Source organism: Aureimonas endophytica (genome assembly GCF_014642635.1).
Classification (GTDB): domain Bacteria; phylum Pseudomonadota; class Alphaproteobacteria; order Rhizobiales; family Rhizobiaceae; genus Plantimonas; species Plantimonas endophytica.
On the sequence record NZ_BMIQ01000003.1, the window covers coordinates 63,255 to 178,188 of the forward strand.

A 114,934-nucleotide genomic window follows, 5' to 3' on the forward strand; every position below is an offset into this window, starting at 1 on the left:
AACCCTCACCGAGGCCCAGCGCGACCAGATCTTCTCCGGCTCCGTCGAAACCATTCAGGACAGCTCGGGGACCTATCAGAACCCAAAGCTCTCGGGCCTGGTTCTCACCGCCCAAACCGACACGATCAAAACCTCCGCCGAGCACGCGATCGTATTCGGCCAAGCCTCGACCTTGAACGCCGAGGACCGCCTGACGGGCGGCAGCGAGCACGATGTGCTGTCGCTGACCGGCTCGGGCTCGTTCGATCTCTCGAAGCTGGCCGCCTTCTCGGGCTTCGAGGAGGTGCGGCTGACGAACGCCACCTCCTCCTCGGCATCGCTGGTGCTGCGCGACGGGGTGGACCTGAAGGTGGTGCTCGGCAACGGCTCGGCGAGTTCTTACAGCTATCCTTCGACCGGTAGCATCTCGGTGTCGCTCGGCACCGGGCACACGGACCTCCAGGGCGGCAACGAGTCCGACTACATCTACGTTCGCGCTCCAAGCAGTCTGAAATCCGGCGATCAGATCGACGGGGGCGATGGCATCAATTACCTCCGCCTACAGGGCGAATCCAAGGTTGTTTCTGGCGGATACGACCCGACAACCGGAACTTGGGCTGAGCAGGTCTATGGAAATGTCGAGTATGATCTGACGAACGTCAGCATCAAGAATATCTACTATCTGTACGTCGAGACATTCACCTATGGAAGTGCGATGACGACGATTAAGGTCGACAGCGCTTCGCTTTCCGGCATCCGCAACATCTACGGGCCCGACTATCGTTCCAGCGCACTTGTCACCGACGCGGCGACCCTCGATCTCGGCGGCGTGAGCGTCACCGGAACGCTGATCGAAAGCTTCAACACTTCCGGCACGGTGTTCACGACGAGCAACATCCAGACGGCGATGCAAATCGTCGGCGGCACCGGCCAGGACAAGGTCGTCGTCATCGGCGCAACCCTCACCGAGGCCCAGCGCGACCAGATCTTCTCCGGCTCCGTCGAAACCATTCAGGACAGCTCGGGGACCTATGCCAACAACCTGACCTTCAAGGCACCAGCCCTCAGCGCGCCCATTCTCAGCGGGACCGGGAATGGCAGCCCGACCCTTCCCGGCACGGCGCCGGTCGGGTCTTTTGTGTCCCTTTATGACGGCTCGACCCTTATCGAAACCGTACAGGCCGATATCCGCGGCAGATGCTTGTTCAATCTCTCGCTTCTGCCAGCGGGTGACCACCAACTCACCGCCGTCGCCGCAACCAGCGATCAGGAGCGCGCCAGTCCGCCTTCGAGCCCGCTATCGGTTTTCAGCGGCACGGGTGCTGAAATCGTCGCCAAGCTCGCCGATTTCGCCGCTCGCTCCGTTCTGCCGGCGCTTCTGATCACCGAGGGTTCGGACCTGCCCTTCGCCACGAAGGCGGCTCTTGACGCGGCGCGTGCGAGTTATGGCGCTGTGCTCGGCAAGATCGCCGGGACCTATACGCTGAGCGTCGTCACGACGGATGCCTCGGGCGAGACGTCGACGGTCTACGGCCCGGACGGCATTCTGCAGAAGGTGGTGTTCGAGGGGACGGACGGCAGCCTGAAGACGGACCGCTATGCCCCGGACGGCACGAAGCTCAGCCAGACCTACATCCATGACGGGGTGCGCGAGGAGCACAATTACGTCGTGACGGGCAAGCCCTATGCCCGCCAGGACGCGGTCTACGACGCGAAGGACAAGCTGATCTCGATGGAGCGGACCTATGCCGACGGCAAGCCGGCGCTGAACCAGGTGGTGCGCCCGGACGGCAGCCAGGCGGTGACGCAATGGACCTCGGACGGCACGAAGACTTCGCTCGCCTTCGACACGGCCGGGCGGCTGACGACGATCGAGACCGAGACCGCGCAGGGCGTGCGGACGCTGTCGGAGACCCGGGCGGCGGACGGCTCGAAGGAAGTGCACCACTTCAGCGGCGTGACGGGCAAGGAAATCAGCTCGCTGATCGTCCATGCCGACAAGAGCCAGGTGAAGACGCAATACGTCGCGAACAAGCCCTATGCCGATCAGACGCTGGTCTTCGACGCCAAGGGCAAGCTCGTGTCGGTGGAACGGCACTATGGCGACGGCACGCTCAATCTCTCGACGCAATACAAGGCGGACGGAACGGCCGAGGTCCACGGCTACGACACAGCGGGACGCGAGACGGTACGGATCGTCGGCAACCTGTCGGGTGAACGCGACACGTTCGAATACAGCTATGCCGGCACTTCCAAGACGCCCGCCACCACGACACAGACCCATTACGGCACGGGCAATGTGAAGCTCTGGAGCGACCAGACGGCGGCGGACGGCAGCCACAGCCAAGTCGCCAAGGCCGCAGGCGCGGTGCTGGTCTCGCATGCGGGCGTCGCCGACACCTTCACCGGCTTCAAGGGCGGGGCGGATACGTTCGTCTTCGGCCAGGGCTTCGGCAAGGACGTGGTGAAGGGCTTCGAGGCGGGGTCGGGCATGGGGCATGACGTGCTGACCCTCGACGACCGCCTCGCCTCGAGCTTCGCCGAGCTGCAGAGCCACATGACGAAGCTCGGCGGCGATACGCTCATCGCCTTCGGCGCCGACACGATCGTTCTGAAAGGCGTCGCGCCAACGGCCCTTACCGCCGACAACGTTCACTTCGTCCATCACGACCTCCTCCTCGCCTGACGGCGGCGGGGCGGGTGCGACGAAGCGGAACGGCAAAGCGGGCGCCGGGCATCCGCTCGGCGCCCGCGTCTCGTTCATGCCGCCAAACAGAGGAGCTTGGCGCCGGGCTCTCTCAGCGAGCCATCGCCGTCGAGGAAGAGGGAGAGCGTCGCGTCGCGCCCACACCACCGGTTCCGCGAAAGTGGACTCGTTCGATCCCATGTAGACATGAGCCGAAAGCAGCCTCCCGAACTTGCAGCGTCGAACGTCGGCTACGCGCCAACATACGCCGTTGGCCGAGATGTGCGGGAACGTCGGCTTGTTCCGAGACCCGCCGTCCGGCGGAGATCAATCTGCCGGACGGCAATATGCTCCAAGAATTGCCGTTCAATAGGCTGATCTCTGCTCCCAAAAACTGCCGCCGAAGTGGTCCGAGATGAGGTCTATTCTCACCATGTAGCGAACGCTGCTACCATTTCTCTAGCTGCGGTCGATCCGGCTACCGCCGGAATGGCGAGGACCATGAGCCCGCCAGTGCGAATATCATGGCTCAACCGCGATCCTCGCTCTTGCGCGTTTCGCTTGAACGCGCGAGCGATCATTTGCATATCTGGGGGATAGCAGAAGAGGGGACCAGTATCGACACCGAGCATGGCTCGAGCCCGGCATCGCGCGGTGCGGCCGGCGCCTATATCGAGGGCGAGCTCGGCGCGCTCTACCTGCTGGCGCTCCTGACTGGCAATAGGGCGCCGGGGCTGCCCGATGCGCGCGTCACCAGCGTGCGCTTCCAGGGTGTCGAGCAAGGTTTCAAGCTCGACGACGTCATCATCAAGGGCGTCGGCGCCAGTGGGGATGCGCTGCTCGAAATCCAATCGAAGCGCGACATCCAGTTTTCGCCAAAGGACGCGGTCTACAAGGACGTCGCCCATCAGATCGCCAGCAGCACGATTGGCGACGTACCGGCGGAGCGCCATCTGTTCGGGATCGCCACGCAGCGGACCAGCCGCAAGATTTCCGGCGCCTATCAGGATGTGTTGGGCTGGGCACGCAGCGCAGAAACAGCGTACGAATTCTTCACCCGTCTGAGTGCCAAGGGCGTGGCGAACGGCGACATGCGCGCGTTCGTCGCGACGACGCGCGCGCATCTGGTCGCGGGCGGTGTCGCCGATGAGGATGAGGCGATCTGGCGGCTGCTTCGTCGGATGCTGATACTCGAATTCGATTTTGAGGCAAGTGCGCCGATCGCGCGGAATTATGGTCTGGCGCTTGCGCGGATGGCGCTGGCCGACGAGCAGGTCGCACGCGCCGAGGCGCTGTGGAGCCGGCTGGTCGATCTCTCGATCCAGACGGGCGCGCGCGGGGGCGAAATCGACGCCGCCGCGCTCAAGACCAATCTCGCCGAGGCAGATTTCAAGCTCGCCGGTGAACGCGATTATGGCCCGGCACGCGCGCGGCTCGACGAACTCGCGCATAACACGCTCGCGCCGATCGGGACGAGCGTCGCGGGCGTGACGCTGCCGCGGCTGGTGGCGGTTGCGGCACTCGACGAGGTCGCGGAGACGCAGCGCTTCGTCGTTGTGCGCGGCGATACCGGTGTTGGTAAGTCCTGGGTGCTGCGCCACTATGCCGAGCGCGTCGCCGCGCGCGCGCCGATCATAGTCCTCGATCGTGAGGCGACACCGCCGAGCGGCTGGCTGTACCTGGCGAACGCGCTCGGAATCCCCGGATCGGCCTACGCCTTCCTGACCGATCTGGCGGCGAGCGGCGGGGCGTATCTCTTCATCGACGGCATTGACATGATCGACGATGTGGGGCGCCAGCGCACGATCAGCGAGTTGCTGCGGGCAGCTTCCGCTATTCCCGGCTTCACGGTGATCGCGACCGCGCGGCGGGGAGGCGCCAGCGACGCCATTCCCTGGCTCGACGCGGGAGTCGCGACCGCGCTTGGCGGGCTGCATGCGGTCGAGGTCGAGGCACTGTCGGACGAGGAAGTCGCGATCCTTGTCGACCAGGCACCCGAGCTCGGCATGCTGCTCGATGCCAGCCATCCCGCGGCCCAGCTTGCGCGCAATCTCTACCGTCTGTCGCGATTACTCCGCGAGCCGCGAGCCGCGTCGGTGCGGACCGAAGCCGAACTCGCGCAGCTGTGGTGGACCAGTGCCGATGGCGCGCCTGCGGCCGAGGTGCGCGCAGCGCAGCGCATCCTTGAGGCGCTGGCGACCGCCGCGCTCAAGGGCGAGGCCGGGATCGATCTCGCCGAGGATTCGCCGGCACGCGACCATCTGCTGACCGCGCAGTCGGTCCGCGAAGCCAAACGCGACCGGCTCGTTTTCTACCATGACGTGCTGCGCGACTGGGCGATCGGGACCTATCTTGTCGAAGACCCATCCCGCCTGGCCGGGTTCGATCTGAGCGGGCCTGTATCGCCGCGCGTCGCCCGTGGCGTCGAGATCGCCGCGCGGCTCCTCCTCGAGACGGGCAAGGATGCGAGCGCCTGGCTCGACCTGCTTTCGCATCTCTCGCCGCCGAGCGCGCACGGGTCGTGGCGCCGCCAGGCGATCCTTGCACTCGTCCGATCCGAAGTCGCCATGGACGTGCTCGATAAGGCGAGCGCCTCGCTCCTCGCCGGGGGAGGCGCGCTCCTCGCTGAACTCTCCACGACGATCGTCGCGGTCGAGACGCAGGCGGTGGCAGACGTCATCGCCCTGCCTGATGGATCGAAGGTCGATCTGCCACGGTCGTACCGGACCGATGTGACGGGATCGTCGGTCCTGGTGCTGCGCTGGGTGCTTGCCCATGCCGCCAAAGTGCCAATGTCCGCGATCGGCGCGGTGGTCAAACTGGTCGAGGTCCAGACCTTCTTCCTCAAGATGCTCCCCTCGCTCGCCGAGCGCACCGCCCGGCTGCTGTTCGGCTGGCTCTGCCAGCTCGATCTGCGCGACACCCCGGTCACGATCCCGGGAATGGACGGTGGCGCGCGCTGGGCGAGCGACGCACGGCGGCAGACGATCGACAAGCTTCGGCTGATGACGATGCTGCTCGGGTCCTTCGCGCCGGACGCGCTCAAGGCCTATCTCACCGCGATCACGAGCGACGGCGACCATCACAAGATGGAGAATCTGCGCCAATTCTCGAGCGTAATCGCGCCGGTCGCGCCGGCTGAACTAGCAGCGATGGTCCAGGCGACCCTGATTGAGAAGAAGGACAGCCGGCGCCGGCGGGACCGGGCGATGGAGCGCGCCTTCAGCTTTGCCGACAGCGACTATCTGCCGCCGTCGCCCGCGCAACCGCCGTTTCTCGACCTGCTGAATGCCGCGCCGGCTGAAGGACTGGCGCTGATCCGGGCACTGGTCGAGGAGGCGATCGCGTTTCGCACCGACAGGCGCGAGCCCGGCGACGATGGTATCGCAGTCGATTTTGGCGAGGGGCTGCGCTTCTTCCCCTGGGCCTGGAGCTATGGCTGGTCGCGGGGCCACGGCGATGAATATGCGGCCGCCTCCGGGCTTCTAGCGCTGGAGGCGTGGAGCCAGAAGCGGCTCGATGAGGGCGATCCGGTCGAGGCGGTGTTGGCCGACATTCTCGGACCCGAGGGTAGCGCCGCCGCCTATCTGCTGATCGCGATCGATGTTCTTCTGTCGCACGGCACGATCGCGCGCGTCCCGCTCGCGCCGTTCCTCGCCAGCCCGCAGTTGCTCGCCGACGATCGCACCCGGCAGATCCATGATCAGATGGGGTCGGGGCTCGACACGCTTGGGCTGCAGGAAGAGCCGAAGGGTCTGGTGCGCATGGCCGATCTGCGAGCACGCCCCTCGCGCGGCTATTCGCTGATCGACACCCTGCCGAATTTCCTCGCCGATGAGCCGGTCGGCAACGGGTTGCGGACAGCGCTCGCAGCCGCGGTCGAGACGCTTGAGCCTTATGGCGCGCACGCGACGCTGAGCGACCCGGAGCTGGCCGGACGGAACGCGCTCAACCTCCTCACCCGGGCGAACTGGTTCGAGCGGGACGACGGCAATCTCGAATATCGCTCGCCGCCGGACGAGGCCGCGCATTTCGCGGCGCTCGAAGCCAAGCGCGACGTGTCGGTCCAGGCAAGCGGCATGGAAGCGCGCATTTCGATGGCCAGAGAGGGCGGCGACTACGCGACTGCCGACACCGCGCGCGACGCGGTCGCCTATGCCGAGGGCGGCGTGCCCGATGGCAGCGATACCGACGTGCTCCAGTCACGCTCGACACGGCTAATCACGACGGCGCTGCTGGTCGCGCGCGACGGCGACGACGCGCTGCTCGCGGCGAACGAAGCCTGGGTTCGGCAAGTGATCGCCATCGCGCTTGAGGAGAAATCTGATCGCGGCGGCGGCTCGCACGATACGCTGCGCTTCAACCGCCCGGCGATCGCGATCCTGGCGCTGATCCATCTCTGGGCACGGCAGGGGCAGACCGCCGACCGCGATGCGCTGGTCGCACTTGCGACACGACAGGACCGGGCGCCGGCCCCCGCGGTGGCGGCGGCGGTCCAGCGCATCTTCGAAATCGAGCCAAGCCTCTTCAAGGCGATGATGCGCGCGGCTTTTGCCAGCATGACGTGGCGCTGGAAAAGCTACAAGCCGGAAGACGAGGCGCCCCACGCGGCGTTCGAAGCGGAACGGGCCGCCGGGATCGGTGCGGCCGTGGCGGCCGAGCTGGCCTGGCTTGACGGCGGTGTAGAACCGGACTGGCCAGCCTGGCCCGACGAGCGTCCGATCCTGCGCCGGGCTAGCCGGATGCGAGTGCCGGGACCGGTCACGCCGGAGGAGTTCGACGCCGACGACGCGCTCGAGACGGCGATCGACGCGTCGCCGGCGATCCTTCATGCCGATCATAGGGCGGCGGCCCAGTGGCTTGCGATGATCCAGTCGGCGCCTGCCGGCACGATCGGCTGGCGGCAAGAGATCGTCTCGGCCTATGCCGAGTGGACAGGGCGAATGAACGGGCTGGGCTATGCGGCAGATGCCGAGGTCAGCCGCGACCTGAACGACTGGAATATGCACTATTACGCCTTCTACGCCGAGCGGCTGCTCGACGGGGACGATGCGGCGTTCGCGGCCGACTTGGCGTTCGTGACCGAGCTGCCAGACGCGCCGTTCGGCGAAGTCGCGCAAACGGTGCAGCATGCCGCCGACGCGCTCTATTTCAACGACAGCGGCCGTGCGGCGGCGCGACCGGTGGCGCTGCGCGAAAAGCTGGTCGGCCGTGTGATGATCCTCAACCGGTGGCAGTATGCCCGCGACCCTGCCGAAGCGCGGATCGACATGGAGAGCGGCGGCGTCATCGCGAAGATGATGTTCAACACCTATGGGATCATCAACGGGACGCACAGCTACTTGCCGCGCGCCCTGTTCGACAGGGTCGATCCGTTTCTGCCACTGCTGCGCCCGATGTTGCCTGGCGGGCAGACCGTGTTCGTGGCGCGCTGCGCGATGAACCTGTTGCTGGTTGCGCCGCGCGCGCGGCATCTCGACTTCCTGCTCGACGCAGCCGAGGCCTGGTTCGACCGCACGACATCGCCGGGCCTCTGGATCGCGGCGGGCGTCGGCCGTCAGGTCGTGAAATGGTTCGAGGCGGCGGTGGTCGAGGACCCTGGGTTGCTCGCGCCAGCGCATCCGGCGCGTGCGCGCATCGATCGGGCGCTGGGGCGACTGGTCGCGGTCGGTGTCGCCGAAGCGCATGACCTGGAGGGCCGTGTCACGGCGGCGGCCGAAGCCGCGGCCGTGGCGCTCGTTCGCCGCACCCCGCCCGGTTGAGAGTCGGGTGACCTCGTCCGCTTTGACTGACCTGGTAACGAAAGCTGTCAGTCTCCTTGCCGGCCAGTCCTGCGAATTCCAGGAACGATCATAAGTGCTTCAGGGATGGCAGGTTTGGGTGGTCAACGGACAGTCCGCTTTTCGGCATCCACGTTGATAAGCGGACTCTCCGTTCCGGGCATGCATTATGTATGAGCGCCGTTCGGCATGGGTGGTGACTCTGGGTGTGGTTCTAAGCGGGCCGGGTAGGGCTTTAACGGAAAAGAAATCCCTCGGGAGCGGCATGAACATCATGCCGCGGCCGCGATCACCCTTCCCAGGACCTCGACGATCTCGCCGATCTGCCCCCGCTCGATGACGAGCGGCGGGGACAGCGCGATGATGTCGCCCGTCGTGCGGATGAGGAGGCCCTTCTCGAAGCAGTCGACGAACACGTCGTAGGCCCTCGCGCCGACCGCGCCGTCCCGCGGGGCCAGCTCGATGCCGGCGATGAGGCCGATGGTGCGGATGTCGGTGACGTGGGGCAGGCCCTTCAGCGAGTGGATCGCCTCGTCCCACTCCGCCTGGATCTCTGCCGGGCGGGCGAACAGGCCCTCGCTCTCGTAGATGTCGAGCGTCGCGATGCCCGCCGCGCAGGCGGCCGGGTGACCTGAGTACGTGTAGCCGTGGAAGAGCTCGATCGCGCCCTCCGGGCCGTGCATCAGCGCGTCGTGGACCTTTCGGCTGGCGAACACCGCGCCCATCGGAAGCACGCCGTTGGTGAGGCCCTTGGCGGTGGTGACGAGGTCGGGGACGACGCCGAAGTGGTCGGTGGCGAAAGGCGAGCCGAGCCGTCCGAAGCCGGTGATCACCTCGTCGAAGATCAGGAGGATGCCATGCTTGTCGCAGATTCCCCGAAGCCGCTCGAGGTACCCCTTCGGCGGCGGCAGGACGCCTGTCGAGCCGGCGACTGGCTCGACGATGCAGGCGGCGATCGTCTCCGCCCCGTGGAGGGCGACGAGGCGCTCCAGGTCGTCGGCGAGCTCGGCGCCGTGCTCGGGCTGGCCCTTCACGAAGCCGTTGCGGACGGGATCGAACGTGTGGCGCAGGTGGTCGGTGCCGGGAAGCTGCGGGAAGACGCGGCGGTTGTTCACGAGGCCGCCGACCGAGATGCCGCCGAAGCCGACGCCGTGGTAGCCGCGTTCACGGCCGATGAGGCGCGTCCGCGTGCCCTGTCCGACGGCGCGCTGGTAGGCGATCGCGATCTTGAGGGCGGTGTCGACGGACTCCGACCCCGAGCCGGTGAAGAAGACGCGATCGAGCTTATGTCCGTCCGGCCCCGGCGCGATCTTCGCGAGGCGCTCGGCGAACTCGAAGGCGATGGTGTGGCCCATCTGGAAGGACGGGGCGTAGTCGAGCGTCATGAGCTGGCGCTCGACGGCTTCCGCGATCTGTCGCCGACCGTGGCCCGCGTTCACGCACCAGAGGCCCGCGGTCCCGTCGAGGACGGTGCGGCCGTCGTCGGTGGTGTAGCGCATGCCCTGCGCGCCGACGAAGAGGCGCGGCGCCTTCTTGAACTGGCGGTTGGCGGTGAAGGGCATCCAGTAGCTGTCGAGGGACGGCAGGTTGGGGCGCATGGGATGTGTCCTGGAGTTGGAGCCGGTCAGGCGAGGATGCGGGACGAGGTCGGGTCGTACATCGGCTTCAGCGACGCCTCCGCCGGGACGCGGACGCCCGCGATCTCGATCTCGTAGGTCGACGCGAGGAGCTCCTCCTCGCCCTGGTTCTCGCAGGGGACGTAGCCCATGCCGATCGCGCCCCCGAGGTGGTGGCCGTAGTTGCCGGAGGTCACGATCGACACGATCCGCCCGTCGCGCACCACGGCCTCGTTGTGGAAGAGCAGCGGCTCCGGGTCCTTCAGGCGGAACTGGACGAGGCGGCGCTTCAGCCCCTCCTCGCGCTTGCGCAGGACTGCGTCGCGCCCGATGAAGTCGCCCTTCTTCGTCTTGACCGCGAAGCCGAGGCCCGCCTCGAGGACGTGGTCCTCGTCGGTGATGTCGTGCCCGAAGTGGCGATACGCCTTCTCGATGCGGCAACTGTCGAGCGTGTGGATGCCGCAAAGCTTCAGGTCGAACTCGCGGCCGGCCTCGCGGATCGCCTCGAAGGCGTGGGCCGCCTGGTCGCTCGGCACGTAGAGTTCCCAGCCGAGCTCGCCCACGTAGCTGATGCGGTGGGCCCGGGCGAGGCCCATGCCGAGCTCGATCTCCCGGGCCGTGCCGAACGGGAACGCCTCATGCGACAGGTCGTCCGGCGTGACGCGCGACAGGAGCTCGCGGGAGCGCGGTCCCTGCACCACGAGCACGGCCTCGCCGGCGCTGACGTCGGTCAGGACGGCGAACTCGTCGCGGAGCTGCTTGCGGAGCCACGACAGGTCGCGCGTGAAGGTCGCGACCGGGACGACCAGTAGGTAGGCCGTCTCGGACAGGCGCGTCACCGTGAGGTCGCTCTCGATGCCGCCCCGCTCGTTCAGCATTTGGGTGTAGACGATCCGGCCGACCTTCACATCGACGTCGTTGGCGCAGACGCGCTGGAGGAAGCGGCAGGCGTCACGCCCCTCGACGCGGATCTTGCCGAACGAGGACATGTCGAAGAAGCCGACGTTCTCCCGGACGGCCTTGTGCTCCGCCGCTTGGTTGCCGAACCAGTTCTGGCGCTTCCAGGAGTAGCGATACTCGCGCTCCTGCCCGTCGTTCGCAAACCAGTTCGGCCGCTCGAAGCCCGCGACCTCGCCGAACACGGCGCCCTCGTCCTTCAGGACGGCGTGCAGCGGGGACCGGCGCACTCCGCGGGAGGTCGCCATCTGACGATATGGGAAGTGGTCGGCGTAGAGGAGGCCGAGCGTCTCGGACACGCGGTCGCGCAGGTAGCTGCGGTTCTTCTGGAAGGAGTGGGCCCGGCGGATGTCGACCTCCCAGAGGTCGAAGGGCGGCTCGCCGTCGTTCATCCACTGGGCGAGCGCCATGCCCGCGCCGCCGGACGAGACGATGCCGATCGAATTGTAGCCCGCGGCCACCCAGTAGCCCTTCAGCTCCGGCGCCTCGCCGAGGTAGTAGCGGTCGTCCGGCGTGAAGCTCTCCGGGCCGTTGAAGAACGTGTGGATGCCCGCCGACTCCAGCATGGGCATGCGGTTGATCGCCTTCTCGAGGATGGGCTCGAAGTGGTCGAAGTCGTCGGGCAACTGGTCGAAGCAGAAGTCCTCGCGGATGCCGCCCATGCCCCAGGGCTTGGCCTTCGGCTCGAAGGCGCCGAGCAGCATCTTGCCCGCGTCCTCCTTGTAGTAGGCGCACTCGTCAGGGACGCGCAGGACGGGCAGGCGCTGGAGCTCGGGGATCGCCTCGGTGACGATGTAGAAGTGCTCGCAGGCATGGAGCGGCAGCGTCACGCCCGAGCGCGCCGCGAAGTCGCGTCCCCACATGCCGCCGCAGTTCACGACCATGTCGGTCTCGATCGTGCCGGATTCGTTGCCGTCGGTCCACGAGACGCCCGACACGCGCCCGTCGCGCTGGTGGACCTCCGTCACCTTCACGTCCTCGACGATCCGGGCCCCGCGCTGGCGAGCGCCCTTGGCGAGCGCCATGGCGATGTTGGCCGGGTCGCACTGGCCGTCGAGCGGCAGGTGCACCGCACCGACGACGTCGCCGATGTTGAGGTGCGGGTACATCGCCTTGGCTTCCTCGGGCGAAATCTCCGCGACGTCGACGCCGAATGCGCGGGCCAGCGTCGCCTGGCGGTAGATCTCCTCCCGGCGTTCGGGCGTGAGGGCGACCGTGATCGAGCCGCACTGCCGCATGCCCGTCGCGACGCCGGTCTCCTCCTCCAGGCGGACGTAGAGGTCCGCCGAGTATTTGGCGAGGCGCGTCATGTTCTGGGACGCGCGGAGCTGGCCGATGAGGCCGGCGGCGTGCCACGTGGTGCCGGACGTCAGCTTCTTGCGCTCGAGGAGGACGATGTCGGTCCAGCCGAGCTTGGCGAGGTGGTATGCCACCGAGCAGCCGGACACGCCGCCGCCGACGATGACCACGCGGGCCTTGGAGGGAAGGTTGGTCATGCGCGGATTCTTTCGTTGTTCGGGTCCCATAGGGCCTGGTCTGCGGCGACGGTCGCCCGGAAGGGCGTCCCGAAAATCTCCACCTCGACGACGGTGCCGGGTTCGGTCAGGTCGGCCCGGAGCATGGCGAGGGCGATGGAACGGTCCGTGCGGTAGCCGTAGCCCCCGGACGTCGTCTCCCCGACGACCTCCCCGCCGTGGCGGACCGTCGACATGTACGGGGCGTCGTGTTCCCCCGGCTCGAGCACCAGCGTGGCGAAGCGCCGGGACACCCCGCGCTCCCGCTCGCCAAGCAGCGCGTCCCGCCCGAGGAAGTCCGGCTTGTCCCATTTGACGAAGCGCTCGAGCCCGCCCTGGAGGACGCTGTAGTCCGTCGACAGGTCGCCCTTCCACGTCCGGTAGCCCTTCTCGAGACGGAGCGAGTCGAGGGCGAACATGCCGAAGGGCTTCAGCCCGTGCGGCCGGCCCGCGTCCCAGACGGCGTCGAAGATCGCCGGCGTGTCCTCGACCGCGGAATGGATCTCCCAGCCGAGTTCCCCGGCGAACGAGACTCGGACGAGGCGGCATGGTTTCCCGGCGATCCGGGCCTCCTGGTGCGTCAGCCATCCGCGGGACAGGTCCGCCCCCTCGACCACCGACGCGAGGATCTCCCTCGAGCTGGGCCCGGTCAGGATCTGGCAGGTGAACCTCTCGGACACGTCCTCGATGCGAAGAGAGCCGTCGGCCGGCAGGTGGCGGACCAGCCAGTCGCGGTCATGCCACTGCGCGACGGCCGCGGTCACCAGCAGGAAGGCGTCGTCGGCAAGGGCGAGGACCGACATCTCCGTGACGATGCGCCCGCCCTCGTCGGCGAAGTAGGCGAGGCCGAGCCGGCCTGGCTTGGGGACGGCGCCAGTCGTCATGCGCGCCAGCCAGTCGCGCGCGCCCGCCCCCTCCAGCGTGAAGCGCGAGAAGCCCGGCAGGTCGAGGATGCCCGCGGCGTCGCGCACCGCGAGGCACTCCTCGCGCACCCGCCGCTCCCACGGGCCGTCGCGGCGGTAGGTCAGCGTCGATTCCTCGGAGGTGTCGTCGCCCGGGGCGGCGTACCAGTTTGCCCGTTCCCAGCCGTTGTACGGACCGAACTGGCCGCCGAGGGCCTCGATCCGGTCGTGAAGCGGGGAGTGACGGCGGCCGCGTCCGGCGGGCCAGACGTGCCGCGGGAAGTGGATGGCGTACTCGTGCCCGTAGACCTCCATGCCCTTGGCGACGCAGTGGTCGTCATCGGTGTAGGCGGTGAAGCGGCGCGGGTCGCAGGACCACATGTCCCATTCTGTGCGCCCCTCCGTCACCCACTCGGCGAGCACCTTCCCGGCGCCGCCGCCTTGGGCGATGCCGAAGGTGAAGACGCAGGCCTCAAAGGCGTTCGGGACGCCCGGCATCGGGCCGATCAGCGGATTGCCGTCGGGCGCGTACGGAATGGGTCCGTTGATGACCTTCTGGAGGCCGGCCGTGCCGAGGATCGGCACGCGCTCCATGGCGTCGTTGAGATGCCATTCGAGGCGCTCGAGGTCGTCGGGGTAGAGCTGGAAGGAGAAGTCCGCCGGCATCGGGTCGTCGGGCGTCGTCCAGTGGGCCCGGCAGTTCCCCTCGTACGGTCCGAGGTTCATGCCGTTCTTCTCCTGCCGGAGGTAGTAGGAGCTGTCGACGTCGCGCAGCAGCGGCAGCTTGTGCCCCTGCTCGCGGGTCCAGGCGGCGATCTCCGGGATCTCGTCGAACAGGATGTACTGGTGGCTCATGACCGTCATGGGCACGTCGCGGCCGAACATGCGCCCGACCTCGCGCGCGCGGTAGCCGGCCGCGTTCACGACGAACTCGCAGCGTATCTCGCCCGCCTCCGTCTCGATGACCCAGTCGCCGTTCTCCCGGCGGGCGCCCGTCACCGGGCAGAACCGCACGATCCTCGCACCCATCTCCCGCGCGCCCTTGGCGAGCGCCTGGGTCACCTGCGCGGGGTCGATGTCCCCGTCGTTGGGATCGTAGAGGGCACCTTTGAGGTCATGGGTTTCGAGGAACGGGTAGAGCCGCTTCAGCTCGTCGGCGCCGAGCACCTCCATGGCCATGCCCTGGTGGCGGCCCATGCCCTTGGCGCGGCGGAACTCGAGCATCCGCTCGTCCGTGTGGCCGAGGCGGAGCGACCCCGTGACGTGGTAGTTGATCGGGTAGTCGACCTCGGCGCCGAGCCGCTTGTAGAGTTCGGTCGAGTAACGCTGCATGTTCATCAGCGACCACGACCCCGAGAAGGTCGGGCAGTTCCCGGCCGCGTGCCAGGTCGAGCCGGACGTCAGCTCGTTCTTCTCGAGGAGGACGCAGTCGGTCCAGCCCGCCTTCGCGAGGTGGTAGAGGGACGAGACCCCCACGATGCCGCCGCCGATGATTACGACGCGCGACCTTGTCGGTAGTTCGGCCAAGTCCATGCCTCCCGGTTCGTTCCTCGTTCCGTCGACGCCGTCGCCCCGTGCGGTCAGAGCTTGCGGGCGAGTTCGGGCAGCGCCTCGAAGATGTCCGCGACGAGGCCGTAGTCCGCGACCTGGAAGATCGGCGCGTCAGCGTCCTTGTTGATGGCGACGATGACCTTGGAGTCCTTCATGCCGGCCAGGTGCTGGATGGCCCCAGAGATGCCGCAGGCGACGTAGAGGTCCGGTGCCACGACCTTGCCCGTCTGCCCGACCTGGAGGTCGTTGGCGGCGTATCCCGCGTCGACGGCCGCGCGGCTGGCGCCGACGGCGGCCCCGAGCTTCTCGGCGAGCGGCACGACCAGTTCGTCGAACCGCTCGGCGGACCCGAGCGCACGCCCCCCGGACACGACCACGCGCGCGGACGCGAGGTCCGGACGGTCGGACGACGACAGGGCTTCCGATACGAAGCGCGACAGCCCCGGGCCACCCTCTCCGGCCAGGACCTCGACGGGGGCCGAACCGCCCTCGCCCGTCGCGGCGAAGGAAGCGGTCCGCACCGTGACGACGCGCCGGGGGCCGGTTGCCCGGACCGTCTGGATGGCGTTGCCCGCGTAGATTGGACGCTTGAAGGTGTCGGGGGCGACCACCTCGACGATCTCGGAGACCTGGGCGACGTCGAGCAGCGCGGCGACGCGCGGCAGGACGCTCTTGCCCGTCGACGTGGCGGCCGCCATGACCGTCGCGTAGGCCGGCGCGAGCCGGACGACAAGCGCGGCGGTGGGCTCGGCGAGCTGGCCGGCGTTGGCCGCGTCGTCCGCGAGCAGCACCTTGGCGACGCCCGACAGGCGGGCGGCCGCATCGGCGACGGCGCGCGCGCCGTTGCCCGCGACGAGGACGTGGACGTCCTCACCGATCGCGAGGGCGGCCGTCAGCGCCTTGGCGGTCTGCTCGGACAGGGTTGCGTTGTCGTGGTCGGCGAGAAGCAGGGTCGTCATCGTTCCGTTCCTTTCCGGCCGTTCAAAGGACGCCGTCGGCCTTGAGCCGCTCGACGAGTTCGTCGACCGACGCGACGCGGACGCCGGCCGAGCGGGCGCCCGGCTCCTCCGTCCGCAGGACCTCGAGCATCGGGGCGGTCGAGACGCCGTAGTCGGCGGGGGAGCGCGTCTCGAGCGGCTTCTTCTTGGCCTTCATGATGTTCGGCAGGGACGCGTAGCGCGGCTCGTTGAGCCGGAGGTCGGTCGTCACGACCGCGGGAAGCGTTAGCTCGACCGTCTGCGATCCGCCGTCGACCTCCCGCGTCACCAGCGCCTTCCCGTCCGCGACCTCGACCTTGGACGCGAACGTGCCCTGAGCCCATCCGAGGAGGGCGGCGAGCATCTGGCCCGTCTGGTTGCTGTCGTCGTCGATGGCCTGCTTGCCGACGATGACTAGGCCGGCCGCCTCCGCCTCGGCGACGCCCTTCACGATCTTGGCGACGGCGAGCGGCTCGACCGGGTCGTCGGTCTGGACGAGCACCGCGCGGTCCGCCCCCATGGCGAGCGCGGTCCGCAGCGTCTCCTCGGACTTCGCGGGTCCGACGGAGACGACGACCACCTCCGAGGCGATCCCCTTCTCCTTCAGACGGATGGCCTCCTCGACGGAGATCTCGTCGAACGGGTTCATCGACATCTTCACGTTGGCGAGGTCGACGCCCGATCCATCCGGTTTCACGCGGACCTTCACATTGTAGTCGATGACCCGCTTGGCGGTGACGAGCACTTTCATGGCTGCATGTTCCTTGTCAGGCGTCGGCCGGGGCTTTGGCGAGCCGCTGCTGACGCGCTTGGAGGGCGTTGGCCGTCAGCATCAGGGCCGCGGCGAAGACGATGAGGAGGGTGGCGACCGCGGTGATGCTCGGGCTGATCTGCTCGCGCAGGCCCGTCCACATCTGACGGGGCAGCGTGCGCTGGTCCGGCCCGGACACGAACAGGGCCACCACGACGTCGTCGAACGACGTGACGAACGCGAAGATCGCGCCGGACACGATGCCGGGCATGATGACCGGCAGGGTCACGAGGCGGAACGCGGTGACCGGGGACGCGCCAAGGCTCGCGGCGGCCCGCGTGAGGCGGTGGTCGTACCCGGCGAGCGTCGCGGCCACCGTGATGGTGACGAACGGCGCACCGAGCGCCGTGTGCGCGAGGACGAGGCCGGTCAGCGTGTTGAGGAGGCCGATCCCGGCGTAGAGGTAGAAGATGCCGACCGCCGCCACGACGACCGGAATGACGATCGGCGACACGATCACCGCGGCGATGAGCTTGCGCCCGGGGCACTCGGGGCGCGTCAGGCCGAGGGCGGCCATGGTGCCGAGCGCGGTCGCGAGGACGGTCGAGCAGATCGCCACGACGAAGCTGTTGCCCGCAGCGAGCTGCCACACGGGCGAGGAGAACACCTCCCGGTACCATTGCAGGGACAGCCCCGGCATCGGGTAGGTGAAGAACGGCTCGGAGTTGAAGGACAGCGGGACGATGGCGAGGATCGGCGCCATCAGGAAGGCGAGGACGACCGCCGAGTAAACCCGCAGCACCTTGCGGGCGACGGGGGTGGGCGTCCGGGTAGGTTTCGCGCTCATCGGGCCGCCTCCTTCTGCCGGGCGGCGAAGGCAACGACGAGCGCCACGTAGAAGACAGCCACGATGGAGAGGAGGACGACGGAGAGCGCCGCGGCCATGCCCCAGTTCGACTGGTTCACGAAGTAGGCGATGAACGAGCTGAGCATCTGGTCGGTCGGGCCGCCGACGAGTGCCGGGGTGATGTAGTAGCCGAGCGCCAGGATGAAGACGAGGAGGCCGCCGGCCGCCACGCCCGGCAGCGTGAGCGGCAGGTAGACGTGGACGAAATTCCGCACCGGGTTCGCGCCGAGCGACGACGCAGCCCGCCAGTAGGCCGGGGAGATGCCCTTCATGACGGCGTGGATGGGCAGGACGACGAACGGAAGGAGGATGTGGGTCATCGCGATCAGCACGCCGAGGCGGTTGTGGACGAGCTCGAGGGGGTCGGAGACGAGGCCGACCCAGCGCAGGGCGGAGTTCACCACGCCGTTGCTCTGGAGGAGCACCAGCCAGGCGGTCGTGCGGACGAGGAGCGAGGTCCAGAACGGCAGCAGGACCAGCATCATCAGCCAGCGGGCGTCCCGCTCGGACGAGGACGCCAGCATGTACGCCAGCGGGTAGCCGATCAGGAGGCACAGGAGGGTCACGGACGCGCTGGTCGCCAGGGTCCGCAGGATGACGGCGACATAGATTGCGTCGTCCTGCGCCGCGCCGACCGCCCCGTCCCCGTCCCGCGTCAGGTCGAGCGCCTTCAGGAGGTAGAAGTCCGTGAGCGACGACGACGAGCGGCGGATCAGGTCCCAGGTGGCCGGCTGGCCCCAACGCTCGTCGATCGACACCAACTGCGCTTGGGCGGTCGCCGGCTGGACCTCGTCGATGTCGCGCATCGTTCGGTTCAGGAGGGTCCGGAACCCCGGCTCCACGTAGTTGAGGCGCTTCGCCACCTCCGCGACCTCCTCCTTCGGCCTGTCTCGTAGGTCCGACGCGAGGGCGGAGAAGGCCTCGTCCCGCGGAAGTTCCCCGGCAGCGGAGCCTGCCAGAGCCTCCACCGTCGCCGGCAGGACGGAACCGACCTGGCGGTTGTCGACGGACTGGAACAGGAGGAGCCCGATCGGAAGGATGAAGGTGACGAACAGGAACAGGAGGAGCGGCGCGACGAGCGCCAGGGCGGCGAGGCGGTTCCTGCGCGACGCGCGCGAGAGGCGCCTCCTGAGGTCGCTGTCGACCGTTCCGCTGCCGACGGACGCCCCGTGATCGCCCGGCGCGGCCCGGGTGGCTGTTGCATGCATGGCTGGGGCTCCTCCTCCTCGGCGTGTCCGGGCGATCCGCCGGATGCCGTCGGCACCGGCGGATCGCGTGGTTCTGCCGGACGCCGCTACTTGGCGAGCCAGGTGTTGAAGCGTTCGGTCAGCTCCTCGTCGTGGTCCGCCCAGAACTCGGCGGAGATCGAGAACGAGTTCTTCGCGTTCTCCGGGGCCGTCGGCAGGTTTGGCAGGATGTCGGCCGGCACCATCTTCGCGGCGTCGACGTTCGAGGGGCCGTACGGGATGTACTTCGTCTGCTCGGCGAGCTGCTCGGGCTTGCTCGCGAAGGCGACGAACTGCTTGGCGAGGTCCTCGTGCTTCGCGCCCTTCGGGATCGCCCACATGTCCCAGTCGAGGCCGGCGCCGTCCCAGACGATCTTGAACGGCTTCCCGTTCTGCTTCACCGCGTCGTAGATGCGGCCGTTGTAGGAAGTGGTGATCGCCACTTCGCCGTCCGCGAGGAGCTGGGGCGGCTGGGCGCCCGCGCCCCACCAGACCTTCACGTTCGGCTTGATGGCGTCGAGCTTCGCGAAGGCCCGGTCTACGCCCTCCTTCGTCTTCAGCACGTCGTAGACCTCGGCCGGCTTCACGCCGTCGGCGATGAGCGCGAGCTCCAGGGTGGACTTCGGCGACTTGCGCATGGAGCGCGCGCCCGGGAACTTCTGGACGTCGAAGAAGTCCGCGGCCGTCTGGGGACCGCCGTTCGGGAACTTGGTCTCGTCGTAGGCGATGACGTAGGCGAAGGCGACGTTGCCGACCGCGCAGTCGAGGGCGGCGCCGGGCAGGAACTTGTCGCGACCGCCGAGGGAGTCGTAGTCGATCTCCTGGAGCCAGCCCTCGTCGCAGCCTTGCAGGGCGTGGCCCGGCTCGACGTCAACCACGTCCCAGGTGACGTTGTTGGTCTCGACCATGCCCTTGAGCTTGGCGGTCTCGCCGCTCCACTCGTCGGTCAGGATCTTGGCGCCGGTCTCCTTCATGAACGGCTGGAAGAACGCCTTGTCCTGGCTCGCTTGGTACGCGCCGCCCCACGAGGCGATGTTCAGGCTTTCCTGGGCGCTGGCGCCGCCCGCGAGGAGGACGAGCGAGGCCCCACAGAGCCCGAGGGACCGGACGATGCGGCGGAGGGAGGCATGCGGATGCGTCTGGCTCATTTCCATTCTCCTGTTTTCCGTTCGGTTGCTGGATGCTTGCCGGGAGGGTGACTCAGTTGTCCGGCAGGGCGCGGCAGTCGCGGGTGTTCCAGCCGATCGAGATCCGTTGGCCGGGCTCGAAGCTGGACGGGGAGCCGACGCTCGAGGGCAGCTTGACCTCGACGCTGTCGCTGCCGAGCGCCGCCACGCGGACGCGGATGTGGTCGCCGAGGTAGATCACCTCGCGGACGGTCGCCTCGGCGGACGCGTCCGTCGCGGGAGTCGGGGAGATCGTCAGCCGTTCCGGCCGGATCGAGAGGGTGGTCGCGGCACCCTTGGACAGGCCTGGGACCGCCGACGCGCGGACGAGTTCCCGCCCCTGCCCCACGCTCACGGTGCAGGTACCGGCGTCTAGGTCGACCACCTGCCCGCGGATGGCGTTGTTGTCGCCGATGAAGCGGGCGACGAAGGGATTCGACGGCCGCTCGTAGATCTCGGTCGCCGTGCCGAGCTGCTGGACGCGGCCGTCGTTGAAGACGGCGATCCGGTCGGACATCGTCAGGGCCTCGCCCTGGTCGTGGGTGACGTAGACGACCGTTACGCCGAGGCGCTCGTGCAGGTGCTTGAGCTCGATCTGCATGTGCTCGCGCAACTGCTTGTCGAGCGCGCCGAGCGGCTCGTCCATGAGGACCAGCGCCGGCTCGAAGACGAGGGCCCGGGCGAGCGCGATGCGCTGCTGCTGCCCGCCCGAGAGCTGCGCCGGGCGGCGGTCGGCGAACTTGCCCATCTGGACCATGTCGAGGGCCCTTGCGACGCGCGCCGCTTTGTCCGAGGCGCCCAGTCCCCTCATGCGCAAGGGGAACCCGACGTTGTCGGCGACGCTCATGTGAGGGAACAGGGCGTAGTTCTGGAAGACGACGCCGATCCCCCGCTTGTGCGGCGGGAGGCGTTCGATCGGGCGACCGTCGAGGAGGATCGTTCCCGCCGTGGGCGTCTCGAAGCCCGCGAGCATCATCAGGCAGGTCGTCTTGCCGGAGCCGGAGGGCCCCAGCATCGTCAGGAACTCGCCGCGGCGGATGTCGAGGTCGAGACGCTTAACCACGATGCTGACGCCATCGTACGTCTTCTCGACCCCGTCAAACCGCACGAGCGTGTCGCTCCGCTCCTGGAGCGGCTTGGCATGCGGTTCCGCCATGAAGGACGACCTCCTGTCGCAGCCCGCCATCTTTGAGGACGGGCGCACGGGTCCGGCGCCGTCGCCGGGGCGACCACGGGGATCCACTGCCGTCCGCGCGGTGGCGGAGCGTCTGTTGCTAGAAACTTCCTTCCCCCAACCAACGGACAGCTTCCGTCACGGCCGAGTGGATTTCACAGGTTCGCTGCACTTGCGGACAAATGCATTCCATACAAAAAATCATTTTACAAGCATGAAAAAATAATGCCTACTTTTCACGCACCGCAGCATTGATTGAAGCGGCGCGGCGATCTTCCACAAGCAACGGAGGCTCTGATGAGCTAACGTCGGACGTTCCCGCCGGAGCACCCTTGAAGGATACGCAATGCCCTCCCTCAGCCTCCGCCGCGCCACGCAGACGCCCGACTCCGACCTGTCCGAGCTGGACGAGGCCGCGATCGGCGGTCAGATCCGCGAGCTGCGAAAGGTGAAGGGAATGACGTTGCAGCAGGTTGCGGAGGCTGCGGACGTCTCGGTCGGCTACCTCAGCCAGATCGAGCGCAACCAGAGCAAGCTCCCGATCGGCGTCCTGAAGCGGATCAGCAACGCGCTCGGAATCCAGATGAGCTGGTTCTTCCATGCAGCCCCCGACGTCCCTTCGGACGAACGGGACTGGATCGTGCGCGCCCACAACCGGCGCAAGTTCTCGTTCACGGGTATCGGCATCCTTGAGGAGCTCCTCACGCCGAACCTCAGCGGCCCGCTTGAGCTCCTGATGAGCACGATCGAGCCGGGTGCCGACAGCGGCGACTACAGCCACGACGGGGCCGAGGCTGGCCTTGTCATTTCCGGGCGCCTCGACCTCTGGATCGCGGGGCGGTTCTTCCAGCTCGAGGAGGGAGACAGCTTCTCCTTCAAGAGCACCGAGATCCACCGCTGCGCGAACTCGGGCGACGTCCCCGCCAAGGTCGTCTGGGTGATCACCCCACCCCACTACTGACCGGCGGCGCCCCGCGCGGGCGCGGCTTTCCCTCCCCAAGACCACATCCCCCGCCGTCGTCGACGGACGGGGAACGCCCTCCCTTGCCTTGCGCCTATTTCAGGAGCCGCCGCCGTGCCCCAAAGGTTCATTCTCAACCTTGCGTGCGAAGACCGCCCCGGCATCGTCGCCGGCGTGACCACCGAACTCGCCGCGGTCGGCGCGAACATCGTGGAGTCGGGTCAGTTCTGGGACACGCTGACGAACCGCTTCTTCATGCGGATCGCGTTCGCGGCCCCGGACGGCCTGTCGAAGGACGCGGTCGAGCGGGCGCTCAAGCCGGCCGTCGAACGCTTCGGGCTCAAGGCGACGCTGACCGAGTCCGCAAGGAGGCCGCGGATCATCATCATGGTCTCGAAGTTCGACCATGCCATGCTGCACCTCCTGTACCAGATTCGCGTCGGCTGGCTCGACGCCGAGGTGGTCGCGATCGTGTCGAACCACGAGGATAGCCGGAGGACCGCCGAACTGGAGGGCATCCCCTTCCACTGCTGGAAGGTCGACAAGACCAACAAGGCGGAGCAGGAAGAGCGTCTGCTGGAGCTCGTGCGCGAGACGGGCACAGACCTCGTCGTGCTCGCCCGCTACATGCAGGTGCTGTCGGACAACCTCTCCAAGCGCTTGTTCGGCAAGGCGATCAACATCCACCACTCCTTCCTGCCGAGCTTCAAGGGCGCGAAGCCCTACCACCAGGCGCACGAGCGCGGCGTGAAGCTGATCGGAGCGACAGCCCACTACGTGACGAGCGACCTCGACGAGGGACCGATCATCGAGCAGGAGACCGAGAGGGTGAACCACTCGATGACGGGCGACGACCTTGTCGCCACCGGCCGCGACGTCGAGAGCCGTGTCCTTGCCCGGGCGGTGAAAAGCCACCTCGAGGGGCGGGTCATGCTCAACGGACACAAGACGGTGGTGTTCGCGTGAGCGCGCTCCATGAGCCCGCCGCCCGCGGTACGGCACGGGTGATCGACGGTAAGGCGACGGCGTCCCGCGTCTTGGAATGGGTGACCGCGAGGGCCTCCGAACTCGAACGAGCCGGGACGCGTCCGGGCATCGCTGTGGTGATCGTGGGCGACGACCCCGCGAGCAAGGTCTACGTCGCGTCGAAGGCGCGCGCCGCCGAGGCCTGTGGTTTCCATTCGATCACGCACCGCTTGCCGGACGCAACGGCGCAGGCTGACCTCCTGGCGCTCGTCGGACAACTGAACGGCGACCCGGCGATCCACGGCATTCTCGTCCAGCTCCCGCTGCCGGGGCAACTCGACGCCTCGCGGGTCATCGGCGCGATCTCGCCGGAAAAGGACATCGACGGATTCCATGCCTTGAACGCCGGGCGGCTCTGGAGCGGAGGCGGAAGCGACGCCTTCGTGCCATGCACCCCCGCCGGAGCGATGTTGCTCATCGAGCAGGTCCACGGACGTGAACTCGCCGGGCTCGAAGCGGTGGTCGTCGGACGCTCGAACATCGTCGGCAAGCCCATGGCCGCCCTTCTCCTCGCGGCGAACGCCACCGTCGCGGTCGCTCACAGCCGCACGCGGGACTTGCGCGAGGTGTGCCGCCGCGCGGACATCCTAGTCGCGGCTGTCGGGCGTCCCAGACTGATAGAGGGCGACTGGATCAAGCCTGGTGCCACGGTCATCGACGTCGGCATCAACCGCGTCGAGGCGCCGGAACTCGGAGACGGGCGGACGAAGCTGGTTGGCGACGTGGACTACGCGGCGGCCGTCGACGTGGCCGGTGCGGCGACACCCGTGCCGGGCGGCGTCGGTCCGATGACGATCGCGATGCTCATGGCGAATACCCTTGCCTCGGCAGCCCGCTCAGTGGGACTGGCCACTCCGCGCTTCGCTGCGGGAGCTAACGTGCTGTAAACCGTCAAGGCGAGGTCGATCGGCGGACAGTTCTTACGGCTTCGCCACTCCGACGAACGCCTGCAACCCGGGCCAGCGATCCATTTCGTTGCCTTCGCAGGAAACCCTGAGTGTATGAGGTCCACTGACGCGGAAGCAGCCGCTGTCAGGCCGATGGATGGAGCCTCGTGTCTAGCGCGAACCGCTGCTGGTCCCGGACCGTGTAGGTCCCTCCGCCACCGGAAAGGAAGAGGAGGTTCCATGATCTCCTCGACACGACGGAGGGGAGGACAACGAACCGGTGGTTCGCCAGGAGTTGGTCGCCGAACGCCTGCTGCCCAGGCGACACGTGCCCGGGCACCAGCCAGTTCGGGTTCGGCACGTCGGCCGGCTGGACGACATGCACCTCCGACGGATCGGGGACGACGAACTCGGTGAGGACGTGGGGTACGGTGTCGAGGTGTGGGAAGCCAGTGTGGACCGCGACCTCGACGATCGCGGTCGCCGGGTCCAAGGAGCAGTAAACGGCCTTCCGGCCCACCGAACTCCACCGTCCCCCCACGCGGAAGGATCCCTCCCCAGAGTCCCAAGTGGCCGCGTACGCGTCGCGGTCTATCCGCCACGCGACTAGCTCGGCGCCGCCGAGGGCGCCGGGGAGCGGAACCATCGCCATGTCAGGCGTAGACGCCGAACTCTATGCGGGTCAGCAAGGTGCGGACCATCTCGGTGCCGGGAGGCGTCGAGAGCAGGTCGATGGGCTTCGCCCCCTCGAGGGCGGTCGCCGGAGTCTCCAACCAGCGCTCGGCTGCTTCCTGCGTGCCGAAGACCTCGGACGCGTGCGCGAGGGTCTCGGCGAACTGCCAGGCCTTGCCACTGGCCTCGACGCTGAGCGTCTCCTCCGGTTCTGACTTGAGGCGCTGCTGGGTGCGCAGGGACATGCCGAGCGCCCCGGAGAGCACGGTCCGGTCATGGACGACCACGAGCGAGTCGAGCAGGTGCGTGACCGAGCGTTTGGGAAGGCCGTGCGAGATGACGTGGTGGGTGTCCATTGGGGAGGTGATCTCCCGCGGGATCACTTCCTTGCCGCCAAGGAAACCGACGACGCGTTCGACCCGGTGTCCGTCCAGGGAATAAACGTGCACCTCGGCGGCTACCTTGCCCGCCTCGCGCACCGTCCATTCGCCGCCCTTCCGCGACTTTCCCGCGGGTGCGTTGGCTTCCATCGCCCGAGCCGCGCGTTGAACAACCGCTTCCTTGATGATCTCTTCCTTCACGTCGTCCTCGCCATTTGTCGCAATTAATGTGCCATCTGGCGTCAAATGTTTCAAGGGTTAGGGCGACGTGCCCGACCACGTACCAGGCCGCAGCGCGACGCCGGGTGATCCGGCAGTCCATGCTCATGACCCTCGAACCTCCGGTTTCCTTGGTTTCGCCGCCGCGGAATCCTCTTGGGTATTGCTCGACGAGCGGCGGGCCCGGGGTGCCTTCGTTGTGGGCTCGCAGTTGGCCAGGAACCTCTGGGTGTAGGCAAGCGAAGCTTCCGCGACCGCTCCCCTGGTAACCAGGAACGACCAACCGAGGACGAGGATCAGCAAGGGGACGCAGACGAAACGGTGGGACCATCGAGAGAGCAGCGGCCATGGCGGCCCACGCGAGCACTCGGACGACGCAACTGCACGACCGTCTGTCCGATGAGGTCACTCTCGACGAGGTTGAGCGTATTCAGATCTAGTGGATGGAGTCCACTGCCCCTCCGTCTACCCGGAGCCGTTCAGCAATGCATATTGCTGTCAGGGCGCGGGACATCAGTGAAGCCGCCGGTCAAGGCATGACGATTGATGTCCCGGGAGGGTTGATCACGTAGTCGAAGCTGACCTCGTCTCGATCCGCCCCGCGCGTGTCGTCCTTGATGCCGAAAATACGTGCGGCGAAAACGGCACCTTCTTGGTTCTCCACGAGGAAGCCCTCGCCGACATGGACGGTGTAATGACCCGAGGTGGTGTCCAAGGATTCGATGGAGATCGCCTCGCCACTAGCATAATTCTTGACCCTCGCGATCCTCCGCGTGCCGCTGCGTTTCACGACATGAATGGCGGTGTTGCTGCCTTTGGAGAAGGCAAGCGTGAAAAGGAGACCCTCACGTTCAAGCCGCATCTGGCCATCGTGAGTCGAGTAGTCGAACGTTTCGCGTCCCGCCGGACGGGACGAGGCTCCGCCATAGAAGGTTGTAGTCGACGCCGGGATTGTTACGTAGGCCGTACCTCCGGAGATGTTGATGTACGGCCCCGAGGAAGCGCCCTGGATCACGCTGTTCGCCGTTGCCTCGGCTGCTCCCACATCCGCCACCAGTTCCTGGGGTGCCTCCATCTCCTCCAGCAACTCCTGCAAGCTCGACAGCCGGAGGGAGCGGCCGCCGGACCTTCGGCGGTACTCGTCCACAAGTTCCGGTCGCGGGTAGAGGCGCCTGCCGCCCGAACGGACGAACCAATCGGCCTTCTCCTCGCCGGTTACGAAGACGAGATCCTTCTTGTGGGTTTCGCCAAGATTGAGGAGGGACAGCCAGATCAGGACATCGCCTACGCCTTGGTCGCCCTTGCTGGCGTCCTTGTAACCGGGCGGCACCTTGTGCCGGATGCCGTACTCCAGGAGCTCAACCACCTCCTTTTCCGAGACGCCGGGACCCACCATCCGCTCGGCGCCGAAGATGCTGGCGTAGAGGGTCATTATGGGATCAGTTCCCCGCCACGCTCGCATATGCTTCGCCAAGCCCTTAAGGCGACCGGAGTATTCCTTCACCGCCTCCTTGTAGGATCGCTCCGCCCGAAGGAGTTCGTCACCGTCGGCGAAGCCCTCTAGGAACAGGGGACTGACGGGAACGCTCAGTCCTTGCAGCCTGGAGATTTGGTCCTCCAAGGCCTTCACCATGTCGGCCAGCTTCGTATCGCGGTGCTTGATGAACTCGCGCGGAACCTGCTCGGGCAGGAAAAGGCGATCTTCTCGGGCGATCTTGGAGTAAACCCCGGCCAATCCTGCCAAGTCGCCCGTGTTCATTTGGTACGGCAGCAGGAGGGCGTTCGTGTCGAACGATACAAGGACATCGGGAGAGTTCATGTCGACCGCGGCCGTCGGTTGGAAGACGCCGTGAGCATCCGGATAGAGCCGGCTAAGCCAGAAGTGGTCAGGAGCGTTGGCTGGCGGCTTCGCGCCGCCTTTCGGGCGGTCCTTTTCGGGCGCCGCCTGCGGCTTGAGACCGGACTCCGAATTCGGTTGTGCTCGCTCCGTGTCGACTTCGTCCAATGCCCTCTCCTGATTCATCGGTAGCACCCGATGACATAGGTCAGGCACCTGCTGGCTCCAGCCGCAGTGCCTCGCTGCCGATTCGGGATCGACGCCGTCGTGCCGAGGGAACGCGAGAGCGCTGCCCCGACGTGTCCTGGTCAGCGGGGCCCCACACGCTGACGTTAGCGCTCGACCTCCACGCCGTAGCGGTCTACGAGCTCCACATCGCCTGCCTCGTAGTCTTGGAAATGGCTTGTAGGCATCCGGTAGGCGATCACGACGCCGTAGCCCGTCGCGCCCTTCTCTGCCTCGGTCAGTTCGACGTCGCCGTCATAGGCGTCGTAAAGGGCACATCGAGGCTCTGGATCGCGTCCTCCATCTCACCGTTCCTGCGGATGCCCGCTTCGGCCACGATCGTGCCGTTGCAGAGCGTCAGCACCACGTTCGGTTCATCGGCGGTGCGGAAGATCTCGGTCTTCACGGCCTCGATCTGCTCGTCCGTCACCTCGTCAGCGATCAGCCATTCCGAACGCATCGACTTCACCGAGAGGTCGATGTCCACGCCGCTGTAACCGGACTGTAGGCCCATCCACTCCCTCAGCTCGGCGACCGAAGTGATCGGGCCCAACTCAACGTACTTCGTTCGCATATCCATCCTTCCTGGCACCGTTTCCGAGCCGGAGCCCGGTCACGAAGATGGGTGTCGTCGTCCGCACCGCGGTGCAACTCCGCCCCCGACGCAAGCCCCGGGAGTCGTTGGTGGAATCGTTGACAGGACTGGTTGTCAGCAGCCGTTCAGAAAGTGGACCCGCTCCACTGGGAGGGTGCGGGCCCGCATGAGATCGAGTGGCCTTCGTCGAACCGCCGACAGGACTCCGTCACACGCGCGCCAAGGCCACCGCGATGCCTTGGCCGACCCCGATGCACATCGTGGCGAGGGCTCGGCGCTTGCCCGTGAGGGAGAGCTCCAGCGCGGCCGTGCCCGCGATGCGCGCGCCCGACATGCCGAGCGGGTGGCCAAGCGCGATGGCCCCGCCGTTCGGGTTCACGCGGGCGTCGTCGTCCGCGATGCCGAGGTCGCGCAGCGTCGCGAGGCCCTGGCTGGCGAACGCCTCGTTCAACTCGATCACGTCGAAGTCGGTCTGGGTGAGCCCCAGACGGGCCATCAGTTTCTTCGAGGCGGGGGCCGGCCCGAAGCCCATGATGCGGGGCGCAACGCCCGCCGTGGCACCTCCGAGGACGCGGGCGATCGGCGTCAGGCCGTGGCGGCGCGCGGCGTCCTCCGACGCCACGATCAGCGCCGCCGCGCCGTCGTTCACCCCGGACGCGTTACCCGCCGTCACCGTGCCGCCCTTGCGGAAGGGCGTCGGGAGCTTGGCCAGCGTCTCGATGGTCGTCGCGCGCGGATGCTCGTCGCGGTCGACGACGACGGGGTCGCCCTTGCGCTGCGGGATCGTCACGGGGACGATCTCGTGTCCGAGGCGGCCGTTGCCCTGTGCCGCGGCTGCCTTGTTCTGCGAGCGGACGGCGAAGGCGTCTTGGTCCTCGCGCGAGACGTGGAAGTCCTCGGCGACGTTCTCCCCGGTCTCCGGCATGGAATCGACGCCGTACTGGGCCTTCATCAGCGGGTTCACGAAGCGCCAGCCGATCGTGGTGTCGTGGATCTCGGCATGGCGGGAGAAGGCCGTTTCCGCCTTCGGCATGACGAAGGGCGCGCGGGACATGGACTCGACGCCGCCCGCGATCACCAGCTCAGCCTCGCTCGACTTGATGGCGCGCGCGGCCGTGATCACCGCGTCCATGCCTGAGCCGCAGAGGCGGTTCATCGTCGTGCCGGGGACGGTCTCGGGCAGGCCGGCCAGAAGCAGGCTCATGCGGGCCACGTTGCGGTTGTCCTCGCCCGCTTGGTTGGCGCAGCCGTAGATCACCTCGTCCACAGCGCCGAAGTCCATAGACGCATGACGCTCCATCAACGCCTTGAGGGGCACGGCCCCGAGGTCGTCGGCCCGGACGGACGCGAGTGCCCCGCCGAAGCGACCGATGGGCGTGCGCAGGTAGGCGCAGATGAAGGCTTCGCTCATTTCAAAGCTCCGGAACGAGAAGGTCGGCGACGGGGCCGGGTACGAGGAGCTCGGCGCCCGTTTGGGCTTGCAGGTCGTCGACCGACAGGGACGGCAGCTTCTCGAGCAGCACGAAGCGCCCGTTCTCGATGTCGATCACCGCGAGGCTCGTGTAGACACGGGTGACGCAGGCGACGCCCGTCAGCGGCAGCGAGCAGCGCTTCACGAGCTTGGGTTTGCCGTCCTTCGTCACGTGGTCGGTGATGACGGCGACGCGTTTGGCACCGTGGACGAGGTCCATCGCCCCGCCGACGGCCGGCACGCCCCGCGGCCCGGTGGACCAGTTGGCGAGGTCCCCGGTCTCGGCGACCTCGTAGGCGCCGAGGATCGCGACGTCGAGATGCCCGCCGCGCACCATGGCGAACGAGTCCGCGTGGTGGAAGAAGGCGGTGCCGGGCTTCAGGGTCACGGCCTTCTTGCCGGCGTTGATGAGGTCCCAGTCCTCCTCGCCCGCCTTCGGCGCCTCGCCGAAGCCGAGGATGCCGTTCTCCGTGTGGAAGATGGCCTCGCGCCCCGGGGGCTGGAACTTCGCCACCATCTCCGGGAAGCCGATGCCGAGGTTCACATAGGCACCGTCGGCGATGTCCTGGGCGGCGCGCCAGGCGATCTGGGTGGAGGAAAGCTTGGAGCTCATGCGGCCCTCGGAGGGTAGACGGCGTTGGCGCGGTTGAGGTCTTCCTCCTGCGCGGGATCGGCGACGGCGACGACCCCCTGCACGAAGATGCCGGGCGTCACGACCGCTTCGGGATCAATGGTCCCCGGCTCGACGATCTCGGTGACCTGCGCGACCGTCACCGCGGCGGCGGTCGCCATCAGGGGGTTGAAGTTGCGCGCCGCCTTGTTGAAGACGAGGTTGCCGAGGCGGTCGCCCTTGTAGGCCTTGATCAGCGCGACGTCGGCCTTCAGCCAGTTCTCGCGGACGTACGGCCGTCCGTCGAACTCCTCGACCGGCTTCCCCTCGGCCAGGTCCGTGCCGTAGCTCGTCGGCGTGTAGAAGGCGGGGATGCCCGCCCCGCCGGCCCGAATGCGCTCGGCGAGCGTGCCCTGCGGCACCAGCTCCAGCTCGATCTCACCGGCGAGATACCGCTCGGTGAAGACCTTCGGGTCGGCCGAGCGCGGGAAGGAGCAGATGAGCTTGGCGACCATGCCCTGCTCAATCAGCGCGGCGAGGCCCACATGGCCGTTGCCGGCGTTGTTGTTGACCACGGTGAGGTTCTTCGGCGCGCCCGTCGCCACGAAGCGGTCGATCAGCGCGTGGATCAGCTCGATCGGCGCGCCCGAGCCGCCGAAGCCACCGATCATCACGGTCATGCCGTCCTCGACGACCGCCACCGCGGTCGGCAGGTCCGAAACTGTCTTGTCCATCGGCTTCGTCTTCCTATCGCAGATTGGCGTCCGGCGCGGGCAAGCGTTCCGAGCCTTCTGGCCCGGTGTCGGGCACGAGCACGAAGTCGAAGGGCGAGCGCCAGTTCGTGTCCCCGTCCTCGACGCGCTCGAAGGGAGCCACCAGGGACCGCTTCACGCCGAACACCGTGTCGGAGTCGAGGTACTCGTCGTCCCCGACGAACGTGTGGGTGACGACCTTCTGGAAGCCGGGCGCCGTCACGAGGTAGTGCATGTGCGCGGGGCGGTAGGGGTGGCGGCCGAGCTGGCCGAGCATCTTGCCGACCGGCCCATCGTCCGGGATCGGGTAGGAGACCGGCTTGATCCCGACGAAGCTGTAGCGGCCGTCGGCTCCGGTGACGAAGATGCCGCGGTTGTTCCACTTCGGCTGGATGTCGGGCTGCTGCACGTCGTAGTAGCCCTCCGCGTTGTCGGACCAGACATCGACCCGGGCGCCCTCGACCGGGTTGCCCTGGAGGTCCACCACACGGCCCTCGAAGAGGCAGCTCTCCCCCTTGCCGTCGAGCGAGATGTTGGCGCCCATCTCACGCACTGGCGCGTCGGCCACGTGGAAGGGACCGAACACCGTGTTCTCCGTCGCCCCCTCGGGGCGGCGGTGGTTGATGGCGTCGACCAGCATGGAGAACCCAAGCGTGTCGCTGAGGAGGATGAACTCCTGCCGCTCGCCCGAGCACATCTTGCCCGTCGTCGTGAGGAAGTCGATGCCGACCTCCCACTCCTCCTGCGTGAGCTGCGTCTCCTTCGCGAAGGCGTGGAGGTGCTTGACCAGCGAGGCCATGATCTCGGCGAGGCGCGGGTTCGCGTCCGGCGTCATGCGGGCATTCACCGCATCTACGGAGCCTTCCTCGGTGAAGTAGGGGGTCATCTCGTTCTCTCCCTCTCGGCGTCGGGCCATGTCTTCAGCGAGCGGCGGGGGCGACGGTCGGGTGCCGTCCCCGGCGCTCACGATCGGTCAAGGCCGAACGCTAAGGATCTTGGGTGTCAGGGCTGGGGCTGGGCGCCCTCCCAGGCGCGTTGCAGGAGGGCTCGCAGCGGCGCCGCCTCGATCGGGCGCGGGTTCCAGTACGGGTTCGACAACGCGATCTCGCACGCCCTGTCGAGATCGGACTCCTTCAAGCCGAGGTCGCGCAGCGCCGTCGGCATCCCGAGGTCGGACGCCATGCGGTGAAGGCCGACCGGCGCGTCGGAGGCGCCGATCGCCCGCGCGATCCTGTCCATGGCCTCGGGCGTCGCCGGGCTGTTGTAGGCCAAGGCATGCGGCAGCACGACCGTGTGCGTCTCGGCGTGCGGCAGGTTGAAGCTGCCGCCGAGCGTGTGGCAGAGCTTGTGGTGCAGGGACATGCCGACATGCCCGAGCACCGTCCCGCAGAGCCATGCGCCGTAGAGGCAGAGCGACCGGGCTTGCCTGTCGTCGGACGCCTCAGCGATCCGGGGCATTCCTTCCGCGAGGGCGCGGATGCCCTCCTCGGCCATCAGGGACATCACCGGGTTGCCGTCCCGGGCGTAGAGTCCCTCGGCGGCATGGGCGATGGCGTTCATGCCGCTGACGAGCGACATCCCCAACGGCAGGGACATCGTCAGATCCGGGTCGTAGATGACCGACCGCGGCAGGACGCGCGCGTCCTTGCCCGTCTTCTTGAGGCCACCCTCCGTGATGCCGTAGATCGGCGTCATCTCGGAGCCGGCGTAGGTAGTCGGGATCGCCACGATCGGGATGGTCGCCTCGAGGGCGATCGCCTTGCCGAGGCCAATCGTGGACCCGCCGCCCACGGCGACCGCGCAGTCCGCTCCGAGCTCGGCCGCCAGCTCCCGTGCCTTGCGCGCGCTCTCGATCGGCACGTGCATCTCGGCGCCGTCGTGGATCCCCGCGAGACGCGAGCCGAGCAGGTCCGCCACCATCTCGGCCTGCGCCCGCTGCGGCGGCGTGCAGAGGACGAGAGCCCGGCTCGACCCTACGGCCTCGACCTCGTCGCGGACGGAAGCGACCTTTCCCGACCCGAAGACCACCCGGGAGGGATGCGCCGTGTAGAGGAAGTCCTTCATGGCATCGATCCTGGAAACGGGGTCAGGCGGCGGCGCTGGCCGCGGCGTTGCCGGCGACCGCGTAGTCGACCTGGTAGCGCGCGATCCGCATCTGCCCCAGCTCGCCCTTCACCCGCAGGTGGGCGGGGTGGGTCGCGTAGGCGTCCAGGGCCTCCTGGCTCTCGAACTCGGTGTAGAGGACGACGTCGCAGGCGTAGTCAACGCGGCTGTGGTCGAGGCCGACCTCGAGGTGGAGGAGGCCGGGCACCTCGTCGCGCAGCGCCTCGAAGCGGCTCCGCAGGAACTCCGCGGCCTCGGAGCGGGCCTCCTGCGTCTCGCCCGCCATGTTCCACATCACGATATGCTTGATCATAGTTCCACTCCCATGAGGGGCAGGATGTTGCAGCTCGGACGGCGGGCCCGATCCGACGTGGTCAGAGCTGGGCCTCGGCGCCGTTCTGCGAGGACGACTGGAAGAGCGCCTCGAGGATGCGGTTGATGTTGTGGGCCTGGCTCGCCGGGACGTTCGAGGGGGCACCCATCCGCAGGGAATGCGCGAAGGCGTTGGCCTCTCGGTCGAAGTAGACGGGGTTCCCGATCTCGGCGATCTCGGGCGAGTAGACCGTCTTCCGGACCGCCCAGATCTCGGGGAAGCTGGTCTCGTTCCACTCGGTCCAGCCCTCGGGAAGCCCGGCCTTGCCCGTGCTGTAAAGCTTGTAGGACGCCGGAAGCGGACGGGAGTGCATGACGCCCTCCGTGCCGTATGCCGTGATGTCCCAGCTCTCCGTCCACGGCAGAGGGTCCCACGACATGAAGTCGACCGTGATGATCTTGTCGGGATAGTTCAGGATCGCCCCGACCGCGTCCTCGCGGGCGTTCGGCGTCATCACCCCGTCGAACTTGGTGATGCGGGCGTTCACCGACGTCGGCATCCCGAAATGCAGGAGCAGGCGGTCCATGGTGTGGCAGCCGATCACGTAGAAGGCGCCGCCGATGTCGCCTGGCTGGCGCATGTGGTCGGTGTCCGCCTCGTGGTGCGAGCAGCCCGCGTGGGCGCGGACCTGGAGCACCTTGCCGAGCTGGCCCGCCTTCAGGACCTCCTGCATCCGGTCCACCGACGGCGCGTAGCGCCAGCAGTAGCCGACCTGGAAGAGTCGGCCCGTCCTCTCGACGGCCTCGACCAGACGCACCGTGTCGACCGATCCGCGGCCGGCGGGCTTCTCGCACAGGACGGCCTTGCCGGCCTCCATCGCCTCTATGGCCCAGTCGGCCATGAGGTAGCTCTTCGGGTGGATGAGGACCGCGTGAACGTCCGGGTCGGAGAGGATCTCCTCCTTGGTGCGCTTGGCGATGCCCATGGCGTCGACGAACGGGTCGAGGAGCGGGCTGTTGTCGAAGGCGCCGAGCACCTTCGCGTTCGGCATCCGCTGGAACGCCTTCACGCGTCCCGAGGTGTGGGGATGCGTGATGCCGAGGCAGGCGATCCCGAGCGGGGCGTCGTTTCCGATGGCGTAGGTCATGACGGTCTTCCTCCCATTCTGCTTGTCGTTCACACAGTGACGGCGCGACCCGTGCGGACGGACTCCACCGCGCACTCCGCCAGGCGCAGCGCCAGGACGCCGTCGCGCACGGTGGTCGGCATCGGCTTGCCGTCTGCGATCGCGTCGACGAACGCGTTCATCTCCGCCCGGTAGGCCTGCGCGTAACGCTCCAGGAAGAAGTTCAGGAGCGGCTCCTGCGCGTCGGTCATCTCCGCCGTCGTCAGGCGCATCGTTGTCGGGCGAAGGTTGTCGTGCGTCAGCAGGCCGGTCGAGCCCAGCACCTCGACGCGCTGGTCGTAGCCGTAGACCGCCTCGCGGCAGTTGTTGATGACCGCCTGCTTGCCGCTCGCGGTCTGCAACGTGACCATGACGGTGTCGTAGTCGTCGTACTGCTCGAGCAGGGGCGCATCGACCAGGCGCGAGCCGATCGCGCTGACGAGGACGGGCTCCTCGCCCAGCAGCCAGCGGGCCATGTCGAGGTCGTGGATCGTCATGTCCCGGAAGATGCCGCCCGAGGACTTCACGTAGGCGGCCGGCGGCATCCCCGGGTCACGGCTGGAGATGACGACTTGGCGGACCTCGCCGATGCGCCCGGCGTCGATCGAGCGGCGGATCTCGGCGAAGGTCGTGTCGAAGCGACGGTTGAAGGCGAGCATCACCTTGCCGCCCAGTCGCTCGACGTTCGCCGCGGCCTTCTCGCTCTCGGCAATGTCGAGGTCGATCGGCTTCTCGCAAAGGACCGCCTTGCCGAGCTCGACCGCCCTCGTCATCAGGCCGACGTGCGTGTCGGTCGGGGTACCGATGACCACGGCGTCGACGTCGGGGCGGGCGATCGCCTCCATGGCGTCGGTCATCGCGTCGGCTCCGTGCGCCTCCGCGACGGTGCGAACCGCGTCCCCGAATGGATCCGCGACCGCGACCAGCTTCGCCTTGGGGTTGGCCGCGACGCTCGCCGCATGGATCTTGCCGATGCGGCCTGCGCCGAGAACTGCGATTCTGACCATTTTGGATTCCCTGGTGTTCGGCAACGGAGCCGGCAGGCTCCGAAAGGTGTCGTCAGTCGACGGGCAGCGTCACGGACTGGAACTGGCGCATGGTGGTGTCGAAGGCCTTCTGCGCGGCCATCTCCAGCGGCAGGTAGCGGTGGTAGGCCGAGATGACCTCGATGCCCCAGTACCCGCGGTAGCCCACGTCCAGGATCGCCTGGACCTGCGACGCGATGTCGATCGAGCCCTCGCCGCAGAGGCGGCGGTAGTGGGTGGAGTCGTTGAACAGGTCACCAATGACCTCGGGACCCGCGTCGTCGAGCTCCACGGCCTTCAGGAGGTCCCGGGGCATCTGGCGGATGTCGTCGGCGGTCATCCCGCCGCGCTCGATGTGCCACGTGTCGACGAGCAGGCCGCCGTTCGTGGTGCCGAGCCCGTCGAACAGGGCTACGCCGCGCTTGATGTTGTTAATGCTCGCGAAGGGCAGGAACTCGATGACGATGTCGATGTTCAGCGGCGCGGCCCGCTCGCAGATCTTGGTGAGGGCGGCCCGCATGGCCGGAATATCGGGCTCGCCCTCCTCGAACACGCCGCCGCCGAGCTTGATCTTCTCGACGCCGAGTTCGGCGCCGATTTCCAGCTTCCGGTCGAACATGGCGTCGGATGCCACGCGCCGCGCGTCGGCGAGGTGCCAGTCCACCAGGAACTCGAGTTCGACGTGGCGGATGCCGTTGTCGGAGAAGATGCGCTTCACGGTCGGAAGGCCGTACGTCTCGATCGCGGCGTTCATGTCGTCGAGGACGAAGCCCATGCCCCGCCAGCCGATGCGCCCGCAGACCTCGGCACGCTCCTGGAGGGAGAAGGGGCTGACCTCGGTCGGGGAGCCGGGCCACACCGGCCCGGCGACCGTCCAGTAGCTTGCGCAAAGGTCGATGTCGTCGATCTTCATGTCGGTTGCCCTTGTCGTGTCGCTTGTCCCGCGTCCCCGACGTGGCAACGCCCGGGACGCCAGGGGTATCAGAAGCTCTGGTGTCCGGTCGCCCGTTCGATCAGCTTGTCGATCGAGACGGCGAGGACGAGCAGGAGGCCGGTGACGATCAGTCGGACCTCGTTCTCCACGCCCATCAGGTTCAGGCCGTTGCTGACCGTGCCGATGACAAGGGCACCGAGTAGCGCTGCGTGGATCGATCCCCGGCCGCCGAAGAGGCTGACGCCGCCGATGACGGCTGCCGCGATGGACTCCAGCAGGAGGGTGCCGCCACCGACGCCGCCGCCGGAGAACACGCCGACGCCGAGGGTGCGGGAGGCCGCGATGACACCCGCCAGGGCCGCGATGCCGCCGGCGATGGCGAAGGCGGCCATCTTGATCCGCGGGACCTTGATGCCCGCGCGTCGGGCCGCTTCCTCGTTGTTCCCGACGGCGTAGAGGTACAGGCCGAACCGGGTGTTGTTGAGGATGTATCCGCCGATGCCGAGGAGGACCGCGAAGATCAGGACGATCAGGGGGATGCCTTGATGGGCGGACAGGATCGCCACGACCACGGCTCCGAACGCGGCGGCGGAGGCGATCGGGACCACGACGGCGTTCATGAGGGAGACCTCGAGGCCGTTCTTCCGGCGACGGGCGACGTTCGATAGCACCAGGCCGGCGAAGGCGGCGATGCCGATGGCAAGAGCGAGCCAAGCCCAGACGCCGCTGATGTTCGTGAGCGCGATCTTCTCGATGCCCGTTTGCTGCAAGCCGTAGCGTGCGGTCGGAGGGAGTAGGATGAGTTGCAGGCCGTTCAGGGCGAGGCCGAGACCAAGCGTCACGACGAAGGACGGGACGCCGACGAAGGTCACCCAGCGCGCCGAGCAACTGCCGATGGCGGCGCCGACCAGGATGGCGAGGGGGATCGCGATCCACGGGGACAGACCGAACTCGACCACGAACTTGGCCATGAGAACCGAGGTCACGCCGTTGATGGCGGCGATCGAGAGGTCGATCTCCTTCACGAGGAGGACGAACATCAGACCCAGGGCCATGATGCCCACCACCGTGCTCTGAAGCAGGAGGTTCGAGAGGTTCCGGGCGGTGAGGAACACGTCGCTCTGGGACGCGAAGAATATGCCGAGCGCGACTAGGCCGATAACGATCGGAAGGGCGCGAAGGTCGTTGGCGAGCAGTTCACCGAAGCTCCGGCGCGGACGCTTCGCCGGCGCATCGAGGGTCATGGTAGTGGACATCGGATTTACCTCGAAATGGGAAGCCGCGGTCAACCCGCGAGGTTGACGCCTTCGTTGCCGCCGACCATCGCGTTGACGACCTGCTCGCCGGTGACGTCCTTTGACTTGAAGCTGGCGCAGTTGGCGCCAAGGCGCATGACCTCGATGCGGTCGGTCGCGTTCACCACGAAATGGTGGATGTCGTGGCTGACGATGACGATGCCGAGCCCTTGGTCGGCCAGCGTCCGGATCAGCGTCGACACGCCTTCCGCGGCGGAGTGGCTGAGTGCTGCCGTCGGCTCATCAAGGATGACGACCTTGGGCGTCTCGAGGATCGACCGGGCGATGGCGATGTTCTGGCGCTGGCCGCCCGACATCGCGCCGACGGGCCGCGTCAGGGAGAGGTTGCCGAGGCGCATTCGGGTGAGGAGCTCGCGGGCGCGGACCTCGCATTCCGCGCGCTTGATCCGTCCGCCGCCCCACCACGAGCCGGTCACCTCGCGCCCGAGGTACAAGTTCTGCACGGCGTCCAGGTTGCTGCAAAGCGAGAGGTCCTGGTAGACCGTCTGGATGCCGAGCGCGGTTGCGTCTGTCGGTTTCTTCACGGTGACGGGCTTGCCCTCGAACAGGTACTCGCCCGAGTCCGCGGCATGGACGCCCGCCATCACCTTGACGAGGGTGGACTTGCCGGCGCCGTTGTCGCCGACGAGGGCGACGATCTCCCCCGGGTAGACCTCAACGGACGCGCCGCGCAGTGCGTGCAGGGAGCCGAAGTGCTTCTGGATGTTGCGGAGCGAGACAAGAGGGGTCCCGCGGCCCTGCGAAGCGGCAGGCCGTTCGGCGGTGAGTGCAGACATGATCGATCCTCCCGAGATCCGGAAGGGCGGACGGCGGGGCCGTCCGCCCCCGTTGATTACATGTTCGCCTTGCAGACCTCGGTGGTCTCGATGCCCTGGCAGATCTCCTTCCATGTCCAGACACCCTTCTTGACCACCTCACCGAGGTTGTCCTTCGTGATGTTCTCGACGGGCAGGAGAATGGCCGGCACGTCCATGTACTGGTTGTTGACCTTGCCGTTGACGAGGTCCGCGGGGACGCCCTTGCCGTCGAGGACGGCGGTGGCGACCTTGGCGGCCTCCGTCGCCTCGACCTTGAGGTCCTTCAGGACCGAGTTGTCCTGCCACCCTTGCGCGACGTAGCGGAGCGCCTCCACGGTCGCGTCCTGGCCGCCCGTGACGAGCTTGTCGCCGGGCTTGAAGCCCTGGCTAAGGAGGGCCGCAACGGAGCCGCCCGTCGTGCCGTCGTTCATTCCGATGAAGACGTCGACATCGCCGCCGTTCTTGGTCAGGCAGTCCTCGGCGAACGACTGGGCGAGCGTCGGGTCCCAATTCTGCGTGTACTGCTCGCAGACGACCTTGACCTTCCCGGAGTCGATCAGCGGCTTGAGAAACTCGTTCTGGCCTTTCTCGTACTGCCCGGTGCCGTACTCACCCTGGTTGCCCTTGACGCGGGCGACCTTGACGGGGGTTTTGTCCATCTTCCCGATCAGCTCGGCGGCGCGCTTGCCCTGGGCCTGGCCGACCGCGAGGGAGTCGAACACGACGTGCGCCTCGGCCTTCCCGCCGACGGCATCGTGGTCGTAGAGGACGACCGGCACGCCGGCCGCCTGGGCCGCGGCCAAGCCGCCGGCCACGAGGTTGGCGTCGGCCGAGGTCAGGAGGATGAGGTTCGCGCCCTGCGTGATGGCGTCCTCGATCTGCTTCTGCTGCTGCTGCGGGTCGCCCTGAGCGTTCTGAACGGTGATCTGCGCGTCCGGGCGCATCTCATTCATCGCCGCCACGAAGAACGGCGCGTCACGGCTCTCGAAGCGGATCGTCGTGGTGTTCGGAAGAAGGAAGAAGACCTTCTCCGCGGCCTGCGCGTGGACCGCGCCGGCCAATGCAGCTGTCGAAACCAGGAATGCGGTGAGTAGGCCCTTCATGACATCATCCTCCCAGTAGAATGTCGGTGATCGGCAGATCGTGGGCCACGGGACGTGGCGACACGGATTGCCTAACATTCACTCTACGTGAGACAAAGAAGCCGATCTGGGAAACATTATTGCGCCAAACGCAAAAAGCGTCAGGCCGTCCAAAGGGTCTCGAAGTCGTTCAGACGGAAGCGCTCGACGAGGAAGTCGATGAAGAGCCGCGTCCTTACGGGGACGAAGGACTTGCTGGGATAGGCGACGTTCATGGTCAGCCGCGGCAGGTCCCAATCATCGAGGACCCGTACCAGCCGCCCCGCGTCGAGGTCGTTTTGGATGATGTATGTAGGCTGAGCCAGGATCCCGAGCCCGTCACGGGCGGCCTGACAGATCAACTGCCCGTCGTTGGCGACAATCGCACCTTCGACTTTGACTGCGACCGTCTCGTCGGCACGGCGGAAGCTGAACTCGTTCCAGTTGTCCGCCAAGGTGTAGAGGATGAGGTCATGATTGACGAGATCGCGTGGGTGTTCAGGCGCGCCCCGTTCGGCAAGGTAGTCCGGCGAAGCGGCTAGGAGGCGGCGGGTTTCTCCCAAGCGTCGGATCGTGATCGAGCTGTCGGCCTCCACCCTGCGGGTGCGGATTGCAAGGTCGAGCCCGTTCTCGATGATGTCGTAGTAGCGGTTCGAGGAGACGATCTCGATCGACAATGCCGGGTAGAGCCGCCTGAACTGTGCGACGACAGGCATCAGGTGCAGGAGAGAGAAAGACAGGGACGCCCCGACGCGGAGCCGTCCAGTTGGGGCATGCGAGCGGGCTGTGACATTGGCTTCCGCAGCCGCCCAAGTCGAAAGGAGATCTCTTGCATCGGAGAGAAGGGCTTCACCTTCGCTCGTCAGGCTTAGTTGGCGGGTCGATCGTTGGATAAGCCGTGCACCAAGGCGCGACTCGAGGCTCATGAGGTGCCGGCTGACGCCGGATACCGAAAGGTCAAGCGCATTCGCCGCCTGCGTCATGCTCCGCTCTTCGGCGATCGCGACGAAAACCTGAAACTCGGTCCAGCGATCCATTTTCTGCCTTCAAGGGAGATTTGTCTTTGGCCTCAGTTTCTATCCTCATCTACAGTGCAGCAAGCGAAACGTAATCCATTCAATAGCTCGCATCGCACGACCACCGTCATCCGATGTTCTGGATCGATCCGGCTGCATACTACACGTGAGGATTGGGCCGGAAGCTGCCTGTCCGCTTCGAGGACACATTGGCGGAAAGCTGACGTTCGGCAAACGACCCTTCTGCGCCATTGAAGCCTCTCTGAACGCTTGCCTGAAGCGGACATCGGCACCGCAAGCCCATCTTGATGCGGAACTCATCCGAGAACTCAGAGACACCGGCCTGTATCGTTCCCAATAGGAGGCGAGGCTGGTTTTCAGCCCGTAGCGCTCCAACTGTGTCGCATGCCAGATGATCGGCTTTGTTGGATCGGGTGCGAGCTGAGTTGGCTCGCGTCGAGCGAGCGACAGACGCCCATGTGGCCAAGCGCGATTTCTGCCTCGAGCACTCGCCGACCGTCGCGGACATCAGGCAGTGGGTGGATACCAGGTCAACCTCTGCGAGCAGTGTCTGCGCGTCGTCTTTGGTAAATTTCGCGCCGACGACGAGTTGGACAACCGCGGCATATGACAGCGGCAGCATACTGGCTGCACGGCGGATCGCCTGAACCGAGTTCAAAGCACCCGCGTTCGCGTAACCAGCCCTATCATGTGCTTTGTCTTCGGCTGCTGCGCATTTCGGAACCCTTCCGAGAACTCTCGCTTGTCGTTGAAGGCATGCCCCGCCACGCACTGCGAGGGCCGGGAAGATCCGGAGACAACGCGATGACCCGTCCACCCCTTCCCTTCAGCCCTGACGTCGAGCAGCCGAGCGAGGGCGAGCAGAAGACGATCGACGGCATCATCCAGGGGATGACCCAGCAGTCCGAGACGGTAGAGGACCGCGAGCACCATGCCGTGCGCGCCAGCCACGCCAAGTCGACGGCCCTTGCCGTGGGAACGCTGGAGATCCCGGAGGATCTGCCGCCTGAGTTAGCTCAGGGTCTGTTCGCCCGTCCCGGCATCCATCCCGTCGCGGTTCGCTTCGCGCAGGGCCCAGGCGAGCGGCTCGGCGACCGCGTGTCGACGCATCGTGGCCTGTCGATCAAGGTCTTTGGCGTGCCCGGCGAGAAGCTGCCCGACCACACCACGGAAACACAGGACTTCGTTCTGGCCAGCGGCACAACCTTTCCATCCGGCACGGCAGAGGGCTTCCTGCGCGACGGCACGATGATCGGGAAGGCTACGGGGTTGCCAGAAGGGGCTAAGAGCGCCGTCGCCTCCCTGGCGCGCAATTTCAATCGTGTGCTGCATGCCTTTGGCACCGAAAGCGCAAAGGCGGACTTCTTCGGCCATCCCTTCTCGCATCCGCTGGCCGAGCCCTATTACAGTCAGGCGCCGATCCGCTTCGGCGATTATGTCGCCAAGCTCGGTGCCTTCCCGGTCTCGCCGGCGCAGGACGCCTTAAAGGACTGGCGGCTCGATCCGAAGGAGGACGAAGATGGTTTCCGCCACGCCACCGTCGACCACTTCCGAACCAACGAGGTCGTGTTCGAACTGCGGGCCCAGCTCTGGCGCGACGCCGACAGTCAGCCGATCGAGGATGCCTCGGTGGAGTGGTCGGAGGACACAAGCCCCTTCGTCGCCGTCGCCAGGATCCGCCTGCCGGCACAGGACGCTTACAGCGCCGCACGCCAGCGGTACTTCGACGAGGCGATGACCTTCCGCCCGGCTCACAGCCTTGCGGCCCACCGGCCGCTCGGCTCGGTGATGCGAGCCCGTCTCCAGGTCTACCAAGCGCTGTCCGAGTTCCGGCACCGCGAGAACGGCATCCCGGAAGAGAACCCGGCAACGATCGACGCCATCCCTGTCTGACGGCACGGGGCCTATCGTGTTGGCGCTGCCGTTCTTCTGGAGTGGCGTCGTAATCGGCGCTCGGCCTCCTATGACGGCCGCCGTCATACAGGAACTTGGTCAGGTGGGCGTCGTTCATCGGCTCAGTGCGCCACTGACCGCAATGTCAGTGCCACAGGAACCTCACAGGACCATCGATGACCTTATCCAATCGCAGAATCGCCATCCTCGTCTCGCCGCGTGGCACGGAGGATCCAGAGTTCGCCAAACCCAAGTCGGCGGTGGAAGCCGCAGGCGCAGCCGTCACGGTCATCAGCCTGACGAAGGACGACGCCAAGACCGTCAACAACGACCTTGATCCCGGCTCGACCTATACGGTCGACAAGGCGATCGATGAGGTGTCGGCCGCCGACTTTGACGGACTGGTCGTTCCTGGCGGTTGCGTCGGTGCGGACACGCTGCGCGGCGATGCAAAGATTGTCTCGTTCGTCCGGGACTTCTTCGCGGCAGGCAAGCCGGTCGGCGTCATATGCCACGGACCGTGGGTCCTCGTGGAGGCCGGCGTCGTCAAGGGCCGAACCCTGACGGCATACCCGACGCTGAAGACCGACATCGAGAACGCGGGCGGCACGTTCGTCGACCGAGAGGTCGTGACAGATCAAGGCCTCGTGACGAGCCGCAACCCCGACGATCTGCCCGCCTTCTGCGCCAAGATCGTCGAGGAGTTCGAGGAAGGTCGGCACCCGGCCCAGGCGAGGAGCGCCTGATGTCAGCCGCCATGTCGAGGTTTCAAGGCAAGGTCGTTGTCGTGACTGGCGGTGCGTCCGGCATTGGTGAAGCGGTTGCCAAGCGCTTCGCCTCCGAGGGTGCGAGCGTCTTGCTGGCCGACAAGGATGTCGATGGCTTGAAACGGGTGGCCGGGGAGATCGGCGTGCACGCCGCAACGCGAGAGACCGACGTTTCGGATGAGGCAGCCTGCGAGGCGCTCGTCGCCTTCGCAGTGGAGCGCTTCGGCCGGATCGACGTTGTCGTCAACGATGCCGGTGTCGACCACTTGGCCCGGATTGACGAGGGTCCTTTCTCGGACTTCACGAGGGTCATCGAGACCGACCTCTACGGCGTCGTCCACATAAGCCGGGCCGCCATCGCCGAACTCCGAAAGACGAAAGGCACGGTCATCAACGTGTCCTCCGCGTCCGGTCTCGGGGGCGACTGGAACCATGCGGCCTATTGCGCGGCCAAGGGCGCCGTCACCAACTTCACGCGCGCCTTCGCCATGGACGAGGCCAAGAACGGCGTGCGGGTCAACGCGGTGAACCCCTCGCTGACCTACACGCCCTTTACCGAGGGCATGAAGGAGCAGCCTGACCTCGTCGCGAAGTTCGAGGAACGCATTCCCATGGGACGGGGCGCCGAGGTCGATGACATCTCGGGCGTAGTCGCGTTCCTGGCAAGCGAGGATGCTCGTTATATCACGGGCGTGAACCTTCCCGTGGATGGTGGCCTCTCCGCCTCGAATGGCCAACCGGCCTTGAGCTGACATCCATCAGGGCCGGCTTCGGTCGGCCCTCTCCTCGTATACCCATGGCGACGTTCTCGCCGATGTTTTCCCGGCCAACAGGAACCTCGCAGCTCACCACGCCTTCTCCCTTTCGATTTTCAGAAAGGCTCAAATTCATGGTCGTTGCCCCACCCGTTCGTTTCTCGTCGTCCGTCGAACGGGTCCTGCCCGACGAGGCCGAGACCATCGCCAAGCTGAACGAGACGTTCGACACGATTTTGGAGACCACCGCCAAGGACTACGGACACGCCGTCCGCTCGGTCCATGCGAAGGCGCATGGTATCCTCGAGGGGACGATGCGAATCGAGAGCGGCCTGCCTCCAGAGCTTACACAGGGCCTCTTCGCCAAGCCGGGCGAGCACAAGGTCTTCATGCGCATCTCCACTAATGCAGGTGACATCCTCCCCGATGCCATCAGCCTTCCCCGCGGCCTGGCGCTCAAGGTACTCGATGTCGAGGGCGAACGGCTGCCCGGCGCGGAAGGCACGACGCAGGATTTCATCATGGTCAACGGCCCGGTTTTCCAGGCCAAGACCGCGGCCGACTTCCACGGCAATCTCAAGATGCTGGCCGGCACCACCGACAAGCTGGAGGGGACGAAGACGGTCATGTCCTCGGTTCTGCGCGGCGTGAACAAGGCCTTGGAAGCGGTCGGGGTCGAAAGCCCGAAGCTACAGTCTCTCGGCGGTGCTCCGAATGTCGACCCGCTGGGCGAGACCTACTACAGCGTCACACCCTTCCGATACGGCGACTACATCGCCAAGTTCTCGATCGCGCCCGTCTCGCAGGACCTCACCGAACTGACTGGACGCGAGATCGACGCGAGCGAAAACGAAAACGCCATCCGCGATACCATCCGGGCTGAGATGCAGGGCATCCGTGGGCGATGGGAATTGCGGGTGCAGCTTTGCCGCGACCTCGAGAAGCAGCCCGTCGAGGATCCGATGGTGGAGTGGAAGGAGGACGAAGCGCCGTTCCAAACCGTCGCCACCATCACCGTCGAACCGCAGGACAGTTGGGCACCCGAACGCGTTCAAGCGGTCAATGAAGAAATGCGCTTCGGCATCTGGACCGGGCTCGCCGCCCATCAGCCGCTCGGCAATATCAACCGGGCTCGCAAATCTCCCTACAAGCATTCTGCCGAGTTCCGGGAGCGATTCAACGGTTGCCCGATTCACGAGCCGTCGGCCAGGAAGATCGGCGCGTGAGTGGGTCTCGTCTTCTTGGTGCCATCGCGGGAGGGGTGACCGCAGGGATCGGCATCACGGCCTTGCTGGTCGCGGGCGAGCGCAAGAGCGGTCAGCCGTCCGAACTCGCCGCTTTGGAACGCGCATCCGAGGCGAGCCTCGGATTGCGACTTCGGGACCACAATGCCTTGCCCGGCGCGAGCGAGCAGGCATTCATTCAAGGCGGTCACCTGCTTCTATCCGCCGTTGCCGGCGCGACCTACGCGGTCGTCACGGACGAGGACTCGGGCGTTCTCAAATCTGGAATCATGTTCGGTCTGTTCTTCTATGCAGCCATGCACTGGGTTGTCGGACCCATGCTCGGGGTGAAGAAGCCGGAATGGCGGTCGGATGCCGCGACGATCGGCATGCACACGGCGAACCATATTCTGTTCGGGCTGGCGACCGCTGCCGGCGCCAAGTTCTTCAGTCGCCGCTGACGTGGGGCTCTTCGACATCCGTCGAGCACCCTTCCGAGACGCAAGGAAGTAACCGATGCAGCCGTTCGAAGTGAACTGGTCGGAAGCGGACGTTGAAGCGGTCCTGGAGCGCGTGCGCACCTATCGCTTTCCCCCGGCGCCAGAGGGTGAAGGGTGGAAGTACGGCTGCGATGCCGCCTACTTGCAAGACTTCTGCGGCTACTGGAGCGCATCATACGACTGGCGCGGCGCCGTCCAGCGCCTCAACCGCTTCCCGCAGTTCGTTGCGGAGATCGATGGTGTCGACATCCACTTCGTTCATGTCGTCGGCGAAGCGGACGGGCGACGTCCTCTTCTTCTGTCGCACGGTTGGCCGGGCTCGCATCGCGAGTTCTGGAAGGTCATCGAGCCTCTGGCCTTCCCGTCGCGTTTCGGCGGACGCACGGAGGATGCCTTCGACGTCGTCGTACCGTCGCTTCCGAACTTCGGCTTCTCCGGAAAACCAACGACGACAATCGACCAGCGCCAGACCGCGCTTCTCTTCGATCGTCTGATGCGGGATGTTCTCGGCTACGCGCGCTACCACGCTCATGGCGGCGACTGGGGGGCGCTCGTGACAGGCCTCCTTGCGTTGGAGTGTCCCGAAAGCCTGCACGCCATCCACCTGACCATGATGTTCCCCGCTCCGTCCGCAGAACCCGAAACATCGGAGGAAAAGGCCTGGGCGGAAGTGATGGCAGCGATCGAGAAGCAGAAGGGCGGCTATCGACATCTCCAGGGTTCGAAGCCGCAGAGCTTGTCCTGGGCGGTCGGAGATAGCCCCGTGGCGCAGGCGGCCTGGATCCTCGAGCGATACCACGAATGGTCGGACCGCCGAGAGCGTCCCTTCGAGGACGTGTTCGATCAAGACGAACTCGTCGACACGATCATGATTTACGTCATGACCGGCGCGTTTCACTCCTCGATCCGCTACTACTCGGCGGCGCAGGAAGCCAAGTTGCGGAACCTGCCCGACAGGCGGCGCGTCAAGGTGCCGACCGCCTTCGCGCGCTTCCCGGATCCGTTGCATCCCTGGCCGCCGCGCTCCCTGGCCGAGAAAGGATACGCTGCGATCACGCGTTGGACCGAGATGCCGCATGGCGGGCATTTCGCGGCGCTCGAGGCGCCGGATCTTCTCGTCGACGACCTTCGGGCTTGGGGACGGGCACCGGATCCTGTCGGCTGATTTGGCCAGTTATGCTTCGAACGCGAACGGCACAACGTAGGTCATCGGAAAGGCAAAACATTCGCTCTGCGGCATCACGTGCAGCTGAAGAAACCCCTTGGGCCGGAACATAAGTTGCCGTCCATGACTTCATCGATCTCTCCTTCAAAGGAATTTCCATGAAGATCATGTCTCCGCTCGTCGCAGCGCTTGCTGCCGCGACCATCATGTCGACCGCAGCCTTTGCTCAAACCGCCACCCCTACACCGGCGCCTGCAACTGAAATCGCAAACCCCGCGATGGCGCAGCCCGCCCCCGAGATGAAGGCGGTCCTCGATAAGCTGAAGGAACTCGGCGCGAAGCCAATCGGCACGCAGTCCGTCGAGGAAACGCGCAAGGGTCCGACCCCGGCCGACGCCGCGATGGCGGTCATGAAGGAAAAGGGCATTCAGCCCGACGCCGCCGTCAAGGCCGTAAAGACTAAGGACATGATGATCCCGGGTGCGGCTGGCGAGATCCCGATCCGGATCTACACTCCCGAAGGCTCGGGCCCGTTCCCGATCGTCGTTTATTTCCACGGTGGTGGTTGGGTGATCGCAGACATCAACACTTATGACGCATCGGCGCGAGGCATCGCAGCGGGCGCCAAGGCCATCGTGGTGTCTGCCGACTATCGTCACGCGCCGGAGCACAAGTTCCCAGCCGCCCATGACGATGCCAACGCAGCCTACAAGTGGGCCGTCGAGAACTCAGGCTCGTTCAACGGCGATGCGAAGAAGGTCGCGCTTGTCGGCGAAAGTGCCGGCGGCAACCTGGCGGCCAACGTCGCCATCACGGCCCGCGACCAGAAGCTGACGGCACCGCTAGCTGAGGTCTTGGTTTATCCCATCGCTGGCAAGGACATGATGACGCCGTCCTACGTCGAGAACGCCGAGGCGATGCCCTTGTCGAAGAAGGCAATGGAGTGGTTCGTCTCCAACGTCTTCGCGAGCAAGGATCAGGCCGCCGACCCGCGCATCGATCTTGTCAACCGGAGCGATCTCGCTGGGCTACCGCCGACCACAATTATCAACGCGCAGATCGATCCGCTGCGTTCGGAGGGTGAGATGCTGGCCGACAAGTTGAAGGCGGCGGGCGTCACCACCGAGCAGAAGAGCTTTGCTGGTGTGACCCACGAGTTCTTCGGCATGGCGACGGTAGTGCCGCAGGCGAAGGAGGCGACGGACATGGCGGTCGCCGCGCTGAGGGAAGCGTTCGGAAACTGAACCATCGTTGCTCATGACCAAAGAAGCCGCCAGCGCCAGTTGGGGCCGGCGGCATACGACCCAAGTTCGCCGAACACGCGATGGATACGGAAGCCCATTAGCGGACATTCCACTCCAATGTGCTCAATCCGTAGCTGGGTTACGAATGGACCTGCGCGGCGATGTCGTTGAGTGCCGCGATGATTCCATTCGGGGGATAGGGCTTGGCAAAAAACAGGCCGTTCTCCGGCATGTCGTCCTTGCCGACCTTGAGGCGACCGGAGGTGATGATGATGGAGACCGGCGGCCAGCGATCGCGAACAGCGCGGGCGAGCTTCAGCCCGTCCATTGTCCCCGGCATCTCGACGTCGGTGAACAGGACCCGGATGTCGGAGTGACGCTCCAGCATGCGAATGGCCTGGTCAGCGTTGCGCGCCTCATAGGTCGTGAAGCCAGCGTCCTGGCAAAGGTCAACGGCTTCGGCGCGCACAAGGGCGTCATCCTCGACGACGAGGACTGCGTAACGCTTGGGATCGAAGGACTGGCCCATGGTCTGCGGTCGGTCTCTCAGGCGAGGCATGCAGGACGAGCGGGCGCCCCGGTCAGGGTGAAGCGGATGCCTGCGGGATCGAAGTCGATGTGACCCGCACCGTCGAAGTAGCTGGCGACGATGCGCTCAATCAGCTTCGATCCGAACCCACGGCGTGTCGGCGGCGTAACGGCGGGGCCGCCGGTTTCGATCCAGCGGAACTCGAACGCACCGTCAACGAGCCCCCACGACATGGCGACACGACCGGTCTCGTTAGAGAGCGCGCCATACTTTGCCGCATTGGTAGCGAGTTCGTGGATCGCGAGGCTGAGACCAAGCGCCTGCTGCGCGGTGAGCCCCAGGCGCGGCCCGTCGGCCTCGATGCGGTGATCCTTAGTCTGGTGCGGGCCGATCGCCGCATTGACGACCTCGCCGATGTCGGCCTCCTCGAAGTTCGACCGCGTCAGGATGTCCTGTGTCCGAGCCAACGCCGAGATGCGCGTGAAGACCGCCTCATTGGCCTCCTCCAGCGAGCGGGCTTGCCGCATCGTCTGGGCCGTGATCGCCTGAACCATTGCAAGCAGGTTTTTCATGCGATGCGAAAGCTCCTGGTTGAGGACCGCACGCGCTTCTTCAGACGCCTTGAGCTCCGAGATGTCCCGCGAGACCGACAGGATGCGTTCGGGTCTGCCGTCCACTCCGCAGATCGGCGAGACCTGGACGTCCCAGTAGCGGCGCGTGCCCTTCATCGTGTCGGCGTACCCTTGGAACGCTGCGGGCTTGCCGGCCAGGGCCGAGGCGATGGCCTCCTTTGCCGCTACATTGCCCTCACCCTGCCAGAAGTCCGGCCAAGGACAGCCGGCGATGGCGTTGAAGTCTGAGACGTCCATCACCCGCTGCCCGCCCTCGCTCATGAAGACGATGTTGGCGTCGAGATCGAGCACCTTGATGCAGTCGCTCGACGAGGCCAGCACGCTGCGCATGAAGGCCTCATTCTCGCGCAACTCCTCCTCGGCACGGCGGCGTTGGATCGCCGTGCGTGTCCGCCCTGCGGCATCAGCAACGAAGGCGACCTCTTCCGGCAGCCACTCTCCCGGCTCGTCGTCGTTCACGTAGAGGACGGCGACCGTTCGCCCGTTCTCAACTATCGGCAGATTGATGAGGCGACGGACCGAGACGCTTTCGAGAGGCGCTGTATCGGATGCCGTGCGGGGGTCCAGACGGATGTCGGGAATGACGACGGTCCGGCCCTGCCGCAGGTCCTCGGCATAGCCGCCATAGTCGTCCATCCGGTAGGTTCCGGCAAGCGTCGGGTAGCCCTCAGCGGTCCAGTCGTTGGGCACGGTGAAGGCCTCGCCGTCAGTCCCCACCGTGCCGTAGCCGACCCTGCCAACGCCAAGAGCTTGACCGATGATGCGAGCTGCTGCGGCCGACATCTCGTCGGGCGCGGTCATGGCCGACAGGGCCTGCGAGAGGTCGGCCATGGCCTCACGGCGCGCCTCTGCTCGGACCCGGTCCGTGACCTCGAGGAACAGAACTGTGAAACGATCGTCGCCGATCGGCTGGCAAACACCATCGTACCAACGACCGAGGCTGCCGACCTGCCGCGTGAAGCGGATCGTCTCGCCACTGTCGACGACGACCGCGAACTCGTTGACCCATTCGTCCTCGATACCGGGGAAGACCTCGCGGATCGTGCGCCCTGCAGCGGACTTTGGGGATATCCCGACGAGGTCGCCCCAGGCCTGGTTCACCTCTTCGTATCGCCAGTCGGTTACCCGACCCTCTGCGTCGCGGACCACCTTACCGAGGATGAAGCCTTCCTGAAGTCGCTCGAACAGGCTGCGCCACTTGCGCTCGCTGTCGGCTAGGTCTGCTGCGACCCGACGGCGATCCGTCACGTCCGTGAAGAGGATCGCGACGTGGTGACGGTCCGGGACGCCGACGCGGTGGGCCTCGACCTCGAACATCCGGTTGCCGAGCCCCGTCGCCCCCAGCTCGAAACGGGCGGGTTCACCGCTCAGAGCTACGTGGCCGTAAGTGTCGAACCAGTGCGGTTCGAGGCCGGGCGCGACCTCGGTGACCCACTTGCCCACCGAGCCATAGAGCCCAGTGTGCCGCTCGTAGGCTGGGTTGCCGTCGACGATACGGTAGTCGATCGACTTGCCCGTCTCATCGAACTTCATCTCGACGACGCACATGCCGACGTCGACGTTCTCGGCCAAAGCTCGATACCTGTCTTCGGTTTCCCGCAAGCGGCGGGCGCCGAAGATGCGTTCGGTGACGTCGACGCCCTCGACGAATATGCCAACGACCAATCCGTCCGCGTCCCGGATCGGCTGGTAGACGAAGTCGAGATAAAGATGCTTGGCGGGGGCATTGGGGCCAGCTTGGAGGGTGATCGGCGTATCCGTCGCGTGGTGTGCCAGACCCCGCCGGTAGACGTCGTCCAGGAGATCGACGAACCCTTGGGCCGCCGCCTCGGGCAAGGCTTCTGCAACTGTCCGTCCCACAACGTCGCGTCCGCCGACGAGTTTCGAGTAGCCAGGGTTCACCCGTTCGAACCGATGCTCGGGCCCGCGCAGGAGCGCCATGAAGGACGGCGATTGCGAAAAGATTGCCTCGAGTTGCTCTTGGTCGTCGCGGCGCGCCCGTTGCGCCACCGTCTGCTCGGTCCGGTCGCGAAGGACCTTCACGAAGCCCGTGTGCCGATCCTCTTCATCAAGCAGCGGCATCATCTCGCCGCTGGCCCAGAAGGGACTGCCGTCGCGCTTCAGGTGCCAGCGCTCGTCAAGGGCGCGCCCCGTTTCCAGCGCAATCGCCATCTCCTTGAATGCCCGTCCGCTCTCGCGATCCTCGGGCGTAAAGAACAGTTCGGCCGTGCGTCCAACCATTTCCCAAGCCGACCATCCAAGGATTTGCTCGGCGCCCGCGTTCCAGTCGGTGACGATGCCTTCCCGGTCCGTGGCGATGATCGCGAATTCGGTGATGCTCTGGATGATCTGCCGATCGCGGGCCGGACTGTACGAAGGTTCGTCGCGTCTCATTTTCAGATATCCGGGATCGCATCTCGATCGCTCGCGGACGATTGATCTCGCACGACCTATGCTTGGTACAGTTCTCACATTCAAGAATCAGAGTGTCGCGGGCCGCCTTTGTTCAGCACGCTCGATCAACGGCAGGGCAAATGCCTCTGCCTGAAGCCGTAGAGCATGTCCGCTTCGGCTTGACCGCAGCCTAAAGCGGACTGGAAGCTTTCCACCCTCCCCGGCTGTTCAAGACGCGTTCCGGATCGGGCCGAAAGGAGAAGGTCGGCTTTTGGACGTAATGTCCGAAAAGCTGCCGTTCCGTTGTCGACCCCTCATCGTCGTTCCGCGGCTTTCGGAGCTTTCCCGAAAGCGGCCGTTCCGCAACTCTGAACCGCCCCGGTGACGCGAGCGATCTGTCCAGCTCCAGTCACCAGGATGTCGCGGTCGCGAAGCAGACGGTCGACGATCGGCGCTAAGGGCCACCTAGGAGACATGCTGAAGGCAATGCGCTCGGCTTTCGAGGAGGCGCGCAAGCATCCGCCCTCGCTCCTGTTCGTGAGCGAATTTGACTCGGTCGGCAGCCGCGACGAAGGCATTACGCCCGACGCGTTCCGCAGGGACGGCGCGCGGGCCGCTGCGGGGATCACTGCGCCCTGACCGCCGGGTGCTCACGGAACGGCATGCCGGCAGCGCGCCTTGGATCTGCGGGCCGCTTGACGTCTTCTCGAATCCGAGGGCCGCATGTTCCACCTGAACTTCTCGGTCCCGTGCCTCTACGTGCTGGCACGGTTCCTCCTGCCGCTTCCCTGGTCGACCCGGTCGAAGCTTGCCGCCGGAGCCCTCCTGCTCTTCGCCTCCCAGTTCCACCTCTGGAACCGCCTGTCGTCGGGCTCCGTCTACTCACCCGAGTTTCCACAGGGGGTGGTGGTCGCCTTCAACTGGGCCTTCGGCACCATCCTGTTCCTCGCGATCCTCCAGATCGCGCTCGACGTCGTCGGCCTCGCGACGCTTCCCTTCCGCCGGCCCGCCGCGATCGTCTCGACGAGGGCGCGGTACGCGGCGGCCCTGACCGCAACGGTTCTTGCCGCGGTCGCCGTCCACCAGGCGACGCGGGTGCCCGAAGCGAAGGACGTGGAAGTCGCGATCAAGGACCTGCCGCCCGCGTTCGACGGCTACCGACTCGTGCAGCTAACCGATCTGCACCTCAGCCGCCTGTTCCAGGCAGATTGGGCACGCGCAGTCGTGGAGCGCGCCAACGCCCTCGACGCCAATCTGATCGTGGTGACGGGCGACCTCATCGATGGCTCGGTCGAGGCGCGCCGCGCCGACGTCGAGCCGCTTGCCGACCTCCGCGCCCCGGACGGCGTCTGGATGATCCCCGGCAATCACGAGTACTACTTCGGCTACGACGAGTGGATGACCCGCTTCGGCGAGCTCGGCCTTCAGGGTCTCACCAACCGCCACACGGTCCTGCGTCGCGACGGCGCGGAACTCGTCCTGGCCGGCCTTGCCGACCTGCGGGCGCCCGCGAACGGGCACGACGGCCCCGACCTCAACGCGGCCCTGGCGGGCGCCCCGGCGGGCGCGCCCGTGATCCTCCTCGAACACCAACCCCGCAACGCCCCGGAGCGGGCCCCGCATGCGCATCTCCAACTTTCCGGCCACACCCATGGCGGCATGATCCGCGGACTGGGTTTCTTCGTCGCCCGCGCCAACAACGGGTTCGCGTCGGGCGCCTACCGCGTCGGCGACATGACGCTCTACCTCAGCAACGGCACCGGCCTGTGGCCGGGCTTCGCCCTGCGCCTCGGCAAGCCGCCCGAGATCACCCGCATCACGTTGCGCACGGCTCCGTGAGAGAGCAAGCGTCGGAGCCCAACCCCGCCGCTGACGTCAGGCCACCTCCGGCATCTCCGCAATGAGCTTGTCGAGCGTGATCGGGTAGTGGCGGACGCGTACGCCCGTCGCGTTGTGGACGGCGTTGGCGACGGCGGGTGCCACTCCGGTCAGCCCGAGCTCGCCGATGCCCTTAGCCTTCACCGGGGAGATCACCGGATCCAGCTCGTCGACGAACAGGACCTCGAGGTGCGGCACGTCCGCGTGGACCGGCACCTCGTAGCCGGCGAGGTCGTGGTTGACGAAGAAGCCGACGCGCTTGTCGACGGCCATCTCCTCCATGAGGGCCGCGCCGATCCCCATCGTCATGCCGCCGATGACCTGGCTGCGCGCGAGCTTCGGGTTGAGGATGCGACCGGCCGCGCAGGCTGCCAGCATCCGCCGGACGCGGATCTCCCCGGTCCAGGCGTGGACGCCGACCTCGGCGAAGTGGGCGCCGAACGTCTGGATGGCGAAGCGCTTGGAAAGGTCGCCGAACTCGATCGCGTCCTCGACGACGACGTCGCCGCCCTCCGCCGCGGCCGCCAGCGGCAGGCTACGGTTGCCCGACCGCACCATGCCGTCCGCGAACTCGGCATCCGATGCGTTGAAGCCGAGGCGGCGGGCGACCTCGTCGCGCAGCGCCATGCACGCCGCGTAGACGCCCGCCGTCACCGAAGGGGCGCCCTGCTGGCCGCCCGAGCCGGGGGTCTGCGGGAACGAGGAGTCCCCGAGCCTGACCACGACACGCTCGAGGGGCACGCCCATCATCTCGGCCGCCGTCTGCTGCATGATCGTGTAGGAGCCCGTGCCGATGTCGGTCATGTCGGCCTCGACCGTCAGCATGCCGTCGCGCCCGAGGTGGACGCGTGCGCCGGCCTTGGCGATCGGCGCGGCGCGGATCGCCCCCGCCATTCCCATACCGACGAACCAGTCGCCGTCCCGCACGCGCCCCGGCGTGGCGACGCGCGTGTCCCAGCCGAACCGCTCGGCGCCGAGGCGCAACGCGCGGACGAAGGGACGCGACGAGAACGGGCGCCCGGGGTTCTCCGGATCGACCTGGGTGTCGTTGAGGACGCGGAACTCGATCGGATCGATTCCCAGCTTCTCCGCCAGCTCGTCCATGGCGACCTCGAGCGCCATCAGGCCCGGCGCCTCGCCGGGGGCACGCATCGCGTTGCCCTCGGCGAGGTCGAGCGTCGCGAGATGGACGCGGGTCATCCGGTTGGGGCCGGCGTACAGCGCGCGGGTCGACAGCGTGGTCGGCTCGGTCCGTCCGCCGTCGAGGTTGCCGGACCAGCTCTCGTGGCCGACCGCGGTCAACATCCCGTCGCGGGACGCCGCGAGGCGGACGCGCTGGATGGTCTTGGGGCGGTGGATCGTCGCGTTGAACATGAGGGCGCGCTGGAGCGCGAGCTTCACCGGACGGCGGGCGGCACGCGCGGCAACAGCGGCGAGCGCGAGGTCGGCCTGCACCGTACCCTTGCCCCCGAAGCCGCCGCCGATGAAGGGGGAGAACAGCCGCACGTTCTCGCGCGGGATGCCGAGGATCGCGGCGAGGTCGCGCGTTCCCCAGTTCATCTGTTGTATCGACGTCCAGCAGGTCAGCCGGTCGCCGTCCCAGCGGGCGATCGTGGCGTGCGGCTCCATCATGGCGTGGGCCTGGTCGGGGACCGAGTAGGTCTCGTCGACGAAGAACTCCGCGTCCCGGAAGGCGGCCTCGAAGTCGCCGACCTCGGTTTCGGTGGGGCCGCCGAACGGCATCTGCGGCGCGACCGGCGCGTTGCCAACGGCGGCCTCGAGATCGAAGCGTCCCGCGAACCGGGTGTACTCCACGCGGACGAGCGCGGACGCGGCGCGGGCCTGCTCGAAGGTTTCCGCCACCACGACGGCGACCGGCTGGTGGTAGTGGTCGACATCGGGAGCGGCGAGCATGCGCTGGACGTAGAACTCGCCCGTCCCCAGCCGGCCCGCGTTGCGGTGGGTGACGACGGCGACGACGCCCGGCGCGCGTTCCGCCTCGCGCGTGTCGATCGAGGCGATCCGGCCCTTCGCGACGGCGGCTCCGAGGATGTATCCGTAAGCGGCATCGGGTCCGACGTCGCGCTGCTCGTGCGCGTACGTCGCCGTTCCCGTCGTCTTCAGCCTGCCCTCGTAGCGGTCGACGGGCCTGCCGACGACGGTCATTCGGTCGATGGGATTCATGCCGGCGGGCGTGTCGAACTTCATGGCCATCGACTCCGTTGTTTGGGGACGCCCAGCGGGCTCCCGGCGGCTGGCCGCTCCTGGAGCGCGCGGGGCGCCGCGTCCCGTGCCGCCCCGCCCGGCGCATCGATCGTTGAAGGGTTTGCGAGCTTAGATGGCGCCGCGCCGACGGAGGATTACCCCGCCCGACGCGAATGGAGACATGAGCGCTTCTCACAAGTCTCCGTCGGCACCCGGCCGCGTGGCGTCAACGCCGCCGAACGTCGGCCGACGCAAGGGTCGCACGGTTGAGGGTCCACGCGGATAGGGCGGACACTACGACGGCTACCTGTCCGCCGACGAGGGCATGCCATCCCGCGATGTCCCACAACGTGCCCGCCAGCAGCGAGCCGATCGCGCCGCCGGTGAAGTTGCAGACGACATAGGCGGTGTTCACCCGGCTCCGGGCCTGCGCGGCCAGGGAGAAAAGGCGCGTCTGGTTGAGGATGGCGATCCCTTGGATGGCGACGTCGACCAGCAGCACCGCCGCCAGCAGCAGCACGATCGACCTCGCGCCCGCGGCCGCCAGCGCGAGCGAAGCGAGGGCCAGGACGAGCGCGGCCCCGGTCGCCCGCGAGGACCAGCCGAGGTCGTGCAGCCTGCCCGCCTGCCTCGCCGCGAGGGCGCCTGCCAGGCCGACGAGGCCGACGAGGCCGATGCGCGCGAGCGAGTAGGAGAAGGGCGGGGATCTGAGCAGGAAGGTCAGCCCCGTCCAGAACATCGTGAACACGCCGAAGGAGCACGCCCCGATGAACAGCGTGACCCCGATGGCCCGGTGCGCGGTCACGGTCGTGACGATGGAGGCGAGCAGCCTCGGGTACGACATACCCCCGTGCCGCTCCGTGTCCCGGGGGAGCTTCGCGGCCACGACGACCGCGAGGATCGCCGTGGCGGCCGACGCCAGGACGTAGATGGCCCGCCACCCGAAATGCTCCGCGACGAAGCCGCTGACCGTGCGCGACAGGAGGATGCCGACGAGGATGCCGGAGGCGATCGAGCCCACCACCCGGCCGCGCTGGTCGTCACGCGAGAGGTCGCCTGCCAGGGGGAGGAGCAACTGCCCGGACACGGCCGTCGCCCCGGTGGCGAGGAGGCCGGAGACCAGCAGTCAATAGCCCGGTGCCGCGGCGCATGCGAGGAGCGCGAGCGCCGACAGCGCCAGCATCGCCGGGATCAGGCGCCGACGGTCGAGGGCGTCGCCCAGGGGCACCAGCAGGAGCACGCCGCAGGCGTAGCCGACCTGCGTCGCCGTGATGAGCGCCCCGGCTGCCGCCAGGGAGACGCCCAGGGAAGCGGCGATCTCGGCGAGCAGCGGCTGCGCCCAGTAGAGGTTGCCGACTGCGGAGCCGCCGGCCAACGCGAACAGGAACGTCATCCCGCGGGACATGCCCGGCGGTACCGAATGCTTGGTCATCGCATGTCCTCGCGGAGGGCATCCCGCGGGGTCGGCCGGCCGCCGGCCCGGCATCGGCGGGAGCGTCCGGCATCTAGGCCCGGCAGGACCGATCGCCAAGTCCCGTCCGTCCCCCCTCCCCGGATCGACGGTGCGATCGATCGACAGGACTCATGGGTCCTATGGCCCCGCGCAGCCTAATCCGCGCGTCGGAAGGATCCATCTGGGAGGGACACGCGAACCGCGCAAAAGGACCGTCCCATGAATCTTCTCGCCGCCGCGCTCTCGATGTCCGTCGCCGGGCTCGCCCCGGCCCTTGCCCAGGAGGAACGGCGCGCCCGCGTCGCGCCGTCCGTCACCGCCGCCGACGTCGAGGCCGTTTCCCCGGTCCTCGCGAGGCACCTCCGGGGGACCCTGCTGGGCGAGGTGTGGTCGCGGCCCGGCATGTCCGCCCGCGACCGCAGCGTCGTCACCGTCGCCGCGTTGGTTGCCCGAAACCAGGCGACGGAGATGCCCTTCTACTTCGGCAGGGCGCTCGACAGCGGCGTCACCCCCGCCGAACTGTCCGAGATCATCGCGCATCTCGCCTGGTACTCCGGCTTCCCGAACGCGGTGTCCGCTGTGGCGGCCGCCCGCGACGTCTTCGCGGAACGGGGCGTCGAGGCGGAGCAACTCCCGGCGGCGTCGCCCGAGCCCCTGCCGCAGGACGAGGCCGCAGAGGCGGCCCGCCACCGCTCGGTCAGCGAGAACGTCGGTCCCGTGTCGCAAGGGGTCGTCGACTACACCGACATGCTCTTCGACGACGTCTGGCGCAGGCCCGGCCTCGCCCCGCGCGACCGCAGCCTCGTCACCCTGTCCGCCCTCGTCGTGTCCGGCCAGTCGGCGCAGGTGACGTTCCACCTGAACCGCGCCATGGACAACGGGCTGACCCGCGAGGAGGTGTCCGAGACGCTCACCCAGCTCGCGTTCTACGGCGGGTGGCCGAACGTCATGTCGGCGGTGCCGGTCGTGAAGGACGTCCTTGCCAAGCGCGGGGGCTGACGGCGAGCGCCAACTCCTCAGCCGCGGTAGCGCAGAGCGTCCAGCACGACCTGGAAGGCCGCGGTCGGCTGGCGCCGGCTCGGGTAGTACATGTGGTACCCCGACCATTTCGGACACCAGTCCTCGAGGACCCGGACCAGCCGCCCCGCGTCCATTTCCGGCTTGGCGAGCTCGAGGGGCATGTAGGCAAACCCGTATCCGTCGAGCGCGGCGGCCAGGATCTGGCGGACCCCGTTGAAGGTCGCGCGTCCCTCGACGCGCACGCGCAGTTCCCGGTTGCCTCGCTCGAACTCCCAGACGTAGTTCCCGCCGTGGGTGGGAAGCCAAAGGTTGATGCAGTCGTGAGCCGTGAGGTCTTGCGGCACGACCGGAGGCTCGCGCCCCTCAAGGTAACCCGGCGAACACACTGTGGCGAAGGCGAAGTCGGGTCCGATCCGCGTCGCCACCATGCCGTCGGCCACCGTCTCGCCGAGGCGGACGCCGGCGTCGAACCGCTCGGACGCGATGTCGGTCAGGCCGTAGTCGGTGATGATCTGGATCTCGATCGCCGGATGGTCGCGCAGGACGTCGGACAGCCTCGGCCAGATGACGGTGTCGATGGCATAATCCTCGGCAGTGATGCGTACGGTGCCGGCCGGGCGGTCGCCGAGCGCAGCGACACCGGCCAACTCCTCCTCGATCTCCCTGAACCGGGGTTCGAGGCTCGCGACCAACCGTTCCCCGGCAGGGGTCGGATTGACGCTGCGGGTCGTCCTGATGAGGAGCCGGACGCCCATCCTCTCCTCGAGTTGGCGCACGGTGTGGCTCAGGGCGGATTGCGACACCCCGAGCTGGGCGGCGGCACGCGTGAAGCTCCGCTCGCGGGCGACGGCCAGGAAGTAGAGGAGGCTGTTGACGTTCTCTCGCAGCATTCATGACCTCCGCTCATGGCACCATGCAGGTTTCGGCACCCAACGGCAACGCGCGGACCGTCCAAGTGCATGCCCGCGGCCGATCGGGCCGCCCACCGACGGAGACGAACATGAGAAACTGGACCGAAGGGGAGGTCCGGAGGATCGTCCCCGCCGACGACCTGCACGTCGCGCCCCTGCGCGACGACGGGTTCACCCACGGCATGCCGAACCGGATATGGGCCGTCGTCCTCGACGGCAACCTCTACGCACATGCCTGCAACGGCACCGCCTCGCGCTGATACGGGGCCGCGCTCCGACAGCGGGCCGGGCGCGCGTCGGTCGCCGGATCCACCTTCGATGTCGCGTTCGGGCCGGCGGACGTAGAAACCGCGGACCGCCTCGACGCGGCCTACCGCGGGGAATACCGGGGCAACCCGTACCTCGACTCGATGGTGTCCGAACGCGCGCGCTCGGCCGCCGTACGGATCGATCCCGCGCCCGTCGACGGGTGACGCCAGGGCTTGCGAGGAGACGGGCTTGGCCTGCGGATTTATCAAGCCGCCTCATGTGTCCCATGAGCGCTCCGCTCCCTGACCGCGGGTGCGCGGGACCATACATGGAACGAGTTGCGGCGGCGCGCGCCGCACGAGAAAGGACACACTCATGGACATCACCAGGAACGGCTCAAATCCCTCCGGCAGGGGTCCGGCGGAATGGTTCACGGGCACGGTCAGGATCGACCCGCTCTTCGCCGCGAACGACGCGCGCCGGGGCGCGGCCTCCGCGGTGACCTTTGAGCCGGGGGCCCGGACGGCATGGCACACCCATCCGCTCGGACAGACGCTGGTCGTCACGTCGGGGCTCGGGCTCGTGCAGCGCGAGGGCGGCCCCGTCGAGGAGATCCGTCCGGGCGACGTCGTCTGGTTCGAGCCGGGCGAGAGGCACTGGCACGGCGCCTCCCCGACTGTCGCCATGACCCACGTCGCCATCCAGGAGCACAAGGACGGGAAGGTCGTCGACTGGCTGGAGCACGTGACCGACGAACAGTACGGCGCCCGCTAGCCGCGGCGAACGGAAGGGAACGACAGATGCCACACGTGAACGTGAAGCTCGCGACCGGGCGCTCGGAGGAGCAGAAGCGGGAACTAACGCGCCGGATCGTGGAGGCGGTGACCTCGACGGTCGGGTGCGACGAGGACGCCGTCTCCGTTGCCATCCAGGACGTCCCGATGGCCGAATGGAACGACGCGGTCTACGTGCCGGAGATCGAGCCGTCCCTCGACGGGCTCTACAAGAAGCCGGGATACGGCCGCCCCGGATGACGGCCTCGATGGCGGTCGGTGGCGAGGCGGCGACCGCCCGAGCGGCCCGGCCCGACGCCGCCCGACGCACGGTTGGGGCACCGCCGTTCGCGTCGCGGCGCCCCGTATCCATGAGCGGACCTCATAACGGCATTCAGTCGCGGGACGGTAATCGCTTCCGCGGTTTGGACTAGTTGTAAACAGGATCGGACGGGCGGTTGGCTCGGGCCTCGGCGCCCGCCGCCGCGCCCTCCGCGCGAGCGGCGACGCCCGGCGCGCCGCCGACGTCCCCAAAAGACCTGCGGAATGGGATCGCCATGACGAGATTTCCGGAATTCACGATGAACCGCCGCGAGCTGATGGCCAGCGCCTCCGCCTGTGCGGCCGCCACCGTCTTGCCGGCCGCCGCCATGGCGCAGGCCGCCTCGGCGGGTGCCGCCGACACGCCCGTCTTGTCCACGGTGTCCCTCACCGTGAACGGCACCGCGCGCGAACTCGAGCTCGACCTGCGCACGACGCTGCTCGACGCGCTGCGCGAGCACCTGGACCTGACGGGCACGAAGAAGGGTTGCGACCACGGCCAGTGCGGCGCCTGCACGGTGATGGTGAACGGCCGGCGCATCAACTCCTGCCTGACGCTCGCCGTCCTGCACCAGGGCGACGAGGTGACGACGATCGAGGGCCTGGGCACGCCGGACGACCTGCACCCGATGCAGGACGCGTTCGTTCGCCACGACGGCTACCAGTGCGGCTACTGCACGCCGGGCCAGATCGTGTCGGCGGTCGCTGTCCTCGACGAGGTGAAGGCGGGCATCCCGAGCCACGTGACCGCCGATCTTGCCACGGCGCCCGAGGCATCCAACGTCGAGCTCCGCGAACGCATGAGCGGCAACATCTGCCGCTGCGGGGCCTATTCCAACATCGCCGAAGCCATGGCCGAGGTCGCCGGGAGGCCCGCATGAGATCCTTCACCTTCGAGCGGGCGACGAGCCCGCAGGCCGCCGCACAGGCCGCCGCCGCCAACCCGGACGCGAAGTTCATCGCGGGCGGCACCAACCTCCTCGACCTCATGAAGCTCGAGATCGAGACGCCGCGGCACCTCATCGACGTGAACGGGCTCGGCCTCGACACGATCGGGGCGACCGACGACGGCGGCCTGAGGATCGGGGCGCTGGTTCGCAACACGGACATGGCCGCCGACGAACGCGTACGCCGCGACTACGGCGTGCTGACTCGGGCGGTCGTGGCAGGCGCGTCCGGCCAGCTCCGGAACAAGGCGACCACCGCCGGCAACCTCCTCCAGCGCACGCGCTGCCCCTACTTCTACGACACCAACATGGCCTGCAACAAACGCCAGCCCGGTTCGGGCTGCTCGGCCCTGGAAGGCTACTCTCGCCAGCTCGGCGTCGTCGGGGTGAGCGACGCATGCATCGCCACCAATCCGTCGGACATGAACGTTGCCCTCCGGGTGCTCGACGCCACCGTCGAGACGGTGAAGCCGGACGGCGAGACGCGCGCGATCCCGATCGCCGACTTCCACCGTCTTCCGGGCGACACGCCCGAGGTCGAGACCGCGCTGGAGCCCGGCGAATTCATCACGGCCGTAACGCTCCCTGCGCCGGTCGGCGGCCGGCAGATCTACCGCAAGGTCCGCGACCGCGCGTCCTACGCCTTCGCGCTCGTTTCGGTGGCGGCGGTGGTGCAGCCGGACGGCTCCGGGCGCGTCGCCGTCGGCGGCGTCGCGCACAAGCCGTGGCGCGTTGCGGAGGCCGACGCGGCTCTGGCGCAGGGCGCCCGGGTGGCAGCCCAACGCCTCTTCGCCGATGCCCGGCCGACCGAACACAACGCCTTCAAAGTCCCGCTGACCGAGCGCACGCTCGCCGCGGTCCTGGCCGAAGCGGGGAGATGAGGCCATGAAGTTCGACAGCCCCGCAGCTACCAACCCCATCGACCGCATGCAGGTGGTGGGCCAGCCGCACGAACGCATCGACGGCCGCTTCAAGGTCACGGGCACTGCCCGTTACGCCTACGAGCACAACGACCTCGGGCCGGACACCGCGTATGGCTACGTCGTCGGCAGCGCCGTCGCGAAGGGTCGGATTGCCCGCATCGATTCCTCGGAAGCCCGCCGCGCGCCGGGCGTGCTGGCGATCGTGACCCACGAGAACGCGGGCAAGCTCGGAAAGGGACGCCTGAACGTCGCTCGCCTCCTGGCGGGCCCCGAGGTCGAGCACTACCACCAGGCGGTCGCGCTCGTGGTCGCTGAGACGTTCGAGCAGGCGCGCGCCGCCGCCGCCATGGTGCGGGTCGACTACGAACGGACGGACGGCAGGTTCGACCTCGCCGCCCTCGCGTCGGGGGCCCCGCTCGTCGGCGGCAACAGCGACGAGGGCAGCGCATCCCCGCCCGAGGAGCGCCTCGGCGAGTTCGAGCGCGCCTTCGCCGACGCGCCCGTGCAGCTTGACGAGACCTACACGACACCGGACCAAAGCCATTCCGCCATGGAGCCGCACGCCTCCGTCGCCCGGTGGGACGGGGACGAGCTGACGGTCTGGACGTCCAACCAGATGATCGACTGGGGTCGCAGCGACCTCGCGGCGACGCTGGAGATCCCGAAGGAGAAGGTCCGGCTCGTCTCGCCCTTCGTCGGCGGAGGCTTCGGCGGGAAGCTATTCCTTCGCACCGACGCGCTCCTCGCCGCACTCGGAGCCCGGGAGGCAGGCCGGCCGGTGAAGGTCGCGCTGGCCCGGCCCCTGATCGCGAACAACACGACGCACCGTCCCGCCACCATCCAGCGCATCCGGATCGGCGCCGGCCGCGACGGGAAGATCGCGGCCATCGCCCACGAGAGCACGTCGGGCAACCTTCCCGGCGGCGATCCCGAGACGGCCGTCGCGCAGACGAAGCTCCTGTACGCGGGCGAACACCGACTGGCGGCCATGCGCCTTGCCGAGACCGACCTTCCGGAGGGCAACGCCATGCGCGCGCCCGGCGAGGCGCCGGGGCTCATGGCCCTCGAGATCGCCATGGACGAGATGGCCGAGAAGCTCGGCATGGACCCGGTGGAGTTCCGCGTCGTCAACGACACGCAGGTCGACCCGATGAAGCCGGAGCGCCGCTTCTCCCAGCGCCAGCTCGTCGAGTGCCTCCGCCAGGGAGCCGACCGCTTCGGCTGGAGCGCCCGGGGCGCCGAACCCGGCCAGGTGCGGGACGGCCAGTGGCTGGTCGGCATGGGCGTCGCCGCGGCCTTCCGCAACAACCTTGTCCTTCCCTCGGGTGCGCGCGTCCGGCTCGGGCGGGATGGCGTGGTGACGGTCGAGACCGACATGACCGACATCGGCACGGGCTCCTACACGATCATCGCCCAGACGGCCGCGGAGATGATGGGGTTGCCGCTCAGCCGGATGCAGGTGGTCCTCGGCGACTCCGACTTCCCGGTCTCGGCCGGGTCCGGCGGCCAGTTCGGCGCCAACTCCTCGACGGCCGGCGTCTACGCCGCTTGCGTCAAGCTGCGCGAGGCGGTCGCCGCCAAGCTCGGCTTCAACTCGGCGGACGACGTCGAGTTCACCGGGGGCGAGGTCCGCTCCGGCAACCGTGCGGTCCAGCTCGCCGACGCGGCCGCCGACGTCGAGCTCGTCGCCGAGGACAGGATCGAGTTCGACAAGGACTTCATCGACGCCGAGCAGCAGTCGACCTTCGGCGCCCATTTCGTCGAGGTCGGCGTCGACATGGCGACGGCGGAAGTGCGGGTGCGGCGGATGCTGTCCGTCTGCGCGGCCGGCAGGATCCTCAACCCGGTCACGGCCCGCAGCCAAGTGATTGGTGCCATGACCATGGGCGTTGGCGGCGCGCTGATGGAGGAACTCGCGGTCGACACGCGACACGGCTTCTTCGTCAACCACGACCTCGCCGGCTACGAGGTGCCCGTCCATGCCGACATCCCGCACCAGGATGTCGTCTTCCTCGACGAGATGGATCCGCGCTCCTCGCCGATGAAGGCGAAAGGCGTGGGCGAGCTCGGCCTCTGCGGCGTCGGTGCGGCGGTGGCGAACGCGATCCACAACGCGATCGGGGTGCGGGTCCGGCACTACCCGATCACCCTCGACAAGCTGCTGACGGGCCTTCCCGCAACGGCGTGAACCCAGGGGGTGCCGGATCGGACGAGCCGCAAGGCTCCCGTGCAGATGCGCGTCCGGTCCGCCGTTGCCCCTCGACCACCAGAAAGGAATTCGCCATGGAAACCCGCACGCTCGGGACAAACGGTCCGCAGGTCTCCGCGCTCGGCTTCGGCTGCATGGGCTTGTCGTTCGGGTACGGCCCGTCCATGGCCAAGGCTGACGCGGTCGCGCTCATTCGCTCCGCCCACGACCTAGGCGTGACGTTCTTCGACACCGCGGAAGCCTACGGCGCGGACAACGAGGAATGGCTGGGAGAGGCCGTGGCCCCGTTCCGGGACGGGGTCGTCATCGCCACCAAGTTCGGCTGGAAGGACGGCAACCCGAGGAAGGGCGAGCTCGACAGCCGTCCCGAGCGGATCCGGCAGGTCGCCGAACAGTCCCTGAAGCGGCTGCGGACCGATCGCATCGACCTGTTCTACCAGCATCGTGTCGACCCCGCCGTCCCGATCGAGGACGTGGCCGGGGCGGTGAAGGACCTCGTCGCCGAGGGCAAGGTCGCCCACTTCGGCCTGTCCGAGCCCGGCGCCCGCACCGTCCGCCGCGCGCACGCGGTGCAGCCCGTCGCCGCCGTCCAGAGCGAGTACTCGCTGTTCACGCGCGACCCCGAGGCGGAGATCCTGCCGGCGCTCGAGGAACTCGGCATCGGCTTCGTGCCGTTCAGCCCGCTCGGCAAGGGATTCCTCACGGGCAAGATCGACGCCTCCACGACGTTCGGCGAAGGCGACATCCGCAACGTCCTGCCGAGGTTCCAGGGCGAGGCGCGCGCGAACAACCAGAAGCTCGTCGCGGCCATCGGGGAGATCGCCGAAAGGAAGGGCATCACGCCCGCGCAGGTCGCGTTGGCGTGGCTCCTCGGACGAAAGCCGTGGATCGTGCCGATCCCCGGCACCACCAAGCTCCACCGCCTGGAGGAGAACGTCGGATCGGTCCCCGTCGTGCTCAGCGATGACGAGGAGCGGACGATCGCGGACATCCTGGAGCGGATGCCGATCCAAGGCGAGCGTTACGGCGAGCAGGGAATGAAGCTCCTGGACCGCTGACCCTCGGGCGCGGGACGCTTGGGCTACGGCGCGACATCCCGCGCCGCGGCACCCGTGTCGTGTATGGCGCGCGGCGGGACCGCCGCCCGTTCCATGCCGTCAGCGCCCGCGACCTGCTTCGGCCAGTACGCGGTCGATGCGCTCGTCGATCTCGCGCTTGGTCTCCGCCCAGACCGGCACCGTGTCGAGAAGGCGCTGCTGCCACGCGACGAGATGCGGGAACTCGTGGAAGGGGATCCTCGTGCGGTGGGACTGCGAGAAGGGTGCCGCGACGTCGATGTCGGCAAGGGTCAGTCGGTCGCCGACGATGAAGCTGCGGTCGGCCAGATGCGTGTCCAGCACGGCGGCGGCTGCCCGCACGTTGCGCTCGACGAGTCCCACGATGCTCGGATCCTCGGCTTCGCCCATGACGCTCTTCACGATGCGCTCGTTGAAGAGGGTCGTGGCGAAGACCCGCCACTGCTCGCCCGACCAGAACATCCACTGGAGCACCTCGTAGCGCTCCCGCGCCGTCGTGCCGAGGAGGTCGGAGCCCACTTTCTCCGCCAGGTAGACGTTGATCGCGGCCGCCTCGTAAAGCACCGTGTCGCCGTCCACCATCACCGGCGTAAGCCCGTGCGGGTTAAGCTTGAGAAACTCGGGCGTGTGGCTGTCGCCCTTGAACAGATCCATGTTCACGTACTCGAGCTCGATCCCCATGAGAGCCGCTGCGGTCGTGACCCTGCGGCGGCTACCCGATCCCGGATCGCCGTAGAGTTTGATGGCCATGCGCTTTTCCTCTTCCAACTTCGGCCGGAGGCCGGCGTCGCTTCTGTTGGAAGGCAGGTAACGGCTCGCTGTCGCCGACGGCAGGCTTCCCGTCGGCATCCTTCCCATTCCAGGGATGAATGAGTGGCAGCGGGAACGGCGGAAGGTGGCCCTGCAAGTTCACGCGCCTCGGGCGCGCCCCGGGGGCCGCCAGACGGAACGTGTGGTCCTACCGGACCCCTGTCCTAGGGGCGCAGTTCCGCCACGGACGCGCAGACCTCGGCCAGGAAGTCGACGAAGAGACGGACCCGTGCCGGCATGCGTCGCCCGGATGCCGTCACCGCGTGGATCGGGAACGGGTCGGGCGCGTACTCGGCGAGGATCCGAACCGCGTCCCCTGTGGCGAGCGCGTCGGAGAACAGCCAGCTTCCGCTGTGCGCGATGCCGAGGCCGGCGAGCACGGCGCCCCGCAGGTGCTCGGCATCGTTGGTCCTGAAAAAGCCGGATGGATCGACGGTCAGCTCGCCCTCTGCCGTCTTGAAGCCCCAGCCCATCGTCTCGCCGTGGAAGACGTAGCCTATCGTGTCGTGTCCGAAGAGGTCGGCGGGCGCGTCGGGGACGCCGCGCTCGCGGAGGTAGCCGGCGGACGCGACGGTCATCATCCGCATGGTGCCGATGCGCCGCGCCGTGAGCGAAGAGTCCGCGAGCCGTCCGATGCGGATCGCGACATCCACCCCTCGGCCGACCAAGTCGACTTGGCCGCCCGCAACGTCCAGCTCGATCGACACGCCGGGATTGCGGGTCCGGAACTCCGCGAGCCGTGGAACGACGAACATGCGCGCGAACGCCGGCGATGATGCGACGCGCACGAGACCGGAAGCCGTGACCTGGCCGCTTGTCGCGCGCTCCTCTGCCGCCGCGAGAGCGTCGAGAACGTGCCGCGCGGACTCGAAGTAGTCCTGTCCGGCGGGCGTCATCTTGAGCATACGGGAGGTGCGGGTGAGGAGTTGCACCCCAAGCCGTGCCTCCAAAGCTGCGACAGTCTTGCTTACCGTTGGTTGGCCGATGCCGAGATCGCGTGCCGCCTTCGAGAAGCTGCCGCTCTCGACCACCCTGACGAACACGCGGAGAGTCTCGAATCGATCCATCCTGCATCTCACCGGGGAAGGAACCCGCTGTCGAGGTGCCTCGCAGTTCTCGCCGCAGCACGATTGTCGGACGGCCTCGCGGCTGCGGCCAGCGCAACGCGAGCAGTTTCCGCGGCAGCGGGATTCGCCTTCGGACCCGCGTGGCCTTTCCAGCGCTGGCTCGGAACCGTTTGCGCACCCGCGGATGGCACGCCGGTGGACCGAGCGCTAGTCGAGGTACTGCTCGTCGGTGACGTGCTCCATCCAGACGGCGTTCCTGCCGTCGACGCTCTCCGTGACGGCGACGTGGCTCATCGCCGAGCCGTCCGTGGCACCGTGCCAGTGCTTGACCCCGGCCTTGGTCCGGATGACGTCGCCGACCCGTATCTCGTGCTTCTCGCCGCCTTCCTCCTGCACCCAGCCGGTGCCCGAGGTCACGATGAGCGTCTGGCCGGCGGGATGCGAGTGCCAGGCGCTGCGGGCGCCGGCTTGGAACGTCACGTGTCCGCCACTCGTGCCGGAATGGTCGCCCGCGGGGAAGAGCGGCTTGACGGAGACCTCGCCGGTGAAGTTCTCCGTCGGCCCCGGACGCGGCTCGATGGTGTCCGAGCGGTCGATCGTCTGCGCGGAGCCCGCGGACGGAAGAGCCAGCAGGAGCAAGGCGGCGGCGACGGTTCTCATGGGACGGTACCTTCCTTGAAGCGTTGCGGTTCGGGTTCATGCCCGTGGGTGTGCCGGGGCGGCGCGGTTGCCGCCCGGCGGGCCCGTTGCCGGGAACCTCCGCCGATGGCCACGCGGGGGCTCGCTCCCGCCACCGGGAATGGCCGTCGGCGACCGTGTGCCTTCGGGATCTCGGGGCCTCGCCGCGCTGCCGCGAAGCCCCGATCGCCTCATGCCGGGACCGGCGCCCGCGCGTCGATGAGGCTCCCGTCGCGCAGCTCGGCCCAAAAGGCCCCGGGAATCGTCACGGCGAACGCGGCCGCGTTCTGGCGCACCTGGTCGGGATCGCTCGCGCCGGGGACGAAGCTCGAGATCGTCGGGTTGGCGTTCAGGAACTGGAGCGCGGCCACCCTCAGGTCGACGCCGTGGTCCGCGGCGACGCGCAGCATCCGGCTCCGCTTCTCCGCCATCTCGGGCGGGATCTGCGTCCGGGCGTTCCAACGGTCCTTGCCCGCGAGGAACCCGCCGTTCAGCGGCGTGCCGACCATGATCGACGCGCCCCGGGCCTGGAGAGCCGGGACGATGCCGTCCAGGGCCGCGGAGTGGTTCGCGAGCGAGTACTGGCTGGCGGCGAGGATGATGTCCGGATCGGCGACCTCAAGAGCCGCGAGGATCGACTCCGGCTCGTTCAGCCCGAGTCCCCAGGCCTTGATCAGCCCCTCGTCCCGCATGCGGGCGAGTGCCGGGAACGCCCCCGTGCGTGCGACCTCGAACTGTGCCCGCCAGTCGTTGTTCGGGAAGTCGGGGGTGCTGGGCCCGAGGTCGTGGACGTAGACGATGTCGAGCGAGGCGAGCCCGAGCCGCTGGAGACTGTCCTCGATCGAACGCCGGACTCCGTCCTCCGTGTAGTCGAAGACGTGCTGGAAGGGCGGGGCGTCGGCCCAGATCGCGACGGTTCGGATGCCGGCGGCCGGATCGGGGCGCAGGACGCGGCCGATCTTCGTCGAGACGACGAACTCGTCGCGCGGCTTGCCGCTCAAGACCTGCCCCATGCGCCGCTCGCTGAGGCCGAGACCATAGAAGGGCGACGTGTCGTAGAGACGGACGCCCGCGTCCCAGGCGGCGTTCATGACGTCGACCGCCGTCTCGTCGGCGACCACCTTCGAGAAGCCGTTGCCGAGCGGGACGCCGCCCAGCCCCAGCCTGTGCGGCGGCCGCCAGCGACCGCCGGACGTGAGATCGTTCATTGGCAGGTTGCCAACGGCGGGGCTGGCCGCGCCGGGCGCCGGCTGGGCGGCCAGGACGGAAGGAAGTGCGGCTGCCCCCAGTGCGCCGAGCGCGGTGGCGGCAAGGAAATGTCGTCGTGTCGTCATCGTTGGCTCCAGTCGGGTTGAAGGGTGGGTGTGGGAGGTCTCAGGCGCGTTCCGCCCGGCGCTTCAGGAAGTCGAGGTCGAAGGCGTCCGGATCCGGGCCTCCGCGCGCGCCGTCTCCCAAGCCGTCGATCGCGGCCATGTCGGCCTCGGACAGCTCGAAGCCGAAGACGTCGAAGTTCTCGGCGATGCGCGCCGCGTGCACGGACTTCGGGATGGCCGAGTGGCCGTGCTGGAGGTGCCACCGGAGCACGACCTGAGCGGGCTTCCGTCCGTGGACCTCGCCGATGCCGACGATGACGGGATGCTCCAGAAGGCGCGTCACGGCCTCGGGATCGGAGGGATGGTTGGTGTAGACGCCGCCGATCGGGGACCACGCCTGCGTGACGATGCCGCGGCGGGCGTTGGCCTCCCGCACCTCGGACTGACGAAACAGGGGGTGCAGCTCGACCTGGTTGACGGCCGGGACCACTTCCGTCCGCTCCGCAAGCATATCGAGGTGGTCGGGGTTGAAGTTGCAGACGCCGATCGCGCGAACGCGTCCGTCGGCGAGAAGGCGCTCCGCGGCCTTGTAGGCCGCGACCGTCGCGTCGAAGTTCGACGGCGTCGGCCAGTGCAGGAGGTAGAGATCCAGGGTCTCGAGCCCGAGCTTGCCCATGCTGACGTCGAACGCCCGGAGCGCCGGGTCGTAGCCGTAGTCGGAGATCCAGAGCTTGGTGGTGACGAAGAGCTCGTCCCGGGCGATCCCGCTTTGCGCGATGCCCTCGCCGACCTGCTGCTCGTTCCCGTAGGCCGCGGCGGTGTCGATCAGCCTGTAGCCCGTTCCGATCGCCTTCCTGACGGCGGCGCCGGTCTCCTCGGGCGGGCTGAGGTACACGCCGAGGCCGATCTGGGGCATCCGCACGCCGCCGTTGAGGGTAAGTTCGGGTGACCGTGTCATGGGTTCTTCCTTCTTGGTGGTGAGGGCCGTTCGTCCACCACAAGGGGGAGCCGAAGGGCGTGTCGCGTGCGGGGCCGCGCCGGGGCCCCCGGCCTCACTTCGCCATGTATCCGCCGTCGACCACCAAGGCGTGGCCGACCATGAGGCTGGGGGTTTCGTGGGAGGCCCAGAGGACGGCGGCGGCGACCTCGTCGGGCCGGCCGAGGCGTCCGATGGGCTGGTCCCGCAGCATCTCCCGGATCGCATCCGCGTCGCCCGCGGCGCCCTTCTGGCTCATGTCGGTGTCGATCATGCCGGGGCAGACCGCGTTGATGCGGATGCCGCGCTGGATGTACTCGAGCGCCGCCGTCCGCGTGATCCCGATGATCGCGTGCTTGGAACCCGCGTAGGGCGCGTGGTCGACCGCGGCCGACAGACCGCCGATCGACGACAGGTTGACGATCGTGCCGTCCCCCTGTGCGGTCATCTGGGCCAACTCGGCCTTCAGGCAGTTCCACAGCCCTCCGACGTTGGTGGCGACGATGCGCTCGTAGTCCTCGTCGGGCGTCTCGAGCAGCGGTGCGGGGTCGTTCATCACCGCCGCGTTGTTCACGGCGACGTCGAGCCTGCCGAAGGCCGCCACGGTCCGTTCGACCAGCGCACGGACCTGTCCCCGGTCGGAGACGTCGCAGGCCATCGCCTCCGCTTGCGCTCCCGCGGCGCGCAGTTTGGAGGCGGCCGCCTGCACGGACCCTTCCTCGAGGTCGGCGAGCATCAGCCGGGCGCCGGCGGCGGCGAAGGCGTTGGCCACAGCCAGCCCGATGCCGCGGGAAGCTCCGGTGACGAGAACGGACTTGCGTTCGAACGACAGGTTCATGGAAGGCTCCGATGGAATGCGAGGCGAGGCGGACGTCCGGCGGCGAATGCCCGGTCGGTTCCGGATCCGCGGTCAGCGCGCGAGGTAGCCGCCGTCGGGGGCGACGACCTGGCCGATCATGAAGCCGGCTCCCGGGCTGCACAGCCACAGGACGGCGGAGGCGATCTCCTCCGACGAGCCCATGCGCCCCATGGGGATGTCGTCGATGACGGCCTGCATCTCCTTGGGATGGTCGCGCATCGCCTTGGCCACCATCGGGGTGTCGGCCGTGCCCGGGCAGAGCGCGTTGATGCGGATGCCGCGCCGCGCGTATTCCAGCGCGGCCGCCTTGGTGAGGCCGATCACGCCGTGCTTGGAGGCGGTGTAGGCGCCGAGGCCCCCGATGCCCGCAAGCCCGCTCTGCGAGGAGCAGTTCACGATCGCCCCGCTGCCCCGCTCCCGCATGTGACGCAACTGGTGCTTCATGCACAGCCAGACGCCGCGCAGGTTGATGGCGATGACGCGGTCGAAGTCCTCGGCGAGGGCGTCGGCCGTTTCGACGCTCGGCGCGTGAAGGCCGGCGTTGTTGTAGGCGGCGTCGAGCCGGCCGAGCTCGGCGACGGTCCTGTCGACGGCGGCCGCGACCTGCGCCTCGTCCGCGACGTCGCATCGGATGCCGATGGCGCGGTGCCCGGCGCGCGCGAGCCCGTCGGCGGCCTCGCGAACGGCGTCCTCGCTCACGTCGGCGAGGGCGACCGCCGCCCCGGCCTCGGCGAAGGCCCTCGCGGTGGCGAGGCCCAGCCCGCCCGCGGCGCCGGTCACGAAGGCGACCTGGTTGGAAAAGTCGAAGTTGGGGGACATCGTGGTTCTCGTTCGTTCAGGATTCGTCGGAGGGGCGGCCGTTCGTGACCCGGTAGCGAAGCCACATCGCCCCGCCCGGGAGCTGCCGGTGGCTCACCAGCTCGATCGAGCGCAGCGGGGCGCGCGCGTCCGGTTCGGAAGGGCCGGAATGGAAGACGCTGGCGCCGCCGCTCGCGCCGTCGACCGCCGGGAACAGGAGCAGGCTGATCTCGTCGACGAGGCCCGCGCGGAGGAAGGCGCCGTTGGTCACGCCGCCCCCCTCGACGCGCACGAGGCGCACGCCGAGGTCGCCGAGCTTCTCGAGCAGGAGGCCGAGGTCGAGTTCGCTCCGTCCCGCGAACAGGTAGGAGACCCCCTCGGCACGCAGCCCGGCGAGGTGCGCGTCGGAGACGTCCTCGCGGAGGACGACGAGGATCGGGTCGCCCTCGATCTCCCGGCGTCCCCAGGCGATCTTGCCGAGCGGGTCGAGGATCACCGCCCAGCAGGCGGCGTCCCCGCGGGCGAACCAGGATTCGCGCGGGAAGGTCTGGTCGGTCGCGTCGGGATACGCCAGGCCCTTGGCGTATTCCTCGCCCGTGGTGCGCCCGACGATCCAGGCCTCTCCGCCGAGTTCCCCGTAAACCTGGGCGAACAGGCCGTCGGCGACGCAGTCCCGGGGTTGCCAGCGGCTCAGGAGCGCGCGGCCGTCGATGCTGGACGCGGTGTGGCAGAGGACGTGCGGCTTCATGACAGGCTCCCGGCTTGCTGGCTGCCCGCGGCGAAGTCACCGGCCCGTGCGGTCTCCGGACGACCCGGGCGGGAGCGTATGCCCTTCGCGACGAGGGCGGCGGTGATGGCAAGGAGCACGCCGCCGAACAGCACGGGGCCACGCGGTCCGGTCATGTCGACCACCAGTCCGCCGAGGGCCGCACCGACGGTGTTCGCGACCTGGATGGTGGCGACCTGGAGACCGCCCGCGTTCTCGGCGTCGTCGCCGAGGTGCCGCGTGACCCAAGTCGACCAGCCGACCGGAACCATGCCGAAGAGGAAGCCCCAGATGGCGATGGTGCCGACCACGGCCGCCTGCATCTCGCCGAAGGCGACGAGCGCGGAGGCGCAGACCGCGAGCACGAGCGGCGCGGTGCAGAGCGTCGCGCGAAGGCCCGCGCGCAGGGCTACCGAGGACAGCGACGTGCCGACGAAGTTGGCGATGCCGAACACGAGGAGGACGGAAGAGAGGCGCGATACGCCGAAGCCGGACACCTGCTCGAGGAAGGGACGCAGGTAGGTGAAGAAAGCGAACTGGCCGGCGAACACGGTGAAGATTGCGGACATCGCGATCGGCACGCCCGGACGGCGGAGGATGGCGAACACCGCGCCGACGTTGCCGCGTCCGTTGGACGGCAGGCTCGGGATCGAGACGGCCTGCCAGACGAGGCATGCCACCCCGAGACCGGCGGCTGCCATGAACACGCCGCGCCAGCCGACGACGGCGCCGAGGAACGACCCGAGCGGGGCCGCGATCACCATCGCGACGGAAACGCCGCCGAACACGATGGATAGCGCCTTGGGCACGTCGGCCGGCGGCACGAGGCGCATGGCGAGGGACGCGGCCATCGCCCAGAAGCCGCCCAGCGCGAAGCCGAGCAGGACGCGGCCGACGAGCATGGTGGCGTAGCCGTTCGCGAGGGCGACGATCGCGCTCGAGGCGATGAGGAGGACGGAGAAGCCCATCACCACGAAGCGGCGGTCGATGCCGCGGGTTACCGTGGTGACGAAGAGGCTCGAGAAGATGGCGGCGAAGGCCGTCACGGAGATGGCCTGGCCGGCCATGCCCTCGGAGACGCCGAGGTCCTGCGCCATCGGCGTCAGCAGGCTGACCGGAAGGAACTCGGCCGTGAGGATGGTGGCGACGCTGATGGCGATCGCCAAGATCGCGCCCCAGCGCGGCGCCTCGACGGCGGGACCGCCGTCGGACGCAAGGGGTGTGTCGGGAGACATTCGGGTACCGATGGTTGCTTGGACTGCCATGCGGGACGAAGAACTCGATCCGACACGGCCACTGACGGCAAACCTAGGCAGGAGCCATTCCTGCGACTACATGCCGTTATCCGAATGGAGCTGTGAGAATCACTCATCAATGCCGCGGACCAACATCGACGACCTGGCGGCGTTCATCGCGATCGTGCGGGAGGGCAACTTCACGAAGGCGGCCGGCAAGCTGGGCGTCACGCCCTCGGCCCTCAGCCACACGATGCGCGGCCTGGAGGAACGCCTCGGGGTCCGCCTGCTGGCGCGGACGACGCGCAGCGTGACGCCGACGCCGGCGGGCGAGCGCCTCCGCGACACGCTGGAGCCCATGCTGGAGCGGATCGACGAGGAGCTGTCCTCGTTGAGCCAGTTCCGGGACAGGCCGTCCGGCAAGGTCCGCCTCACGGCGTCGGAACACCCGATCGACACGATCCTCATGCCCGTCGTCTGCCGCCTGCTCGTCACCCATCCCGACATCGAGGTCGAGCTGGTGGTGGACTACGGCCTGACCGACATCGTGTCGGAGCGGTTCGACGCCGGGATCCGACTGGGCGACGTCGTCGCCAAGGACATGATCGCCGTCCCGATCGGTCCGGACATGCGGTCCGTCGTGGTGGGGTCGCCGGAGTACTTGGAACGGAACGGCAGGCCGGAGACCCCGCAGGACCTGACTAGCCACCGCTGCATCAACCTTCGCCTGCCGACCCACGGCGGGCTCTACGCCTGGGAGTTCGAACGGGACGGGCGGGAGCTGCGCGTGCGCGTCGAGGGACAGCTCACCGTCAACAGCATCGCCCCGATGATGCCCGCGGTGCTCGGCGGCGTCGGCCTCGCCTACCTGCCCATGGACCGGGTGAGCGGCCAACTCGAGAGCGGAGAGCTCGTGCAGGTCCTGGACGAGTGGACCCCGCCCTACGCGGGCTACTTCCTCTACTACCCGAGCCGGAGGCAGCCGACGCCCGCGTTTACGGTGCTGGTCGACGCGCTGCGGCACCGAACGCGGCGGGACGCCGACACCCGGCTTGGCTGACCGCGCGCCTAGCGCCCTCAGCTCTTTCGGTCGCGGGGACGGGCCGCCCGGCGACTTGCGGCGATCCGGCCCCGGGCCTTGCCTGGAACGACGGCTGTGGATCGGCGCCCGGCTTCCATGCCGATCGGCGCGCCAACCTGTTGAGCGTGCTGATGTCGACGAGGTCATGACATGGAGCCGCTCGACAAGCGCGTGACGATCGCCCATCGCCTCTTCCATCCACAAGCGGATTGGCAGGATCCCGCCTGTTCAGTTTCGGACGGCCGTCGAAGCGGGCGTTCGAACGGGATCCTTCCGCTTTCGACCCATTCTTGCGACTCCACCACTGACTCTGGCGGGCCGAAAGCAGTCCGTCTGCTATCGGAGGCTCGGCCGGAGAAAGCAGACGTTGTTGAACGCTGCTGGCAAGCGGCGGCTTCCGACCAGCTTAAGACATTCAGCGGCGGTGATGCGAGCGTCGGCTTTCGCTGACACCCGCCATTTCCGGTACCGCAAATGGGCCGGTCGGCTTTGCGCCCTAATTCCAGTCGTTCGTCACCGCGAATGTTGGTCCCGAAAGCGGCCATTCGTCGAGGCCGATGAAAAAGTCGAACTCACGCCAACCGATCAGCGTATTCGGTCCGTCTTGCGGGCTTCCGTGGTCCCACTAGAACGGGGAGATGCCCCGAAAGATTAGCGTGACCACATCCCTGAGCCCGCCCGCAACCGCACGCGAAGTCCTCCACGAAATGCTGCGCACGTGGGAACCGGCGGCCGGTCCAACCGGCTTCGAAGGCTTGGTCGCAGACGCGTTGGTCGGCTTTACGGGATTCACGTTCAGGCTCGCCAAGTCGGGATTGCAGTTCGGCCGGGACGCCGCGACGACGTCGAGCCGATTCGCGATCGCGATGGAGGCAAAGCGCTACACCAACTCCGTCCCGCTGCAGGAACTCGTCGGCAAGTCGACGCTCGCCGCCTTCGCGCTGGCAGAGGGCGTGGACCTCTGGGTGCTCGCGGCTACCGTCGAGGTCGGTGAGACGACCGAACGGCAGCTCGAGCAGATCCTCGACAAGGGCGGCATCAGCCTTCTCACACTGGATTGGACGGCGGCCGGTCTGCCGCCGCTCGCCGTCCTGCTCGCGGCGGTGAGGGAACGGGTTGAGGCATTCGCAAAGCTGCATCTCGATCCGTCGAAGCACGCCGCCCTTGCCGCCGGCCTCGCCGACATCGCAGCCGATCCGGGGTTCGACGCCAGCCTCGCCGAGATCCGCGACAAGCTATCGCCCGGCCTGCTCGGGTTGGACGCCTGCCGCCACGCCAACACAGCATGGGCGAACGATACGCTCGGAAGCCGGCGGCTCGCCCAGCGCCAGTTCTCCCAGTTCTTGGTGCCGCTGGAGAACCGGGCGCTCACCGCCGAACGTCCGACGCTGCGGCACTCGATCGGCGAGGCGGTCGACCATGCGCGCACCGACGCGGCAGGCGACACGCTCGTGCTGGTCGCGGGCGGCGAGGGCTCCGGCAAGACCTGGGCGGTCACGAACTGGTGGCTGTCGGCAGACCCGCGCCCGATCTTGTTGCTGTCCATCGGGCGGATCGCGGAGCAGCTCTCGCCCGGGACCGAGCCGGTCGAGATGCTCGCGCGGCTGGCGGCGCACCAGTCGGGACCGCGCGACGCCACCGCGGTCGCACGCTGGCGGCGACGGATCGAACGATGGTCGCAGGGCGGCCGGTCCCGCGATGCGTTCGTGCTGGTGGTCGACGGCCTCAACGAGACCAGCGGCAAGGCCTGGGCGTCGATCCTGCGCGACCTGCTGCCCGCCGTCCGCGATCTGGGCGGCGTCCTGGTCGCCACCTGCCGCGAGCAATACTGGAGCCGGGAGGTCCGCGACCGCCTGCCACGCTACGTTACGACGATCCGCGTCCAGGTGAACGACTATGACGACGTCGAGTTCGCCGACGTCCTGCGAAGGAACGGCGTCGATCCGGGCGATCTGAACCCGCGCCTCAACGCGTTCATGCGCAATCCGAGGATCTGCGCGCTAGCGTTGACGATCCTGCCCCGCCTCACCGGCATCCAGGACCTGAGCGTCGAGCGCCTGCTCATGGAGTTCTGGCGCCACCGGCTCGAGGAGCGCGAAGACATGATCGCGCACAACGACACCGACTTCCGCGACTTGCTCGTCCGCCACGCGCGCGAATACCGCGAACGCCAAGGCGCCGCCTTCAACCGCGACGAGTGGCGCTCCCGCTCGGGCGCGGCGGCCCGCGATGATGGCCGTGACATCAGGAACGACCTCACCGAGATCGAGGAGGGGCGCTTTTTCGACGGTGCCAGCAGCACCTACCAGTTCCGGCCCGAGAGCCTCCAGTTCGCGCTCGGCCTCCTGATCTCCGACGAGCTGAAGGGCCACATCGACGCCGGGGACGACCTCGACCAGGCCATCGCGCCCATCATCGATCCGATCCGCGGCTTCGACGCGGCCGCCGACGTCCTGACCGCTGCCGTCGCGGTGAGCGTGATGGACGCCGGCTACCCCGACGCGGGGATCGCGGCGCTCGTCGCCGTCTGGATCTCGCTGCAGAACCATGTCGAGGATGCGTTCGACGAGCTGATGCCGCACATCGCCGCACGGCCCGGCCCGTTCCTCGACGCCTATGAATTGCGGGACACCGACCGTGACGATGGACGCTTCCTGCGCTTCATCCTCGAGGCCGCCGCCGAACGGGAGAGCGTGCGGGCAGCGCTGGAACAGCGCGTCGTCCGCTGGCTCGGTAGCTGGACCCGGACGCTTCCCGAGAGCGCCGATGGGCCGGAGCGCGAACGCCGACAGACCGAACGGAACGAACAGATCGATGCCCGCCTCGCGTCGCTGACGCCCGACGAGCAGGCCTGGTTTGCCGCGAACTGCCCCGAACTCGCGAGGCCGAGCGGCCTGGCGATGGCGGCGACGCTGCACCTGGCCGGCCGGGCGCAGACGCCGTTCGCACCCGGCCTGGTCGCGTTCGCGTTCGCCTACAAGGTCGGCGGCACATACAATTCAGCTTACGACGAGCTCGCTTGGGTGCTCCGGCTCAACCGGATCGATCCGGCCGAATTCGCGGCCGCGGCGCGGAACGAGGTCGCACGCTTCGTCGCGCCCGGTTCCTCGGCACTCGCAGGCCAGGCCGTCGCGTTCGCCCTGCGGCTGATGGGGACCGAGGCCGACGAGGACACGGCCGAGGGACTCGCGCCGAGGCCCTCGCCGACCATCATGGGCGGACCCGAGCCCGACGCGCTCGACCCCGCTACCGATCCGCCCCCCGGAGTCGCGGAGGTGGCCGCACGCATCGCGGCGATGGACCCCACCATCATCTGGAACCACATGAGCACCACGGTCGAGGACCACGACCTCGAGCGGACCATTGAGAGCCTCGTCCGCTTCGAGTTCGAGACACTGCGGGAATTCCTCGACCGGGTCGCTCGGACCATCTCCACCCGGACGGGCCTCCCGCTGCGGCAACTCGCGTGGCACCTGCCCTGGCTCAGCCCCATCCTCGACGCCGAGACCATCGAGGCGATCGACCAGCGTGTCGCCGAAATCGGGGCCGACCCGTCGCTCGCACCCGCGGACGACGCCGACTGGATCACGGGCACTATGGTCGAGAGCGTTCTGCCCACTCGAGACGGTGCCGCGCAGCTCGACGTCCTACAGTCGCTGCCCAGCGACGCGCCGTACTATTTCCGATACTCGCGCGTGGCCAAGCCGCTGACGGGCGACGACGCCGCGAACCGGCTGGCCGCTGTCATCGACGGCGATCCCAACATCCTCGAACGGACCCTGATCTTCCTCTCCGACGGCGCCGTGCAGGTCACGCCGGCCCTGCGGGATCTCGTCATCCGCTGCCTTGGCAGTGCCGAGACCGAGGTGGTCGCGGCGGCGGCCGAGTTCGCCAGAGCGCACGACGATCCCGACATCGACGACGCCGTGCTCGCGCTCCCGCGTCCCGCCGACGTCGATCGCACATGGCGGGCGGGGACCGTCTCCGCCGCGATCTCGGTCGCGATCGCGCGACGCGGCCGCGTGGATCTCGTCGAGGACATTCCCGTGGAGCACCTGGATTGGGTCGCGTCGCGCATGCCCGCGGCACTCGACCGCCTGGCGGACACGATCGAAGCTACCGTCGAGATGCTCACGGGCGAGATCGACATCGCACCGCCGACCGACGCGATCCTGACACTCGAGGTCGATGAGCCGGAGACTGCGGCGCGCATCAGCCTAGAGGATCGGGGAGAGCAGTTCGACGACCCGTTCGAGGGCCTGAACGCGGCGATGTCGGACACGACAGGCGCACGCTTCGCGAACCGGCGCCGGCTCCTCGGCCAGCAGCTCGAGCGCTTCCTTGATAGCCTGGCGAGCGCCGGTGCCCTCGTTGTCGCCCGCCGGCCGTTCGCGATCGGGCTCGACGCGCTCGCGCGATCGCAATCGGACAGATACGCCGGATGGCTTCGCGGCATCCTGGCGACCACCGACGACCGTGCATTGCGCAATCTGCAGAACGTCGGTTTAGCCCTCGCACAACACTACGCCGAGATCGACGCCAACCTCTCTGCGAGGACCTTCGCCCATCTCTGGCGCATCGACCCGCATGTGACGGTGACGATGGGCCCGGCCAAGCATCCGATACGTTTCACGTCGCTGTTCAGCGCGGTGTCGTCAGAAGAGATCGACGCGTTGAGAGGCAAAATGCTGGAGCAGGCGTCCGACGATGGCCAGCTCGAGACCGTGGTGCTCGCGGCGGAGGCCGCGGGCGCTGGTGTATGGCTGGATGACCACATCGACGGGCGGCTCGCCTCCGCCACGCCGGCCGATCAGGCATTGGGAATAACCGCGGCGTCGATGCGCCCCGCCAACCCGCATTCCGATGGCGTGCTCGATCGCGACTGGAAGCGCGGCTTCCTCGGGGATGCGGCCCGCGCGGGACGCACCCGCTATGCAAGGTCGCGACATTCCGACCACTGGTTCGACTATGCGGTCGCGGCCACCCATCCGCACGAGCGCTGGCGCTACCTCGAGCTCGCGATCGCGGCGGCCGATAGGCGGCAGCTGATGGAGACCGCACGGCGCGTCACCCCGGACCTGAGGCTCATGGGCGGCGAGGTCGGCGAACGAATGGCGAAGGCGGCCGAGAAGGCCAACACCGAAGGCAAGAAGACGCTGTTCGGGTGGAGGAAACCCGACAGCCTGCTCCAGCAGATCCTACGCTAGCGGAAGGTCCCAGTTCGCCGCCCTTTCAAGCGCCTCGCATCACCGGCCGCTTCGGCAGGTCCGTCGGTTCGGGGATCCGGATGCCGGTCGCCTGCTCGCGCGCCGCGAGGAAAGCCTCGTTGAAAGCCGTCGTGATGCGGCTCGCCATCTGCCACGCGTCGAACAGACGCTGATGCGATTGCTCTAGGTCCGCGACCATCGCGTCCCGGCCCTCCGCGGTCGCGATCGCGTAGTTGTGCCGTTCGAAGAAGCCGTGGTTAACGCGGTTCCGGCAGTTCAGCGCCGTGGCGAAAAGGTCGGTGAGATCATCATCGAACAGGAAGGATTCGCGCAAGTTGGCCAGCAGCCCGCCAAGCGTCTTGCGGTCGATGTCGAGCAACAGCCGCCTCGCCGCCTCGCCGTCAGGCTCGGCGTGCCAGCCCTCCTCTAGCCCGCGCACGCAGAGGATCAGCGTGCCGAGTGCGGTTTCGAAGAGCTGCGCCGCTTCGGCGGTGACGCCGAACTTCGCGTAGAGCTCGTCCCGCGTGGCCATTTTAGGCCTGCCACCAAGTCGCGGACACAGGAACGTCGGCGGCGTGCAGCTCGGTCACGAGCCGCCGTTGCCACCCATCCTGATTATCCAGCGGGACGTAGACGACGCCGTCGTAGTCGGACGGGCACTCGACGCCCGGCGAGACGAGCGCACACACCCTCTCCACGCCGAGCTGTCCGATGAAGAAGCCCATCTCGAAGAGCACATTCTGGCGCGGGCGACGGACCGCGACCGGTGCGGCCTCGCCGGCGGGGACGAGCTCGGGCCGGAGATGGCCGAGGTCGTCACCGGTGAGAAGGACGACGGCGAACGCCGCCCCGTCGGCCTCCTCGCGGAACTTGGTGAGGATCGAACGACCGCGGTTCGGCCGTTCCGAGAGTATGATCACGTCGACGGCTACCCGGCGCTCGAGGAACCGCGCGACCGCGTGCTTTGCCGCCTCGTCCCGACCATGGACGAGGGACACCTTGGCCGGCCTGACCTCGACCGCGGGAGCGACGGGCTCGGGTTCCACCTCGGGAGCCTCGGGGGCGACCGCGCCGATCAGGCCGTGCTCGCGCAGGATGACGAACAGGTCGCCGTCCTTCACCGCCCAATGGGTCCGACTGAACTCGAAATCCGTTAGTTGCAGGTCCCAGCGGACTTCCTGGATCGCCTCGTCCGTCAACGGGGGGATGGAATTGTCGAACTCGAAGATGACACGGATGTCGCTGCCGCGCTGCTGGATGCGGCGGATGTGCCCGATGCGCGGGACGCCGTCAGCCGATTGTTCATACATGAACAGCGTCGGGAGCTTCGCCAATTCCTCTAGCACCGCGGGCGTAAGCGCAAGCAGCGGCGCCCGGATGTCCTCGGCGGTGTGCTCGAGCACCCGGCTACGGTCCCAGATATAGGCGCCTTCCTCCCAAGCGTTATCGTTGGCCGTGACCATCACGTTGAACATGCCGCCTCAATCCCCTCCGTCGGTCGGCGCCGCGGCGTCCCCGGCTCGCACCGGGAAAATCACACCATCGCGTGGCGTCTCGTATTCGCCGAGGCCATCCATCACGAATGCGCGAGAGATGCCAGCCGCGTCCCGGCCGACGCGCAGCGCGATCCTGGTCTCGGTCCATTGCGCCATCAGGATCGCTAAGCCGCCACCACCGTCATCGTCGACGTCGTAGCATTGGACTTCGAAGCTGGCGCCGCCGACAACGAAGCCTCGTTCAACGAGGCCGTCGAGCAGCCTTTTCGCCTCGAGTTCCTGCATGACCTGGTCGACGGGGCGCAACGCGCCCTCGATGGCAGCGACCGCCTCGCAATGCTCCTGGAACAACTGGATAGAGCGGGCGTCGTCGATGCTGTCCAGTTCGCAGAACCCGAAGTCGATGTTACGACCCCGGCGGAGCAGGCCGACCAGCCCTCGGCCAGTCGTCATCCGGTCGAGCGGCACGTGCGGCTGATCAGCTACCGATCCTGCCGAGCCGAGCTCAGACGCGGGCACGCCGAGAGCAGCCGCCAGCGAAGCGAGCGACGCCGCAGCGATCGTGCGCCCCGCCTCGGCACGCTGCACGGTCGCGATGCCGACACCCGCCGACGCGGCCAGATCCTCCTGTGTCATCGCCCGGGATGCGCGAAGCGCCCTGATGTTCTCGCCGACGTCCATGTTTTCGATCGCAATCATACCGCTTCTCCCATGTCGATGGGATTCCACGCGGACGCCACATCAGGCCACCCCAGCCAGATATCACCGAGCCATCACCGGCCGTGCCACTGAGTTCGAAACCTTGGCAAAGTGTCGAAGGCGCCGCCGTACGCACTTCCCTGGCATGCCCTTTCCTGTAAGATGCAGTGGCGCTCTCAGGTAGGAGCCAGCCGCCCGCCAGGAGCGAAGCTGCAAGCAGCACTGCCGATGATTCTGATTGGACTTGTCTCTCGGGCTCGAGGGGCGGTTGGCGGGCGACGCTTCGACACGAGCTGGAGAATGGCATGTCGGACAACACCGTTCGGCCGTCAACGATCGACGGCATCAAAAGCCTCGCCAAGAACATCAAGCGCGAGCAGGGTATCAAGCACGCCGAGGCGTTGGATCGGGCCGCTGTCGCTGCCGGCTTCGCGAACTTTGCGCACGCGAACCGCGCGATCGCGGACCGCCCGCGCCACGATCTGTGGATCACGGCGCGATGGTTCGACCGCGGAACCAAGGCGAGGGGACAGGAAACGCTCAGGATCGGGCTCGGCGCGACCTACGCGGAATTGCTGACACCCGCCCAGGCGCGGTGCGACCGATACCTGGGCAACGTGCGGGCGGAGGCGCCCGACCACCTTGTGCTCATGTCGATGTCGGAGGACGCCGAACTCGCGCGTCGGCGCATCTGCGAGGTAGCCCGCACGCTGCAGTTCATCGAGGCGACGGGCCTGAAGCCGACTGATTCGAGACGAACATATCCGAACGGCCGCATCAACCACCGCGTCCCCGGACAGGACCACAGTGCCGTCTGGTGGGATCCGGCGAACCGCCGGCACATCCGCACCGACGAACCCTACGTGGACCACGATGAGCCCGTCAGCGCCGAGCGCGTCGCGTGGGCCGAGCGTCACGGCTGGCAGATCGTGAAGCCGCGGTGGGGCGGCATCTACTGGCCGGACCACGGTTGCTCGATCTTCCTGATGGCCGACCGGGCGAAGGGGCCGAGCATCGCGGATCTGGCGGCGGCGCTGGACAAGGCGCCGCGTCCGGTGACCACGGCACGTTGGACCGGGACGTCGGGTGAATACTACGCTGCGGTGGATACGCCGGGGACGCGCGCCGCCGAGGATGCGAAGCGTGTTGCCCAGCCAAAGAAGCGGCGCCCAGCGCGAAAGCGGGCGTCAGTCCCATACAACATGACCTTCGTGGGGCGGCGACTGCGACCCGATGCGCGGATGCCGATCGAGGCGCACCAGGAAGTCGGCGCGCTGCTCCAGTCGGTGATCGCCGATGCCCGCAAGCGCGACGGCGCGCGGAACCGCGCAGACCGCATCCGAAGCGACCTCGACGAATGGGTCATGCGCGAATACGACACGATCGAGCTCGACCACGAGACCTTCTCGAACCTTTACTACCATAAAAAGGGAGACGGCCTCGTGCCGACGGCGGATCGCGGCGTCATGGTCGCGCGGCTCGAGCGCGTGAAGACGATCCTCGCGCGCCACTATCCGGACTGCCCGCCGCTCGACGAGGTCATGGGTCAGGCCGATCGGGCGATCCGATCACTCCGCAGCTGGAGTGCCTGACCGTCGTCCCGGGCGTCGCAGGATGGCATCGGCGCTTGCACGCCGACGGTGCCGATGCCATCCTGCCCGCGGCTGATCCGGCCATGCCGTCCACGTTGGCGAAGCCCGAGGGCAGGAGATCATCGCCACCGACGGACCTTCCAGGGTGCGCGCGGGCCCAGTGGACACGCCTCGACAAGCACCGCGGAGTGGTTCGATGCGGATACCCTCAACGGCACCGGGCGGCCTAAGGCCGCAGCCAAGCTCATCGTGCGGTCGGTCAGCGGGATAAGGTTGAACGAGGCGCAAGACGCAATCGCCAAGGCGACGGGTCACCGCGACTGGCACGACCTCGCCAGCGCGCCGATGGAAGCGAACGGGCAGGTCGATGACCAGGCTGCGATCGCCTGCGTCATCGCCGTCTCCGACGCGCTCGGCATCGGAACCGGCGCCGTCCAATACGCCCTGACCAAGTCGCGGGTGCTGACCGGCATGACGCTGGAGCGATCGCTCTCGATCCAGGCCCGAGCATGGCGCGAGCGCCTGTTCGGCGCAGGCGGACGTGGGCGTCCCGGCACCGTCGTGCGCGTGCGGTCGCCGGGCGAGAACCAGCCCGGCTATCTGCTTCGTCAGGGCCGTCCGACCTACGTGATGCTCGATGGCGGCGTCGGCATGCGCGCCGACTTCGAGGTCAAGACACCCCGGCAGGCGTTGGCCGACTTCGTCCCGAGCCGGCTATGGCTGCCCTACGGGTTCTGGACACTGGCCGACGGGGCGGTCGTCACCTTCTCGCGCGACTACATGCCGATGTGGCGGTCGGCGAATGACGGGACCGAGCGGATGGACCCCTGGCTCCGCATTGAGGATATCATGTCCAAGACGCACTTCTCAACTCAGGCGGGAACCGTCGACTGGGCGGGCGGCAGGGCGCGGGAGATGGCCCTCGCCCATCTCGACGAACGGCGCATCACCTGCCTTCCGCGTCTTGTCGACGTGATGGGCGAGATGCTGGCCCCGTTCGTCGAGACGGTCGGCGACGCCGTGGCTCGGCTCCGGGGAGCCACGGCGGAAGCGGCGTGAGGCGTGTCAGAAGCGCAGGCGGCGCCCTCCCGGGTGCAGGGGTGACTGTCATGTTCGGGGCGGGCTGAACGAAAGAGAAAACGGAGAGCATGATGGCGTCGATTGCCGGTCCAACATTCAACTTCGACCCGGCGGAGGGCATGTCGCCGTTCCTGCGTCCCGTCTACTTCGACCGGCACGTTCTGGTGAAATACCTCTTTGACCCGCGCATAGCGGTGGACTTCGCCAGCGAAACCTACGGAACCGTCTTCGGCGTCGACTGGCAGATATCCTTCGGGCTCAACGCGAAACGCTCGGTCATCACGTGGCTAGGCGACCTCGAGGACCTTCCCATCGTCGAGCAGCACCACTGGGCGGGGTCCAACGTCCCGTCGGATCACGACATACGGTCCGAGTTCTACGATGCGCAGATCAATGTAGTTTTCACCGAGCCACCAGTAGGAGTGCGCGCGCTCAACTCCCTGGCCAGATGGAACGACGCCTTCGCCGCGAAGCACGGATCCACGCTCTACCGCAGCCGCGACCTCGACCAACGGCTCGAGGACGTCCGGCGCTACCGGTCGCTCATCATCAACCGCGAGGACGACTTCGTCCGTTACGTCAGCGAGCTCAACGAGACCATCAACGAGGATGTGGACAATAAGTCGGTGCGGGCCTTCCTCGCGTCGACGTCGATCACGGTGCCGCCCGACACGAAGGGCAACAAGCTGCTCGGGTTGGTCTACAAGTACTTTCTCGGCGATACCGCAAACGCGATTGCGCCATTCTTCTATCTATACGACCTGCGGCTCTGGGCCGACCATGCGATGGGCGACAAGAATCTGCTCGACGTCGCCGCGAAGCTCGGGGTCGGCAATCCGCGCGACTACGAAACGATGATGACCGCGCTCCTTGCGGCGTTGGAATCGAGCGCAACCGATCTGAAAAAGCGGTTCGGATGAACCATGCGGCGAGGAACTCAAAACGTTCGCGTTACCCGCACTCCGAACTGGTCGTTCGCGATGACATAGTCGTGCCCCGACGGCCGCGCGGCACCGGCGCCTGAGATCGTCTGCCGGGTCCCAACCGCGAAGCCCGCGGGGTCGAGCCAGGTCACGGTTCCATCGCGAACGATCGGACGCACGGTATACGAGGCGCGCGAACCGGTGACCCTCCTCAGACCGGCGGCCACCGTCACCGCTGGCGGGACGATCGCTCGCGGCCGCGCCTCCATCCAGGCGAGGAAGAGCTGCGGGTCAATCCGCTCCTCGGCCGTGGAACGAAAGTGCGGCTCGCTAGCCAGGCCTTGTGCTGCCGCCTGTGCCACCGACACCCGCTGGCTTCACAGACCCGCCTTTGACTAATTGTCTGGCCGCTTCCTCTTTTATCGGGCCAAGAAGTGGTTTGACCGCAGCCGGACCCGTTCGCTCGATTAACGTTCGACTGCCGGATTCGCATGGCAGCTTTTGCCAGTTCAGCGCCAGAAGCCGACAGTCGGAAGTCTGGCCAGCTTCTGACGTTTTGAGGGGCTTGTCGGGCAAAAATTGAACGTCGGCTTTTGACAAGAGCCGCCGTTCGACACGGCGCAGGCGAACGGCAGCCAAGTCCCAATGCCAGTCGTTTCGACCGCCGGTAGGAGCTTCGTTCACGACCGGCTGGTTTCAGGATCGCGAAGGATCACTCCGAACGGCTAAGATGGGCGCTAAGCTGCCGAGCGGAATTGGTCGAGAGAACGTAAACAAACGTTCGGTCAGCCCTCCCCTTTCTGCTCCGTTTCGACCTCTCTCTTTCCTTCGTCACGTGCCCTCTGAATGGTCTGCCGGCTGACACCAAGATCGCGTGCGAGCTTCGAGACCGAAGCCCCCTCCCCTAGCTTCTCGCGGACCGCCTGCTTCTGCGCATCCGTCAGGCTCCGCGGGCGGCCGAGCACCCTGCCCTGATCCTTCGCCCGCATCAGACCGGCATGCGTCCGCTCGATCAGGAGATCGCGTTCGAACTCGGCGACGGCGTTGATGACGCTCATCGTCATTCGCCCCGTCGAGCTCGTCAGATCGACGCCGCCGAGCGCCAGACAATGAACCTTGACGCCCATGCCGGCGAGAAGGTCGACTGTCGCGCGCACGTCCATCGCGTTGCGGCCAAGCCGATCCATCTTGGTGACGACAAGGACGTCGCCCTCCTCCATTCGGTCGAGCAGCCGGGTGAACCCTTCGCGCTCCTTCGCGGCGAGCGAACCCGATACGGTTTCGGAGACGACGCGCCGGGCGTTGACATCGAAACCGGCGGCGCGGATCTCGCCGATTTGGTTTTCGGTCGTCTGGCCGTGGGTGGAGACGCGGACATAGGCGAAAGTTCGGGACATTCGGGCTCGAAACCGACCTAAAACGCGCCGATCTTATAGGGCATGTCCGATAAGCGCGACAGCTAGATTTAGCACCACCCTGCTGCTGGATGACCTAAAACGATCGGTTGTGGTCATGATCAGCAACCTCATGTGACAACAGGCTGCATTGCCCCTTTCGAACTCCTATTCATCGCATAGCATTTGATGGCAGCGGAGTTTTGGCATTGCCTCCGTTATGTCAACAATGCCATTATGGCATGAAATGGGATTGATAAGGAGACGATGTTGTCTGCAACGCAGCATGTCACCGACGTTCGTGTTGGTGCTAACGGGCGTATGGTACTGCCGTTATCGGTGCGGAAAGCCATGGGACTGTCCGGCGAGGCTCGGGTGATCATCACCGTGGAAGGTGATGAAGTTCGCCTTTCTCCTATCAAGCATGTGGTCTCGCGCCTTCAGAGCCTATACCGCGAGCATGCTAGCAATGATGCCGGATCAGAGGCCTTTCTTGAGGAGCGCCGAGAGGATGAAGGCAAGCCGGCATGAGTGCCCGCATTGTCTTTGACACTTCAGCCTTGATTGCTCTCCTTCGTAACGAGCCTGGCGCTGACAAGGTGGCATCATGGGTGGGTCAGGCAGCCATGTCGGCAGTCAATTTGCAGGAGCTGGTCAAAGGACTTCTAAAGCGAGGTTTGCACCTGTCTGTCATTGAGGAGATCGTCGACGACTTACGCCTAGAAGTTCACGATCATGATCGCGATGCAGCCTTCGCTGCCGCCACGCTTGTCGAGGCCACCACGCAATACGGTAGCGGCCTAGGCGATCGGTCTTGCATGGCGTTGGCGATCAAGCTGGGTATACCTGTTTTGACCACAGACAAGGCCTGGGGGAAAGTCGTTGTCGAGGGGCTGAAAGTCGAAGTCGTACGGTAGCGACAAGCCGATCTGAACCGCGCCGAGTTTCCCGGGGGCTCCAATTCTTAAGAGGATGGAGCCATGACGAAGAGAACCCACCCTACTCACATGAGGTCCGCGAGCGGGCTGTCCGGATAGTTTTTGACCACCAAAAGGATTACACCCTGCAGTATGAAGCCATCCGTTCGATTGCCGCGAAGATCGGCAGATCGGACGAGACGCTGCGCACGGCATCTGCTCGAAGACACACGGCGGCATAGCTTTATCGCATACTGCAGATGGAACGGGTTTTCTCGCCGATTGGAATCGGTGCGAGCATTCGCGCGGAGTTTGATCATCAAACGGCCGTTTGGTGAACATTTAATAGAATGACATTCACACTAGAAAGGCGGGTCTGGATCAGCCACTTAGCCTGAGTGTAAATACGCCGATATTTTCGCCCATTTATCCCCTGTCGTAACCACCGTCCATATGCCATCATCCTAAGCAATATAGCCGGAGATGGAGGACATCTATGGACGCAGATAGAATAGGACCTATGCTGCTTGGCGCTGCCGTTGGCTGGATGGTCTACTATTTCATGCGGCGCTTCAAAATAGCAGATCCTGCTGTACTAGCGGCTACAATAGGGGCAGTACTTGGCGGTCCCGTGATCAAATTTATAGACAATCTAGCTCAATTTTCCTCTGGAGCCAATCTACAGTCATTCTATTTTTTAGGACTTGGACTTGGATTTTTTGGGTATGCATTTTATGTTTTTAATCTGGTAGTGCTGTCGGCATTTGGGTTAATTCCTCGCAGAGACTTCGAATTTATGGCTCGATGTGGTCCAGAGCCGGGAGAATTGGAGTTCTCCGAACTCGTTTTTGTACTTGAGGAGTGGTCAGAGGGAAGAATTAGCGAAGAATTCCTGAGACAACGTGTAAAAGAGTTGGGTCTAACCAGACGGAACTATGAGGAAAGGAAACATCTCGCGGAAGACGACATGAAAGCAATAATCTCTGAGTTTGAGCAAAAGGGCTTAGTCAGAGAACTTGCTGGAACACCAGCTCGCCCCGGACGCGTTCGCCGTAAGCGCCGCGTTCCCGCAGTTTAGCATTTCGTTTTCACCACTGTATCATGTTAAGCAATCAATCACCGCTGTACCTTGAAAAGCTGCTTGGGAATTGAAGCCCTTTCAGTTGAAGCCGTGACGTGCTTCCGGAAAATTGAACCGTTTTGAGCTGGAATTTTCCACTTATGATCCCGGAGCCAGGACGAGGAGAATTCCTTGAAGAAGTCGAAGTTCACCGAGGCGCAGATCGCGTTCGTCCTGAAGCAGACCGACGAGGGAACGGCTGTCGCTGAGGTCTGCCGGAAGGCTGGGATCTCGGAGGCGACATTCTACAACTGACGCAAGCGGTACGGCGGGATGATGCCGTCCGAGGTGAGGAAGCTGCGCCAGATCGAGGAGGAGAACGCGAAGCTGAAGCGGCTTGTCGCGGACCTGTCGCTGGACAAGACGATGCTGCAGGACGTGCTTTCAAAAAAGCTCTGAGGCCTGCTCGCGGGCGCCAGTTGGTGGACGAGGTTCTCCGTCGGACGCCCGACGGCGCTCGCCATGACCGAGTAGCGGTTGTTGTCGCAGCGCACGAGGCAGATCTTTGACACCGAGACGGGCAAGGCATGGAAGCCGTCAAAGCGACCCCGATAGGGAACAAGGCTCGGTCGCTCGGCTTCGAACGCCTCCCACACCGTCCTGTCTCGCAGTTCGGGATGGCGGTGCGCCTTGGCGAAGGCGACCGTCCTGTCGAGCAGCCAGGCGTCCAGCTCCTCATAGCTCTTCACCCGAAGGCGGGGCGTGAAGAAGCGCTCGCGCACCAGCCCGACCTGGTTTCCGACCTAACCCTTCTCCCAGCCCGATGCCGGCGTGCAGGCGACCGGATCGACGAGGTAGTGCCCGCACATCTGGAGGAAGCGCTCGTTGTAGGCGCGATCGCGGCCGACGAAGATCGTCTCCACCGCGGTCTTCATCGGGAAGGCTTCGCGTTGTGACGATCTCGCGCCGGCGGTGGCTGGCTCCGGCCAGCGATGCCGCACGCATCAGGTGAGCGACGCGCTTGCGGCCGACGAGGATGCTTTCGGATCTCAGTTCAGCATGGACGCGAGGCGCACCATAGGTGCCACGCAAGCCTGCATGAATGTTGCGGATCCGGCGCACGAGATCGGCGTCGGCCGTCGCCCGAGCCGAAGCCGGCGTGTTGCACCAGGCATAGAAGCGCGAAGCGGAGACCCTCAGGACGCGCGTCATGACGCGGACGGGAAACCGGGCCTGATGCGCGCTTATGAACCGGTAGACCCGCTCGGGGTCGCTCGGCTTTCCCACGCGATACCCAAGCCGCCGCCTTTGCCAGGATGTCACGCGCCTGGCGCAGTTAGCGGACCTCACGACGAAGCCGAACCAGTTCCTCGCGCTCGACGCTGGTGGGACCGTCGCGTCGTTTGCCGGCATCACGCTCGGCCTGGCGAACGAAAGTTCGCAATCGTCTGCGCGCTCGGCGCGAACTCTCGTGACAACTCCTCCGGCGTGCGACCGGCATGAACGAGATCGACAATCTGTCGTCGAAACTCGACCGAATATGGTGGACGCGTCATCGGCATCGGAACACCTCCTTCTCAGTGAAAAGGCGTCCACCAAATCAGATCAACTCTAGTTTGTGGGCCCGGCTCAAGGAGTGACGCACTGTGGCCACCCGATACGAGAAGACCACCACAAACTTCCTCAGCGTACTCTGCCTCGTCGCCGCTCTTCTTGAAGCAAACGCCAACAGGCTTCAGTCAACTTGAGGTCGAAATTTCTCTTTGTTTACCAAAGGGAATGCAGTAAGCTCATTGAAAAGGGTTGGTATCGGGTAGGAGCTCCGGCATGCCCACAGGATCATACACGCACCCCTTGCTTGGTAAGGTGACGTTCGAGACCGAGCATCGTTTTTGGGTACGGGGCGATCCGATCCGCTTCACGTCCGGCTTCGATCCGGACATTGAAGTAACATCGGTTCTTATTCCGCAACTGCACGACGTACCGGGCTCCAATCGAGGCAAGCTACGCTTCCATCGCAAAGGCCATGCCCAGCTTCAGATGGCTTTCGCCGACATCGAGCGATTGGGCATGATGAGATTCATTCGAACTTGTTCCGGAGCGTTCTATGCCCGCCTTCGCAAGCCAACTAGTGGCGTTCTTAGCCGGCTGCCATCCAATCATTCCTTCGGCCTCGCCATCGATCTGAACGCCAACGACGGCTCCCTCGGCGGTTCGGTCTCACCTGTGGCCCCGGTCTTTGAGGCGCACGGGTTTAAATGGGGCAAGGAGTTCAACGACCCTATGCATTTCGAGGTCGAAGAGTTCGTCGGTTCTCCAGTTGCCCTTTCCGAAGATATTGCCGCTCTGATGAAGTGAGGCTGGCATGGCGAAGAACCGGATTGCACGGGTGGCAAAGCCGCAAACCGTAACCGTCTTTTTTGCAACGAACCGCATGCCGATTGCGGAGAAGGGCAGTGACCGTATCATCGACTTCGGTCCCGATCTCGGCCCGATCGACGGAACGGCAGTCCGGTTCGGCAGCGCGGTGGCAACGATCGAGGGCGATGGCGCGCAAGTCAATATGGAGACGCTTTGGGTCTCGCCGGAAAAGCTTTATGGCGCGGACCAGAAGCGCGGCAGCCGGGATATTTTCGAGCAGTTGCGCGCTGACATGAAGGGAAATGAGCGGCCGACATTGGTGCTGCTGCACGGCTTTTCGAACAGCTTCCGTGATGCGCTTGAGCGCGCGGCTTGGATCAGCGTATTTTACGGGATTGAAGCGAACATCTTCGTATTCAGTTGGCCTTCGATCGGGCGCAACCTGCCGACCCCTTTGCCTTATGCCGACTATGCGCATGACCGCTACACGGCGCGAGCCTCAGGCGTCGCGATCGCACGGACGTTGCAGATCCTCTACGACTTCATCGATGGCCTGGATCCAAGTGCGACGTGCCGGCAACCCTTGCATCTGATCGCTCACAGCATGGGTGTGTTCGTGCTGCGCCAGGCGGTTCAGGCTCTCATGCGGCAGGCGCCGAGGCCTCCAGCGGGCTTGGCCGACCCTATGAGCGATCAACTCATTTTCGACGCGGGCACCCGCAACCTGACGGGCATTCCGACCGCGAGCGCCGACCCGAACCGATTGCGCCGCACGTTCGGCGAAGTCGTGCTCGCCGCTGGCGATGAAGACGAAGATTCTTTCGAAGACGCAAACGAACTGCGCTACCTGCCACGGATCGCGCGCCGCGTCTCAGTCTATCACACGCCCTCGGATTGGATCCTCTCCACTCTCAGTCGCGTCACAAAATTTAATGGCCCTCGATTGGGAATGGACGGTCCGGAAAACATGTCCATAATCAGCGATAAGGTGACGAGCATTGATGTGACCGACGTTCTCTCCAGCGCTGACGACCTGCAAAGCCATCAGTATTATAGAATATTTCCCCGCGTACGCGACGATATCGTCGCTGTATTGCGAGGAGAACCACAAGAAAAAATTGTCAAACGACGAAGCCTGACTCCACATCGCTATTGCCTAACTTGACACGGCACGATTTGTTATGACGAAGCCGACAGAAATCACGACGCATGCCGATGGCACGGCCTCTGCCACAAAACCAGAAAACATATCGCCTCCAACTTCAAACGGGGATCTTGCTGCCTTAATCGGTAGGAACGGCCTCACGGTTATAGGGGCCGTCACGTTCCTCCTTTCGATACCTGCCAACACGCTACCGGCTGATTTTGCGAAGATTCCGATCTTCTACGGCTACGGTCTCGTCGGTATCATAGCGGTTTGCGGCTACGTGGTCCTCGGCGGGTTCGAACGGATTGACCGGAAATCCATCGCGGGCTTCGTGCTGCTGGTGGCAGTTGCGTGCATATTCGCGACTCCACCCCTTTTCTCCATCTGGGACTCGGCACGACAGAGAGCGCCCGACGCGTCCCTGGCTCCGGCCTCGGTGACGCTACCTGACTCGGCCAATGCCCATGCCACGCCTACCCCAAGTTCCAATGCGAACACGCTCCAACCATTCTCCCTGGAGATCACCCAACGATGAAATTACCGACATGGGTGCTTGCCTTCGTTCTAGCTGGAACTCTCCTCCACAGCATCGTTGCGCAGGCCCAGCCACAGTCCCCGAACAGTCAAACGGTCCAGATCGAAGCCAGCACGACCAACTGCCGCGACGCGATCACGAGCGAGAAGGACGTATGCGCTCCCGAAGGATGGAAACTACAGGAAGGTGCCCCAGTGTATCTTTCGCAGAACGGTCGCAGTCGGATCGAGGCACAGCGCACTAGGTGTTTGGTCCCAGCATGTCATGGCGCGGCATACGAACAAAGAGCTGCGGAGTTGTCTCACTGATCTGCCGGATGGCTTCGAACGGGGTCTTGAACCGTAGCGCCTTGAGCTGCTTGGCGTAGTTGTAAGCCAAGAGCCAGTCTCGGACGTGACGACGCAGATCGGTGATCGAGGCGTAGTGGAAGGATTTGACGGTGGCGTCCTTGATGGTCCGTACCATCCGCTCGGCCTGACCATTGGTCCAGGGATGGTAGGGCTTCGTCTGGCGGTGTTCGATGCCGTTGGCGGCACAGACGGCGCCGAAGATATGAGCGACGAAGCCGCTCTCGCTGCGTTTGTCGTGCTGGACGAACTGGCTGCCGTTGTCGGTGAGCACCGTGTGGACCCGGTAAGGCACGGTCTTCACCAGCGCCTTGAGGAAGCCCGTTGCCACAAGCTTCGTCGCTTTGCGGTAGATCCTTGCGAACACAATCTTCGATGTCCGGTCCACGGCCAGGAAGAGAAAGGCCTTCCCGCCTTCGTAGCGCAGTTCCGCGATATCGATGTGGAAATACCCGATCTCATACGCCTTGAAGCGCTTGGGCTTTTTCTGGTCGGCCTTTGGCAGTCGAGAGATGCCATGGCGTTGCAGGCAGCGATGCAGGCTCGAGCGGGACAGGTGGGGGATGACGTCCTTCAAGGCGAGAAAGACGTCGTCGAGCGGCAAGCGCGCCTGGATGCGCAAGGAGGCGATCGCAGCCTCCTCCAGCGCCGACAGCACGGTGCTTCTGCGCTCCTTCGGACCCATGGCCGCATCCTCGACGGTGGGTCGAGACCGCCATTTCCTCACGGTCTTCTCGTTGACCCCGTACCGCCTTGCGAGTTCCGCGACCGAAGCCTTCGATCGCTGTAGCTCTGCTCGAACGGCGTGCGTGGTCTTGGCGCTCCCGTGGAGAAATTGGCCCATAGCGCGTTCCTCTGCCATGGCGTCAACGCTACGCCATCACACTCCGGGACTGAACACCTAACTCAGATCAGCACACGCTCGACCTCGTCGAGCGTAATCGCGTCGGCTCGACGGTCGTAGAGCTGAGTGGTGCGGGTTGAGGAATGGTTCGCCATAGCAGCGGCCTTCTCCAACGTACCGCCGTTCTTGAGGTAGGTCGTGATGCCCGTGGCGCGGAACGTGTGGTTGCCGATCGCGGTGTGGATGCCAGCCGCAAGCGCCCGGCGCCGGATCATCATGAAAGCGTTGGCTTGGGGCAGAGGGGTACGGGTCAGATTGCGCGTCCCGCGTCCGATGGTGCGAAATAGGGGCCCCCTCCGGTCCTCGGCGACGCCGGTTCCGTTGAGATAGGCGTGGAGGTAGACTTCGAGGTTATGATGGCAGGGCATCTCGTGCCGCTTGCCGCCTTTTTCATGCAGTCGTACCCAGAGGCGTCGGTTCTGCACGAAGACGTCATCGACCTTCATGGCGAGCGCTGCGCCGATCCTGGCGAAAGAATAGACCATCAACCCGATGAGCGCGCGATCGCGCAGCCCCGCCGGCGTCGAGACGTCGATCGCGTCGAGGATCTGGCGGGCTTCCTGCGGGTCGAGCACCGGTGTCCTGCCGCGCTTCACGCTGTGCGAGGGGCCACGCACGGACGCGGCCGGATTCATCGGCACGATCTGGCCGACCACCAGCCAGTCGAACAGCATGCGGATCGCGGCAAGCCGCTGCTTGGCCGTCGGCGCCGATCGCGCACGCGTCAATTCCTCGATGTAGCCAGCGACGTGCAGCGGCTGCACTGCCGATATCGACGGGACGCCATGTGCCTCGCACCAAAGGAGGAACTCGGCCACAGCCCCGCCGTAGGCGCGCCGCGTGTTCGGATTGCGAATGTGCGAAGCGAAGAACTCGAGAAAGCGGATGGAAGCCCGTTCGCCAGCGGATACGACGAGAGCAGAGGCGGGAAGCGTGCCGGCGATAACGACCTGGCTCATTGCCACTTCTCTGCTTCCGACAGGAGGCGACGCAAGTTGGCCCTGTCCTCTTCCGCAACAGCGACGCCGACGAGTTCGTATTCGGGATGCCAGAAATCGCGTTGGCGCCCTTCGGGAAACAAAGGCACCAGAAGTTGGAACGCCGGATTGAAGCGCCGCATGGGCCAATTCGTCCCGGCATGCAGCTCGGCGGCATCGCCCGTATCATTCGCGAGCATCAGGCGTGCGAGGTCGATCGCATCGGCCGTTGGGCTCCAGCCTATTACGAGCGGGTCGAGAGCCGCGTAGGCGGCCTGAACGAGAACGACCCGCCAGTCCCCGATGGGAGTTTCAACTCGCACAAGGCCGAGCGCCTGAAGATCATATGCCGCGCCTTCGATGGCGCGCGGATCGGTATCAAGCAGCTCTCCCTGAAGATCCTCGATCTCATAGCGTCGGTCTGCCAGCCCATTCGGGCAATCTCGGATCATGAAGGTGACCAACTGCTCCGGCAGACCGTCGAGCATGACCGTTGGCGCCAGCATGTCGTCTTGCCGGTCAAGCTGTCTGGCGTGCTCGTTCACTCGGGCGGTGACTGCGTCGAACCAAGCCGCCTGTTGTCGGGCAGCCTTCGACGGATGGGTGGTCTGGTAGATCCGCGCGAGCGCGCCGGTGATCGGGTTGGCTCCGGCGATAGCCTCCACGATCGCTCGGAACGCGTCGCGCTTCGAATATGCCGCCGGTGCGACGAGAGGGGCTTTTGGGTTGGTTCGCTCATTCATGTTGACACCATCAGGCAATCGGCCCGAACAGACGCTCCAGAACGACGTCGAGCGAGTCCAGCACCTCGAAGCGTCCGCGCGGCACGACGCGATGGTTTGGCCGTTCGGTTTTCGTGCCCTCGGCGTTGCCCTTGGTATGCTTGGCGGTTCGGAACTCGTTCAAGTCGGGCAGCGGTTCGCCCGGCTCGCCTCCGAACCACAGGAATGAGTGCAGCGTCAGATCCGGCGTTACGATGATCCAGAGGACGCAGCCGCTCGGTTTCGCCGCGAGCTTGAGGCTGAGCTTGGTGTTGGCGGCCTTGCCTCCAAGGGACGTCGTCTTGAACTGGATGTGCCGCACCACCTTGCCATGGCTCATTACGAGATCGTAGCCGCCGGCATCGAACTCGGAGCGCAACACCTCGACGTCGGTGACGCCGCGCTGCCAAAGCCGGCGCAGGGCAGCGCCGACGAAGACGTGCTCGACGATGCGCTCGCGCAGCGTCGAATGGATCGAGTTCAAGTTTGGCTCGTCTGCTTCGGTTAGAGTGTCATTCGCATCCAACATCATAGTGATGCAAACATAGCTTCCACATCGGCCACTGGTGTCTGGTTGTCGAAAGCATGGAGCATCGGTCCGGACTGCGTCCGGTTCCTGACTTCGATTTTCTCAGTCTTGTGGTTGTACGCGACGGCGTACCGCGAATTTCCGACTTCGAACCAAAGCACGTTGGCCAAACTGCCATCGTACTGTTTGATCTCGATCGATCCCGCCTCCGCACGCCAGATGATCCCACCAAGCAGTGCCAAAGCTATAGCCTTCACCTGACCGGCGTGATGATCCGCACGCCCCATGACGCCGGAGGCGTACTCTTGAAGCGTTTTAACGTCTTGCGCCGTAATCGGCATGACTATCTCCCATACATTCGATAAAGGACATTATCATATATATGGCACGGAACACGTTTATGACGACGATGGTCAGTTTTGTGCATATGCTGCTCCTATCGTGTCACTCAGTTCGATCTCGAACGCGGACGTTCGTTCGAAATTAGCGTGCTGGCAAAGGGCGAGCCAGTCAGGCTGATTTCCTTGCCATTCCCCACGAATGCATTTTCACTTAAACACAATCAATTGGACAATCATTGCTAGCATTGCCGGGTTCCGCGACCTCGCATGTTGAATGAACCAAGTGGAAACCGGTTGATGGATTTTGATTTCAGGACTTTCTCAACGCGATCATTCGAACGGTTCGCGCAGGCGCTTGCGGCGCATGTACTTGGGCCAGGCCTGATGGTATTCGGCGACGGGCCGGACGGTGGTCGCGAGGCAGTGTTGGATGGAGCACTCGACTTCCCGACAACTGCCGACCCTTGGAACGGCTACATCGTCATGCAGGCCAAGTTCCTGCAGGTGCCAAAGACCTCCGCCGAAGACGCTAATTGGTTGGCAGCTCAGCTCGACGTCGAATTACAGAAATTCGTGGCGCCGGGCAGCCGATTAAGGAAGCCTCGGTACTACATCCTAGTCTCCAACGCTCGCCTCTCACCTCAACCCAGTTCCGCTAGGGGAAAAGGAGGCATTGCCAAGGTCGACGCAGTCTTCTCCAAATACCGAAAGCGACTCGGCCTCGTAGGCTGGCGGGTGTGGCATCTCGACCAACTTGCGACCTACCTTGCTGGCGCCGATGGGTTGCGACGAAGCTACGCAGCATGGCTCTCGTCAAGCGACGTAATATCCGACCTCTTGGAGGAGGTTGGCAGTCGCCACCGCGCCGTAGGAGAAGCGCTCTACCGATATCTCGCAAGAGAACTAAGAACGCATCAGCCCGTCAGGCTTCAGCAGGCGGGTCACTCCGGCGAGGCTGCAACTATGATCGAGGACGTCTTCACCGACCTCCCGTTCAAACCTATGAACAGCGCGCCTTCCACTACGGACCTGCCTCTACTCTCAGCGCTACTCGATCGTTCGCGCGACCGGCTCGACCGGGAGAGCGTAGATGCGCAAGCGCGAGAAATCACCGGGCGGCCCGAGAGAATCCTGCTAATTGGCGGCCCTGGCCAGGGCAAGTCGACAGTGTCGCAATTCATGGGCCAGATGATGCGCGCCAACGTATTGAGATCAGACCGGTCCGGCCGTTTGCCGGCTGACATAAGTCGGATCGTAAACGGCACGCTAGCGGCGGCCACGTCAATCGTTGGCGACCAACCGCTTCCTCGGAGGATTCCCTTCAGAATCGATTTGCCGAGTTTCGCTGACCGTCTTTCTGAAGCAGCAGAGGGCCGTCTCACGCTGCTGCGTTATTTGGCGGGTGAGGTGGCACGTATTGCTGACGCTGATATCAACGTCGAGGATATTCGCCGCTGGATCGTGGAGCAGCCGACCGCCTTCGTTTTGGACGGCCTAGATGAGGTGCCACCGAGTGCGAACCGGACGGCGGTCGTGAATGCGATTGGTGAGTTCTGGGACGAGGCGCATACAGCAGACCTACAGATGGTCGTAACAACCAGACCCCAAGGCTATAACGACGACCTCGATCCAACCCTTTACGTTAAATACGAGATGATGCCGCTCGGTCCAGACCAGGCGGTCGCCTACGCCTTGAGGCTCGCAAAAAATCGGCTTTCGGATCACGTTCAGCGCGAGAGGGTCGTTGGGCGAATGCGGGAGGCTGCGCGCAGTCCAACGACGTCACGTCTTATGGTGAGCCCGCTGCAGGTCGCCATCCTCTTGGCCCTGATCGACCAGCGAGGAGATGCTCCGAGTGACCGCTGGACACTTTTCGATAAATATTTCGCGGTCGTTCTCGAACGCGAGCAAGGGAAGGTGGGCCCCGTCGGCGAAGCTATGAGGGTGTGGAGCAGGCAGATTGTGTCGCTGCATCATAGGGCTGGCTTCCTGCTGCACGTCGATGCAGAGACCCGCGGCAATTCCGAAGCTTACCTAGTCGATGCCGAGTTGCGCGATTTGGTGCGCGACCAGTTGGCCGAGGAAGGGTTCGAAGGGTTGGAGCTTGATCGGATCACGTCCGACCTCTTGGCCGCATCCACCCAACGGCTGGTACTGCTCGTCCAACGTGAGGAGGGCAGGTTTGGCTTTGAGGTCCGCTCTCTCCAAGAGTTCATGGCAGCAGCTCACTTGATGGCCGGGTCGGAGGCTCTCGTGCAGCGGCGACTGGAGACAATCGCAAATCGAAGCCATTGGCTGCACGTATTTCAAATTGCCTCGAGTAAGTGCTTCGCGGTCCCTGACTCTCAGCATCTACGCGACACGGTTGTAATGATATGCAGAGCGCTAAACGACGCGGGTGATGAGCTTGACCGCTATTTGCGCACTGGATCGCGCCTTGCGCTGTCATTATTAAACGACGGACTAGCCTTCGATGCTCCACGGTACCGGCGCACTCTGGTAGCGCTTGCCATTGAAATCTTAGTGAGGGGTCCGGAGGCACTCCCGAGCACTTTGAAAAAGCATTGCGCATCAGATTTTACCCGCTCAACTGGCAACATCCGGCCCCACTTCACCTCCACTTTAGAAAAGCCGCGCTTGGCGGCGTGGCTACTTTTAATGAGGCTGGCCGCCGATGGGTGTGACTGGGCTCTCGACTGGCTGTCCCGCGAAACCCCTAGGGATGAGGAAAGCTCGGCGATATTGATTGCCCTCGCAGAGGCGACGCCTCATAAAACCGCGTTGGACGCCTTTCTGAGAACGACTCTTGAACAGGCTCCCCCTAACGAGATCGCGAGGCAGTTCGACAGACTCGAGAGGGACAAATCCGAGCGGCGGAACCGCATTGTTAACAAGTCGCCCTGCCTTCGCATCTTAACGCAGCGGGCGGACGACATCGTGCCCTCCCTGATCATCAGCCAGCCTACAGAACTTTCGCTGCCACTAGCTTCGATAGAAGTTGGGCCAAAGTTTAGGGAAGTTTACGCCGACATCCCCGCCACCCCAGCTTGGGAAGCCGTTCGGGCGGTCGTCGCGTTCCACCGGAATCCGTCCGCCGCTGAGCTTGGCTCGCTATTAAACGTGATCAAGGAAAGGGGGTGGGACAAGCCACTTTTGTCGATGAGATTGTATCTACCTTGGCCACTTGCGACCGCTCTCATGATAGGCCGCCTCTCGGGTGACCTTAACGCGGTCGCGGCACACGTTGCCACTGGCGGCTTCGGCGATCTAGCGGATTGGAGGCAGGCCGAGGTTCGCTGGCGCGAAGACGGTGTTACTCAGAACGACATCGAGCGTTGGAGGGATGGGGAGTTCTTTGGTCCCGATGTTGGCCAGGTAGGTGCTCCCTGGACGTCACTCAGGCTTACTCATTCGGACGCAAAGCCAGTTTGGGTCGACTGGCTATTAGAGCTTGCAATGCGATCGGCTGGTGCCGCCCGAGCCCATTTGCAAGCTATGACAACATTCGTCGTCAGCCTTTACCCGCCCTGCACCCCCCTCAATGCCACTGAAGCGGCGTTTCTGCTCGAAAACGGGCATGGGCGGGAAGGGGACGCACGGCTCGATCCGCGTCTATTGGCAGCATTTCCAGAGGATCTACTTCGCGACATTACGATCTTGGATCTGCTCGACAGTTGGGGCAAGGAACGCCACGTCTTTCTTGACACTGAACAAGAGGGTTGGCGCGAAGCGGTGGTTCGCGCCCTCGCAGGAGAGCTAGACTCCCGCCCCGGGCTCCTGGCCTTCGTCGGCAGCGCTCTCGCAGTATCATCGACGCCGCTTGAATGGGCGCAGATTCCTCGACCGACGCTGGTGGCCTTAGCAAAGAGCGCCGTTCCGGTCATTGAGGGCTATGCACGTGTCCTACAGACGATATTCGGTGATCTTCGTTCAGAACACATCGATCGAGTAATAGATATCGGAAAAATAGACTATTTCCCGCCAGCACTACTGCACCGCTTCTTGGAAGATAATAGGATCGACCGAGATCTTCGTCATAACATTGGTGAACTTGTCGCGGGTCGCCTAAATAAAGGCGACGATGATATAGAGATAAGTTTTTTCGGAGTGCTGACTATGATTGCTGATCAAAGGTTGTCACCGTTTGGGCAGGAGGTATGCTGGAACTCACTTGCGCTCGGCGAAGCTCTCTTTAAGCTCGTTGGCAAGCGCGGACGATCGGAGGCCGTTTGGCGAACTGGGTCGTCAGTATCAGTGGATAGCGCCTGAGGCATCCCCAACTGCACTGTAAGGTACACAGAGCCGTGCACGTCCGTCTCGTTGATGACCCTAGGCTCAGGACTCATTGATCAGAGCCAGAAGATAACGGTGGCGGCGATACAGATGGCCGAGAAGAAGGTGTGGGCGCATCGGTCGTAGCGGGTTGCGACGCGTCGCCAGTCTTTCAGCCTGCCGAACATGATCTCGATCTTGTGGCGCTGCTTGTAGAGGATGGCGTCGTGCGGAACCGGGTTCTTCCGCTTGGCTCGCGACGGGATGCAGGCTTTTATGCCGCGCTCGGCCAGTTCCTTGCGCAGCCAGTCGGCATCATAGCCCTTGTCCGCCAGCATCTCCCTGGCGGGCGGCAGGTGCGCCAGCATCAGGCGAGCCCCACGATAGTCGCTCGTCTGGCCCTCGGTGAGCGTCATGACGAGAGGGCGCCCTTGCCCGTCGCAGACCGCGTGCAGCTTGGAGTTCAGGCCGCCCTTGGTGCGTCCGATACGTCGGGGAACATCCCCCCTTTGAGAAGGCTGGCCGCCGTGCGGTGGGCCTTCAGGTGCGTGGCGTCGATCATGAGGCGCTCGGGCCTTGGCCCTTCACCGGCAAGGGCCGCGAAGATGCGGTTGAAGACCCCGAGCCGAGACCAGCGGATGGAGCGGTTGTAAAGCGTCTTGTGCGGCCCGTAGCCGCTTGGTGCGTCCTTCCACTGCAAGCCGTTGCGGATCACATAGACGATGCCGCTCACCACGCGCCGATCGTCCACCCGGGGAACGCCATGCGACAACGGAAAGTGCGGCGCGATCCGCCCCATCTGACGCTCGCTCAACAGAAACAGATCGGCCATCGGAACCTCCTTCCAATGCCGAACTGAATCACGCCTCGATCCAAATTAATAGGTCCTGAGCCTAGATTAGTTGCCCTTTACATGTTCAAGGGAACTGATGTTGGGTATGCCGAATCATGTAATTTTTGTCATGAACCACAGGGCTGAACAATTGGCACTCGCAGCAGCGTAAGTATAAGCCTGAACCGAACAGCTTAAAAACGGACCGGGATAAAACCGGGCCGTTCCGTGCTAACGCAGAAAATCCGCTTGGAACGCCATCAAGCGAAACAATTACAATCGTAGATTATCTTGCTTCAGAAGGATGATACAAGCAGACAATGAATGAATATAATATCATTGGTGAACAAAATCTGACTAATCCGTACTGGCATGAGGCTTACAAGCCTCACCTTGTTGACAGGATTGAGGTTCGGCTTCTCTGCTTTGAGATAAATAACATTGTCTCTGCCAGCATGAGTCAGCAGAGATCTGGCGATTTATTGGATGAAGGAGAGGAAAAGCCTGACTTTTCGCCATTAGAAAGACTTTGTTATGCCATGGCTGAGACGGAGTTATCAAAACGCCTCTTGCGCATGGCGCTGTTGGTTCGGACGTTTGACGACACGATGCTTCGCTTTGAGCAAGCAGAAGCATACGAAGCTCACAAGCGAGACATTGAATTACGGCATATCGGCTTTGGAGCTACATTAAAAGGCAAGGAAGATATAACGAATACGATCCGAGAATGCTGCAACAAAATCATTCACGCTGATGATGTTCGTCCAGTGTACAAGACAGAAGATGATCGTTACGACGCCAAAGCGCGTTGGGGGATGGAGGGAACAATCGAATTTGAAGGCACTCAAGGCAATTCAGAATGGCAGATATCCATTTTCATCCTCGAATTGCTTGAGGGGATAATTGAGCTTATCGAGTTTGGAGAGAAGCGCTCGTAACAGCTCACTGAATTTCCCCATTTTTGATCGGACACACAGCCTGACAGGAAGGCTGAAGGCTATCCTTGAGGACAAGCTGGTGTCCGAACAGTACCAGTGGATCTCGCTGATCAAGGGAATGGGCTCGTCGACTTCACCGTTAAAGGGTAGTGCCTCACGACAACGGTCTTTTTGCGAAGTCTTATCGCGTCGCTCTCTCCAAACCGCGACATGCATATACGCCATTGACGCAATACGCCAAAGGCGTATAACGTCACAATGAGAATTATCCGCCTTAGGCCATATCTGCGCGCGATGGATCGCATGGGGATGGATGATGCGGCCATGCGTAAAATCGAGCGCAACTTGGTCATGGCGCCCGAGGCACATCCCGTCATCCGGGGTTTGCGTGGCGTTCGCAAAGCGCGTTTCGCTTTACCCGGGCGCGGAAAAAGCGGCGGTGGTCGTGTCATCTATTATGTCGCGGTCGGAACCGCGATCTACCTTATGACAGCCTACCCGAAAAACGAAGCTGACGATCTCTCACCCGAGCAGCGCAAGCGTATCCTCGCGGTGATTGAAAGCCTGAAAGGAGAGAATTCATGAGCCGAGTGGGCGAAGACCTGATCGAAGCCTTCGAGGAAATGGCGGCCGATCTTCGGGGTGATACGCGGGCTGAAAGCTACGAGATCCCGGCCGACGTAATGACACCGGAGCGCATCCGTGCGCTACGCTCCAAGCTAGCGACAAGCACTCGTGCCTTCGAACAGGAGTTCGCCATTCCGGCGCGAACCATGGAAGCCTACGAACAAGGACGACGTCGGCCGGATCGCGCGACAATCACGCTGTTGCGGGTGATCGAGCGGGAGCCGGATGCGGTGCGCCGTGCCTTAGCGCCGTAAAAAGATGCCGAACGTCATCCATCTCCTGGCGGTCGCCGAGAAGATTTCGGTTTTCGCGGAAGAGCTCGAGTGACGAGATCCTCTCAGCCCATCAAGAAGTCGAGTGATTAAAAGATAATAGCTGTCCCTCTTGAAATGGTTGTGGATTATGCTCGAGATCTGCCGACCCCAGCCCTCCGCTTCTTCTCAGTCGCCGAACGCGGCAACATGGCGTAAGGGCGGATCAGGACCGAAGCCGGGATCTGTAGTTCAACATGAAGCCGGTTCGCGACGGCCATGGTCAGCCCCCGTTTGCGGTTCAGGAACTCCGACAGACGCGATTTCGAGCCAAACACCGGCACAAGCTTCTCGCGCGAAATATGGCGATCAGCCATGATGGTCTTCACCGCGTCCACGGCATCGGGCGCCTCGATCGGCCACGCCTTCGCTTCATAGGCCTCGATCAGGGAGGACAACACGTCGAAGCGATCGGCTTCCTCGGTGCCCGGCTCGGGCTCGTGGACGAAATACTGCTCCACCTCGGCCAAGGCCCAATCGTAATCGGCTTCGGTGCGGATCGGGCGGATATCCATCAGACGGTCTCCGGATTGATGCGGTCGTACTCGGCATGCGTCCCGACGAACTTCACCAGGACGCGGCGAAATCCGTAGGAAACGTGGACGATCAAGCGAAACTTGTTGCCACCGATTGGAGGCGTCCTCGCTCGGCAACGGACTCTCCAGAACCAGTTTAACGCTGGAACGCAGCGTTGGCGTATGCTATTGTCATACACATGGCCCAGCCCTCCGTCACCTCCATTCTCAGCGTCCGCATCAGCCCCGACGAACGCGCCCTGCTCGAGAACGCGGCCGAGCAGGCGCATACCAACCTGTCGGACTTCGTCCGCCGCAAGGCGCTCGAGGCGGCGGAGATCGACGTCCTGAACCGCAACGTCGTCACCATCCCGGCCAAGGACTGGGAAAAGTTCGAGGCCTGGATCGAACGACCCGCGACCAAGGTCACGGCGATCGAGCAGCTCGCCGCGCGGACGCCCAGCTGGGAACGCTGACGTGACGGCGGTCGATCCGCCGCGTCCCCTCGCCGAGGAAGACGACCGCGAAGCCTTCGACTGCGGCCGCGACGCTCTGAACGCCTGGTTCCGCCGGCATGCCTGGAGCAACCATTCGGCGGGCATGTCGCGGGTCAGCGTCCTCACCGCCCGCGATAGCAGGACACTCGTCGGCTACGTCACCCTGAGCGCGGCGCATATCGAGCGCGCCTTCCTGCCGAAGCCGCAGCAGCGCAACCGCCCCGACCCCATTCCCGTCACGCTGCTCGGCCAGCTCGCGGTCGATCGCGCCTATCATGGCCAGGGGCACGCCACCTCGCTGCTGCTCTACGCGCTCCGCACGGCGCTCCGGGCATCGGAGAGCATCGCCAGCGCCGGGGTGCTGACCCATCCGCTCGACGACGTCGTCCGCGGCTTCTATGCCCGCTGGGGCTTCGAGGATCTGCCGCACGACCCGCGGCGCGCCATGCTCGTCCGCATGGTCGACCTGCGGGTGAGCCTCAGCCCCGAGGGTTGAGATCCGCATGTGCAATCTCTACTCGCTGACGAAAGGCCCTTCGACCATTCTCGAATTCACCCGCGCCCTACGGAGCGAGGTCGGTAACCTCAAACTGCTGCCGGGGATCTTCCCCGACATAGCGGCGCCTGTCGTGCGGACCGGAGCCGACGGCACCCGGGAGCTTGTGCGTGCCCGCTGGGGCGTGCCGACGCCAAGATCAACCTCGATGGTCCCGATGGTCCGACCTTCGTTTGGGCGAAGGGAATGAACCATAGTGAAAGGCACCGAGCGCTCGGCCTTGTCATCGAAAACCGGGGAATGCTGCGCCAGCGTTGAAGGGACATTCATGGAAGCTGAACTCTCGGACGCCGAACTCGACGCCGCCGACGAGCGCGGTCGCAAGCTTGAACGATCGACGCCGCAGGCGACGGGCGCCCGCTACGATGCGGAGACGGATCGGCTGGTGATCGATTTCGCCAACGGCTCGACGTTCATGGTGCCGCCTCGGCTCCTGCAGGGCCTTGAGGACGCGAGTTCGACCGAACTGGCGGAGGTCGAGGTTCGATACGGCTACGCGCTTCGCTGGCCGTCCCTGGACGTGGATTTCACGGTTCCTGGCGTCGTCGCGGGGATCTTCGGTACGGCGAGCTATATGGCTGCGCATGCCGGGCGGACGCGCTCGGCCGCGAAGGCGGCTGCGTCCCGCGCAAACGGCAAGAAGGGTGGCCGACCCCGCAAAACCGCTTGAGGCAGCGCTATCACCAACGCTTTGTCTGCATCCGGTTTCCGGAAGACACGACGGTACGGCCGCCCCGACCGGAGCCCTCCATAGCGAAGGGAGGGGTGGCCCGGATCGCAGCCGCCCTCCCCCTCGTTCAGCTTAGGCGGCGTCGCACCGCTCGATCTCGGCGAAAACGGCAGGTCGATCCGCCTGTAGAGCGGCAGATGACTGCGGACTTCGTCGTGAAGCCTAAGGCCAGGCTTTTGATCCATGCGGATCAGTTCCAGGACCCGGCCGACGTTGAGCTGATCCGTGCCATAGGGCTTGGCAGGATCGATGATCCAGCTCTGTAAGGCCTCCGCGAGCGCACCGTCTTCCCGCCGATGCTTGGGACGCCCGTCGTCCGGATCGATGCCGAGTTTTCGACAGGCCATCCTGGCGTTCGCACTCCGTCTCCTACCACTCCTGCCGGACCGCAATGCCGGAACGCCGGCGGATTGGCTGCGAGCCCATCGTGGCGTCGAGACGATCGCGCGTGATCGCGCCGAGGTCTTTGCCGAAGGCATTCGGGCGGGCGCGCCCAAAGCGCGGCAGGTCGTCGATCGGTGGCATCTGCTTTGTAACGTCAGCGCCGCATTCTAGTCGATTGCTGCCGGGCACCATCGCCAGATCAAGGAAATTGCCGAGACGATCCGCTCGAGCGCGCAGGGGGCGAAGGCACCGAGATAGCCTCACCATGCGCACGCCGACGGCCGCGGAACGTCGAAGTCAGCTGCGTCATGAACTGCGAGCCGAAGCCTATGCCGAGATGGAGCGGCTTCTGGCCGCCAGCAGCAGCCAGGCCGGCGTGCCGCGAGCCCTCAGCCTGGATCGCAAGACCGTCAGGCGCTGGATCCCGGGCCGTGGACCGCCGCGGTGGAAGAAGCCTGAACGGCCGACCGTCCTTGATCCCTATCGGGATCATCTCGAGCAGCGCTGGCGCGAAGGCTGTCGCAACAGCGCCGAGTTGGCTCGCGAACTGCAGCGTCAGGGCATTACCGTTCATTCCCATGTCGTTCGCGAGTGGGGGACACGTCGACGTCGCGAGGGTGCCGACCGGCTCGATCTCGATCGATTGCGACCGGGCTGCCGCTGGCGCCCGCCCTCCACCGATCGTACCGCACGGCTTCTGCAATCCGACGTCGATACGCTCGGCGACAAGGATCGTCGGTTCGTTGATCGCCTGAGAGAAGCGGTTCCCGATCTGTCGAACGTTGTCGACCTGGTCGGGCGCTTGAACAGCCTCTTGCGCAGGCAATCGACCGAAAGCTTGGCCGCTTGGTTTGTCGGCGCCGCAGCCACGCCGTCGGCACGATTTGCCGCCAACTTTCACCGCGATATCGACGCGCTCGCCGCCGCGATTGACACGCCGTGGACGATCAGCCCTGTGGAGAGCCAGATCAGCCGTCTCCAGATGATCAAGAGGACGATATACAGGCGCGCCGGCTTCGACCTACTGCGCGAATGCGTCATGGCGTCACGATGACCGCTCCACATAAAGTGCGGGAGAACCAAAATTCAGCCGGCATTGACACGGCCCCGCCATGCAAGTTTTCCTACGGCAGCTCAGCCGCTCTACAGCATCGGCATGCCACCCGTTACCGGGATCAGCGCACCGGACATGTAACTGCCCTCCCGTGACGCTAACAGCACGTAGGCCGGCGCGAGTTCTGCCGGCTGGCCAGCGCGGCCGAGCGGTGTTTTCTCGCCGATCGAGGACAGTTCCTCCGGCTTTTTGACGATGGGCTGAATGGGTGTCCAGATCGGACCCGGCGCCACGCAGTTCACACGAATGCCCTTCGGGGCGAGCAGGTTGGAGAGCGAGATGGTCAGGCTCGCGATCGCCCCTTTCGTCGCCGAATAGATCAACATCTTCTCGCCCGCGACCTTCGCCTGGACGCTGGTCGTGTTGATGATCGTTGCGCCCGGCTCCATGTGGGAAACCGCTGCCTGTGCGAGGTAGAACATCGCGAAGACGTTGACCCTGAAGGAGTTCTCGAGATCCGTCGGCGTGACGTCGTCGAGTTCCTCGTTGACTACCTGCGCGGCCGCGTTGTTAACAAGAACGTCGATCCGGCCGAGCTGTCCCACCGTTTGAGAGACGAGGTCCCGGCAGTGCGCTTCGTCCGCGAGGTCACCGGGCAATAGAATGCAGCGCCGTCCTGCCTTCTCGACCCAGCGAGCCGTCTCTTCTGCGTCGGACTGCTCAACAGGCAGGTAGGAGATCGCGACGTCGGCGCCCTCACGAGCATAAGCGATCGCGACGGCACGGCCGATACCGCTGTCGCCGCCAGTGATCAGAGCAACGCGATCCGTCAGAAGCCCTTTGCCGATATAACTCTCCTCGCCATGGTCGGGGGCTGGCGTCATTTTCGACGTTAAGCCGGGCTTTTGCTGCTGCTGGTCGCCGGGGAAAGGAGGGCGTGGGCCAGCTTGGCGCGGATCGACGGTCATGGGGAATCTCCTTCGTCAGTTGTCGTCGAACTAGGAGACATCGCCGTTGGAGATAGCGAGGCAGGACGTTTTGGCGCTGACAACTCCCAGCGCGGCCCCCAATGATGTTGAAGCCCTCTGAAGGGTCATAAGCGGATCGGCGACTTTAACACGGCCGTCTCCGAAAACCGGACCAACATCAAATGGCCATTCACGTCGTCGCTCTCGCAGCGAACTCGATTAGGCTACGTGACATTGTCTCAGCTCAGCGAATGAGCCTCGCTTCCAAGCTTTCTTTTCAAATCAGACCTCTGATCAATTTTGGGCACGCGCAAAATCGAAGGATTATGGACGAGAAGGCGGACTTGATTTGGTATAAAATCGATACTGCATCTACCGAGGCGCTAGGGTATATTTCTATCGAATGGCTGCGACGCAGCTTGTGAGGCAGGAGGCCCGTTGATGGAGAACCGGCATGTGGTGCCAGTGGCAGCAAACGGGAGGATGAACCTCCCGTCTGCCATTCGGTCAAAGCTTGAACTTGAGGGGACCGGAAAGGTCGTCTTTATCGAAAAGGAGAATGGAGAGATCGAGGTCACAACCCTTCGCCGCTCTCTCAAGCGCGCTCAGGATCTTGTGCGACAGTACATACCAAATGGCGAGGGCATCGTAGATGAGCTGATAGCAGAGCGCCGCGCTGAAGCCGCGCGCGAACTGCAGGATGATGAGAGCTCGCGCTCCCCATCGAAGACGTCCGAAGCGAAATGACCGCAGTGGTTCTCGATACGTCCGCGATCCTTGCTTTCCTATTGGAGGAGCTAGGCGGCCGTGACGTCGCCCTGATGCTTGAGGGGCGAGCCTTGGTGTCTGCGGTCAATATGCAGGAGTTGTTGGTCAAGCTCATTGTTAAAGGCATGAGCCCGCATCATGCTCGACTGACCGTGCGCTCCCTCAACCTCGAATGCCATGCTCATTCGATCGATGCTGCTGAAGCAGCGGCCGAACTTTTCCAGCATACAAAGGGCAAGGGGCTGAGCTTGGGTGATCGAAGCTGCTTGGCCCTGGCGTCGAAGATGACCATGCCGGCTGTCACAGCGGATCAAGTTTGGTCCGAAATCGCGGACGCGATTGGGGTAGAAGTCGTCCTCATCCGATAGAATGAGAACATTCCTGCTAACCCTAGCCATCGTTTGAAAGCAGGACAGGCGGCCGCAATTCATGACGTGTTCGATCTGCACCCGAGCGGTGGCACTCGAAGCAGATCGCTAGCGCGGATCGACATTCAGGCTTTTTCGATAGTCTGATCGCTGATTCATAGTCCTGCGTTCTGAGACGCGGGACGGATGATGACGGTCAAGCGGTACGAACTGAGCGATGGGCAGTGGCTGCGGATTGCCTCGCTGTCGCCCGGCAAGGCGAGTGATCCCGGACGCTCCGGAGCGGATAACCCCTTGTTCGAGACGGTGCTGGCGCGCTGCATCGAGGAGGGGTTGGTTGGTGGCGAAGGCTTTGCCGTCGACGGTAGTCTGATCCGGGCGGACGCCAGTCGGCAGAAGGGCGTCGAGCCCGCGGACTGGTCGGCACCATCGGAACCCAGCCGAGCGGTTGAAGAGTATTTGGCCGTTCTTGACGACGCCGCCTTCGGTGCCGCGACGCCTGTCGTGCCAAAGTTCGTCTCACCTGTTGATCCCGCCGCCCGTTGGACCGGTGCTGACGGCGGCCTTGCCTACTTCGCCTACGAGACGAACTACCTGATCGATCTGGACCATGCGATCATCGTCGATGTCGAGCCGACCACGGCGATCCGCCAGGCCGAGGTCGAAGTCGCCAAGCGAATGATCGAGCGCACACGGGAGCGCTTCGACCTCTATCCAGCACGCCTTGCCGCCGACGCGGGTTACGGCTCTGCGGGCATGCTCGGCTGGCTGGTTTATGATCAGGGTATCGAGCCGCACGTCAGCGTGTTCGACAAGTCGGCGCGGCGGGACGGCACCTTCCAGCGCGACGCCTTCACCTACGACCATCAGGGCGACGTCTACTTCTGTCCGGCGGGCAGGATGCTGACGACCAAGGGCACCCTCGTGAACGATGGGGCGACGCTGATCTACCGGGCCAGCAAGCTCGATTGCGACGCCTGCGACTTGAAGGCCAAGTGCACCCCGCACCAACCGGCCCGAAAGGTGCCACGCTCGATCTTCGAGGGAGCCCGCGATATGGCGCGCGACATCATGAAGAGCGACGATGGGCAAACCTCGAAGCGGCAGCGCAAGAAGGTCGAAATGCTGTTTGCGCACCTCAAACGCATCCTGAAGCTCGATCGGCTGCGACTAAGAGGAGCTTGTGACGCCCGCGACGAGTTCCATCTTGCCGCGGCCGCCCAAAACCTTCGAAAGCTGGCCAAGCTGATCCCGGCTCCGGTACCCAAGACCGCCTGAGGAAGAAGCAAACCGCTTCATCTCCACCAACAGGCGCAAGGGCTCGCCGACCCTTTCCGCCTCAACGACGCGTTCTTCAACGGAATACATTAGAATCGGAAAGGTTTTCCGATCCCGTGCCGACGCCATGATCAGATCTGATCATGGCATGCCGGGCGCGGCCGACGAGCGCCTTCTATCCTCACATCGCACCATGACGCGGGAGGAGAAGACCAATGGCCCAGTGGATCGAGGCGTGCGGCGCCGACGACATCGACGAGGAGGATGTGGTCCGGTTCGACCATGGCGCGCGGACCTTTGCGATCTACCGCAGCCCGGACGACCGCTACTTCGCCACCGACGGGATGTGCACCCACGAGAAGGTGCATCTCGCCGACGGGCTCGTCGTCGAGCACACGATCCAGTGCCCCAAGCACAACGGGCGCTTCGACTACCGCACGGGCGAGGCCCGCGGCGCGCCCGTCTGCGTGAACCTTCGGACCTACCCGGTGAAGGTGGAGGCGGGGAAGGTCTTCCTCGAGGTCGAATGAGCGTGTCAGAGCGGGGCATGGTCATCGTCGGCGCCGGGGAATGCGGCGTGCGCGCCGCCTTCGCGCTCCGCGAGGCGGGCTACGAGGGCCCGGTGCATTTGGTCGGCGATGAGCCTCACCTGCCCTACGAGCGGCCGCCGCTGTCGAAGGCTTCCGACGACGGTCCGTCGCTGAAGGTCATTCGCGACGAGCAGGCCTTCCGCGACCACGCGATCCGACACATGCGCGGCCAGGCCGTCGCCCGGATCGATCGCGACGCGCGCGAGGTCGAGTTCGCCGATGGGACACGTCTCGGCTACGACGCGCTGCTCCTCGCGACGGGGGCACGGGCTCGGCGCCTGCCGATGGCGGCCGGCCTCTCCCGCGTCCATACCCTGCGCTCCTACGACGACGCCCTCGCCATGGGCGCACGACTTCGGCCGGGCGGCCACGTGACGGTGGTCGGGGGCGGGTTCATCGGGCTGGAGTTTGCCGCCCTGGCGCGTGGCCGCGGTGTCGCGGTGACGCTCCTCGAGGCCGCGCCCCGTTTGCTGATGCGCGCCGTCCCCGCCGAGGTCGCGGAGGCCGTGCAGGCCCTCCACGAGGCGAACGGCGTCGACCTGCGCCTCGGCGCGGCGATCTCGGGCATGACCGAGGACGCGGACGCAGTCCACATTGGGTTCGCGGACGGTACGTCCTTCTCGGCCGACGCGGTCCTTGTCGGCATCGGCGCGGAGCCGGCGACCGAACTGGCATCCGCGGCGGGTCTCGTCGTCGAGAACGGCATCCGGGTCGACCGTCACCTGCGCACGTCGGACCCCTCGATCTTCGCCGCGGGCGACTGCTGCTCGTTCCCGCTCGGGCAGGACGGCACCCATGTCCGGCTCGAGTCCTGGCGCAACGCGCAGGAGCAGGGCGAACTCGCCGCCAAGAACATGCTCGGTCACGGCGTCGAGCACAGTGCGGTCCCATGGTTCTGGTCCGACCAGTACGACCACACGCTCCAGATCGCGGGTATGGCGACCGGCACGGCGCGCACCGTCCGGCGCGAGATCGGCGACGGCGCGTTCCTCCTGTTCCACCTGGCCGAGACCGGCCGGCTCGTTGCGGTCAGCGGCTTCGGCCCCGGCAACTCCGTCGCCCGCGACGTGCGCCTCGGCGAGATGATGATCGCCCGGGGGCTGTCGCCGGACCCCGATCAGCTAGAGGCCCCCGCCACCAAGCTCAAGTCCCTGCTCGCGGCCTGATCCTCCCCTTGCACGCGAGCCCAGAGGGCCCTCGCCATGGAAGCCATGGCGAGGGCCTCCTGCCATCTGTCGGTGGTGTCGTTCCCGTCGCGCCCGGTGATCGCGTAGGGCTTGGGGCCGAGCTCGCAGACGAAGGCGAGCGTGTCGTCCGCTCCGGCGCGTCCGCGCCAGCTCCTAAAGCCGTAGTCCCACCAGTCGAGGAACAGGTCGACCCAGGGGCGGTGGTGCGGGAACGAGATCTCGATCTGGACCTGCTCGCGACTGGCGACACGGCCATGGAAGGCCCAGGCGTTGTCGAGGATGCGGTGGACCATCGCGTGGTTCTCCTCCGCCACGGGCCAGGCGAACTCGCGGCCGACGAGATAATGCGAGAGGTCGGCGACGAACCGCAGGTCGGGCATGCGGTCGAGGAGGTCGAGCGTGAAGAACAGATCCGTCGTCATCCGGTCCCGATGGGTCTCGACATAGACCGGAACGCCCGCGTCCGCCGCGATCCGCTGCCACCACTCCAGGAGCGGCAGGCAGTCCTCGATGTGGCGGGGCCGGACGTCGGCCTGAAGGCACACATGCAAGAACGCATACTCCCCGGCGAGGGCCACGACGGGCTCGAGGTCCGCGACGGTCTTCGGGAAGCACTGCCCCTCCATCCGCAAGCCGTATCGTCCGAGCTCGGCGGCGAGGCACTTCACGTAGGCCGGATCGTATCCGTGGGCGCTCACGCCATCGAATCCCGCCGCGGCGATCATCGCCACGTTCTCCTCGAGCGACCTCTCCATGCCGTCGGTGTGACGGCGCTCCATCGCCCAGAGGGACTGAAACACGTCGAGCCGTTGCATGTCGTTTCCTTCCGCGACGCCCGAAGGGGTGTCCATGGACGACAGGATAGCCGCGGGGACCACGGGTTCGCCGGGGCCCGCCTGATCAAATCACATCACGCTTCCCGTCGCATGGTTCCGGGCACGGTCGCTATCCTCGCCCCGTCAGATTAAAGGAGGAGGAACCCCGATGGACGACGCCCTCTACGGTAAGCGGGACAAGCGCGGCGACTGGAAGCCGTCGAAGGTCCTGGAATATCCGCCCGTGTTCGTATGGCCGGCCCGTCCGCTCCAGTTCCTGAAGTGGTTCTTCGGCTATCCCGGCTACCTCGCGCCTTGGAACCTGTTCTATGCCGCCGTCGGCACGCTGCTCTGGCTCTACGCCACGCCGTCCTTCGAGACGACGAGGGAGTTCTCGGTCGGTTGGATCGCCTTCCTGCTGGTACGCAACGCCGCGCTGGTGTTCGCCTTCTTCGGCGCCTTTCACCTGCGCCTCTACATGCAGCGCAGCCAAGGCACGTCCTTCAAATTCAACGGCAAGTGGCCGTCGACCGACAACGACGCCTTCCTCTTCCGCAACCAGAACATCGACAACGTCATCTGGACCTTCGCCAGCGCGGTGCCGATCTGGACGGCCTTCGAGGCGCTGACGCTCTGGGCCTTCGCCAACGGCATCATCCCGTACGTGAGCTGGGCCGAGCACCCGATCTACT

Annotated in this window: 101 protein-coding genes and 8 pseudogenes (1 of these 109 running past the window's edge); 51 read left to right on the forward strand and 58 right to left on the reverse strand. The window is 65.9% G+C overall.

Going from position 1 to position 114,934, the window contains the following annotated elements:
* Positions 1–2,665 (forward strand): annotated as a pseudogene (locus IEY14_RS10510) (hypothetical protein); the annotation flags it as partial.
* A 548-nt stretch (positions 2,666–3,213) separates the two neighbouring features.
* Positions 3,214–8,427 (forward strand): NACHT domain-containing protein, encoded by a 5,214-nt coding sequence (locus IEY14_RS10515; protein WP_188908232.1) that lies wholly within the window; start codon positions 3,214–3,216, stop codon positions 8,425–8,427.
* Positions 8,428–8,717: 290 nt separating this feature from the next.
* Here the strand turns inward: IEY14_RS10515 and aptA are convergent, their stop codons facing one another.
* The 9 genes from aptA to IEY14_RS10560 form a co-directional block, all read right to left on the reverse strand.
* Entirely contained in the window at positions 8,718–10,043 is a 1,326-nt protein-coding gene (gene aptA / locus IEY14_RS10520) for an omega-aminotransferase AptA (RefSeq protein WP_188908234.1), read from the reverse strand.
* A gap of 26 nt (positions 10,044–10,069) precedes the next feature.
* Positions 10,070–12,514, reverse strand: coding sequence for a GcvT family protein (locus IEY14_RS10525; protein ID WP_188908236.1), 2,445 nt, complete (start codon positions 12,512–12,514; stop codon positions 10,070–10,072).
* Positions 12,511–14,967, reverse strand: a complete 2,457-nt coding sequence (locus IEY14_RS10530; RefSeq protein WP_373288959.1) for a GcvT family protein — start codon at positions 14,965–14,967, stop codon at positions 12,511–12,513. The genes IEY14_RS10525 and IEY14_RS10530 overlap by 4 nt, the downstream gene beginning before the upstream one ends.
* Positions 14,968–15,014: 47 nt before the next feature.
* Positions 15,015–15,944: an FAD-binding protein gene (locus IEY14_RS10535; RefSeq protein WP_188908238.1), complete on the reverse strand. Its 930-nt coding sequence runs from the start codon at positions 15,942–15,944 to the stop codon at positions 15,015–15,017.
* Positions 15,945–15,966: 22 nt separating this feature from the next.
* Complete coding sequence (locus tag IEY14_RS10540) at positions 15,967–16,713, reverse strand: electron transfer flavoprotein subunit beta/FixA family protein (protein ID WP_188908240.1); 747 nt, start codon at positions 16,711–16,713, stop codon at positions 15,967–15,969.
* Between the two features lie 16 nt (positions 16,714–16,729).
* Complete coding sequence (locus IEY14_RS10545) at positions 16,730–17,560, reverse strand: ABC transporter permease (RefSeq protein WP_188908242.1); 831 nt, start codon at positions 17,558–17,560, stop codon at positions 16,730–16,732.
* Positions 17,557–18,828, reverse strand: a complete 1,272-nt coding sequence (locus IEY14_RS10550; RefSeq protein ID WP_188908243.1) for an ABC transporter permease — start codon at positions 18,826–18,828, stop codon at positions 17,557–17,559. The genes IEY14_RS10545 and IEY14_RS10550 overlap by 4 nt, the downstream gene beginning before the upstream one ends.
* An 86-nt stretch (positions 18,829–18,914) precedes the next feature.
* Positions 18,915–20,000, reverse strand: a complete 1,086-nt coding sequence (locus IEY14_RS10555) for an ABC transporter substrate-binding protein (RefSeq protein ID WP_244639436.1) — start codon at positions 19,998–20,000, stop codon at positions 18,915–18,917.
* Positions 20,001–20,046: 46 nt separating this feature from the next.
* Positions 20,047–21,168, reverse strand: a complete 1,122-nt coding sequence (locus tag IEY14_RS10560; RefSeq protein ID WP_188908245.1) for an ABC transporter ATP-binding protein — start codon at positions 21,166–21,168, stop codon at positions 20,047–20,049.
* Positions 21,169–21,532: 364 nt separating this feature from the next.
* On the opposite strand from IEY14_RS10560, the gene IEY14_RS10565 reads away from it, so the two are divergent.
* From IEY14_RS10565 to folD, 3 genes are all read left to right on the forward strand, one after another.
* A complete protein-coding gene (locus IEY14_RS10565) occupies positions 21,533–22,147 on the forward strand; it encodes a helix-turn-helix domain-containing protein (protein WP_188908247.1) in 615 nt (204 codons plus the stop codon).
* Between the two features lie 114 nt (positions 22,148–22,261).
* Positions 22,262–23,113 (forward strand): formyltetrahydrofolate deformylase, encoded by an 852-nt coding sequence (gene purU / locus IEY14_RS10570; RefSeq protein WP_188908249.1) that lies wholly within the window; start codon positions 22,262–22,264, stop codon positions 23,111–23,113.
* Positions 23,110–24,060, forward strand: coding sequence for a bifunctional methylenetetrahydrofolate dehydrogenase/methenyltetrahydrofolate cyclohydrolase FolD (gene folD / locus IEY14_RS10575; protein WP_280515037.1), 951 nt, complete (start codon positions 23,110–23,112; stop codon positions 24,058–24,060). The genes purU and folD overlap by 4 nt, the downstream gene beginning before the upstream one ends.
* Before the next feature lie 145 nt (positions 24,061–24,205).
* Here folD and IEY14_RS10580 read toward each other — a convergent pair whose 3' ends face one another.
* The 17 genes from IEY14_RS10580 to IEY14_RS10660 all read right to left on the reverse strand — a co-directional run bounded on the left by IEY14_RS10580 (position 24,206) and on the right by IEY14_RS10660 (position 40,632).
* Complete coding sequence (locus tag IEY14_RS10580; RefSeq protein WP_188909209.1) at positions 24,206–24,706, reverse strand: RES family NAD+ phosphorylase; 501 nt, start codon at positions 24,704–24,706, stop codon at positions 24,206–24,208.
* A gap of 7 nt (positions 24,707–24,713) precedes the next feature.
* Complete coding sequence (locus IEY14_RS10585; RefSeq protein WP_244639437.1) at positions 24,714–25,313, reverse strand: Xre family toxin-antitoxin system antitoxin; 600 nt, start codon at positions 25,311–25,313, stop codon at positions 24,714–24,716.
* Between the two features lie 547 nt (positions 25,314–25,860).
* Positions 25,861–27,336: a PIN-like domain-containing protein gene (locus IEY14_RS10590; protein ID WP_188908251.1), complete on the reverse strand. Its 1,476-nt coding sequence runs from the start codon at positions 27,334–27,336 to the stop codon at positions 25,861–25,863.
* Between the two features lie 295 nt (positions 27,337–27,631).
* Positions 27,632–27,967 (reverse strand): hypothetical protein, encoded by a 336-nt coding sequence (locus tag IEY14_RS10595; protein ID WP_188908253.1) that lies wholly within the window; start codon positions 27,965–27,967, stop codon positions 27,632–27,634.
* A 229-nt stretch (positions 27,968–28,196) separates the two neighbouring features.
* Positions 28,197–29,399, reverse strand: a complete 1,203-nt coding sequence (gene pcaF / locus IEY14_RS10600; RefSeq protein WP_188908255.1) for a 3-oxoadipyl-CoA thiolase — start codon at positions 29,397–29,399, stop codon at positions 28,197–28,199.
* A 1-nt stretch (position 29,400) separates the two neighbouring features.
* Entirely contained in the window at positions 29,401–30,072 is a 672-nt protein-coding gene (locus IEY14_RS10605; protein WP_188908257.1) for a 3-oxoacid CoA-transferase subunit B, read from the reverse strand.
* Positions 30,069–30,803: a 3-oxoacid CoA-transferase subunit A gene (locus tag IEY14_RS10610; RefSeq protein WP_188908259.1), complete on the reverse strand. Its 735-nt coding sequence runs from the start codon at positions 30,801–30,803 to the stop codon at positions 30,069–30,071. Before IEY14_RS10610 ends, IEY14_RS10605 begins: the two co-directional genes overlap by 4 nt.
* A 13-nt stretch (positions 30,804–30,816) precedes the next feature.
* Complete coding sequence (locus tag IEY14_RS10615) at positions 30,817–31,707, reverse strand: intradiol ring-cleavage dioxygenase (protein WP_188908261.1); 891 nt, start codon at positions 31,705–31,707, stop codon at positions 30,817–30,819.
* 116 nt (positions 31,708–31,823) lie between these two features.
* Positions 31,824–32,885, reverse strand: coding sequence for a maleylacetate reductase (locus IEY14_RS10620; protein WP_188908263.1), 1,062 nt, complete (start codon positions 32,883–32,885; stop codon positions 31,824–31,826).
* A gap of 22 nt (positions 32,886–32,907) precedes the next feature.
* The gene (locus IEY14_RS10625) at positions 32,908–33,237 is read right to left on the reverse strand and encodes a Dabb family protein (protein WP_188908265.1); all 330 of its coding nucleotides are present in this window, start codon (positions 33,235–33,237) and stop codon (positions 32,908–32,910) included.
* A gap of 61 nt (positions 33,238–33,298) precedes the next feature.
* Positions 33,299–34,384 (reverse strand): Gfo/Idh/MocA family protein, encoded by a 1,086-nt coding sequence (locus IEY14_RS10630; protein WP_188908267.1) that lies wholly within the window; start codon positions 34,382–34,384, stop codon positions 33,299–33,301.
* Between the two features lie 29 nt (positions 34,385–34,413).
* Entirely contained in the window at positions 34,414–35,409 is a 996-nt protein-coding gene (iolG, locus tag IEY14_RS10635; RefSeq protein ID WP_188908269.1) for an inositol 2-dehydrogenase, read from the reverse strand.
* 52 nt (positions 35,410–35,461) lie between these two features.
* Positions 35,462–36,340, reverse strand: coding sequence for a sugar phosphate isomerase/epimerase family protein (locus IEY14_RS10640; RefSeq protein ID WP_188908271.1), 879 nt, complete (start codon positions 36,338–36,340; stop codon positions 35,462–35,464).
* A 68-nt stretch (positions 36,341–36,408) separates the two neighbouring features.
* Positions 36,409–37,617 (reverse strand): sugar ABC transporter permease, encoded by a 1,209-nt coding sequence (locus IEY14_RS10645; RefSeq protein ID WP_188908273.1) that lies wholly within the window; start codon positions 37,615–37,617, stop codon positions 36,409–36,411.
* Positions 37,618–37,646: 29 nt separating this feature from the next.
* Positions 37,647–38,453 (reverse strand): ATP-binding cassette domain-containing protein, encoded by an 807-nt coding sequence (locus IEY14_RS10650; protein ID WP_188908275.1) that lies wholly within the window; start codon positions 38,451–38,453, stop codon positions 37,647–37,649.
* A gap of 56 nt (positions 38,454–38,509) precedes the next feature.
* Entirely contained in the window at positions 38,510–39,577 is a 1,068-nt protein-coding gene (locus IEY14_RS10655; protein ID WP_188908277.1) for an ABC transporter substrate-binding protein, read from the reverse strand.
* Positions 39,578–39,717: 140 nt separating this feature from the next.
* Complete coding sequence (locus IEY14_RS10660; protein ID WP_188908279.1) at positions 39,718–40,632, reverse strand: LysR family transcriptional regulator; 915 nt, start codon at positions 40,630–40,632, stop codon at positions 39,718–39,720.
* Between the two features lie 804 nt (positions 40,633–41,436).
* On the opposite strand from IEY14_RS10660, the gene IEY14_RS10665 reads away from it, so the two are divergent.
* The 7 genes from IEY14_RS10665 (at position 41,437) to IEY14_RS10695 (ending at position 48,179) form a co-directional block, all read left to right on the forward strand.
* Positions 41,437–42,525, forward strand: a complete 1,089-nt coding sequence (locus IEY14_RS10665) for a catalase family protein (protein WP_188908281.1) — start codon at positions 41,437–41,439, stop codon at positions 42,523–42,525.
* A 176-nt stretch (positions 42,526–42,701) separates the two neighbouring features.
* Positions 42,702–43,271, forward strand: a complete 570-nt coding sequence (locus IEY14_RS10670; protein WP_188908283.1) for a type 1 glutamine amidotransferase domain-containing protein — start codon at positions 42,702–42,704, stop codon at positions 43,269–43,271.
* Positions 43,271–44,044, forward strand: a complete 774-nt coding sequence (gene budC, locus IEY14_RS10675) for a meso-2,3-butanediol dehydrogenase (protein ID WP_244639438.1) — start codon at positions 43,271–43,273, stop codon at positions 44,042–44,044. Before IEY14_RS10670 ends, budC begins: the two co-directional genes overlap by 1 nt.
* Positions 44,045–44,181: 137 nt before the next feature.
* Positions 44,182–45,273: a catalase family protein gene (locus IEY14_RS10680; protein WP_188909215.1), complete on the forward strand. Its 1,092-nt coding sequence runs from the start codon at positions 44,182–44,184 to the stop codon at positions 45,271–45,273.
* Positions 45,274–45,308: 35 nt separating this feature from the next.
* Positions 45,309–45,731: a hypothetical protein gene (locus IEY14_RS10685; RefSeq protein ID WP_188908285.1), complete on the forward strand. Its 423-nt coding sequence runs from the start codon at positions 45,309–45,311 to the stop codon at positions 45,729–45,731.
* A gap of 55 nt (positions 45,732–45,786) precedes the next feature.
* Positions 45,787–46,935, forward strand: coding sequence for an epoxide hydrolase family protein (locus IEY14_RS10690; protein ID WP_188908287.1), 1,149 nt, complete (start codon positions 45,787–45,789; stop codon positions 46,933–46,935).
* A gap of 158 nt (positions 46,936–47,093) precedes the next feature.
* Positions 47,094–48,179 (forward strand): alpha/beta hydrolase, encoded by a 1,086-nt coding sequence (locus IEY14_RS10695; protein ID WP_188908289.1) that lies wholly within the window; start codon positions 47,094–47,096, stop codon positions 48,177–48,179.
* Between the two features lie 139 nt (positions 48,180–48,318).
* Here IEY14_RS10695 and IEY14_RS10700 read toward each other — a convergent pair whose 3' ends face one another.
* Together IEY14_RS10700 and IEY14_RS10705 are read right to left on the reverse strand one after the other, a co-directional pair.
* Positions 48,319–48,708 (reverse strand): response regulator, encoded by a 390-nt coding sequence (locus tag IEY14_RS10700; protein WP_188908291.1) that lies wholly within the window; start codon positions 48,706–48,708, stop codon positions 48,319–48,321.
* 17 nt (positions 48,709–48,725) lie between these two features.
* Complete coding sequence (locus tag IEY14_RS10705; RefSeq protein WP_188908293.1) at positions 48,726–51,734, reverse strand: PAS domain-containing sensor histidine kinase; 3,009 nt, start codon at positions 51,732–51,734, stop codon at positions 48,726–48,728.
* A gap of 381 nt (positions 51,735–52,115) precedes the next feature.
* On the opposite strand from IEY14_RS10705, the gene IEY14_RS26290 reads away from it, so the two are divergent.
* Both IEY14_RS26290 and IEY14_RS10715 read left to right on the forward strand, forming a co-directional pair.
* Complete coding sequence (locus IEY14_RS26290) at positions 52,116–52,373, forward strand: AAA family ATPase (protein ID WP_373288962.1); 258 nt, start codon at positions 52,116–52,118, stop codon at positions 52,371–52,373.
* Between the two features lie 84 nt (positions 52,374–52,457).
* Entirely contained in the window at positions 52,458–53,573 is a 1,116-nt protein-coding gene (locus tag IEY14_RS10715; RefSeq protein ID WP_188908295.1) for a metallophosphoesterase, read from the forward strand.
* A 36-nt stretch (positions 53,574–53,609) separates the two neighbouring features.
* On the opposite strand, the gene paoC (IEY14_RS10720) is transcribed toward IEY14_RS10715, so the two are convergent.
* From paoC (IEY14_RS10720) to IEY14_RS25875, 3 genes are all read right to left on the reverse strand, one after another.
* Positions 53,610–55,820: an aldehyde oxidoreductase molybdenum-binding subunit PaoC gene (gene paoC, locus IEY14_RS10720; protein ID WP_188908297.1), complete on the reverse strand. Its 2,211-nt coding sequence runs from the start codon at positions 55,818–55,820 to the stop codon at positions 53,610–53,612.
* Positions 55,821–56,043: 223 nt separating this feature from the next.
* Positions 56,044–56,943 (reverse strand): MFS transporter, encoded by a 900-nt coding sequence (locus IEY14_RS10725; RefSeq protein WP_308422033.1) that lies wholly within the window; start codon positions 56,941–56,943, stop codon positions 56,044–56,046.
* A complete protein-coding gene (locus tag IEY14_RS25875; RefSeq protein ID WP_244639440.1) occupies positions 56,944–57,249 on the reverse strand; it encodes a hypothetical protein in 306 nt (101 codons plus the stop codon). It lies immediately after the preceding gene.
* Positions 57,250–57,489: 240 nt separating this feature from the next.
* Here IEY14_RS25875 and IEY14_RS10730 point away from each other — a divergent pair, with 240 nt between their 5' ends.
* Positions 57,490–58,269 (forward strand): carboxymuconolactone decarboxylase family protein, encoded by a 780-nt coding sequence (locus tag IEY14_RS10730; protein ID WP_188908299.1) that lies wholly within the window; start codon positions 57,490–57,492, stop codon positions 58,267–58,269.
* A gap of 17 nt (positions 58,270–58,286) precedes the next feature.
* Here the strand turns inward: IEY14_RS10730 and IEY14_RS10735 are convergent, their stop codons facing one another.
* A complete protein-coding gene (locus tag IEY14_RS10735) occupies positions 58,287–59,180 on the reverse strand; it encodes a LysR family transcriptional regulator (RefSeq protein WP_188908302.1) in 894 nt (297 codons plus the stop codon).
* Between the two features lie 110 nt (positions 59,181–59,290).
* Here IEY14_RS10735 and IEY14_RS10740 point away from each other — a divergent pair.
* The 7 genes and pseudogenes from IEY14_RS10740 to IEY14_RS10770 all read left to right on the forward strand — a co-directional run bounded on the left by IEY14_RS10740 (position 59,291) and on the right by IEY14_RS10770 (position 65,681).
* A pseudogene (locus IEY14_RS10740) lies at positions 59,291–59,674 on the forward strand (DUF2255 family protein).
* Positions 59,675–59,825: 151 nt separating this feature from the next.
* Positions 59,826–60,224 (forward strand): (R)-mandelonitrile lyase, encoded by a 399-nt coding sequence (locus IEY14_RS10745; RefSeq protein ID WP_188908304.1) that lies wholly within the window; start codon positions 59,826–59,828, stop codon positions 60,222–60,224.
* A complete protein-coding gene (locus IEY14_RS10750; protein WP_280515044.1) occupies positions 60,182–60,484 on the forward strand; it encodes a tautomerase family protein in 303 nt (100 codons plus the stop codon). Before IEY14_RS10745 ends, IEY14_RS10750 begins: the two co-directional genes overlap by 43 nt.
* Positions 60,485–60,780: 296 nt before the next feature.
* A complete protein-coding gene (gene paoA / locus IEY14_RS10755) occupies positions 60,781–61,425 on the forward strand; it encodes an aldehyde dehydrogenase iron-sulfur subunit PaoA (protein WP_188908308.1) in 645 nt (214 codons plus the stop codon).
* Entirely contained in the window at positions 61,422–62,372 is a 951-nt protein-coding gene (locus IEY14_RS10760) for an FAD binding domain-containing protein (protein ID WP_188908310.1), read from the forward strand. The genes paoA and IEY14_RS10760 overlap by 4 nt, the downstream gene beginning before the upstream one ends.
* 4 nt (positions 62,373–62,376) lie before the next feature.
* Positions 62,377–64,602, forward strand: coding sequence for an aldehyde oxidoreductase molybdenum-binding subunit PaoC (gene paoC, locus IEY14_RS10765; protein WP_188908312.1), 2,226 nt, complete (start codon positions 62,377–62,379; stop codon positions 64,600–64,602).
* 95 nt (positions 64,603–64,697) lie between these two features.
* The gene (locus IEY14_RS10770) at positions 64,698–65,681 is read left to right on the forward strand and encodes an aldo/keto reductase (protein ID WP_188908313.1); all 984 of its coding nucleotides are present in this window, start codon (positions 64,698–64,700) and stop codon (positions 65,679–65,681) included.
* A gap of 99 nt (positions 65,682–65,780) precedes the next feature.
* Here IEY14_RS10770 and IEY14_RS10775 read toward each other — a convergent pair whose 3' ends face one another.
* The 9 genes from IEY14_RS10775 to IEY14_RS10815 all read right to left on the reverse strand — a co-directional run bounded on the left by IEY14_RS10775 (position 65,781) and on the right by IEY14_RS10815 (position 74,132).
* On the reverse strand, positions 65,781–66,449 hold the full coding sequence (locus IEY14_RS10775) for a glutathione S-transferase family protein (protein WP_188908315.1): 669 nt from the start codon (positions 66,447–66,449) through the stop codon (positions 65,781–65,783).
* Between the two features lie 224 nt (positions 66,450–66,673).
* Positions 66,674–67,576 carry a LysR family transcriptional regulator gene (locus IEY14_RS10780; protein ID WP_188908318.1) on the reverse strand — a complete coding sequence of 301 codons (903 nt, stop codon included), beginning with the start codon at positions 67,574–67,576 and terminating at the stop codon, positions 66,674–66,676.
* Positions 67,577–67,783: 207 nt separating this feature from the next.
* Positions 67,784–68,236 (reverse strand): (R)-mandelonitrile lyase, encoded by a 453-nt coding sequence (locus IEY14_RS10785; RefSeq protein WP_188908320.1) that lies wholly within the window; start codon positions 68,234–68,236, stop codon positions 67,784–67,786.
* A gap of 209 nt (positions 68,237–68,445) precedes the next feature.
* Positions 68,446–69,588: an aldo/keto reductase gene (locus IEY14_RS10790; RefSeq protein WP_188908322.1), complete on the reverse strand. Its 1,143-nt coding sequence runs from the start codon at positions 69,586–69,588 to the stop codon at positions 68,446–68,448.
* Between the two features lie 40 nt (positions 69,589–69,628).
* Positions 69,629–70,525 (reverse strand): aldo/keto reductase, encoded by an 897-nt coding sequence (locus tag IEY14_RS10795; protein ID WP_188908324.1) that lies wholly within the window; start codon positions 70,523–70,525, stop codon positions 69,629–69,631.
* A gap of 94 nt (positions 70,526–70,619) precedes the next feature.
* Positions 70,620–71,381 carry an SDR family NAD(P)-dependent oxidoreductase gene (locus tag IEY14_RS10800; protein ID WP_188908326.1) on the reverse strand — a complete coding sequence of 254 codons (762 nt, stop codon included), beginning with the start codon at positions 71,379–71,381 and terminating at the stop codon, positions 70,620–70,622.
* A 72-nt stretch (positions 71,382–71,453) separates the two neighbouring features.
* Positions 71,454–72,221 carry an SDR family NAD(P)-dependent oxidoreductase gene (locus tag IEY14_RS10805; protein WP_188908328.1) on the reverse strand — a complete coding sequence of 256 codons (768 nt, stop codon included), beginning with the start codon at positions 72,219–72,221 and terminating at the stop codon, positions 71,454–71,456.
* A 16-nt stretch (positions 72,222–72,237) separates the two neighbouring features.
* Positions 72,238–72,948 (reverse strand): dihydrofolate reductase family protein, encoded by a 711-nt coding sequence (locus IEY14_RS10810; protein ID WP_188908330.1) that lies wholly within the window; start codon positions 72,946–72,948, stop codon positions 72,238–72,240.
* Positions 72,945–74,132, reverse strand: coding sequence for an MFS transporter (locus tag IEY14_RS10815; RefSeq protein WP_210318352.1), 1,188 nt, complete (start codon positions 74,130–74,132; stop codon positions 72,945–72,947). Before IEY14_RS10815 ends, IEY14_RS10810 begins: the two co-directional genes overlap by 4 nt.
* A 208-nt stretch (positions 74,133–74,340) precedes the next feature.
* Here IEY14_RS10815 and IEY14_RS10820 point away from each other — a divergent pair, with 208 nt between their 5' ends.
* The 3 genes from IEY14_RS10820 (at position 74,341) to IEY14_RS10830 (ending at position 80,489) form a co-directional block, all read left to right on the forward strand.
* The gene (locus IEY14_RS10820; RefSeq protein ID WP_188908332.1) at positions 74,341–75,261 is read left to right on the forward strand and encodes a LysR family transcriptional regulator; all 921 of its coding nucleotides are present in this window, start codon (positions 74,341–74,343) and stop codon (positions 75,259–75,261) included.
* Positions 75,262–75,432: 171 nt separating this feature from the next.
* Positions 75,433–75,732 carry a hypothetical protein gene (locus IEY14_RS10825; RefSeq protein WP_188908333.1) on the forward strand — a complete coding sequence of 100 codons (300 nt, stop codon included), beginning with the start codon at positions 75,433–75,435 and terminating at the stop codon, positions 75,730–75,732.
* 206 nt (positions 75,733–75,938) lie between these two features.
* Positions 75,939–80,489 (forward strand): hypothetical protein, encoded by a 4,551-nt coding sequence (locus tag IEY14_RS10830; protein WP_188908334.1) that lies wholly within the window; start codon positions 75,939–75,941, stop codon positions 80,487–80,489.
* Between the two features lie 25 nt (positions 80,490–80,514).
* On the opposite strand, the gene IEY14_RS10835 is transcribed toward IEY14_RS10830, so the two are convergent.
* The 3 genes from IEY14_RS10835 to IEY14_RS10845 are packed head-to-tail and all read right to left on the reverse strand — an operon-like array spanning position 80,515 to position 82,684.
* Positions 80,515–81,021 carry a hypothetical protein gene (locus tag IEY14_RS10835; RefSeq protein ID WP_188908335.1) on the reverse strand — a complete coding sequence of 169 codons (507 nt, stop codon included), beginning with the start codon at positions 81,019–81,021 and terminating at the stop codon, positions 80,515–80,517.
* A 1-nt stretch (position 81,022) separates the two neighbouring features.
* Positions 81,023–81,964 (reverse strand): TIR domain-containing protein, encoded by a 942-nt coding sequence (locus IEY14_RS10840; RefSeq protein WP_188908336.1) that lies wholly within the window; start codon positions 81,962–81,964, stop codon positions 81,023–81,025.
* Between the two features lie 6 nt (positions 81,965–81,970).
* The gene (locus IEY14_RS10845) at positions 81,971–82,684 is read right to left on the reverse strand and encodes a helix-turn-helix transcriptional regulator (protein WP_188908338.1); all 714 of its coding nucleotides are present in this window, start codon (positions 82,682–82,684) and stop codon (positions 81,971–81,973) included.
* Positions 82,685–82,989: 305 nt separating this feature from the next.
* Here IEY14_RS10845 and IEY14_RS10850 point away from each other — a divergent pair, with 305 nt between their 5' ends.
* The 3 genes from IEY14_RS10850 to IEY14_RS10860 all read left to right on the forward strand — a co-directional run bounded on the left by IEY14_RS10850 (position 82,990) and on the right by IEY14_RS10860 (position 86,276).
* Positions 82,990–84,276 carry a DUF5623 domain-containing protein gene (locus IEY14_RS10850; protein WP_188908340.1) on the forward strand — a complete coding sequence of 429 codons (1,287 nt, stop codon included), beginning with the start codon at positions 82,990–82,992 and terminating at the stop codon, positions 84,274–84,276.
* 54 nt (positions 84,277–84,330) lie between these two features.
* On the forward strand, positions 84,331–85,335 hold the full coding sequence (locus IEY14_RS10855; protein ID WP_210318354.1) for a hypothetical protein: 1,005 nt from the start codon (positions 84,331–84,333) through the stop codon (positions 85,333–85,335).
* Positions 85,336–85,427: 92 nt separating this feature from the next.
* A complete protein-coding gene (locus IEY14_RS10860) occupies positions 85,428–86,276 on the forward strand; it encodes a hypothetical protein (RefSeq protein WP_188908342.1) in 849 nt (282 codons plus the stop codon).
* Positions 86,277–86,293: 17 nt separating this feature from the next.
* Here IEY14_RS10860 and IEY14_RS10865 read toward each other — a convergent pair whose 3' ends face one another.
* Positions 86,294–86,647 carry a hypothetical protein gene (locus tag IEY14_RS10865; protein ID WP_188908343.1) on the reverse strand — a complete coding sequence of 118 codons (354 nt, stop codon included), beginning with the start codon at positions 86,645–86,647 and terminating at the stop codon, positions 86,294–86,296.
* A gap of 417 nt (positions 86,648–87,064) precedes the next feature.
* Positions 87,065–87,676: a recombinase family protein gene (locus IEY14_RS10870; RefSeq protein ID WP_188908344.1), complete on the reverse strand. Its 612-nt coding sequence runs from the start codon at positions 87,674–87,676 to the stop codon at positions 87,065–87,067.
* 267 nt (positions 87,677–87,943) lie between these two features.
* On the opposite strand from IEY14_RS10870, the gene IEY14_RS10875 reads away from it, so the two are divergent.
* From IEY14_RS10875 to IEY14_RS10890, 4 genes and pseudogenes are all read left to right on the forward strand, one after another.
* Positions 87,944–88,204 carry an AbrB/MazE/SpoVT family DNA-binding domain-containing protein gene (locus IEY14_RS10875; RefSeq protein WP_210318356.1) on the forward strand — a complete coding sequence of 87 codons (261 nt, stop codon included), beginning with the start codon at positions 87,944–87,946 and terminating at the stop codon, positions 88,202–88,204.
* Complete coding sequence (locus tag IEY14_RS10880; RefSeq protein WP_188908347.1) at positions 88,201–88,590, forward strand: type II toxin-antitoxin system VapC family toxin; 390 nt, start codon at positions 88,201–88,203, stop codon at positions 88,588–88,590. The genes IEY14_RS10875 and IEY14_RS10880 overlap by 4 nt, the downstream gene beginning before the upstream one ends.
* Before the next feature lie 496 nt (positions 88,591–89,086).
* The gene (locus IEY14_RS10885) at positions 89,087–89,668 is read left to right on the forward strand and encodes a hypothetical protein (protein WP_188908349.1); all 582 of its coding nucleotides are present in this window, start codon (positions 89,087–89,089) and stop codon (positions 89,666–89,668) included.
* A 174-nt stretch (positions 89,669–89,842) separates the two neighbouring features.
* Positions 89,843–90,147 (forward strand): annotated as a pseudogene (locus IEY14_RS10890) (transposase); the annotation flags it as partial.
* On the opposite strand, the pseudogene IEY14_RS26295 reads toward IEY14_RS10890, so the two are convergent.
* Together IEY14_RS26295 and IEY14_RS26300 are read right to left on the reverse strand one after the other, a co-directional pair.
* Positions 90,145–90,585 (reverse strand): annotated as a pseudogene (locus tag IEY14_RS26295) (Mu transposase domain-containing protein); the annotation flags it as partial. The pseudogenes IEY14_RS10890 and IEY14_RS26295 sit on opposite strands and share 3 nt — an antisense overlap.
* A 40-nt stretch (positions 90,586–90,625) precedes the next feature.
* Positions 90,626–91,063 (reverse strand): annotated as a pseudogene (locus IEY14_RS26300) (IS3 family transposase); the annotation flags it as partial.
* Between the two features lie 414 nt (positions 91,064–91,477).
* Between IEY14_RS26300 and IEY14_RS10905 the strand changes: the two are divergent.
* Genes IEY14_RS10905 through IEY14_RS10915 form a run of 3 tightly spaced genes read left to right on the forward strand, consistent with a single transcriptional unit; the run spans position 91,478 to position 93,693 of the window.
* Positions 91,478–92,008 (forward strand): M15 family metallopeptidase, encoded by a 531-nt coding sequence (locus IEY14_RS10905; RefSeq protein WP_188908350.1) that lies wholly within the window; start codon positions 91,478–91,480, stop codon positions 92,006–92,008.
* Positions 92,009–92,015: 7 nt separating this feature from the next.
* Positions 92,016–93,176, forward strand: coding sequence for an alpha/beta fold hydrolase (locus IEY14_RS10910; protein WP_188908351.1), 1,161 nt, complete (start codon positions 92,016–92,018; stop codon positions 93,174–93,176).
* A 16-nt stretch (positions 93,177–93,192) separates the two neighbouring features.
* Entirely contained in the window at positions 93,193–93,693 is a 501-nt protein-coding gene (locus IEY14_RS10915) for a hypothetical protein (protein WP_188908352.1), read from the forward strand.
* Between the two features lie 240 nt (positions 93,694–93,933).
* Here IEY14_RS10915 and IEY14_RS10920 read toward each other — a convergent pair whose 3' ends face one another.
* The 5 genes from IEY14_RS10920 to IEY14_RS10940 all read right to left on the reverse strand — a co-directional run bounded on the left by IEY14_RS10920 (position 93,934) and on the right by IEY14_RS10940 (position 97,552).
* Positions 93,934–94,884 carry an IS481 family transposase gene (locus IEY14_RS10920; RefSeq protein WP_188908353.1) on the reverse strand — a complete coding sequence of 317 codons (951 nt, stop codon included), beginning with the start codon at positions 94,882–94,884 and terminating at the stop codon, positions 93,934–93,936.
* A 62-nt stretch (positions 94,885–94,946) separates the two neighbouring features.
* Positions 94,947–95,903 carry a tyrosine-type recombinase/integrase gene (locus IEY14_RS10925; protein ID WP_188908354.1) on the reverse strand — a complete coding sequence of 319 codons (957 nt, stop codon included), beginning with the start codon at positions 95,901–95,903 and terminating at the stop codon, positions 94,947–94,949.
* Positions 95,900–96,664, reverse strand: coding sequence for a hypothetical protein (locus IEY14_RS10930; protein ID WP_188908355.1), 765 nt, complete (start codon positions 96,662–96,664; stop codon positions 95,900–95,902). Before IEY14_RS10930 ends, IEY14_RS10925 begins: the two co-directional genes overlap by 4 nt.
* 10 nt (positions 96,665–96,674) lie before the next feature.
* Positions 96,675–97,166 carry a hypothetical protein gene (locus IEY14_RS10935; protein WP_210318358.1) on the reverse strand — a complete coding sequence of 164 codons (492 nt, stop codon included), beginning with the start codon at positions 97,164–97,166 and terminating at the stop codon, positions 96,675–96,677.
* A 44-nt stretch (positions 97,167–97,210) separates the two neighbouring features.
* Positions 97,211–97,552 (reverse strand): Vch_cass14 family protein, encoded by a 342-nt coding sequence (locus tag IEY14_RS10940; protein WP_188908359.1) that lies wholly within the window; start codon positions 97,550–97,552, stop codon positions 97,211–97,213.
* 297 nt (positions 97,553–97,849) lie between these two features.
* Between IEY14_RS10940 and IEY14_RS10945 the strand changes: the two genes are divergently transcribed.
* The gene (locus IEY14_RS10945; protein ID WP_188908361.1) at positions 97,850–101,821 is read left to right on the forward strand and encodes an NACHT domain-containing protein; all 3,972 of its coding nucleotides are present in this window, start codon (positions 97,850–97,852) and stop codon (positions 101,819–101,821) included.
* Positions 101,822–101,901: 80 nt separating this feature from the next.
* On the opposite strand, the gene IEY14_RS10950 is transcribed toward IEY14_RS10945, so the two are convergent.
* Positions 101,902–102,656 (reverse strand): IS5 family transposase gene (locus IEY14_RS10950; RefSeq protein WP_373288963.1). Its coding sequence is split into 2 segments (ribosomal slippage): positions 101,902–102,321 and positions 102,324–102,656, totalling 753 coding nucleotides; the frame shifts between segments, so codons are not numbered across the junction.
* A 320-nt stretch (positions 102,657–102,976) separates the two neighbouring features.
* Between IEY14_RS10950 and IEY14_RS10955 the strand changes: the two genes are divergently transcribed.
* From IEY14_RS10955 to IEY14_RS10965, 3 genes are all read left to right on the forward strand, one after another.
* Entirely contained in the window at positions 102,977–103,594 is a 618-nt protein-coding gene (locus tag IEY14_RS10955; protein WP_188908366.1) for a hypothetical protein, read from the forward strand.
* Between the two features lie 309 nt (positions 103,595–103,903).
* Positions 103,904–104,179: a type II toxin-antitoxin system RelE/ParE family toxin gene (locus IEY14_RS10960; RefSeq protein WP_188908368.1), complete on the forward strand. Its 276-nt coding sequence runs from the start codon at positions 103,904–103,906 to the stop codon at positions 104,177–104,179.
* Complete coding sequence (locus IEY14_RS10965) at positions 104,176–104,475, forward strand: helix-turn-helix domain-containing protein (RefSeq protein WP_188908370.1); 300 nt, start codon at positions 104,176–104,178, stop codon at positions 104,473–104,475. Before IEY14_RS10960 ends, IEY14_RS10965 begins: the two co-directional genes overlap by 4 nt.
* 146 nt (positions 104,476–104,621) lie before the next feature.
* Here the strand turns inward: IEY14_RS10965 and IEY14_RS10970 are convergent, their stop codons facing one another.
* Together IEY14_RS10970 and IEY14_RS25880 are read right to left on the reverse strand one after the other, a co-directional pair.
* On the reverse strand, positions 104,622–105,047 hold the full coding sequence (locus IEY14_RS10970) for a helix-turn-helix domain-containing protein (protein ID WP_188908371.1): 426 nt from the start codon (positions 105,045–105,047) through the stop codon (positions 104,622–104,624).
* A pseudogene (locus IEY14_RS25880) lies at positions 105,047–105,163 on the reverse strand (type II toxin-antitoxin system HigB family toxin); the annotation flags it as partial. The gene IEY14_RS10970 and the pseudogene IEY14_RS25880, both read right to left, overlap by 1 nt.
* Before the next feature lie 60 nt (positions 105,164–105,223).
* Here IEY14_RS25880 and IEY14_RS10980 point away from each other — a divergent pair.
* From IEY14_RS10980 to IEY14_RS11000, 5 genes are all read left to right on the forward strand, one after another.
* Positions 105,224–105,523 carry a type II toxin-antitoxin system TacA family antitoxin gene (locus tag IEY14_RS10980; protein WP_308422021.1) on the forward strand — a complete coding sequence of 100 codons (300 nt, stop codon included), beginning with the start codon at positions 105,224–105,226 and terminating at the stop codon, positions 105,521–105,523.
* 1 nt (position 105,524) lies between these two features.
* Complete coding sequence (locus IEY14_RS10985; protein WP_188908377.1) at positions 105,525–106,040, forward strand: GNAT family N-acetyltransferase; 516 nt, start codon at positions 105,525–105,527, stop codon at positions 106,038–106,040.
* Positions 106,041–106,368: 328 nt separating this feature from the next.
* Positions 106,369–106,770, forward strand: a complete 402-nt coding sequence (locus tag IEY14_RS10990; RefSeq protein ID WP_188909217.1) for a DUF2442 domain-containing protein — start codon at positions 106,369–106,371, stop codon at positions 106,768–106,770.
* 384 nt (positions 106,771–107,154) lie between these two features.
* Entirely contained in the window at positions 107,155–107,385 is a 231-nt protein-coding gene (locus IEY14_RS26305) for a transposase (protein WP_188908379.1), read from the forward strand.
* A 94-nt stretch (positions 107,386–107,479) separates the two neighbouring features.
* Positions 107,480–108,268, forward strand: a complete 789-nt coding sequence (locus IEY14_RS11000; protein WP_188908381.1) for a transposase — start codon at positions 107,480–107,482, stop codon at positions 108,266–108,268.
* A gap of 89 nt (positions 108,269–108,357) precedes the next feature.
* Here the strand turns inward: IEY14_RS11000 and IEY14_RS11005 are convergent, their stop codons facing one another.
* Positions 108,358–109,236: an SDR family oxidoreductase gene (locus tag IEY14_RS11005; RefSeq protein ID WP_188908383.1), complete on the reverse strand. Its 879-nt coding sequence runs from the start codon at positions 109,234–109,236 to the stop codon at positions 108,358–108,360.
* Between the two features lie 441 nt (positions 109,237–109,677).
* On the opposite strand from IEY14_RS11005, the gene IEY14_RS11010 reads away from it, so the two are divergent.
* The 6 genes and pseudogenes from IEY14_RS11010 to IEY14_RS11030 all read left to right on the forward strand — a co-directional run bounded on the left by IEY14_RS11010 (position 109,678) and on the right by IEY14_RS11030 (position 113,406).
* Positions 109,678–109,983 (forward strand): AbrB/MazE/SpoVT family DNA-binding domain-containing protein, encoded by a 306-nt coding sequence (locus tag IEY14_RS11010; RefSeq protein ID WP_188908385.1) that lies wholly within the window; start codon positions 109,678–109,680, stop codon positions 109,981–109,983.
* Positions 109,980–110,372: a type II toxin-antitoxin system VapC family toxin gene (locus IEY14_RS11015; RefSeq protein WP_188908387.1), complete on the forward strand. Its 393-nt coding sequence runs from the start codon at positions 109,980–109,982 to the stop codon at positions 110,370–110,372. The genes IEY14_RS11010 and IEY14_RS11015 overlap by 4 nt, the downstream gene beginning before the upstream one ends.
* A 189-nt stretch (positions 110,373–110,561) precedes the next feature.
* Positions 110,562–110,684, forward strand: a pseudogene (locus IEY14_RS25890) (IS5/IS1182 family transposase); the annotation flags it as partial.
* A pseudogene (locus IEY14_RS11020) lies at positions 110,667–111,650 on the forward strand (transposase); the annotation flags it as partial. The pseudogenes IEY14_RS25890 and IEY14_RS11020, both read left to right, overlap by 18 nt.
* 215 nt (positions 111,651–111,865) lie before the next feature.
* The gene (locus tag IEY14_RS11025; RefSeq protein WP_188908389.1) at positions 111,866–112,180 is read left to right on the forward strand and encodes a MocE family 2Fe-2S type ferredoxin; all 315 of its coding nucleotides are present in this window, start codon (positions 111,866–111,868) and stop codon (positions 112,178–112,180) included.
* A gap of 17 nt (positions 112,181–112,197) precedes the next feature.
* Entirely contained in the window at positions 112,198–113,406 is a 1,209-nt protein-coding gene (locus IEY14_RS11030) for an NAD(P)/FAD-dependent oxidoreductase (protein ID WP_244639442.1), read from the forward strand.
* Here IEY14_RS11030 and IEY14_RS11035 read toward each other — a convergent pair.
* A complete protein-coding gene (locus tag IEY14_RS11035) occupies positions 113,358–114,242 on the reverse strand; it encodes a sugar phosphate isomerase/epimerase family protein (RefSeq protein ID WP_188908393.1) in 885 nt (294 codons plus the stop codon). The genes IEY14_RS11030 and IEY14_RS11035 overlap by 49 nt on opposite strands.
* Before the next feature lie 169 nt (positions 114,243–114,411).
* On the opposite strand from IEY14_RS11035, the gene IEY14_RS11040 reads away from it, so the two are divergent.
* Positions 114,412–114,934, forward strand: partial view of a sterol desaturase family protein gene (locus IEY14_RS11040; protein WP_188908395.1) — the 5' portion only. 512 nt of this gene lie beyond the right edge of the window; the window shows 523 of its 1,035 coding nt (coding positions 1–523); it begins with the start codon at positions 114,412–114,414; its stop codon lies off the right edge, out of view.

Coding starts and splice junctions, on each gene's coding strand:
- aptA (WP_188908234.1), bottom strand. CDS start 10,043: ATGCGCCCCAACCTGCCGTCCCTCGACAGCTACTGGATGCCCTTCACC.
- IEY14_RS10525 (WP_188908236.1), bottom strand. CDS start 12,514: ATGACCAACCTTCCCTCCAAGGCCCGCGTGGTCATCGTCGGCGGCGGC.
- IEY14_RS10530 (WP_373288959.1), bottom strand. CDS start 14,967: ATGGACTTGGCCGAACTACCGACAAGGTCGCGCGTCGTAATCATCGGC.
- IEY14_RS10535 (WP_188908238.1), bottom strand. CDS start 15,944: ATGACGACCCTGCTTCTCGCCGACCACGACAACGCAACCCTGTCCGAG.
- IEY14_RS10540 (WP_188908240.1), bottom strand. CDS start 16,713: ATGAAAGTGCTCGTCACCGCCAAGCGGGTCATCGACTACAATGTGAAG.
- IEY14_RS10545 (WP_188908242.1), bottom strand. CDS start 17,560: ATGAGCGCGAAACCTACCCGGACGCCCACCCCCGTCGCCCGCAAGGTG.
- IEY14_RS10550 (WP_188908243.1), bottom strand. CDS start 18,828: ATGCATGCAACAGCCACCCGGGCCGCGCCGGGCGATCACGGGGCGTCC.
- IEY14_RS10555 (WP_244639436.1), bottom strand. CDS start 20,000: ATGGAAATGAGCCAGACGCATCCGCATGCCTCCCTCCGCCGCATCGTC.
- IEY14_RS10560 (WP_188908245.1), bottom strand. CDS start 21,168: ATGGCGGAACCGCATGCCAAGCCGCTCCAGGAGCGGAGCGACACGCTC.
- IEY14_RS10565 (WP_188908247.1), top strand. CDS start 21,533: ATGCCCTCCCTCAGCCTCCGCCGCGCCACGCAGACGCCCGACTCCGAC.
- IEY14_RS10580 (WP_188909209.1), bottom strand. CDS start 24,706: ATGGTTCCGCTCCCCGGCGCCCTCGGCGGCGCCGAGCTAGTCGCGTGG.
- IEY14_RS10595 (WP_188908253.1), bottom strand. CDS start 27,967: ATGCGAACGAAGTACGTTGAGTTGGGCCCGATCACTTCGGTCGCCGAG.
- pcaF (WP_188908255.1), bottom strand. CDS start 29,399: ATGAGCGAAGCCTTCATCTGCGCCTACCTGCGCACGCCCATCGGTCGC.
- IEY14_RS10605 (WP_188908257.1), bottom strand. CDS start 30,072: ATGAGCTCCAAGCTTTCCTCCACCCAGATCGCCTGGCGCGCCGCCCAG.
- IEY14_RS10610 (WP_188908259.1), bottom strand. CDS start 30,803: ATGGACAAGACAGTTTCGGACCTGCCGACCGCGGTGGCGGTCGTCGAG.
- IEY14_RS10615 (WP_188908261.1), bottom strand. CDS start 31,707: ATGACCCCCTACTTCACCGAGGAAGGCTCCGTAGATGCGGTGAATGCC.
- IEY14_RS10620 (WP_188908263.1), bottom strand. CDS start 32,885: ATGAAGGACTTCCTCTACACGGCGCATCCCTCCCGGGTGGTCTTCGGG.
- IEY14_RS10625 (WP_188908265.1), bottom strand. CDS start 33,237: ATGATCAAGCATATCGTGATGTGGAACATGGCGGGCGAGACGCAGGAG.
- IEY14_RS10630 (WP_188908267.1), bottom strand. CDS start 34,384: ATGACCTACGCCATCGGAAACGACGCCCCGCTCGGGATCGCCTGCCTC.
- iolG (WP_188908269.1), bottom strand. CDS start 35,409: ATGGTCAGAATCGCAGTTCTCGGCGCAGGCCGCATCGGCAAGATCCAT.
- IEY14_RS10640 (WP_188908271.1), bottom strand. CDS start 36,340: ATGAAGATCGACGACATCGACCTTTGCGCAAGCTACTGGACGGTCGCC.
- IEY14_RS10645 (WP_188908273.1), bottom strand. CDS start 37,617: ATGTCCACTACCATGACCCTCGATGCGCCGGCGAAGCGTCCGCGCCGG.
- IEY14_RS10650 (WP_188908275.1), bottom strand. CDS start 38,453: ATGTCTGCACTCACCGCCGAACGGCCTGCCGCTTCGCAGGGCCGCGGG.
- IEY14_RS10655 (WP_188908277.1), bottom strand. CDS start 39,577: ATGAAGGGCCTACTCACCGCATTCCTGGTTTCGACAGCTGCATTGGCC.
- IEY14_RS10660 (WP_188908279.1), bottom strand. CDS start 40,632: ATGGATCGCTGGACCGAGTTTCAGGTTTTCGTCGCGATCGCCGAAGAG.
- IEY14_RS10665 (WP_188908281.1), top strand. CDS start 41,437: ATGACCCGTCCACCCCTTCCCTTCAGCCCTGACGTCGAGCAGCCGAGC.
- IEY14_RS10670 (WP_188908283.1), top strand. CDS start 42,702: ATGACCTTATCCAATCGCAGAATCGCCATCCTCGTCTCGCCGCGTGGC.
- budC (WP_244639438.1), top strand. CDS start 43,271: ATGTCAGCCGCCATGTCGAGGTTTCAAGGCAAGGTCGTTGTCGTGACT.
- IEY14_RS10680 (WP_188909215.1), top strand. CDS start 44,182: ATGGTCGTTGCCCCACCCGTTCGTTTCTCGTCGTCCGTCGAACGGGTC.
- IEY14_RS10690 (WP_188908287.1), top strand. CDS start 45,787: ATGCAGCCGTTCGAAGTGAACTGGTCGGAAGCGGACGTTGAAGCGGTC.
- IEY14_RS10695 (WP_188908289.1), top strand. CDS start 47,094: ATGAAGATCATGTCTCCGCTCGTCGCAGCGCTTGCTGCCGCGACCATC.
- IEY14_RS10700 (WP_188908291.1), bottom strand. CDS start 48,708: ATGGGCCAGTCCTTCGATCCCAAGCGTTACGCAGTCCTCGTCGTCGAG.
- IEY14_RS10705 (WP_188908293.1), bottom strand. CDS start 51,734: ATGAGACGCGACGAACCTTCGTACAGTCCGGCCCGCGATCGGCAGATC.
- IEY14_RS10715 (WP_188908295.1), top strand. CDS start 52,458: ATGTTCCACCTGAACTTCTCGGTCCCGTGCCTCTACGTGCTGGCACGG.
- paoC (WP_188908297.1), bottom strand. CDS start 55,820: ATGAAGTTCGACACGCCCGCCGGCATGAATCCCATCGACCGAATGACC.
- IEY14_RS25875 (WP_244639440.1), bottom strand. CDS start 57,249: ATGACCAAGCATTCGGTACCGCCGGGCATGTCCCGCGGGATGACGTTC.
- IEY14_RS10730 (WP_188908299.1), top strand. CDS start 57,490: ATGAATCTTCTCGCCGCCGCGCTCTCGATGTCCGTCGCCGGGCTCGCC.
- IEY14_RS10735 (WP_188908302.1), bottom strand. CDS start 59,180: ATGCTGCGAGAGAACGTCAACAGCCTCCTCTACTTCCTGGCCGTCGCC.
- IEY14_RS10745 (WP_188908304.1), top strand. CDS start 59,826: ATGGACATCACCAGGAACGGCTCAAATCCCTCCGGCAGGGGTCCGGCG.
- paoA (WP_188908308.1), top strand. CDS start 60,781: ATGACGAGATTTCCGGAATTCACGATGAACCGCCGCGAGCTGATGGCC.
- IEY14_RS10760 (WP_188908310.1), top strand. CDS start 61,422: ATGAGATCCTTCACCTTCGAGCGGGCGACGAGCCCGCAGGCCGCCGCA.
- paoC (WP_188908312.1), top strand. CDS start 62,377: ATGAAGTTCGACAGCCCCGCAGCTACCAACCCCATCGACCGCATGCAG.
- IEY14_RS10770 (WP_188908313.1), top strand. CDS start 64,698: ATGGAAACCCGCACGCTCGGGACAAACGGTCCGCAGGTCTCCGCGCTC.
- IEY14_RS10775 (WP_188908315.1), bottom strand. CDS start 66,449: ATGGCCATCAAACTCTACGGCGATCCGGGATCGGGTAGCCGCCGCAGG.
- IEY14_RS10780 (WP_188908318.1), bottom strand. CDS start 67,576: ATGGATCGATTCGAGACTCTCCGCGTGTTCGTCAGGGTGGTCGAGAGC.
- IEY14_RS10785 (WP_188908320.1), bottom strand. CDS start 68,236: ATGAGAACCGTCGCCGCCGCCTTGCTCCTGCTGGCTCTTCCGTCCGCG.
- IEY14_RS10790 (WP_188908322.1), bottom strand. CDS start 69,588: ATGACGACACGACGACATTTCCTTGCCGCCACCGCGCTCGGCGCACTG.
- IEY14_RS10795 (WP_188908324.1), bottom strand. CDS start 70,525: ATGACACGGTCACCCGAACTTACCCTCAACGGCGGCGTGCGGATGCCC.
- IEY14_RS10800 (WP_188908326.1), bottom strand. CDS start 71,381: ATGAACCTGTCGTTCGAACGCAAGTCCGTTCTCGTCACCGGAGCTTCC.
- IEY14_RS10805 (WP_188908328.1), bottom strand. CDS start 72,221: ATGTCCCCCAACTTCGACTTTTCCAACCAGGTCGCCTTCGTGACCGGC.
- IEY14_RS10810 (WP_188908330.1), bottom strand. CDS start 72,948: ATGAAGCCGCACGTCCTCTGCCACACCGCGTCCAGCATCGACGGCCGC.
- IEY14_RS10820 (WP_188908332.1), top strand. CDS start 74,341: ATGCCGCGGACCAACATCGACGACCTGGCGGCGTTCATCGCGATCGTG.
- IEY14_RS10825 (WP_188908333.1), top strand. CDS start 75,433: ATGGAGCCGCTCGACAAGCGCGTGACGATCGCCCATCGCCTCTTCCAT.
- IEY14_RS10835 (WP_188908335.1), bottom strand. CDS start 81,021: ATGGCCACGCGGGACGAGCTCTACGCGAAGTTCGGCGTCACCGCCGAA.
- IEY14_RS10840 (WP_188908336.1), bottom strand. CDS start 81,964: ATGTTCAACGTGATGGTCACGGCCAACGATAACGCTTGGGAGGAAGGC.
- IEY14_RS10845 (WP_188908338.1), bottom strand. CDS start 82,684: ATGATTGCGATCGAAAACATGGACGTCGGCGAGAACATCAGGGCGCTT.
- IEY14_RS10850 (WP_188908340.1), top strand. CDS start 82,990: ATGTCGGACAACACCGTTCGGCCGTCAACGATCGACGGCATCAAAAGC.
- IEY14_RS10855 (WP_210318354.1), top strand. CDS start 84,331: ATGCCATCCTGCCCGCGGCTGATCCGGCCATGCCGTCCACGTTGGCGA.
- IEY14_RS10860 (WP_188908342.1), top strand. CDS start 85,428: ATGGCGTCGATTGCCGGTCCAACATTCAACTTCGACCCGGCGGAGGGC.
- IEY14_RS10870 (WP_188908344.1), bottom strand. CDS start 87,676: ATGTCCCGAACTTTCGCCTATGTCCGCGTCTCCACCCACGGCCAGACG.
- IEY14_RS10880 (WP_188908347.1), top strand. CDS start 88,201: ATGAGTGCCCGCATTGTCTTTGACACTTCAGCCTTGATTGCTCTCCTT.
- IEY14_RS10885 (WP_188908349.1), top strand. CDS start 89,087: ATGGACGCAGATAGAATAGGACCTATGCTGCTTGGCGCTGCCGTTGGC.
- IEY14_RS10905 (WP_188908350.1), top strand. CDS start 91,478: ATGCCCACAGGATCATACACGCACCCCTTGCTTGGTAAGGTGACGTTC.
- IEY14_RS10910 (WP_188908351.1), top strand. CDS start 92,016: ATGGCGAAGAACCGGATTGCACGGGTGGCAAAGCCGCAAACCGTAACC.
- IEY14_RS10915 (WP_188908352.1), top strand. CDS start 93,193: ATGACGAAGCCGACAGAAATCACGACGCATGCCGATGGCACGGCCTCT.
- IEY14_RS10920 (WP_188908353.1), bottom strand. CDS start 94,884: ATGGGCCAATTTCTCCACGGGAGCGCCAAGACCACGCACGCCGTTCGA.
- IEY14_RS10925 (WP_188908354.1), bottom strand. CDS start 95,903: ATGAGCCAGGTCGTTATCGCCGGCACGCTTCCCGCCTCTGCTCTCGTC.
- IEY14_RS10930 (WP_188908355.1), bottom strand. CDS start 96,664: ATGAATGAGCGAACCAACCCAAAAGCCCCTCTCGTCGCACCGGCGGCA.
- IEY14_RS10940 (WP_188908359.1), bottom strand. CDS start 97,552: ATGCCGATTACGGCGCAAGACGTTAAAACGCTTCAAGAGTACGCCTCC.
- IEY14_RS10945 (WP_188908361.1), top strand. CDS start 97,850: ATGGATTTTGATTTCAGGACTTTCTCAACGCGATCATTCGAACGGTTC.
- IEY14_RS10955 (WP_188908366.1), top strand. CDS start 102,977: ATGAATGAATATAATATCATTGGTGAACAAAATCTGACTAATCCGTAC.
- IEY14_RS10960 (WP_188908368.1), top strand. CDS start 103,904: ATGGATGATGCGGCCATGCGTAAAATCGAGCGCAACTTGGTCATGGCG.
- IEY14_RS10965 (WP_188908370.1), top strand. CDS start 104,176: ATGAGCCGAGTGGGCGAAGACCTGATCGAAGCCTTCGAGGAAATGGCG.
- IEY14_RS10970 (WP_188908371.1), bottom strand. CDS start 105,047: ATGGATATCCGCCCGATCCGCACCGAAGCCGATTACGATTGGGCCTTG.
- IEY14_RS10990 (WP_188909217.1), top strand. CDS start 106,369: ATGGAAGCTGAACTCTCGGACGCCGAACTCGACGCCGCCGACGAGCGC.
- IEY14_RS26305 (WP_188908379.1), top strand. CDS start 107,155: ATGCCGAGTTTTCGACAGGCCATCCTGGCGTTCGCACTCCGTCTCCTA.
- IEY14_RS11000 (WP_188908381.1), top strand. CDS start 107,480: ATGCGCACGCCGACGGCCGCGGAACGTCGAAGTCAGCTGCGTCATGAA.
- IEY14_RS11005 (WP_188908383.1), bottom strand. CDS start 109,236: ATGACCGTCGATCCGCGCCAAGCTGGCCCACGCCCTCCTTTCCCCGGC.
- IEY14_RS11010 (WP_188908385.1), top strand. CDS start 109,678: ATGGAGAACCGGCATGTGGTGCCAGTGGCAGCAAACGGGAGGATGAAC.
- IEY14_RS11015 (WP_188908387.1), top strand. CDS start 109,980: ATGACCGCAGTGGTTCTCGATACGTCCGCGATCCTTGCTTTCCTATTG.
- IEY14_RS11025 (WP_188908389.1), top strand. CDS start 111,866: ATGGCCCAGTGGATCGAGGCGTGCGGCGCCGACGACATCGACGAGGAG.
- IEY14_RS11030 (WP_244639442.1), top strand. CDS start 112,198: ATGGTCATCGTCGGCGCCGGGGAATGCGGCGTGCGCGCCGCCTTCGCG.
- IEY14_RS11035 (WP_188908393.1), bottom strand. CDS start 114,242: ATGCAACGGCTCGACGTGTTTCAGTCCCTCTGGGCGATGGAGCGCCGT.